This window comes from Vibrio sp. SCSIO 43155 (assembly GCF_023716605.1).
Classification (GTDB): domain Bacteria; phylum Pseudomonadota; class Gammaproteobacteria; order Enterobacterales; family Vibrionaceae; genus Vibrio; species Vibrio harveyi.
Map to the genome: position 1 here is coordinate 2,017,590 of NZ_CP071853.1, position 115,343 is coordinate 2,132,932.

Below are 115,343 nucleotides of genomic sequence, written 5' to 3' on the forward strand. Positions count from 1 at the left end.
TGCACTTGTGGGATTGGGCGTTTGAATTCTGTCTTGGCAGCTTTCTTAGGTTCACGCTTGAAGCGCAGTGTTTTCGCTTCCGCATCAAAAGCGAAAGAGTAATCGCCAGTAAAACGGATTTTTAACGGCAATTCCGTTGGCTTTCCACAATTCAGCGCGATCGGTTTGTTGAATTTAACTTTCTGACCATCGGGCGCAACGCAATCGCCTTCAACGCCAGTGATTTTAAGCGTATAGCCGTCTTTGGTTAATGGCACAACCAAAGGCTGCTCTGCACTTAAAGGAAAGTCACGGCTGTTGGTCGTGGTAGATATGGTGATGTTTGGCTCGGCGATGGCACTTGCCGATGCAAGCAATAAGGTAGTCGTAATCAGATTCAGTTTCATCGTTCAGTCCATTGGTTGCGCATAGACGCAGTATTCGTGTTGTAGTTTTATTCACACTAATAGTAAATGGATGAAAAACTGAGCACATCATTCTATAAGGCTACGCCCTAAAGCTTGTGACGCTTCACATTTTGCCTTTATCGGGGCGTAGTTCTATTTACGGACACAAGATAGTTAAGGAAAAGAGAAACTTATAACTCGACGTTGCCAAGATTGCGCATTTGGGTCAGAGCCCAATTGGTGCGATGTTGAGTGTAATTAGTGTGCGGATACACTTTGATCTTGTAAGGATTCGGCAGAACCACCGCTAACCTCGCCGCTTGCCATTGGGTCAGTTGGCTAGCCCGAATGCCGTAATAGTTTTGTGCTGCAGCTTCGATACCGTAAATACCGGGACCAAACTCCACGACATTCAAATACACTTCGAGGATGCGTTCTTTACTCCACATTGCCTCCATTAAAAGAGCAAAGTAGAGCTCGTACGCTTTGCGCACATAAGAGTGTGAAGGGAACAGAAATACGTTCTTTGCAGTTTGCTGAGTAATCGTACTTGCACCACGAGAAGGTCCGTTCTCGCCGGCTTGTGAGATAACAGAAAACAGTGAATCAAAATCCACCCCATAGTGATGAGGAAATTTCTGATCTTCCGTAGCCATCACCGCAAGTTGGATATTTTTTGAAATCTGAGACAGCGGTACCCACTCTTGCTGGCTACTCTCTGGATAGCCTTCTGGTGGCGAGATCATGCGGCTGATCTTCCATCCCCATAGAGGCGGATTCACGTATTTGACGAAGCCCACCAGCAAAACGGGAGTCAGTAACAAAACCAATGAAATTTTGAATAGAAACGACTTCAGTCTTTTCAGCATGCTTTATTTGCCTAGCCAGAGTAAGGAATACGCCACTTTTACACGTGTGGGTGTTCAAGTAAATGGGAGCGAAGGTTGCCTGATTCAAGGTAGAACAACAAGTTTACAAGGTCAAAAATTGGTTAAAAAAAGCCCAATTTACAATGTAAACCGGGCTTACTGTTTGATTAATGAAAGTTATTTCGTCAGTTTATAGAATACTGTCGATAGAGGTGGTAAACGCAGCTCAAGAGATTGAGGTAACGACTCGCTTTCTACTTCTTGCGTTTCGACGTTACTTAGTACCTCAAAATCGCTGCCGTCGTATTTCGCGTCGTCAGTATTCAACAAAAGTTCGTACTTGCCTTCCATCGGCACACCCAAACGGAAACGCTCATGAGGCACTGGTGTGAAGTTACTGATCACCAATACACGTTCGCCATCTTGGCTAATACGCTCGTGCGCAAGGATACTTGCTTCCGCTTCATCTTGCAGACGCCATTCAAAGCCAGCAGGCACACAATCTTGATCGTGCATCGCCGCTTCGTCACGGTACAAGTGGTTCAAGTCACGAATCAGTACTTGCACACCTTGGTGGCGACCAAACTCAAGTAAGAACCATTGTAACTGGTCATCGTGATTCCACTCCGCAGTTTGACCAAGCTCTGCCCCCATGAAGTTTAGCTTCTTACCCGGTTGACCATACATGTAACCGTAGTAAGCACGTAGGTTCGCCGTTTGTTGCCACTCATCACCTGGCATCTTGTTATGGATAGAACCTTTGCCGTACACCACTTCATCATGAGATAGCGACAGCACATAGTTCTCGCTGTGTGCGTAAACAAGCGGGAACGTGATGGTATTGTGGTGGTATTTGCGGTGAATAGGATCTTCTTGGATGTAAGAAAGACTGTCGTGCATCCAACCCATATTCCACTTAAAGCCAAAGCCTAAACCGCCCATAAATGTCGGTGCAGATACGCCCGGGAATGCCGTCGATTCTTCTGCAATGGTCATTGCATTCGGGAAGTGCTTGTACACTTCTTCGTTCATCCACTTCAACGTTGCGATCGCATCGTAGTTCTCGTTGCCGCCGTCCACATTTGGAATCCACTGATCGTGACTGCGTGAGTAGTCTAGGTAGAGCATCGACGCAACAGCGTCCACACGGATACCATCAATATGGAATTGCTCAAACCAGTACAGTGCGTTAGACACAAGGAAACGGCGCACATGCTCACGACCTAGATCGTAGATGTAAGAGTTCCAGTCTTGGTGCCAACCGCGGCGAGGATCTGGATCGTGGAACAGTGGTGTGCCATCAAAGTTCGCTAAACCATGATCATCCGATGGGAAGTGCGCAGGTACCCAATCCAGTATCACGCCCAAGCCAGCTTGGTGACAGGCATCAACAAAGAATTTGAAATCATCTGGAGAGCCGTAGCGACTCGTCGGCGCAAACAACCCTACAGGTTGGTAACCCCAAGAGCCAAAGAACGGGTGTTCTGAAACTGGCATCAGCTCAACGTGGGTGTAGCCCATATCCACAAGGTAAGGCACTAACTCAGCCGCGAGTTCACGGTAATTTAGGAAATCCCCATCTGCGTTACGCTTCCAAGAACCCGCATGCAGTTCGTAGAAAGATAAGGCTTCATCACGTTTCTGTGTGACGGGACGATTTTGCCATTTTGCATCTTGCCATTGGTAACGGTTGTGATCGTAAGTGATCGACGCGAATGATGGGTATTGTTCAGAGTAGAAGCCCCAAGGGTCTTGCTTATGAGGGAGCCCTTCCCCATTTGGACCTTTGAGTTCGAATTTGTATTGTACGCCCTCTTCCAAACCAGGAATAAACAAGCCCCAGATACCGTAGTCGAGACGTTGCATTGGATGGCGACGACCATCCCACTGGTTGAAGCTGCCCACTAAGCTGATGGCAGAAGCATGAGGGGCGTAAACAAGGAAGCGCACACCAGAGATATTTTCACCACCGCGTTCGATGGTCACAAACTGCGATCCCATGTAGCGGTACATGTCTTTTGGCGTGTGCAGGTGTTCGTATTCTTGATAAATGTTGTGGTACTGGTAAGGGTCGTCAATGAGCTGTTCCACGCCATCCCAATCCATAGCAAGTTGGTAGTGAGTTAGGTGCAGGTCATGCTTCTCTTTCAAGATGAAGCCGCTCTCGCCTTCGCGTTCTAACTCAACACGAGGTTCACCGCTGACAACCAATTCAACTTTGTCTGCACCCGGCATCCAAACTCGTAACGATCCTTCGCCATCATCGATGAATGGACCAAGTGACGCAAATGGGTCTGAGTAAGCCGCCTCAGCTAGTAATTCATAGGCGCGTTCGTATTTTTTCTTTACCTTGGTTTTCAAATCTTTCTCCCTAGCACCGATATTCTCCTTATGGTTTTTGAACATCGGATTTCCTCAGCCAAACGTTGTGAATTCACACAATTATAAAAAACCGCACTCTATCCAAGAGATGAATAAAATAGCGTCAAAAAACAAAAATGCCCGCTATTGTTGCGGGCATAATAACGGTACTTCATCCTAACGGATTGTGCCGATTTAATGAGTGACCTAGGCTGTACTTTCGTACCTCAGCGCAATTAAATTCGCGAACTCCTACATCACCCATTCCACCTTATTTGCTCGCTTTCGCACGCACTTCAGTGAGGCGCTTAGAAATACGGTTAACGTCTTCACGGCTGAAGATTTCGTCAAGGTTCATCGATAGTTTACGACGCCAGTTTGGATACTCGTCAACAGTACCTGGAATGTTTACCGGTTGGTCCATTTCTAGCCAGTCTTCAAGCTGAACACTCAGTAGTGCTGAGTCACCCGCAGCCACATGCAGTTGCAATGCTTCACTTAGGTAACCATCCATTGGTACGTACTGCGCATCATGACCGATACCTTCTGGTAGGTAACCATGCCAACGAACACTGTCTAGAATGCCTTGTTTGCACTTCAAACGATCATCAAACAGACCTTCCAGTTGTTGCTCGTCTGGGTACAGACCGATCTCTCGACCCATCTTCAAGTCATCACAGTGCCAGAAGCCACGTAGGGTTGGCATATCGTGTGTACACAGCGCTGCCATTGACTGCTCAGCGTAATGCTTCGGAGAAATGAAGCCGCCGTCGTCTTTTGATGTTTCGAAGAAGAATACTTTGTATGAGTGAACACCTGCGTCACGAAGGATATCAACGATTTCATCAGGCACGGTACCCAAATCTTCACCGATTACAGAACACTGATGACGATGAGATTCTAGCGCTAGGATTGCTAGCATATCTTCAACTGGGTAGTACAGGTATGCACCTTCTGTTGCCTTCTCACCTTTTGGAATCCACCAAAGGCGAAGCAGACCAAGAACGTGGTCAATACGCAGTGCGCCACAATGCTTCATGTTTGCACGTAGCAACTTGATGTACGCGTCGTAGCCTGTCGCTTCCAACACTTGTGGGTTTAGCGGAGGCAGACCCCAGTTTTGACCCAGAGGACCAAGGATATCTGGTGGCGCACCGATGCTTGCATCCAGTACTAGGTTGCCATCATCAGCCCAAGTCTCGCTGCCTGAATCTGCAACACCAACAGCAAGGTCACGGTATAGACCAACCGCCATGCCTTTTTCTTCTGCAAGAGCCTGTGCTTCTTTGATTTGATCGTCTGCAATCCACTGTAGGTACATGTACAGGTGAACACGGTCAGAGTTGTCTTTGATGTACTTCTGAGTTGCCGCAGCATCAAACGTACGGAATTTCTCAGGGAATACCGGCCAGCCCCAAACACTTGAATCTTCAGCGTGTAATTCACCATGCAGAGCATCAAATGCCGCTTGGTGAAGTAGGCTCTCACCGCCAAGTTCTACAAACTCTAGGAACGCGCGCGCACGATCAGTGTTCTTGTCTAGATGACGTGCTTTGAACTCGCTAAATAGCAGCGGAAGAATGTTCATCTTAAGCTCAGAAACCTCGGTGTAGTTCACCCAGTGTGCTTCACGAGCTTTTTGCAGACGCTGTTGGAACTCAGCGCTGCCAACGCGTTGTTGTGCTTCTGCACTTAGTGCAAATTCAGGCACAGAGCTTACGTCGATGTACATGATGTTCAGCCAACGACGAGAAGACGGGCTGTATGGGCTCGCACCTTCAGGGTTCGCTGGGAACAATGAATGAATTGGGTTCAAACCAATGAAGTCACCGCCACGAGAGGCGATATCACTGACCAGCTGCTTAAGGTCACCAAAGTCACCGATACCCCAGTTGTGCTGAGTACGCAGTGTGTATAGCTGAATGCTTGGACCCCATAGCTTTTTATGCTGGTTTAGATCTTCTTGTTTGAAACACGCTTTCGGTGTGATGATCAGCGACATTTCGTAAGGTGTCTTACGGCGTTTACGGCTGATGATCAGTTTGTGGTAACCCCATGCCAAATTCTTTGGCAATGCAAACACTAGAGGGCCACCCTCAGCTCGTTCATCACGAACAATTTGCGACTGAAGATAGCCTTCAAGTACCTCTCCTTGTTCTGTTTCTAAACGCCAGCTAAATTCACTCTCACGAGCACTCGTACCTAGGTTTAGTTCCACTTCGACTGGGTCGCCGTCGCGTAAAACAAGAACAGGGGCTAGTACGTCTTTCTTATGTTTTTTCTCAGCAGAAGCCAATAGCTTCTCATCGCTGCTAGTATCGTAGCCAAGTGAAGTGAGCAAGCGGCGTAGTGTCTCCTCAGAAACTTTTGCCTCGTCTCCCCACGCGCTGACGTAGCTATCAGCTAATCGCGCCATGTCTGCGACTTTCTTTAATGCTGTTTGTTCTTTCATCGCTTTCTCCGAAGGTAATACCAACACCTTCCATGTAGGGTTTTATTGTTATCAATAACTAATTCTTGAAAATGACCAAAGGTAGCACTCGGCTACCTTGGTCTTATACCCAAGTGACCTCAAGATGCACAGTTCAGAGCGTTGTCATTGATTCGAGTTCAAGGAAAACAACGCCGTGGAATAGCAGCCTCTTTCCTAGTTGTTTGACACCGAAATCGGGTCAATGACACGCTCCCAGAGGGCGAGTTGCCTTGTCTTACATGCTTCGTTAACAATTTTTGATATAGAACCACTATATCTTCAAATCGTTGCCTTGCCTGAAAACCAAGTCAATCTCGCTGAACAAAGCATCCTGGGGTTACTTGGGTATCACTTTTAACGTTTTACCGCTTCTAGTTTCCAGATGTTGTTCACATAGTCACGAATTGAGCGGTCTGATGTGAACTTGCCAACTAGGGCAGTGTTAAGAATGGCTTTCTTAGCCCAGCCAGCTTGGTCTTTGTATTGTTTGCCCATTTCTTCATGCGCTTTCACATAAGATGCGAAGTCAGCAAGACATAGGTACGGGTCACCGCCATCGAGTAGGCTATCGAATGTAGCGCGTAGTAGACCTGGTTGACCTGGCGTAAACTCATCACCAGTTAGTAGGTCTAGAGACGCTTTTAGTAAGTGGTCAGCATTGTAGTAGTCGTAAGGGTTGTAACCAGCTGCTTTAACCGCTTTCACGCCTTCAACATCAAGACCGAAGATGTAGATGTTCTCGTCGCCCACTTCTTCGCGAATCTCAACGTTAGCACCATCCATCGTACCGATAGTTAGGGCACCGTTAAGAGCCATCTTCATGTTACCTGTACCAGATGCTTCTTTACCTGCTAGAGAGATTTGTTGTGAAACGTCTGCCGCAGGGATGATGATTTCAGCCATGCTCACGCGGTAGTCAGGGATGAAGACCACTTTCAGTTTGTTGCCGATACGTGGATCGTTGTTGATCTTCTCTGCAACCTTGTTCACTGCGAACATAATTTCTTTCGCTAGGTGGTAACCTGGAGCGGCTTTCGCAGCGAAGAAACATACGCGTGGCTCACACTCGAAACCAGGTTCGTTTAGGATGCGGTGGTATAGAGACAGAATGTGTAGCAGATCTAGGTGCTGACGCTTGTACTCGTGTAGACGCTTGATTTGAACGTCGAAGATAGCGTTAGTATCTAGTTCGATACCCATGTTATCTAGAACCCAATCAGCAAGACGCTGTTTGTTTTCTTTCTTAACAGCCATGAACTCTTTTTGGAATTTCGCGTCTGTTGCGTACTTAGCGATACCTTCTAGTTGCTCAAGTTTTGCTGGCCATTCAGGACCGATCTTATCGGTAATTAGCTTAGATAGACCTGGGTTACAGAACTTCAACCAACGACGTGGCGTGATACCGTTTGTTACGTTATGTAGACGAGTTGGGTACATCTCGTGGAACTCTGGGAATAGGTCTTTCTTAACCAACTCAGAGTGAAGTGCTGCTACGCCGTTAACTGCGTAAGAACCGATTACACATAGGTTTGCCATGCGAACCATGCGGTTGAAACCTTCTTGGATGATAGAAAGCTTAGCTTGCTTCTCACCGTCACCAGGCCACATCTTACGAACTTCTTGTAGGAAGCGGTGGTTGATTTCAAAAATGATTTCCATGTGACGTGGAAGTAGACGCTGGATTAGCGACTCTGGCCATGTCTCTAGTGCTTCAGGAAGTAGCGTATGGTTAGTGTATGCGAAGGTCTGAGAACTGATTTCCCAAGCCGCTTCCCAAGTCAGACCTTTCTCGTCCACTAGGATGCGCATTAGCTCAGGAATAGCAATCGTTGGGTGCGTATCGTTCAGCTGGATAGTCTCTTGCTTCGGTAGATCCGCTAGCGAGTAGCCTGCTGCTTCGTGGCGACGTAGGATGTCGCGTACAGATGCTGCAGAGTGGAAGTACTGTTGCATTAGACGCAGTGTTTTACCTTTCTCGTGGTTATCGTTCGGGTAAAGCACTTTAGTGATGTTGCCTGCGTCGATCAGTGCGTGCTGAGCTTCGAAGTAATCACCGTTGTTAAAACTTTCTAGTGAGAATGGCGCAATTGCCTGACATTCCCATAGACGTAGAGGGTAAACAGTATCTGATTCGTAACCTACGATAGGCAGATCCCAAGGCATTGCTTTTACAGACATGCCAGGAACCCATTTACGAACTTCTTTACCGTTTTCGTTTACCACTTCAACGTGACCGTAGAAGCCGATTTCTTGCGCTAGCTCTGGACGAGCCACTTCCCAAGGGTAGCCTTCTACACCACGCCATGCGTCTGGTGCTTCTTGTTGACGACCATCTTTAAACGACTGCTTAAATAGACCGTATTCGTAGTGTAGGCCGTAACCTACTGTTGGGAATTCTTGAGCCGCACATGAATCCATGAAACATGCAGCTAGACGGCCTAGACCACCGTTACCCAGTGATGGGTCGCGCTCTTCTTCTAGAAGGTCTGTTAGGTTGTGACCTAGCTCAGCCATCGCTTCAGTGATCTCTTCGTAAAGACCCATGCTGATTAGGTTGTTACCAGTCAAACGACCGATAAGGAATTCTAGTGAAAGGTAGTTAACGCTTTTCGCTTCTTGGATGCGAGCGTCTGCTTCAGTAGCAAGCAAATCACAAGTCGTAAACTCAGCCAATGCACGACCCATTGCTAGGTACCATGCGCGGCTATCTGCATTTTCAACCGTGTGAGCGTAAGTCACAGATAGGTGTTTCTTTACGCTTTCTTGGAACGACTTCTTGTCAAATTGTTTCTGTTGAGTAGGTTTCATTAAGAAATTCTCACGTCTTTTAGTAATTCATCTGCCATACATCGTGCATTTCCCTCTGTGAATAAACATCCTCCCATTTGTCCTCCCTACAAGGAGGAGGGGGTAGGGCGTAGAGGGCGTAAGCTTGCAAACTTAGTGATCCAAATCGCAACACGGCAGCCTATAACCCTATTCTTAGTGATTCGGATCACAGCCATCTGTGAGAAAGATTAAAATTTGTTCATGACGTTTTTTATTCACCCTTCCTACTCCAATGTAAAAACTGTCTTATCGATCACATTACGTCTTTTAACATTGATAATTTCTCCTTAATAGATGTGCAACTCTCTCTACATGGGATCAATACCATCGATGTTTAAGTGACCAAAATCACAAATAAAGGGCGTAGTTGGTGGCATTTGCATCAACTCTTGAGAATTAGGAAGTGGATCAAAGTAACAACCAATTCTGTTGTCGTAACATCCAAAACGACTCGCAAGCCTGTACACTTTTTATACAAACTAGAATTTAGTGGTGTGAGTCAGTTTCTAGTTTCGCTAGCTCAAAAAATTAAGGACAGAATTTATAATGTGGATTCCATCTAAACTTACTCGCCCAGGTCGCCTGCACAACGCAATCGTCCGTCCGCGAGTGTTGGACTTACTGCAACAAGCGCCTTACTACAAACTGGTATTGTTTCGCTCGCCGGCTGGTTACGGGAAAACCACCATGGCGGCACAGTGGCTGTCAGACAAACCCAATGTAGGTTGGTACAGTATCGACGACAGTGATAACGATGGTTTCCGCTTCGTTAACTATCTACTGCAAGCTTTAAACAAAGCGACCAACTACAACTGCTCTAACGCTCAAAAATTGGCTGAAAAGCGTCAGTTCTCTTCTTTACGCTCTTTATTCAGCGAAGTTTTCGCTGAAATGGCAGATTTTCAGCATGAGTGTTACGTCGTACTCGATGACTACCATTTGATCACTAACGACGAAATTCACGAGTCCATGCGTTTTTTCTTAAAGCACATGCCAGACAACCTTACTGTAGTGGTTACTAGCCGTGCGGCACCGCCATTAGGCACTGCGAACCTTCGTGTCCGTGACTTGATGATCGAAATCGGCAACGAAATGTTGGCATTCGATACCGAAGAAACCACACGCTTCTTCAACCAACGCATTGCCGATGGCATCGATGAAGACATGGCGAACAACTTACGTACTTACGTTGAAGGTTGGCCATCAGCGTTACAACTTATCGCCCTACAAGCACAGCATCAGAACCGCACTCTGGCACAAACCGTAGAGTCGGTGTCTCAGTTTAATCATGCACACTTATGGGATTACTTAGTCGAAGAAGTCTTTGATCTATTAGACAAAGAGACACGTCATTTCTTAATGCAAGTGTCGGTACTCGACCATTTCAACGACGAACTCGTCTTTGCATTGACGCAACGTGAAGATGCACTCGGCATGATTGAGTCACTCAATCGATACGGCTTGTTTATCTATCCACTGGAAGGTGAACAAAACTGGTTCCGATTCCACAATCTGTTTGGCGAATTTTTGTCGCATGAACGTCAAGCGCGTATTCCTCAACAAGAGAAAGATCTACACCGCAACGCAGCTGTCGCCTGGCTAAAACAGAAAGCACCGCATCAAGCTATTCACCACGCACAGAAATCTGACGACACTGATCTAATCGTAGAAATCTTGAATGAATTTGGTTGGAAGATGTTCAACCAAGGTGAGTTAACAACGCTAGAAGCGGCGATCAACCAGCTTGATAAAGACTTACTCTTCAGCCACCCGAAACTGTCGATGTTGCGCGCATGGTTGGCGCAAAGCCAACACCGCTACAACCAGGTTGGTGAGCTTCTAGCAGAAGCCGAAGAAGAGCATAAGAAACGTAATATCGAACTTGATTCTGGCTATCAAGGTCAAGCTAATGCCCTACTCGCTCAGGTTGCAATCAACAGCAACCAACCAGAGCGTGCATTAGAGTTAGCCGAGTTAGCACTGAGCCAACTTGACCCAACGGTGTACCGCAGCCGTATCGTGGCAACGTCAGTCGTTGGTGAAGTAAACCACGTACTGGGTAAACTTGACCGCGCATTACCAATGATGCAACAAACCGAAAAACTGGCACGTCAATATCAGGTTTACCACCAAGCGTTATGGGCAATCTTGCAACAAAGTGAAATCATGATCGCGCAAGGTTACGTCCAAGCAGCATTTGAGCTGCAAGATTCCGGCTTCCGCTTGATTGAAGATCAACAGCTTCAGCATGTTCCTCTTCACGAGTTTTTATTACGAATTCGCGCGCAAGTATTGTGGTGCTGGAACCGCTTGGATGAAGCAGAAGAGTGCTCATACAAAGGGCTACAAATTCTAGAAAACCACTCACCAAGTAAGCACTTACATAGCTACTCAATGTTGGCACGTATTGCGATTGGTCGCGGTGAATTAGACAAAGCGGGTAAGTTTATCGAACACATCCAGCACTTGATGAAACAATCCACTTATCACGTAGACTGGACGGCAAACGCATCGCTCTCTCTGATTTTGTTTTGGCAAGCTCGTGGCAACACAGAAGCAATTCAAGAATGGTTGAACACCGCAGTTCGTCCAGATTCAGCGTGTAACCACTTCTTGCAGTTACAGTGGCGCAATATTGCTCGTGCTCACATCAACCTTGGCCAATATGACGAAGCGCGACAAGCTTTGGACTTCCTACAAAGCGAAGCTCGTCGTACTAACTTGGTGACCGATACCAATCGCAACCTTGTGGTTGAAGCGGTATTTGCCGCGCGTCAGAAAGACGAAGAGCAAGCAAAAGCACTATTGAAAGAAGCACTAGTGATGACAAACCAAACCGGTATGGTCGGCAACTTCTTAATCGACGGTGCAACGATTGGTGGTCTACTAGAGAAGCTAAGTCTTCGTCATGAGCTGGGCGATTTAGAGCGTCACCGTGCTCAACAATTGATGAAAGACATCTCTTCAAACCAACGCAGCCGTTCGATTCACTTTGATGAAGACTTTATTGAGAAACTGGTGAACCACCCGAACGTGCCGGAGCTGGTTCGAACCAGTCCACTCACGCAACGTGAATGGCAAGTGCTTGGTTTGATCTACTCAGGCTTTAGCAATGAGCAAATCGCTCAAGAGTTAGATGTAGCAGGCACAACGATTAAGACTCACATTCGTAACTTGTACCAAAAGCTCAACATTGCAAACCGTAAGGAAGCGATTGTGACGGCGGAGAACTTGTTGCAATTGATGGGTTACTGATCACTCGAAAGAGAGTAGCTAAACAGGGGTTGGCGTATTGCGTCAGCCCTTTTTTTGTGGGCATTCATGCAAATTGCAAAGCCTGTAAGAAACGTTGTACATATATACGACTTGGAAAGGGCTGGCTATTACACGGCGTTGTTTTCATTGCGCTCGCATCAATAACAACGCTCTGAATCCTGCATCTCAAAGTCACTTGGGTATACGACAGACAAAAAAATAGCCAACCGCAATTAAGGCGATTGGCTTATGTATGATGTGAACAATGTATATTCACTAACAACGTCAGTTGGCTAGGTGACCCTCGGCTTAAGAAGGGTCGAAAAGGATTATGCATTAATCATGCCAATTTGAAAAGCATTATTTTTGGGCACAAGATCTCATATCAAACTGCCAAGATGTTACAACATTTGCAATATGCAAAGTCAAAATGCAAATTGCAGTTGCAAGTCGCAACACTGTGGCATAAGTGATAAATAAGTCACCAAACGACTTCATTCAACAAATTTATCGATTTTACGCTGACATTTATTCAATCACGCGTCCCTTTGCAGCTGATAACAAATCCGTTTCTTTATCGCGTATCTTTCTGTTTTTATTCACCTAAACTAACCAAAAAGCTTAACGTTGCTAGGTTCTGTTGGCCTTTCAAGCTGATTTTTACAGCGAGTGTTTGCCTAGAATGACTAAGCAATACACTCCTTTCCTTGCCTACAACGATTTTAACCATGCGCCCATCAGAACAAAACTTAACCACGAAAGTTCAACAGATCCTAGATAAGCAATCATTTAGATATTTTCCTCACCACTATTTCATACTTTTTTGACATCAATGTTTGTATACTCAGGACCATCTACATGACTTAGTACTTGAGAAATGAACTATCTAATCACCTACTTCAAAGGAATGGCGATGGGTGCAGCCGATGTTGTCCCAGGCGTATCAGGCGGTACCATTGCATTTATTACTGGCATTTATGACACACTGCTAGAAAGCATTCGACGTATTAACCCTTCACTTTTCTCGATTTGGAAAAAGGATGGCTTCAAAGCTGCGTTTAATCACATTAACGGCTTCTTCCTTATCTCTTTGTTTGCGGGTATTTTCACCAGCATCGCGACGCTGGCAAAACTAATCAGTTGGTTATTGGAAACTCATCCAATTCCAATTTGGTCATTCTTCTTTGGTCTGATCTTGGTGTCTGTCTACCACATCATTCGCCAAGTAGAAAAGCGTGACGCTATCCGTTTTGTTGCGTTATTGATCGGCATTGGTTTCGCCTACAGCATCACGGTGCTAAAACCACTTCATATGGAGCCAACGGCGATCAACACCATTCTGGCTGGAGCTATCGCAATCTGTGCGATGATTCTACCGGGTATCTCAGGCAGCTTTATTTTGCTGTTGATCGGCATGTATGCTCCTGTATTGGGCGCGGTAAAAGGTTTCCAAATTGATATCCTTGCGCTGTTCCTTGTTGGCTGTGTTGCTGGTCTGCTGTCCTTCTCTCACTTGTTGTCTTGGTTACTGCGCAAATTCCGCGATTTAACCTTAATGTTCCTAACTGGCTTAATGATCGGTACGCTACCAAAGATCTGGCCTTGGAAGGAAACGCTAACATGGCGTACTAACTCGAAGGGTGAGCAAGTGCCATTGCGAGAGCAAAACCTATCACCGTTTGAGTTTGAGCACATCACGTCTCAACCATCACAACTGTTGTTAGCCGTGCTCATGATGCTAGCCGCTATCGCGTTAGTACTTGGTTTAGAGAAGTTTGCGGATTCAAACAAGTAAATCTGAACCACAATTCCATCATTTAAGAAGCGGAGCCATTGGCTCCGCTTTTTTTATTTACGCTTTACAAACAATAGGTTTCAAATAGATGGGGATAGTGCACAATTTGTTGAAGTTACGAGTTTTCGTACATCCCATCTGTGCTAGGATGCAGGCAATGTTAAGTGATAAATACTGAATCTTAATGAAAGTGTTACAAATCGCAGGGATAGCCGTGGCACTGGTCGCTGGCTTTTACGCGCCTACCCTAATAAAAAACTTCTCTTCAGCGCCCGAGCCTAAGTCGCTCGATGAATACTGTTTCCTCTCTACTGAACCTTGTATCCAACATGATGTTGCGATGACGCTTAGCGTCGATACTGCTCAACCTCTTATCCCAGCTCAGCTCGAAGTCGAATGGCAAGACAGCGAAGCGGATCAGCTCGTATTAAGTTTGGTTGGTCGAGAAATGGAAATGGGCGAGCCAAAATTCATGCTAAAGAAAGTGGCACCAGGTAAATTTGTGGGTGATGTGACATTGCCCGTTTGTACACAAGATTCAATGACGTGGGTTGGTGAACTTTCCGACGGTAAAGACACCATCTACCCGGCCCTCAAAATGCAAAGATAAGGAATTGATATGAGCCGTAATTGGTCTCTCTTTCTCGTGGTTGCGTTTGTCCTTGGCTTTGGTACCAAAACGTACCTAGATGGACAAAAAGACGTAGAGAAAAAACAACAAGTCACTACCGAGCAAAGCGTGTTGTTTGGCGAAGGCGATAAACCTGTCGATATCTTCGATACCAGCGATGATCGCATTCGCATTGTTTACTTTGGCTTTACGCGTTGCCCAGACGTATGCCCAACCTCATTAGCCATGCTAGCAGGTGCACTCAATCAAATCGACGATGCGCAAAAAGCGCAGTTGCGCCCAATGTTCATCTCGCTTGATCCAGAACGTGACGAGGCAGATGCATCAGCCAAGTACGCCCACTACTTCCACCCGATGATTGAAGGCCTGTCCGCACCACTCGACGTGACCACCCCACTTGCCCACAAATATGGTGTCATTTTCCGTAAAACGGAGCTAGAAGGCTCAGAGCTGAAATACACGCTCGACCACAGCTCTTACTTTTACTTCTTGAAGCCTGACGGCGCACTCATCACTAAAGTGCCACACACCTTAACGCCTGCGCCAATTGTCGAAGCGATAACCAAACTAACAGCAGAAGGAAAAACCAATGAAAGCTAAGCATGCAATCAAAACGTTAGCCCTCTCCGCCCTACTTCTAAGCCCTTTGGCACAAGCAAACCTAAACGTGATGCCACACGAACCGTATGCACGAGCAATGGCGCCAGGTGCTGTGACGAGCGCTGTGTTTGTGACCTTTGCTAACCGAAGCCAAGAAGACATCAATATTGTCGCAGCAGAAACCCCTGCAGCAGGTAAAGTCGAGTTGCACGATGTGATTAAAGAAGGCGATGTAATGAAGATGCGTCAAGTAGACCACATCACACTCGCTGCAAAAGAGACCACCGAGCTAAAACCGGGCAGCCTGCATATCATGCTATTCGACCTTAAAAAGCCGCTTAATGAAGGCGACGAAATCGAAGTGACAGTGACTTACGACAACGACCAAAAGCAAAGCTTTACCGCACCAGTTAAAAAAGTCATGGCTGGAATGAAAAAGCACGAACATCATCATTAGTGCCTCTTCACTTCATCGATTCAAAGCTCCTCCAACGTGAGGAGCTTTTTTATTCCTCTCTCTTTTCTCTAAGCCGTATTCGCCAAACTATCAATGCATGATTTTGTGTCCTAAATCAGAGCGAAACAGCCGCTGCTGAGATATAAACAAGGCTTTGCTGCAAACGAGTTTCTCGCCATGTTAAAAGCCCTTTCTCGCGTATTTAAAATGCTGACGCAAGTAAATCCAAACCTAGAACAAGATGTCGACACCATCATTGACGCTATTGGTGGCATGAGTAATTTGGTGGAAACTGGTGCTTGTGCGACAAGGCTACGACTCACACTAAAAGACACCACCATTGTGAATCAAAAAGCACTAAAGGAACATGGAGCGCATGCTGTCGTGATCATCGATGAACGACATATCCAAATCATCTACGGCGTAAAAGCCAACACCTATTCACAAGAGATGGAAGAACGTCGAATAAAACACATATAAAACGCAAAGGAGTTGTAAGAATCGGAGCACAGTCGCTATACTCCGACCGTTAACTCACCAACTTAAGAGGAAATATGATGATTGTAATGAATAACACTAACTGGGCAGTGAAAGGGTAACGTCCAACTTTTTCTCGTGGCTAAGCCACACCACCTCCCTTCTTTGCCCGGTTTTCACCGGGGTCAGCTCTATGCGAATTAGACCCTAATGCGATTTGTATTAAGGCGCTTTGTTGCGTCTGGGATAATTCAACAATGAATAAAACACATTCTTTTTGTGAAACACTACTAACTCAACCTAACCCATTAAAGCTATTAGGTTGGAAACCCTTTTTTCAACAACAACTGACGTTAGACGATTACCAAGACACGCTTTTCGCGCGAGTGATTGCTCACCATCGTAGTGGTTACGTTGTGGTTAGCGAACAAGGTGAAACTCACTTACCTATCCATCCCTCGTTACCCAGCATGACCGTTGGTGATTGGGTAGTATTGGATGGTCAGCAACAGTTTTCTCGCCTACTTGAACGCCGTAGCTTATTCAGCCGCAAAGCCGCAGGTAGTAAGGTCGCCGAGCAACTTATCGCCGCCAACGTGGATACTGTCTTCATCGTTTGTTCACTCAACCACGACTTTAACCTCAGTCGCATTGAGCGCTATTTGGCACTCATCAATGAAGCTGATGTAGAACCCGTGATTGTGCTGACGAAAGCAGACTTATGCGACGATGCTGACGAGCTCAAAGCTCAGGTACAAAAGCTCGATCCGTTGCTTATGGTGGAAAGCGTTAATGGTTTGGATGAATCAGACGTTGCCAAGTTAATGAGTTGGTGCGGCGAAGGTCAAACCGTCGCATTTATTGGCTCTTCGGGGGTAGGAAAATCGACCTTAGTCAACACCCTGCTTGGCGAGCAAGAACAAGCGACTGGTGGTATTCGTGAGGATGACAGCAAAGGTCGACACACTACGACCTCGCGCTCAATCCACCTATTACCATCCGGTGGGATCTTAATGGATACGCCGGGAATGCGAGAGATCCAATTGGCAGATTGCGAGGCAGGCGTGAGTGAAACTTTCGCTGATGTTGAAGCCTTAGCTGATAACTGCCGATTCAATGATTGCCAACATCAAACCGAGCCAGGTTGCGCGGTTCAAGCTGCGATTGAAGATGGCTCTCTTGAGCTACGACGCTTTACTAACTATCAGAAGTTATTGCGTGAACAAGCCCATAACGGAGCGAGTCTCGCAGAGCAAAGAGCGCAGAATAAACAGTTCGGCAAAATGATTCGCAGTATTGTTGACGGAAAGCGCAAACGCCAACAGAGTTACTAGTTTGTTGTATTTGCGTAATCAATAGAACAAAGGAGGCTAACGCCTCCTTTTTTAATAACTTTATGAAAAACCATCATTCATACTTCGCCATACAAATCAACACAAAAGACCAATAACGATAACATTGAGCAAACATTTAAACTAAGAACAAACTAAAACTAGACACAAAATATTACCAAGTTAAGATATGTGATATTCAGCAAGATAATGGCTGGATTTATAAAAACAGGATAATTGATAATCAGGATGTCTTAGCAGCACAACCACAAGATTCAGCCCCTTCATGCGAGGGAACATTACGCCGTGTAATGACTGAATATTGCGCTGTTGCTGAGTCAAAAATTGCAGGAATGATGTATGCAAATGCAACACAACAGTCTCGTTGCCCGATTCGCTCGCGGTAACCTCGTTCTCCAAATCCTCGTCGGTATCGTCTTAGGTATTCTGCTTGCGACTATCTCGCCAAACCACGCAGAAAGCGTTGGTATGCTGGGTAGCTTGTTTGTTGGTGCACTAAAAGCGATTGCTCCAGTATTGGTATTTATCTTGGTGGCTGCGTCTATCGCAAACCAAAAGAAAAACCAACACACTTACATGCGTCCAATCGTAATTCTTTACCTAGCGGGTACCTTCTTTGCGGCACTAACCGCAGTAGTACTAAGTTTCCTTTTCCCGACCAATTTAACGCTAGTAACGGGCGCTGAAGGTGCAACACCACCACAAGGTATTGCAGAAGTTATCCAAACCTTGTTGTTCAAACTGGTTGATAACCCAGTAAACGCGCTAGTAGAAGCAAACTACATCGGTATTCTTGCTTGGGGTGTGGGTCTTGGTCTTGCACTTCACCACGCATCAGCAACAACAAAAGCGGTATTCGAAGATCTAAGCCACAGTGTTTCCCACATTGTTCGTTTCATCATTCGTCTTGCGCCATTTGGTATCTTTGGTCTGGTTGCCTCAACGTTTGCAACAACAGGTTTTGGTGCACTAGCAAGCTACGCTCACCTTCTAGCGGTACTACTAGGTTCAATGTTTATCATTGCGCTAGTGGTTAACCCTGCGATCGTATACTTCAAAACGAAAGAAAACCCATACCCGTTGGTGTTCCAATGTCTACGTGAAAGTGGCGTAACGGCATTCTTTACGCGTTCAAGTGCTGCGAACATTCCAGTGAACATGAACCTATGTAAGAAACTAGACCTAGACGAAGATACGTACTCAGTATCTATTCCACTAGGTGCGACCATCAACATGGCGGGTGCAGCAATCACTATCACAACCCTAACGCTAGCAGCGGTACACACTATGGGTATCGACGTTGACCTAATGACAGCGGTACTACTAAGTATTGTTGCTGCAGTATCAGCGTGTGGTGCATCAGGTGTTGCTGGTGGTTCTCTACTACTTATCCCACTAGCGTGTGGTCTGTTTGGTATCTCAAACGACGTAGCAATGCAGGTTGTAGCCGTTGGTTTCATCATCGGTGTGATTCAAGACTCTGCTGAAACAGCCCTAAACAGCTCAACAGACGTTATCTTCACTGCCGCTGTTTGCAAATCAGAACAGCAAAAAGCTCAGTAAGACTTAAGCATCTTTAAGATCTCAATAATAGAAAGGGGAGCCAATGCGGCTCCCCTTTTTGTTTCCTGCTAGGGATGACCTACAAACGAACCGTCTTCCCTGTTTGCATCGACTCTAACGCGGCATCCGCTAACGTCAGAGCAATCTCACCATCTATACCCGAGCAGCATGGTGCTTCGCCTTTAAGTACTTCAACAAAGTGTTGCCACTCTGCCACGTAAGCACGCTCATAACGCTCTAAGAAGAAGTACTTCGGTGTTGCGCCTACTTGCCCTATTTCTGTGCTGTGACTGACTAGATTTTCGGTCAGATTCGCCACTTGCAGCATGCCTTTCTCGCCATGCACTTCGAGACGCTGATCGTATCCGTAACCAGAACGGCGACTATTGTGAATCGTCACCATCGCACCAGAAGGGAATGTAAGCGTCACCACACTGGTATCGATATCTCCCGCTTCACCAATGGCAGGATCTACCTTGCAGCTGCCATGTGCCGTAACCGTGATTGGATCTTCCCCTAAGATAAACCGCGCCATGTCGAGGTCGTGAATCGTCATATCACGGAACATACCACCGGACGATTTGCTGTATTGTGCTGGCGGTGTCGCAGGATCGCGAGAGGTGATGACTACGCTTGCTGGTTCGCCAATTTGACCGTCATCCAGCGCTTTCTTAAGGCTCAAGAAATGCGGGTCAAAGCGGCGATTGAAGCCTAATAAGAACGGCACCTGATGCTGGTTTACTACGCCCAAGCAATCACGTACTCGCCCCAAATCAAGGTCGATAGGCTTCTCACAAAAAATCGCTTTACCTGCTTTTGCTGCTCGCTCAATCAAATCCGCATGAGTATCGGTTGAAGAGCAAATGCACACCGCATGAACGTTGTCATCCGCCATCGCCTCTTCTACGGTTTGGCGCTTTGTCTGCGGATACTGCGCACAAAACTGATCCGCATAGACCTCAAAAGGTTCGATAAGCGAATAAATCGTGGTTTCAGGTGAACGTTCGATATTGACCGCATGCACTTGACCAATTCGACCCGCTCCAAATAAAGCAATATTAAACATAGAAAATCCCTTATGTGTCGACTAGTCGAATTGATGCTTCATACCCGCCAACATATCTGCGGCGATATTGTAATAATCCCCTTCCCAGAGTTGGTCGTTGAGGAATTCACCAGAGTAGAATCCGTCGTAACCCGTTTGTCGAATCGCATCAACCCACTCTTTCAATGGCACTTCACCTTGTCCTAACAAGTAACCTCGTAGAGCGCGCTCATCAGGCCAAGCCTCACCCGGAGCAGGACGCTTGCCATCAGACAGGTGCACGTTGTAAATCAGCTCGGCATCGATATTTGCCACTTGTTCCAACGTTGCTCCGCGACATGCCCATAAGTGCCATGTATCCAGAACAAAACCAAAGTTGTCGCGGCCGACGGCGTCGTACAGGCGGAAGTAATCTTCCAATTTAGCGATAGGAGTCCAAGCCGCGCCTTCATATTGGAAACGGATGCCATAGCTCTTACCAATGTCGACAATCTGGCGAATGTTCTGTGCCGTGAGTTCGATGTTTTGCTCTTTAGTTAAGCCATTTAATGCCTCAAAAGCATTGAGCTGGATGGTAGGTGCACCCACGGTCTGCGCAAAACGGCACAGCGTTTCTGAATCTTGGAACAATTGACGTTGGCTGGCTTTATCTGTCACTTCAACCGCGCCAATGATGTCGATCGCCGTTGGGACAATGCCAAACTCATCCATACGTTGTTTGAGTTGCTCAGCGGAGAAGCCAGCTTGAATATAACGCCAGAGTTTTTCGGTGTGAATTTCGAGCCCTTGGTAGCCAGTTTCTTTGGCAAGTCGGACATCAGATAGGATATTGCTGTGCAGAGAGCACATGCCATGTAGAGCAAAACGCATCAGATTTACCTCTTCTCACTGCCCTGTACATTGCAGGACATAAGCCGAATTCAGCTCGAGCAAACCCGCAGCGCAACCGCTAAGTTGCACTTAATCAGTGGACAAAGGTATGGAGAAATCTGCGCGCTTTACTGCTTGTTCGCTCGCAGGATCGCGTCCCTATTCGAGATTACTGAGCGATGAAGTTACTTCACTTCTCGACAAATCAGACTCACCGCAATCGCCTGCGCCAAATACATGGAGCTGCTGAGCGAACGGAAGCCCATCAATTCGCCTTCTTGCACTTCAAAACAGACATCCATTTTGCTGCCATGAGGCGTCATTTGGTTATCAGTAATGCAGACAATCGGTACGTTCTTTTTGCAAGCATCATCAATCAGTTGGCTGGTTTCTTCCGCGTATGGATTGAAGGTGATAGCAAACAGAACGTCTTTTTCGTTCATTCGTCGAGTTAACGGAGACAACATGCCACCGTGATCATCCAAGAGCACTACGCTCTTGTCGGATTTCATGAGGGCGTACCAAAGATAGAAGGCCACTGGGTAAGCGCGACGAGTCCCCTGGATGTAGATGGTTTCAGCTCCATCCATCAGAGCCACTGCACGTTCCAGTTTTTGTGGAGAGACCGACATTTGAAGCTGTTCTAGTGCTTCAATGTTTGCGTGTCCGAAATCTTGGAAGATGGCTTGAGGCGAGTCATGTGGAACGTCCTCCATCTCACGAGCTTTACGAACGCGTTCTTTGTAATCTCTCGGGCGATTCAAATACTGATCGCGAAACAGTACTTGCATAGAAGTGAAGCCATCAAAGCCCATCGCATTAGAGAATCGACTCAAGGTCGACAATGGTACGTTGGCTTGCTTGGCAATGGTCGCCATGGTTTCTACCGCCACCAGCATCGGCTGGTCGGTTACAAAATCCGCGACTTGCTGCAAACGTCCGCTCAAACTGTCGTAACGCTTTGCGATTAACTCTTTTAGTGTGTCTAAATCTGCAGGTGCTTTCACTTCAACATCCATAGTTATACTGCTCTCCTATCAATGAACGCTTGGAGATAGAGGCCCCTTATAGTAACAAAAGGGGCCGCTATTTTAAGATAATAATTCAAAGTTTCGTACCGCTTCTTCTTTCACGTACGGCATCGCCTTTTGCATGAAGTAAATACGGTCAAACTTTTGCGGTTCCTGATTCATGTAATCGCGAAGATTATGACCCAGAGCCTGACGCAAACAGGTGCCAATATTGAACTTGGACACACGACTTTGCTTCAGCTTGAGCATGTCTTCATCGCGAATACCACTCGAACCATGAATCACCAACGGCACAGCCACAGCATTTGCGATACGGTCTAGGCGACCAAAATCGATAGTACAAGTTGGCTCGGTTAAGCGGTGAACATTACCGACGGAAATTGCGACACAATCTACGCCACTCTCTTCTGCAAAGCGCGCCGCATCTTCCGGTTCTGTGTAGATAGATTTTATGTGGTCGCGACCTTCTTCGTAAGGCACCGAACCAATTTCCCCCTCTACCGATGCTCCTAGAGCATGCGCCACTTCAACGACTTTCTTAGTGCGAGCAATGTTCTCGTCCAACGTCAGTTGCGAACCATCAAACATCACAGAACTAAACCCAGCTTTAAGCGCGCGAAAGACGATGTCTTCTTCGTAAGTGTGGTCAAGGTGAAGCACGACAGGCACCGTACTCTTATGCGCTAGATTTAGGAACATCGCCGCAGCGGTTTCGACGCCATAAAAGTCCACAACGTCTTTATTACACGCCAGAATTACAGGTTTGTTCACTTGCTCTGCCGCTTCAACAACAGCACGTGCATCTTCAAAGCCGAACACATTAAAGCAAGGGACAGCGTAGTTAGACGCCGCAGCCTCCGGCAATAGGTCATTCAAATTTACCAACATGATGATTCCCCTACTTAAATTTCGCGATCATGTCTTTGATGCCAGGGATCGTCTCCACTTGGTATTCGTGGTGCGGATCAAAATGCTGAATCAAAGATTTCTCTGTTTTGCCAACGATGATGGTGAAGTAATACATTTCATAACCCGGCGCCGCCACACTTGGGTGATAACCTTTGTCGATGGCGATCACAGAGCCAGTGCGCACATGGTAAACCGGACCAAAGTCGTCTTCATGCTCGTATAGGAACTGCGCACCAAAGCCGAAATCTGGGTTAAAGCGGAATTGGTACACTTCTTCATAAAGGGTTTCTTTGCTGCCATCAGGCTTAACACGATCTTCATCGTGCTTGTGTGGTGGAAAGCCAGACCAACCACCTGCACCAACGGTGAATAGCTCACTCACCAATAAGCGACCACGTTTGTCTGCGTTGGATTGACCCAGCACGTGTTTGATTTTGCGGTGAGTTTTAGTCTCATCTGAACCGTACTGAACCATGTCTACGTTCTCTTCTCGAACACAGAAAGGCTCCAGTGACGCTTCAAACTTACCACCCGCAATCATAACGTCAGCCTTGTCGCTCACACATTGGATGGTCGCGCGGTAGCCAAGTGGTACGTAAACCGCTTCTGGGTTGCCGTCCCAAACTGATTTACGTTTACCAATGTTGTCGAACGTTTCACTTTCACCGTCTTTCGTCACGGTGATGCTGCAAGTGCCGCCAGCCAATACGATGACAGACTCATACCCTTCGATGACATGGTCAAAGGTTTCGTTCTGATTCAAGAACACTTGGTTGAAGTAACATAGCGGCGTTACTTCGTCGTTCGCACCAATAATTGGTTCATTCTTGTTATCAAATGGTGGAATGTGTTTTCCCATTTTTCTTTTCTCCTCACAGCTCGTAGTGAAACGAGGCTGCCCTATCCTTCTGAAAGTGGCTTAACAAAAAAGCCGGGCCACGATGGTGTGTACGCGCACTGTTTGGTTACCCTCAAGTGACATACCGGCCCGGGAGACCAAACGCGCAGCAATGTGGTGCCCGAAAGCACCAAACCGTGCTTAACTTCGCGTCTCAATAAAATCGAATAGTTGTTCCTTAGTTGGCATGGCTTCTGTGCAGCTATGACCGCTGACATTAATCGCCGCTGCTGCCGTGCCGTTGCGTACGCCTTCTTCTAACGAACCACCAGTAACTAGCGTCCAAATCAGACCGCCGGCGAATGAGTCACCAGAGCCAAATGGCTTATTGGCTTCGACTCGGAAAATGCCTTGCTCGAACTTATGACCCGTACGGTCGTACACTTTCGAACCATGCTCACCGGCTTTCACCACCACCACTTGGGTGTTCTCTGTTAAGAAGCGAGCCGCCGTTTGGTCATCATCGGTGTTACCCGGTGCAATGACGGTTTCCATCATGTCGAACTCTTCACGGTTACCGATCACGATGTCTGAAAGACCCGCGGCAATGCCGTAGTAAATCGAAGCATCGGTATCCGTGCGCCAAGAGTAAGGGCGGTAATCAACATCCAGCACCACTAAGGTATTGCTGCGGCGCGCGTGCTGCATCGCAATCAAAGTGGCTTCACGGCTTGGGCTTTCCGACAATGCCGTTCCCGTGACAACCAAAACTTTTGAGCTAGCGATGTAAGCGGGATCAATCTCTTCTGGCTTGATGGTCAAATCCGATGCGTTGTTACGATAGATAAGCACGGTGCAATCTTTTGGCTTCATCTCCGTGAATGCCACCGAGGTGCGCGAACCAGAGTCGTCGGTTCTCATGCCAGCAAGGTTGATACCTTGCTCCGTCATGTAACCTTTAACGTAACCACCGAATGCATCGTCAGCCACGCAGCCAATAAAGCCGACCTTACCGCCTAACTTGGCAATGCCCACCGCAATGTTCGCGGCTGAGCCACCAACGAATTTGTTGAAGCCAGAGATATCCGCCATGTCGGTTTTAGCTTCGCGAGCGTAGAGATCTACGCCCGCACGTCCTAAAACGATGGCATCCAATGGTCGATTTGTTTCAAGTGCAATGTTTGTCATCGTCTGTTCCTATTATTTGTATTCAACCCAAGCGGCGTTCTGGTCTGCCGATTCCACACACTTCTCGCATAAGCGCACGCCTTCGATACCTGCATCGATACCTGGGAACCAAATTTCAGACAGCGCTTGCTGGTCATCGCGGTCCGCCGCATCGAATGCCAACGCGAAACGGTGGTACAAGTTCGCCCATGACTCGAAGTAACCTTCTGCATGACCACCACCAACACGGTTAGAAGCCACACCCGGTGCATCTTGGTATAGGTAGCCCATGCCACGCTCTAGAATGCGTGGTGCTTCGCCTTGCACTTCAAAACGAAGTTGGTTTGGTTGCTCATCCCACCATTCGATGGACGCTTTCGAACCGACGATGCGGATTTTTTGTTGGTGCATCGAACCTGCATTCACTGCCGACGCCCAAAGCGTACCGACTGCGCCATCTTTGAATTGCATCATGATGTGAGCGTTATCTTCGAGCGGAGCACGTGACTTGATGAAGCTTTGACGCATGCAAGACAGACGGTCGATTTCAAGACCCGTCATCACTTCACACAGGTAGAAAGCGTGCGTACCCACATCACCCAGAACATAAGTTGGACCTGAGACTTCTGGGCTGACGCGCCATTTCAAACCTGGATCGTTTTTCTCGTATTCTTCGTTGTGGAAGCCGTGAGCAAACTGCATGTTCACCACACGAATCTCACCCAGATCACCACGCTTCACCATTTCACGCGCTTGCTGAACCATTGGGAAACCGCTGTAACCGTACATCACGCCAATCACGCGATTGCGCTCTGCTGCGATCTGTTTGAGCTCTTCTGCTTCTTCCGTCGTGAAGGTGATTGGTTTTTCACACACCACGTGCAAGTTAGCTTCCAGTGCTGCTTTACAAATTTCGTAGTGAGTTGAGTTTGGCGTTGCTACCGAAACAGCTTGAATGCCATCTTCGCGTTGCGCTTCCTTCTCAAACATCTCTTTGTAATTTGCGTAGCAACGGTCGCCATCGAGACCTAAGTTCTCACCAAAATCACGACAACGATCCGCGTCCAAATCGAATGCACCAGCAACCAATTTAAACAAACCATCGCGCTGCGCCGCATTACGGTGCGAGTAACCGATCTGACTGCCACGACCACCGCCGACCATTGCCCAACGGATTGGTTGCTCAAAATGACGTTCTTCATTAAACATGTTTGACTCCTTAATAGGCTCTTGCTCAAGAGCCTATAAATCGAATTATTGAAATCTGTTTTAAAGCTGGATGTTTTGATACATAAATCGGTTTGGGCTTAAACGCCGGCGCGTTGTGCTGCTCTGCCTTCTTCCCATGCAGCCACTTTCTCTGCGGTGTCGTCATTGCGTGTCACTTGAGGAAGTCCCACCTCCCACCAGCAATCACACTTAGACCAAGCCATTGGCGATACTGGGTCGATGTCGACCACAATCACGTAAGTACGGTCGGCTTCTTTAGCGCGTTGGAATGCTTCATCAAACTGGTCGATTGAGGTCAGCTTCTCGCTGATTGCGCCTTGCGCTTCGGCATGCTTAGCAAAGTCCACGCGAGCTACCTCGCCATCAGGACGGCGACAGTCTTCCAATAGGTTATTGAACGACTCGTTACCCGTATTGTTTTGCAGCTTGTTGATCACCGCGAAACCACCGTTATCGCATACCACGACAATCATCTTGTGACCCGTCAGCACTGACGAGTAGATGTCTGAGTTTTGAATCAGGTAAGAGCCATCGCCGACGAGCACAACCACATCGTTATCTGGGTTCGCAACTTTCGCGCCCCAGCCACCTGCGATTTCATAACCCATGCAAGAGAAGCCAAATTCAATGTCGAACTTACCAATTTGGTAGTTCTGCCAGTTCATCGCAAGCTCTGCTGGTAAGCCACCCGCTGCCGTAAGTACGGTGTCGCCCGGCTGCATAGATTTGTTGAGCTTGCCAATCACTTCTGCATAAGAAGACGTACCGTCGAGTAGGTCGCCTGGTTGAGGATGAGTACGACGATGCACCACGGCTTTCCATTCATCCGCTTGCGCTTTCGCCGTTGCCGCCCACTCGTCACTACTACGGAAATCGCCCAGTAGGTTAGACAGCTCAACTAAGCCACGTTTTGCGTCTGCTTTAACTGGAATAGCACGATGTTTAATGGCATCAAAACGTGCGGTATTGATGGTAACTAGCTTCATATCTGGGTTCTTGAACACCGACCAAGAGCCTGTCGTGAAGTCTTGTAAGCGAGTACCCACAGCCAACACCACATCCGCATGCGCTGCCATGTAGTTTGCAGAGTCTGAACCTGTCACGCCGATTGGACCTGCGTTTAGAGGATTGTCTTGCAGCATCGTGGCGCGACCAGCAATGGTCTCAACCACAGGGATGTTGTGTTTTTTCGCAAAGGCAGCCAACTCGTCCGTTGCTAGTGAGTAATGCACGCCACCGCCAGAGATAACCAAAGGTTGTTTCGCGCTAAGTAGCGCCGCTTTTGCATCCTCTAGATCTGCCACTTCTGGCTCTGGACGACGAATGCGGTGTACTTTTTCTTGGAAGAAGACTTCAGGGAAATCGTAAGCCACGCCCTGAATATCTTGTGGTAAGCCGATAAACGCTGGACCACAGGTTTCTGGGTCAAGCATGGTGTCAATTGCCTGAGGCAATGAGTGCATCAATTGCGTTGGCGAGATAATGCGATCCCAGTAACGTGTTAGTGGTTTGAACGCATCGTTACAAGTGATCGAAGGATCGTAGAAATTCTCTGGCTGTTGAAGTACAGGATCTGGCAGACGACTGACGTAAGCGTCTCCAGAAATCAAAAGCACTGGTAAACGGTTTGTGTGCGCGATACCTGCTGCGGTAACCATATTGGTTGCACCCGGACCAATTGAACTGGTCGCGATACCGATGCGACGACGTAAGTTCGCTTTGGCATACGCGATTGCCGCTGTTGCCATCGACTGCTCATTTTGACCACGCCAAGTCGGAATTTTGTCTTCGATATTTTTTAGCTGCTGTCCAAAGCACGTCACGTTACCGTGACCAAAGATGGCGAATGCTGCACCAAATAGCTGTTCTTTTTTACCATCAATTTCAATCATTTGTGCGGCTAGGTACTGAGCTAGCGCTTCTGCAACAGTTAGGCGTACAGTTTTCATTGTCTTCCCCGGTAGTATCAATCATTTTTGTAGCCACGTTGTCTCCGCGGCTTGATACAGGGGAGACGAATCTCCCCTTCCTTGCTTGTGCTCTTATAGGCCGTATTTCTTCGCGTAGCCTGTGATGTTCTCGTAAGCGGTTTTCGCGTACGTCAATGGGTGCGCTTTCGCTGGGTCTTGCTCTGCTTCAACCAGCAACCAGCCTTGGTAGTTGCGCTCCTTCAGTGCTGCGAATACGTCGTCGTAATCCACGTCACCGGTACCCGGAACAGTGAATACGCCATCAAGCACTGCGTTTAGGAATGATTTGTCTGCATCACGAGCGGCTTTCATTACTTCTAGGCGAAGGTCTTTAAAGTGCATGTGACCAATGCGGTGACCCCAACGTTTGATCATGGTCACTGGGTTACCACCACCGTAAGTGATGTGACCCGTATCTAGAGTCAGGTAAACCGCTTCGCCAGTGAATTCCATCATGATGTTGATGTCATCTTCCGTTTCACAGATGGTGCCGACGTGATGGTGGAAAGACAGTTTGATGTCGTGCTCGTTTAGAAGGTATTCCGCAACTTGAGTTAACTTCGCGCAGTAGGTTTTCCACTCGTCCATAGTAAGGATCACGCGTTGAGAAAGTGGCGTGTTGATGTCGCCGTGAACCGTGTTGCTCACTTCACCGAACACCATTGCTTTACAGCCAGCAGCCTTAAGCAATTTGATGTGCTCTTGCATCGCTGCGATTTCTTCTTCCGCAGTCAGCTTCATGAGATTGCCGCTGTACCAGCCAGAAGCGAGCACTAGGCCATGTTTTTCTAGTAGAGGGATTAGAACTTCTGGCTCACGTGGGTACTTAGTACCTAGCTCTGTACCAGTGAAACCAGCTTCTGCCATTTCACTTAGACACGTTTCCAATGGGATATCGCCGCCCAGTTCTGGCATGTCATCATTTGTCCAAGTCAGTGGGCTAATTCCATATTGCACGTTGCTCATTTTTATTCTCCGACAATGTTTCCGTTATTTAATAAATGTCGTGAAGTAAAAGCGTGGTTTTTATAGATGCTTTTCTTTCACCGATTTCGTTTCACTGGAAATTACATTAGCGAAAAAAACTTTAAATGAAAAATATTTTTCACAACATGAAATCGATGTCATCAAATTGTTAAATCATGAAAAAAGCCAATCACAGCAAGCCCTACAAGCAAACTTGCGCCAGATCTCATTTTATTTAAAACCTTTGTTTTCAACAACTTATACTGAAATTTAAAAATGAAAAATGTTTTTCATTTTTTGATTTGGGTAACACTTTAGGATAAAAAACGAACAGACACCTAGTCGAATAACAAAAGAGTAAATATGATAAACGCAACCGACAAATGAAAAATAATTTTCATACATCTAATAAACATTAAAAGTCGGCAATATAGATACCCAATACTCGTACCCTACAAAACAGAGTATTGGCCGCTACCCAACTTGATCTTATTCGATGGTTAAAGGAAAGCTTGGGGATCTAATAAAGGAAAAAACAATGGAAGCTACATCCAAGGCCGAAGCTCGAAAGCACAATATCGCCTACATCGTTAGGATTTGTTGTATCGCTGCGCTCGGAGGCATCTTATTAGGTTACGACACTGCTGTTATCTCTGGCGCAATTGGTCCAATCCGTGATTACTTCGGACTGTCACCAGCTCAAACTGGCTGGGCCGTATCCAGCGTAGTATTAGGTAGTATCATCGGTGCGGTCAGCGCAGGCTGGGCAGCCCTAAAATACGGTCGACGCAACACCCTCTTCATCGCCGCCATTCTCTTCATCATATCCGCCATTGGCTCTGCACTCGCTCAAACCTTCTCTTTCTATGTTGTTCTACGTATCGTCGGTGGCGTAGCTGTAGGTTTGGCTTGTGTGGTATCACCAATGTATATGTCAGAAGTCGCACCAAAAGACTTCCGAGGTCGTGCGGTGAGCATGTTCCAGCAATCGGCGGTTATCGGTCAAACGGGTGTGTTTTACGTCAACTACCTCATCGCAAAAGGCATGTCAGAGGCTTGGTTAGTGGATATGGGCTGGCGCTGGATGCTTGGCTCTGAAGTGATTCCTGCCGCGCTTTTCGCAATGTTGTTGTTCCTCATCCCAGAATCACCACGTTGGCTGGTTTTGAAAGGCAAAGTAGACGATGCCAAAGAGACGTTATCTCGTATCTCAAACCCGAAACACGCAGATCGTTTGATCAAAGAGATCCAAGAGTCGTTGAAAGAAACCGTCGGTGCGAAGAAGAACAAAGTCAGCCTGCGTTCGCCATTATTGTTCGCCATCTTAGTGATTGGTACGTTCGTTGCGGCGGCTCAACAGTTAACGGGCATCAACGTGATCATGTACTACACACCTGAGATCTTAAAACCGATCACTGGCTCAACAGAAAATGCGCTGTTCCAAACTACCTTTGTCGGCATTGTCTTTATCGGTGGTAACGCACTTGGTATGTACCTGATTGATAAAGTAGGTCGTCTACCATTAATGAAATACGGCACCTTTGGTTGTGCATTTGGTATGTTCGTGGTCGGCTATGTGCTTTACCAACAAACCGAAGGCTACGCAGCACTGTTCGCATTGTGTTTGTACGTAGTGTCTTACGCGACATCATGGGGTTGTGCATGTTGGACCATGATTTCAGAAATATTCCCGAACAGCATTCGCTCTCGTGCCATGGCCATCGCCGTCGGCGCACAATGGTTTACAGGCTTCATCGTGACGCAATCTTTCCCAATGCTAAACGAAAACCCTTACCTAAAAGAGCAATTCAATGGTGCATTTAGCTTCTGGCTATTCGGCGTCTTGTCACTCATCTGTATGGTCATCGTTGTTAAGTATGTGCCTGAAACGAAAGGCGTCAGCTTAGAGAAAATGGAAGAAGCGATGGCGAAAAAACTGGGTAAAAAGTATCTGGAAGTGCGACTGAAGCACGTGCATAAGATAACTTAATGTTTTACAAAGGGAACAGGTGATCGCACTTGTTCCCTTTTTGCTTTGGAGGCAAAACTCATGCTCGATAAAATGGCGTTCTTTGTCTATGTGATCCGCTCTGGGTCTATCTCCTCCGCAGCACGAAAATTCAACATTTCGGTCTCCGCAGGAAGCCGTTGGCTGCAAGAACTGGAGCAACACTTCGGTACGACCTTATGTCGCCGATCGAATCGGTTATTGGAAGCCACTCAAGCGGGGCAAACCTTATACGAAGAGTTTTCTCCTTTGGTCGATAGCGCAGAGCGCATCAGTCGCAAGTTAGAAGACTTCCAAGACAGCGAAAAAGGTCACATCAACATCGCGTGCACGCCCGTCTATGCCAATCACTATCTGATGGATAAAATCGCCGAGTATTCCAAACTCAACCCAAAGGTGACCTTCAACATCAACGTCACTCCTTGGGCATTGGATCACGCCAGTACTTGTGACCTAATGATCAGTGCCAATGCCAGCTTCCAAGGCTACCGTGAAAAAGATTTATTATTGGTGAAACGCGAGCTGATGCAGTGCCCGTTTATCGTCGTGGCTTCGCCGCAATACCTAGAAAAATATGGCTTGCCCACGCACCCAGAAGCACTACGAGACCACGCTTGCTTAATTGCAACCACACTGACGGGCAGCAATGATTGGATCTTCCGCCAAGGTGTGGAAAACATGGTACTCAAAGTGCCAAAAACAATCGAGGTGAACGACAGCGACCTATTACTAAGTGGATCCTTAAAAGGAGCTGGTGTCGCCTACTTGCCGCAGTTCGTCACCGAAAAAGCAGTCGAGAAAGGCGAGTTGGTACCACTATTGGAAGAGTATGAGACCAGTATTTGGAGTTTGAATCTGTATTACCATTCACCCAAAACTGCATCTCCAGTGGCAATAAAGTTCAAAGAGTTCTTATTGGAAAAGCCTTGTTAAGTCGGATTGGAGTTAAAACAATAAAGTGCTCACGCCATCGAAAGTCAGCTTGGCGCCTGAAAGAAACAAGAACAAGTAACAGAGCTGATAGATTCTTTCCTGACTGACGCGATGCAAAAGATACACACCCATCTTAACGCCAACAGGCGCGAGTGGAATCAACACCAACGCAGTCATTAAGTTGGTCGAATCAAACTCGCCAAGCCAAATGTAAGGTACGAGTTTCGCTACATTCACTATGCCGAACAACAGTGCCATGGTCGCTATTAGGTTGATTTTAGGCAGTTTCAACGGCAGTAAATAGATACTCGCTGGGCCTCCACCAGCATGAATTGCGGTACTGGAAAAACCGCTCAGAGTACTCCAAGCCCAAGCGCCTAACTTCCCCGATTGAGATGGAGTTTCACCACTTAGCCAATACTGAAAACAGAACAGCAAAGACAGCACGCCAACGGTGATCTTCAACCCCGACTCTGGGGTGATACTCAAAAAGAACCCCGCTAATACCACGCCAAGCAAAGCCCCCGGCAACATAGTTTTGAGTACTCGACCATCGGCATTTCGATAATGATGACGCACCGCAAATGCGTCCATCACCAATAGAATCGGCAATAAAATCGCTGCGGCTTGTGTTGGCGGTATCACCAGCGCCATCATAGGAACAGCCAAAATGCCCAGCGCTCCACCGAGCCCACCTTTACCAATGCCATAAATTAGCACCGCAGGAATCGCCAAAAGATAGAACCAAGGATCGCTGAGCATCATTACTGCCTTTTCATCATCTAGTTTCGAATCACGCCACAATCTGAGCGAGATAATCGCGACTGCGTTTTAAATCACGCGAAACCTGACTCACGTCTGCGGTGCCGTGCTCATGCTCGACCACGATCCAACCTTGATAGTCGGCTGCTTTAAGTGCACTCATCACTTGTTGCAGCTTGATATCGCCATCCCCTAAGGGAGTGATCAATCCTTTACTATAGGCGTCAACCCATTCCAACTTATCACGGATAGCTAGTCTCAATTTGTCCGTCGAGATATCTTTAACATGAATATGCTCGATGCGTGATCCGTACTGACGAATGATCCCTAGCGGGTCCATCCCATCTAAAAACACATGCCCGATATCGATGCATAATCCCAGTTTGGTCCCGGGAATCTGACTCATGACAAAATCGATCTCATCTTTATAACTGATGTAGCCGCCAATGCCCGGATGAAGCAAACAGCGCAAACCATATTGGCTTGCCACGCGAATAATTCGCTCAAGGTTAACAATCATGGTCCGTTTATTTTCCATATTCAGACGCGGTGCAGTGACGCTTTGTCCGATATAGCCATAACGTTCCGTATGAATGCCTTCCATGATCAGTAAATTCTTTACGCCCAGCGAATCTAAACGCTGACAGACGGTGTCGACTTCTTCCAAAATGGCAGACATGTTTGCAGAGTCGCAAAATGGCACTTGTACCTTGCCAGCGCACACCTGCAGTCCACGTACACGAAACGCACTTTTCACCAGTTCAGGATCTTCAGGGAAGAAACCATCCGGTCCCAATTCAATACCACGAAAGCCACTGTCACTTGCATCCATTAACACCTTTCCCCAGCTTGGATTGGTCGCATGAGATGCCTCTTCCACTCCCCAGCAACATGGGGCGCAAGCAATACGATCAAGCATGTGTTTTTCTCCTAAGTTGATTTCTTTTCACCTTAAGATTGGTAGGGGTAAAAGTTCGTGATTTGCGCCTCGTTTGTACTTTGCATTTTCGCAAAGCGGCTTTGAATTCCTGGCTATATCGCGACCACATCGCACTCCCTACACTGGTTATGACAGAATGATTACGGAGTAAACAGCGGTATGGAACGAATCTTTATTGTGGCGGCAAAGCGCACCCCAATTGGCAGCTTTAATGGCTCATTAGCGTCATTGTCTAGTGTTGAACTGGGCGCTCATGCCATCAAGGCAGCCTTGGAACAAGTGGACATTGCCCCAGAACAAATCGATGAAGTGATTGTTGGCAACGTACTTACTGGAGGCGTAGGCATGGGACCGGGTCGCCAAGCCGCAATGAAGGCAGGCATTCCAGAATCCGTTCCGGCTTACACACTCAATATGATTTGTGGCAGTGGGATGAAAGTCATCATGGACGGTGCAAGCCATATTCGAGCGGGCGACGCAGAACTAGTGCTTACTTGTGGTATGGAGAGTATGTCCAACGCACCATACATCTCTACCGGTCAGATTCGTCGCGGTTATCGCATGGGTCATCAACTCCAAGAAGACAGCATCATCAAAGATGGTTTGACAGATGCCTTCCACAATTACCACATGGGTGTTACGGCAGAAAACATCGCCAAGCAATTCCAAATCAGCCGAGAAGACCAAGATGCCTTTGCCTTACAAAGCCAACGTAAAGCGATCAGCGCGATAGAAAATGGTCATTTTGAAGCAGAAATTGCACCAATTACGATAGTGGATCGCAAGCGCCAATTCGAAGTAAAGAACGATGAATATCCGAAAGCCGACAGCACCTTTGAAGGTCTACTAGCACTGCGTCCTGCATTCGATAAAGAAGGCAGTGTTACCGCAGGCAATGCATCCGGTATTAATGATGGTGCATCCGCAATTTTGCTCGCTTCAGAAAGTGCCGTAAAACGCCATAACCTCAAACCAATAGCTGAACTCATCGAATACGGACAAGGTGCTATCGCCCCAGAGGTGATGGGCTTAGGTCCGGTGTCTGCGATTGCTAATACCTTAGCCAAAGCCGAAATGGCGATTGAAGATATCGACGTTTTTGAGCTTAACGAAGCCTTTGCTGCGCAAGCACTTGGCGTAGTTCGTTCCCTTACCGAGCAACACAATATCGATGAAGCGTGGCTGCTAGAACGCAGTAACTTAAGTGGCGGAGCCATTGCACTTGGTCACCCAATCGGCGCATCAGGTAACCGCATTGTAACCACCTTGGTTTATCAACTGCAGCGCACTCGCCGTGATTACGGTTTGGCATCACTGTGCATCGGCGGTGGCATGGGCACGGCGTTAATTTTGAAACGTTGTTAGAAGGAGCCTCTCATGAACACGAAAAACATGAAAAAAGCAGCCACTACAGAGCAAATTGAAAGCCTATTGCACGACGGCATGACCATCATGATTGGCGGCTTTATGGCAACAGGCGCACCAGAACGTTTAATTGACTTGTTGATCAAAAAAGACATCAAAAACATTACCTTAATCAGCACAGACACAGGCTCACCGGGTCGAGGTTCTAGTCGACTTATCGCGGAAAAACGCGTGAAGAAACTGTATGCCTCGCACATCGGCACTAACCCCGAAACGGGCAAGCAAATGAATGAAGGCACACTTGAAGTGGAGCTTGTTCCTCAAGGTACATTGGCAGAGCGCATTCGCAGTGCTGGCGCAGGTTTGGGTGGCGTACTAACACCAACAGGACTTGGCACCATCGTCGCAGAGAACAAACGCGTGATTGAAGTTGACGGCAAACAGTATCTCTTGGAAATGCCACTGAAGGCCGATTTAGCACTGATTCGTGGATCTAAAGTTGACCGTCGTGGCAACGTTTTCTATAGCAAAACCACTCAGAACTTTAATCCTTTAATGGCAACTGCGGCGGAAATCGTGGTGGTGGAACCAGAGCAGATTGTGGAATTGGGCGATATTGAGCCTGAAGCCGTGCATACCCCAAGTTTGTACGTCGATTACATCTTAGTGGAGGACAACTAATGACTGCACAATTAGATAAAGAAGTCGTTCGCCGCCGCATTGCATGGCGCGTTGCTCAAGAGATGAGAGATGGCGACATCGTTAACCTTGGTATAGGCTTGCCAACGCTGGTTGCCAATGAAGTAGACAAAGACGTCGAGCTATTACTGCAAGCGGAAAATGGCTTAATTGGCATTGATAAGCTGGCATCTGAGGCAGAAATCGACCCTGATCTGGTCAATGCCGGCGGACAAAACATCACCGCTATAGCAGGCTCTTGCTACTTTAATAGCGCGGACTCTTTTGCCATCATTCGCGGTGGTCACGTGGATTCAACCGTGCTCGGAGCACTGCAAGTGGATGAACGTGGCAATCTTGCCAACTGGATCATTCCGGGCAAAATGGTGCCTGGAATGGGCGGCGCAATGGATCTTGTGGTCGGCGCAAAGAAAGTCATTGTCGCCATGGAACACACGGTGAAAGGCAATCCAAAACTGCTTAAGCATTGCACTTTACCGCTGACCGCTGTGGGTCAGGTAGATTTGATTGTCACTGAAATGGGCGTGTTCAAAATCACCGATAAAGGCATGATGTTAACCGAACTCGCACCGGAGTTTTCCGTTGAAGAGGTACAAGCGGCGACGGAGGCTCAACTGATTGTATCACCTAGCCTTATTCCCATGCCGGCACCAAACTAATCCAAAAATCAAGAGGAGCACTATGCTCCTCTTTTCATACTTTGATCGTACTTCAAGTTTCTGTCAGGTTTTTCTGAAACACGCTATTTGCCCTTAAATTTTCGAAAATCGATGCGTAGAATCCCGCTCAGTTACGCATATGGTTGAGTTGTACATAGGGTAAAAACCAATGAGATTGTTGTCTGGATTCTCAGCAAAAGAGTGGCTGTTGACCGCCGTGGTACTCGGAGGGTTAACCATAGCCACAGTCCATTATTCTAACCAACGTACTTCTTCTGCCCGTAGTGCTGCAATCCAAGTTCTGTTCGCTGACATGCAGTATTACGTCTCGCTCCTACACAACAATGCAAAAGCGTTTAAGCAGGACCGAGGCGCAAACCAGTGCGTCCTGACAGCTCTTGGCTATCAAGATTTTTACAACGGTTATCCAGAGACTCAGAGTGAGTGTGGTGAGCAAGTTGGATTTTTCGACAATCTGACCATCACTGATGAGATGAAACAAGCAGACTTGGTCTTTATCGAAAACAATCGTTATTCAATTGTCGGTTACGGCAGTGACGAATCACCAGAGGCACTGATGGCAAATCAGTGTTACGCCTACTATCGAATGGACAGCAAAGGCGTTGATGGACACAGCTTTAGAATTGACACCACTGGCTGTTAATGAAGATCAAAAAAGGGAGCACTGTGCTCCCTCTTTCCTACCAATGATAAGACTTAACTTAATGTCACTTCTTCCAATGGGAAGTGCTTGCTCGGCTCAACGAACTCTTGTTGTGCTGCGATGGTTTGCAGTTCCCATTCGCCCGCTTGGTAAGTCGCATTAAGTACGCCGTAACACGCGTCGTGGCAGTGTTGGAAGGCTTGTTTTGGCGTCCAACCTTTCAGCAAGCCAGCGGTAAAAATCGCCGAGATCAAATCACCTGCACCGACGGGTGCTTTAGCAAATTCAAAATGAGGGCGCTTCGCTAAATAAGTGCCTTCTTGCGCCGCAAGTAACATATTGAAGCTATCGTCAGACAAACAGTAAAGGTGTTTCACCAACACCACTTTAGGGCCTTTTGCTAGTGCACGCTGACAAGCGTTGATCGCATCATCCAGCGTATGAATTTCCATCTCTGCAAATTGGCTTAACTCGAACTGGTTAGGCACGATCACATCTGCCATTGGCATCAGACGGTTTAACAAGTTTTCTGCAATACCCGGCGCCACAATACAGCCTTTATCTGGCGCGCCCATCACTGGGTCACACACATAAAGTGCGTCTGGGTTTGCTTGTTTTACTTTGGAGACGGTTTCTTCGACTGCCAGACATTGCTCAGCACTGCCTTGATAGCCAGTCAGAACGGCTTGGCACTTCTCTAGCGCACCAATGTTGCCAAGACCACGAACCAGTTCGCTAATGTCATCAGCCGAGAACGCACGCCCCGTCCAGCCTTCTTGGTACTGGGTGTGGTTAGAGAATTGAACCGTGTGAATAGGCCACACTTCAAAGCCCATGCGTTGCATTGGGAAAACGGCACTGCTGTTACCAGCGTGACCAAAAGAAACATGAGATTGTATAGAGAGGATACCTTGCATAGTACCAGACCTCTTCTTGTTGTTATCAATAGTTCAAAGACAGCGGCGAGCGCCAGATTTGCGAAACCAGTAGTGTATCCGACAAACCAAGATTCTATAACTCAATTCTAGCCTTCTTCGCTGGAATCGCTTGGAGAGCTGGTTTTCAGTACCATTTTCTTAATTTCCATTTTGTCTTTATTGAGCGCAATTTCGAGGGTGTCCCCTTCCCTTATCCCGAGCTCAGTCAGGATCACGCTTGGAATGACTACGACGGTATCGTCACCGATTTTAACAGGTTGGCTAATCATCTTTCGTCCCCCAATTGTCGAAAATGAGTTTTCACGTTATGAGTGGTGTTGTGTCCTCAACTTACCTAGTGTTTCAAATCAAAAGGTTATGGATAAAAGCAAAAGAGCCCTCCACACCGCGTATGGGAAGGCTCGATTGAAAAAACTTAGTTCACGAGAGGTTCGTGTTTGGAAGCGATCAGACCGTACGCACTCCAACCTAGGAAGGTAACGATAGAGCCCCACATCATGGCTTCGTAGCCAGAACCGTACAACGCATAGAAGCTGTACAGAGAACCAATCAGAGCGATGATGTTCGTTGTCTTCATCTCGCGCTCAGGCACGTGCGCCACTTGCTGCATGATGAAGATTGCGCCCATACATAGAATGTAAGGAATGACGTTCGTCACTACCGCCAGATTAACCAGCGCTTCAAATTGCTCGTTCAATGTTGGCGAGATAGTCATTAAAGAAAGCACCGATTGGATAACCGTGATAGCCACCATGCCTTTGATTGGTGTACCGCGTTTATCAACTTGTGAGAACAGTTTCGGGAAGAAACCTGCATCTGAAGATGATTTGAATACTGACGCGATAGTGAACTGCCAACCCAGTAGTGAACCTGCACAAGCAAGAACTGCCATGCCTGCAACCACTTTACCAGCCGTAGAACCTAGCATCACTGTCCATACTGTTGAGAATGGCGCTGTAGATGCAGCAAGCTCAGAGTTCGCTACGATACCAGAACAGATGTTGGTTGAAACAATGTAAACCACTGCCGCAATCAGCGTACCGCCCAATACTGCGATTGGTACGTTCTTCTCTGGGTTTTCTACCGCTTCTGAGTTCGCACAAGCCGATTCAAGACCTAGGAATGCCCAAAGTGTCATCGCGATCGACGCACTTACCGCTTCACCAAATGGTAGGTGGTGTGGGTTCCACGCTTCTACGTACATGGTTGGGCTAAAGTAGAACCAACCAACGATACCCAAAGAACATACAGGAAGGATAACGCCCCAGACTGTAAACGAGCCGATTTGACCAGTAATCTTCGCACCACCAAAGTTAGCGAAGGTACAAATCCAAAGGATAGCGATGGTGTACAGACAGGTCTCTACTGGCGACAAGGTCACTTCAAAAAACGCAGATCCATAGCCAACACAGGTTATCGCAATCGCGATGTTGGCGATCAACAATGACAAGCCGTAGGTCCAACCCGCCATAAACGCACCCGATTTACCAAACGCGTACGACGCATAACCGTTCATACCACCGTCACGTTTACTAAAGCGACCACACTTTGCAAATACATAGGCAAGAGCCAATGAACCCGCCGCAGTAATCAGCCAAGATAGAATCGAAATCGTGCCCACTTGCGCCAGCTTACTTGGCAGCATAATGATGCCCGAGCCAGCCATGTTAATGAATGTCAGAATGGTTAGCTGCACCACCGACATTTTTTTGGTTTCAGTACTCATAAATTATTCTCCACGAATAAACGGTTCGCACCGCGACAACCAAGTCACGATGCGAACGGGGTAGATTAATCTTTAAGGGCGTAGCAATGGGCGGTGGTGCGACCATTGACGTCTTCTAGGTACACACCTTGAATCTCTGGTGCGAAGCCTGGGAATCGGTTGATGCCTTCTTCTAGAGATAAGAAGTAATCGACCACTTGTTGAGTCCAGATTTCGCCCGTGATCACACAGATAATGCCTGGAGGGTAAGGAAGCGCACCTTCTGCTGCGACACGACCTACCGCTTCTTTCAGAGGTAAGTAATCACACTCGCCGCGGAAGTATTTGCGTGTTGCCACATCTGGTTTGTGCACCATAGTTGGGAAGTATTCGCTACGGAACATCGCTTTTTGTAGCTGTTTCACGTTCAGCTCTTTGTACATGTCATGCATTTCCTGACATAGCTGACGGATGGTGTAACCGCGGTAGCGTTCTTTGTTCGCTTCGTAAACACGAGGAAGCACGATGTTTAGCGGCGCATCATCACGAATGAATTTCTCGAAGCGGTTAATTTGCGCCACAAGATGACGGATCTTACCCATGTCCTCTGCTGGAGTGAGAAGGAACAAGATAGAGTTCAAGTCACACTTCTCAGGGATGATGCCATTCTCACGTAGGAAGTTAGCCAATAACGTTGCAGGAATACCAAAGTCTGCGTAGCTACCATCTTCAGCAATACCGGCTGTAGTGAGTAGCAATTTACATGGGTCAACGAAGTACTGACCTTCGCCGTAGCCTTCAAATTTATGCCAGCTTGCGTCTGGCTCGAACATGAAGAACTTCTTATTGGTTGCGATAAGATCGGTGTCGTAACTGCCCCATGGTTGACCATCCACTTGGTCAGGAATGAACGGACGAATCAGCTCACAACTTTTCAGGATTTCTTTACGTGCTTCGATACCAGTCTTAACCGCATCACGCCATAGGCGTAGACCCGCTTCACCATCGTGGATCTTCGCGTTCACATCCAATGCTGAGAACAGCGCGTAGAATGGTGAAGTTGACGCGTGCATCATAAACGCGTTGTTGAAGCGTTTGTGGTTACAGTAGCGAGCCTGACCTTTGATATGGTGGTCTTTTTTGTGGATTTGCGAGGTTTGAGAGAAGCCTGCTTGTTGCTTGTGAACAGACTGAGTCACAATCACACCCGCATCTTCTGGTTTCAGATCCAGTAGCAGTGGAGAACAGTCTTTCATCATAGGAATGAACTGCTCGTAGCCCACCCATGCCGAGTCGAATAGGATGTAGTCACATAGATGACCAATCTTATCCATCACGTAACGTGCGTTGTAGATGGTACCGTCGTAAGTACCCAATTGGATGATCGCAAGACGGAATGGACGTTCATCACGAGCACGCTCTGGTGACACTTTCGCGATTTGAGCACGGATGTATTCTTCATCAAAGCAGTGCTCATCCATACCACCGATAAAACCCCAAGGGTTACGTGCCGTTTCTAGGTAAACTGGCATACCGCCCGCTTGGATCAATGCACCGTGGTGGTTTGATTTGTGGTTGTTACGGTCAAACATCACCAAGTCACCTTCGGTCACTAACGCGTTACAAACCACTTTGTTTGAAGCCGAAGTGCCGTTAAGTACGAAGTAGGTTTTGTCTGAGTTGAACACTTTTGCTGCGTGTGCTTGAGCTTGGTGAGCAGAACCTTCGTGGATCAGCAAGTCACCTAAATCAACGTCCGCGTTACACAAATCACTACGGAATAGGTTTTCACCAAAGAAATCGTAGAACTGTTTACCTGCTGGGTGTTTTTTGAAGAACTGACCGCCTTGGTGTCCTGGACAGTCGAATGCAGAGTTGCCCATTTCCACGTAGTGAGTCAATTGTTTGAAGAAAGGTGGAAGTAGGCGACATTCGTATTTGGTGACAGCCTCATTGATTTGGCGACCGTAGTATTCGATTGACTGTCTTTCCAAATCGATAACGCCGGTTAACCATACGTAATCTTCTGCTGAAACTGGGTTTTCATCTGTGACCAAGAAAACCGGAATGCCATAACCCGTTTCAGAAATAATTTTGTGTAGACCAGCCTTAATATCTGCAGAAGTAATAATTGCAGCGCCAACGTCAGTTAATTCGACGTGCTCTAGTGGTTTTAAAGTTCGGTTAAATTGCTCATCCAAAGATTCAGATAATAAACTGAAGTCTTCTGGCATGTAATTACTAACACCGATAATTAAACGTTTCATTTGAAATATCTCTTATTTGTTCTGTAAAGACGACAAGCACAGATATTACAAACGAAATTAATATTTAAAATTCAAAAAACAAATTTCGTGATTATTAGTTCATAATTAAAACTCTTATTTTCTCGAAATAAAATTTCGCGATCTTTATCACTTTCCTTTCGATAAACCAATGATATTAGATTTTGGCTTAAATTGAATTTAGGTGAAGAATTATGTGACCTCACCAGTTATTATTAAAAAAGGAATCAAAAGAAAATAAAATTTTGCGATTTTCATCACTCTATATTTAATCACTTTGATTTAATAGATTAAATACAAACAATTATTACGCTTATATTTAACAATTTATAAACTATAACAAAAAGCCATCAACATTTCTGCTGATGGCTTTTTACTTTATTGTTTTACTTTGGTGGTTTTACTTTGATAGCAGCGAGAGCCAGTTTAATCAAACAAATGACTATCGAGCCTCACGCCATTATTCGACCACAATTGATACCGTTTCACCGCGATTCCAGACGAGTACATGGTGTGCTTACAGTCCATACATTCCACAAAGTACAGACCACTCATGCCAGCCATAACATGTAACCTTCGACTGTCACAGCGCTTACAAGACAAGCGCTGCACCTTACTGTTTACATCCACACGACGGGCGAAGTTCAGCGTTTCATGCGAGCTTAGAGCCTCAACAGCGCTGTCTTTAAACGGGTGCTCACTGAGCAAGTGGTTGATGGCATAATCATACACCGGAGGAATCGATGTTTTGCCATTCTCTATATTGGTTATCTTAGCAACGGAAACTCCCAACAAAGATGCAAATTCCACTTTGCTGTATTCCAAGATAAACCTTGAAGAGATGAACTTATCTGCACTAATGATTCTCAACATACACAAATCTCTAATAGACATAAAAAGAGCGTGAGTTTGCCCCTTTATGTTGAAAAGGATAATAACAGGTTGCTTCTTACTGTATTTATACGCAGAGTGTGCGCTATTTTATTTTTGGGTATATTGCGCTCAATTAAGTTAAAGATCAATAGAGATAATAGAAAACCGAAAATAGAAATTAAGATTTAGTAATATAAAACTTAATAGCTAATATTAGTTAAAGTAATGAATCTAGATAGATCAACACAAATTAAGCTAACAAATTATTTTCATAGCCATTTTATTGGCTAATCAATAATATTGGATTGGAGCTTAATTCGTGTATTTCCAACAAGGGGGGATTTCCCTCTATTTGTCGATTTATATAACGATAGGTGATTAAGTGATGGATTTCTGTTGAAAAATTGCATAAAGATCACTCACCTCTTTATACCTAAGAGATGCTTGGGTATATGCACTTGGTGGAATTTCTTATAACACGGGCAATAAAAAAGCCTCACGAATGAGGCTTGTTGAGATTCTGTGGCTGTAAGAAGTTCTGAGTAAAGTCGAGCACTTCTTTTGATGGTTGCTTGGGTGGAGAAGCAAACTCTTGCTGTGGTGGAACCTCAGCATCAAAGTTCAGCTCTGGTGCGCCATCAAGCAAACTTTCTTCTTCATGATGTTCTTCACTCAGCAACTCATTGAGTTCATCTTGATCTGGGAAGTAAGGTTCACGTTTGTAGACCTTGTTTAACGCACGAATGATAGAGTGCTTTTTGACAAAACCAGATGCAAGCTTCCTCTGCAGCGGTTTAGCGATAGATTGCAGCCCCACTACAACATCCACGCCGATGTTGCTTGCGACTTCATCACGAACGACACGTGCTGGCTCATAGCCCATGTTCGCGGATAAAAACAGCCAAATATAAGCAATCGCATTGCCTGTTTTACCGGTATCTTTCCACGCTTCTCCCGCGTGAAACATTGCCTCTGCGCTGCCACTCTCCGCCGCTCTTTCAAGCCAATAACACGCTTTCACCATGCTTTTATCTGTGCCAGTGCCTCTTAGATAACACAAACCCACTTGGATTTTACCTTCAGCACTGTCTTGCTCGGCAGCTTTCATAAACCAGAACAAAGCATCAGCACTACGCCCTGCCGTATTCTCCGGTGATAACTGCCATTCTCCCATATACAACATGGCAGGAATACAACCCTCATCTGCTGCCATTTCGATGAGTTGATGCCCTTTGGGAATATTCTTCTCGGTACCACGTCCAGACAAAAGTGCCTTACCCGTTGCAAATTTCGCGTCGATATCACCTTCCATACCGGCAATCGCAGTACGCCAAAAATTCGCTTGCTCTCTTAAGATAACATCTTCACGCATTCGCTCAGCCAAACGCACCACACCATACATACCTGTGACGTTATCCAGTTTGGCAGCTTTGTCGTACCAATACAGAGCGCGCTTGAGATTGTCTCGCTCTGATTCTTTCGCTAAATAGAGAATTGTCGGAATATGACCGGTCTCCGCCTTAAACTCACGCTCTTTACGTTCTTGTTCGCGCGCTTTTTGCATCGCCTTGCGATACGCCACTTCACGCGCTTTCCTCTCTGCCTCTAGACGTTGCTTACGCATCGACAACGAGATCATCCAAACAAATATCAGGATGAGTGAAAGGCCAGTTGCTGTAATAGCAATGCCCATACTACTCATAAACCGCCTCTTTTTAGGTCAGTGCTCACCGAGACTTTCCGCGCTTGGGAAAATCTGCAAAATTCTAACTCGGGGTATAATTGCGCCATCTTTGGCATACTCCGCTCTATTATATAACGACCATGTAGGTAAAATCTGAAGTTTACTGGTCGAGTATGGCGAATTTTTATTCGATATCACCGCAACTTATTTTTAATTAAAAAATAACACCCCTAATTTTATAGAAATGAGTCACAGTTTTGGGGCTTAGACATTCTCCGCCCCTATCATCCCCCCTTTCTCCTCCTATAAAAATTTACATCTTTAGGCTGTGCTGAATATCTCACTATGAGACCGTTTTATTATTTAATTTGTGAACAAAATCTACTGTGACAGAAAATTTTTACTTGTAAAAAACTTAACTGCCTGCTCTCACATTTTGCTGATAGTTCAGTGTATTAGCATCTTGTTGAACATTTCCTTTTCGGCATTTTGCCAATCTATTATCAATTCAATAACAATGGATTTGTAAACGTGGACAATAAAACATTTAAATTATCAGCGATTGCTAAAACCGTACTGCCGCTCCTTTCTGTGGCAGTCATCAGCGGTTGTGGCAGTGATAGCACAAGCGATGACACAACGAACCCTGGCTCTGGTCTACACCCTGCGGGAGAGAACGAAGTTGTCATCTATTACAAACGCGATGTCGCAGCTGCATCATCAGCAAGCGATTACGAAGGTTGGGGTCTACACCTTTGGAATGGCGAAGGCTGTACAAGTACCGATCTTGAAGAAATGGGGCTCCCAGAGGGCGGTACGGACTGGGGGTCACCTCGCCCATTCGACGGCATCAGTGACACTTACGGTGCTTACTACGTTCTGAAAGTGAACCCAGACGCATCTGACCCACACAACTGTATGAACTTCATCCTACACAAAGGCGATGAGAAGGCATTCGGCAGTGCAAACTCAAAAGTTGAGCTGACTAAGCTAGGTGAATCGAAAGGTTTGTTCGGCTTCCACGGCAGCAGCGAGCTTTACTACGAACCAATTGAAGAACGTCCTGTCGAAATTGACGGTCAAAAAGCGCATTGGCTAGATGCTAATACCATCGCTTGGGAAGCGGCGGCGAATGCAGACTCAATGAAGCTTTACTACAGCTTGACTAACGACATCAAGATGGATGAAGACAAGCAAATCACTGGTGGTACAGCAGTTGAGCTGACGAAAGCAGGCGAATTGTCTGAAGCACTGAAAAAACGTTTCCGTCACCTTTCTAGCCTACAAGCAGCAGGTATCGATGTTGATGCTGACGTACTTCACACCATTCTAAAATCGCAAATCGTCATGGTGGCTTACAACGCAGATGGCGATGTTATTTCTGCAACTGAAGTACAAAAACCAGGCGTACTTGATGCCGTATTTGCTAACAAAGATGCAGGTAACGCAATCGGTCAGGAACTTGGCGCAATTGTTGATGGCAACGCAGCAACATTCAAGCTTTGGGCACCAACAGCGCAAGACGTTGACCTGATCATCTACGATGCAGATTTGAAAGAACAAGCAACCGTTGCGATGACAGAAGATCCAGCTACAGGTATCTGGGCATCAGAAGCGCAAAGCGACGTATTAAACAAATACTACCGTTACCAAGTTAAGGTTTACCACCCAACAACAGGCGTTGTAGAAACCCGCCTTGTTACTGACCCATACTCGCTAAGCTTGTCTCAAAACTCTCTGTACTCACAAGTTGTAGACCTAGACAGCGATAGCTTGAAACCTCAAGGTTGGAATGATTACAAACGTCCTGAACTTGCTAAAGACGAAGACCACGTACTGTACGAGTCGCACCTACGTGATTTCAGCTTTAGCGATACCAAAGGGACCAAAGCATACAATGGTAAGTACCTTGCTCTGACAGAAGCGGATCGTGAATCGGTTTCACACCTTCAAGCTTTGAAAGACGCAGGTCTCACTACGCTTCACATTCTGCCAGCATTCGATATCGCTACCGTCGATGAAAACGAAGCAAACCGCGTGGATATTACTGACACGGTTGGCAAACTCTGTGACATTAAACCAGCCGCTTCTGTTTGTGGTACAGAAAACGAAAGTAAAGTTATTGAAGATGTCCTAAACAGCTACGATCCAACAACGGGTTCAGCTCAGGCTCTGATGAATGACCTACGTATGCTAGACAGCTTCAACTGGGGCTATGACCCATTCCATTACACAGTGCCTGAAGGCAGCTACGCGACCGATCCTAATGGTTCTAAGCGTATTGTTGAATTCCGTGAAATGGTTCAAGCAACACACAAAATGAAGCTAAAACTTATCATGGACGTGGTGTACAACCACACTAACGCATCTGGCGTAAATGATAAGTCAGTTCTGGATAAGATTGTCCCTGGATACTACCACCGCTTGAACGTAAACACGGGTGGCGTAGAGAACTCAACTTGTTGTGATAACACAGCAACAGAGAACCTAATGATGGGTAAACTGATGGTTGACTCATTGTTAGTATGGGCAGACGACTACAAAGTGGATGGTTTCCGTTTTGACTTGATGGGTCACCAGCCAAAAGACGTGATGGTTTACGCGCTAGAGCAAGTACGTAAAGTTGACCCTAACACACTATTCTACGGCGAAGGTTGGGACTTTGGTGAAGTGGCACAAAACGCTCGCTTCGACCAAGCAACGCAAGTCAACATGGCTGGCACAGAGATCGGTACTTTCTCGGACCGTCTACGTGATGCAGTTCGTGGCGGCAGCCCATTCGATGGCGGTAAAGACTCTGAAGGTAACCACCCACTTCGCTTCAACCAAGGTTTTGGTAACGCGGCATACGCTAACGAAGAAACGAAGACAGATGCTGATTCAGTAAACGGTCGTCTACACAACCAAGATCTTGTTCGCCTAGGTATGGCGGGTAACTTGGCTGAATTCGTTCTTCTTGATTACAAGGGCGACACTAAACTTGGTAAGAACGTAGACTACAACGGTGCACCTGCGGGCTACACTAAGATGCCATCAGAGAACATCTCTTACGTATCTAAGCACGATAACCAAACGCTTTGGGACAACAACGCTTACAAGATTGCTACAGGCACCCCTTCTGCTGAACGCGCTCGTATGCAAAACGTGTCTCTATCTACGGTAATGTTGGGGCAAGGTATTCCATTCATTCACATGGGTTCTGAGCTGCTACGTTCGAAATCGATGCAGCGTGACTCTTACGATTCTGGTGACTGGTTCAACCGTGTGTTCTTCAACGGTACGGACAACAACTGGAACGTCGGACTACCTCGTCAAGATAAAGATGGCGCAAACTGGGAGCTTATCCAGAAGATCGTTGGTGACAGTTCTGCGAAACCAAGTGCTGAAGATATCGAGCTAACTAAGAAGCAATTCCTAGAACTACTGAAAATCCGCAGCTCTAGCGAACTGTTCCGCTTAGATACTGCACAAGAAGTAATGAACCGCGTCGATTTCCGTAACGTAGGCAAAGACCAAGTAGAAGGCTTGATCGTTATGTCTATCGATGACGGTAAATCAGCAGGTAAAGACCTAGACACCAACTACGATGCCGTTGTGGCAGTGGTGAACTCAACGTCTAAAGAGCAATCTTTCACAGTGAAAGGTGCAACAGGTTTCGAACTGCATGAGATTCAGAAGAACTCAGCAGACGACATCGTAAAAGGTGCAAGCTTCGCGGGTGAGACGTTCACAGTTCCTGCGCTAACAACAGCGGTATTTGTACAGCCTCAGGGCGGTGCACAAGGCGACGGTCTACCGGTTAACAAGGACAACAAAGACGTATCAAGCATTCCTCCTTACGGTGAAAACAAGGTATTCGTTCGTGGCAGCATGAATGGTTGGAACCCTGTATCAGATTGGACAATGCCTTTCATTGGCAATGGCATCTACTCGATGACAGGTGTGCTTGAAGCTGGTGATCACGCGTTTAAATTTGGTGGAGAAACTTGGTCTACGGTAAACGTCGGTTGTAATTATGCGGAACAAGCTTCTGACTCACTAGACCTAGGCAAAGAAGGTGATTGTAAACTATCGGTAGCTGAAACTGGCAAGTACACATTTACTCTCAACGCAGCACACGTTCAAGATGACAGTGTAGAAAAACCAGTAATTTCAGTAACGAAAGCAGCAGATGCGCCAACGTTTGGTGACACGTCACTGTTCTTACGCGGCACTATCACCACTTGGGATACGCCAGCTGAAGACTCTAGCGCTAAATTCTCTTACGTAGCCGCTGATGTTTACTCACTAGACATCGCTCTAGCAGCAGGCAGCTACGAAATGAAGATCGCAAGCGCAGACTGGGCTGATGCGACCAACTTTGGTGGTGACGGCAGCGTGGAGCTAGGTAAAGCGGTCACCATGAATGCCGGTGGCGGTAGCAAAAACCTTAAAATTACGATTGCTGAAGCAGGAAACTACAACTTCCACTTCAATGCGGCAGACAAGGCGGCACCAATCGTAACGGTAACTAAGAAGTAAAACAGTAGGCGCAATCATGTGCTAGCTTGGGGAGGGTAACACCTCCCCTTTTTTGTGCCTGTTTTCCGCAACGACGAAAACCACAAACCTCCACAGCTCATCGCTCCTAAACACAGCGAGAGTTAGTGTGGCAACTGCCACAACCTCGCCACGTTTTCTGCCAAATTGGCTAGGTTTGTATCCGCTTCTTCCATCGCTTCAGGCAAGCTCATGGCGCGTGGCACACACACGAATACCACATCAATGCCATATTCGTAGACTGCTTGGAAGTTATCACCTGTACAGCCTGCTAGGGCAATCACTGGCAAACCATATTCTTTCACCACTTTCGCCACACCCATTGGTGTTTTGCCATGCACGGTTTGATGGTCAATACGACCTTCACCAGTAAAGACAATATCAGCGTCTGCTACGTGCTCTGCGAGCTTTACGGTGTCTAGCACAATCTCGATACCCGGTTTCAGTCGTGCTGGGAGGTAACCAAGCAACGCCGCGCCCATACCACCGGCTGCACCTGCGCCTTTTTGAGTCAGAACGTGCTTGCCCGTCACTTGCTCTGTCAGTTCGCCGAATTTGTTGAGAGCGGAATCTAATAGCTCAACATCTGCTGACGTTGCGCCCTTTTGCGGACCAAAAATTGCTGATGCGCCTTTCTCTCCACACAGTGGGTTATCAACATCACACGCCACCAGCACCTCACAATCAGCTAAGCGAGCGTCGAGACCAGACACGTCAATGCTTGCTAGCTCAACCAAACCACCACCATTGAGGGTGATTTCACGACCAGAACGGTCTAAGAACTTCACCCCTAATGCCGCCAGCATACCCGTACCGCCGTCATTGGTTGCGCTACCTCCTAAGCCGATGATCAAGCGTTGAATACCGCGATCAAGCGCATTCGAAATTAACTGACCGGTACCAAAGCTGCTGGTGTTTTTCGGGTCACGAAAATCACTTGGCACAAGATGTAAACCACTTGCCTCTGCCATCTCAATCACTGCGGTTTCGCCGTCCCCCAGAATACCGTAAAACGCCTTCACATCATTACCGAGCGGACCTTTTACGGTCACGAAAACCTGCTCCCCCTCAGTCGCATCAATCAAAGATTGAACTGTACCTTCACCGCCGTCAGCAACAGGTACCGTGACAAACTCTACGTCTTGCCAAACACGAGACAAACCCACCTTGATCGCCTCACTCACTTGTTTAGCGGTCAAGCTCTCTTTAAACGAATCTGGGGCAATCACAACTTTCATTTCATTCTCCTGAAAACAGCGCGCTGCGAGGAACAAGTCGCAACTCATCAATGTAGCTATTCTCACTCAAAAACTCGGCGCATTCTTTAGGCAAACAACCAAATCACACTGAGCTTATTTATTTATATCTTGTGCACTTGCACAATAAATCAACTTAACTTATTGAGATGACTGGCAATATAAAGCTCAACCAACCCCGTAAAATCATGCGTTGAAATGCCCGTCACTTCACTGATTTTATCTAGACGGTACCTCAATGTATTTCTATGAATAAACAATGCATTAGCGCAATCATTAGCGTTGCCATTGGCATGAAAATACGCCTCTAAGGTTTTCACTAACTGCCCAGATTTGTCTGCTGAAGCAAGAGAAGTCATCGCCTGAGCGAGTTGTTCACCTTGCCAAGAGTCGGCTAACGGGGCGAGTAACACAGGTATGCGATACTCAGAGAAGCTCAATGTGGTTTGTTCTGGATGAGAACGACGACCGACCGCAAGCACCTGCTTGGCACTTTGGTAGGAAAGAGGGAGTTGTTTTGCGCCATCAAAATATTGCCCAATCGCAAGGCGAACATCGTCAATCTGATTCGCAGTTAATCGGCGCTGAATGCGCTCAAGTACACTTTGGTCGCTGTTCGAGGTAGAGGAAGAACGCAAAGGCTTCAGAACGACAATTTCGTTCATCGACATGATCGCCACCAGCGGTTTATCTTCAGAACGATACAGTACGTCCACCACTTCACGTACCTTGCTCAAACTAACAGGAGCATTATCTGCAATAAGCTCAATCACCACGGCAACTCTTTGTGTTACTAAATCGATGCAAAGACGCTGAGCCCAATCGCGCAGATCTGAATCATTGAGTTGTTGGTTTAACCATGCTGATACAAACTCTTCTTGGTGGCGACGATCCCATTGCAACTGCTCCACCAGCGAAGCTTGCTCAATGGTCAGTTCCGCTGTCACCTTAACTAACTGAGCAAACGCTCGGATTTGCTCAGGTTTGCCAGTGACGCCCACCACACCAACCACTTCACCTTTAAAGTGCAGCAGCATATTGATGCCCGGTTTCACGCCTTGCAGGGATTGGCAACTTTGCTCATCCAACTCCAGCGAATCACCGTGGTTGAGCGCTAGCACCGCCCCATCGTGCTTTTGACCAATGCGCTCAGCTTCACCACTGCCAATAATAGTGCCTGCCGCGTTCATCACATTGATGTTGTGTCCAATGATCGACATAGTGCGATCGACGATTTGCTGCGCGAGTGTGTGGTCGAGAATCACCATTTCTGTTCCTAAAATCTCAACGATTGAGGCGTCAATAAATCACACTTTGTCTTCTATCGCCATGATATTGAACTGGAATCAACGCCAAAGTGAAATATCACCCAATTATACCCAAGTGACTTCAAGATGCAGGATTCAGAGCGTTGTCATTGATTCGAGAGTAAGGAAAACAACGCAGTGTAATAGCTAGCTCTTTCCAAGTTGTTTGACGCAGCCATTTATTTGACTAAAAAAGCGAGTCAAAGACACGCTCCCAAAGGGCACTCTTTGCAAATATAAGGGTCTTGGCTTGTATACTTTGTTGCCGATTCTTGATTTAGAATGACTAGATCTTTAAATCGGCGCCGCGTCTGCAAACCAAGTCATTCTCGCTGAACCTAGCATCTCGAGGTTGCTTGGGTATAACCTTAAATTATTTATGGCTATTAAGCCAAAAAGTCAGCCATCACTGCTTATACTTATAGTCGAGCCACCCAAGTTTTTGTACTTGGCGCGACTTGAACCGACAACCAAACAGTGACCGGAGGGAGACTATGGAACTGCGGAACAAGGCGGGCGACATTGCCAAAATTGCTGACAACCTCACCTTGAAAGAAATAACCGAAATGGGCTACACCGTCGATCTATGCGATGAAGCCTTTGATCCAGGCGAACATTGGAAAGCAGAAGGACAAACGCAAGGTATGGGCGAATACCCTGAAGAATAATCTATAGAACCTTTTAGCCGAGTGAATCATCGCTCGGCTTATTCATCATCAATTTGTTCATACACCACTTCCCCGCGCAGCACTGTCATGAGGACACGCGCTTGTGCTATGTCTTGTGCTTTCAATTGGGTAATATCTTGATCCAATACGGCAAAGTCTGCCGATTTCCCAACATCTATTGAGCCAATGTCCTTCTCTAAACCCAAGCTGTAAGCCGGATGAATTGTATATGCATCAATCGCAGCGGTAACGTTTGGCAAGCCAGTATCTCCCATCACCAAACTGTTGGATATGCCAACCAATGGGTTCAAATCATGCACATTCCAATCACTGCTTAGCGTCACGTTAGCTTTAGTATTATAAAGCGCGCGCAGGTTCATTAAGGCTCTAGTCCGCTTAGCGCCTAAGAAGGCTTCTGCCCATTGATGTTCGTGATACGCCACATAATCGGAACCGACTTGAAAGTCTGCCGTAACGTCCAACTTGGCAAACCTTGGTACATCTTTGCTGTTCACCAGTTCCACATGCGTCAAAGTATAACGACGCTGGTTACCTTGGCTGCGCATTGTTTCAATCGCATTGAGTGATTCGCGAATGCCACCATCTCCGATAGCATGAATGTGCGCGCTGTAACCGAGTTTATCGAGCTTGTTTAGCCATTCAGGCATCACTTTTGGTGAGATGTAATTCAACCCATATGGTGAATCAGGCAAGTAAGTATCAAGATAAGGTGCAAGGGTTTTTGCGGTACCATTTATAAAGATGCCATCGCTGTACATTTTGACTTGGTTTACCAGTAACAAGCGAGAGGTGTCGTCGGACTGAATGCGTTTCAAATACGTCAGTTGAGAGTCCATGCTGTCGGTCGGATAGATCCATGGTCGTAAAGAAACACGAGCGGTCAAATCGCCTCGTTTTTCGCTCTCTTTCCATACTTCATACCAACCTCGCTTCCAGTACATTCGTCCATCACCAATTGTGGTAATGCCGTAGAGCGCAGCTTCTTCTAATCCGGTCAACAAGCCTTGGTAGCTCACCGCAAACTGCGCACTCATGCTGTTCCAAGCCAGCTCCATCACTAAATCACCCGCGTTATCGAGCAAGATGCCATTCAACTCGCCTGTATCCGGCTCTTTGAGAATGCGACCGCCTTGCGGATCGGACGTAGTTTTATCAATGTTCGCCGCTTTCAGCGCAGCCGAGTTAACCCACATCGAGTGAGAGGTTTGCTCCATTAACACCACAGGCGTATCAGGAAACACCTCATCGATCACTTCGAGAGGTGTGCGTTGGTTTTCTTCCGACAAAGTAGCATCAAGCGTAAAACCGTAGCCCATCAACCACTCGCCATCTTGGACAAACTCTTTGCAGTCTTGCAGTTGTGGGATTTGCTCATCCAACAAAACGCCAGCTTGCAACAAGCACGTACCGCCTGCTTCGGAAGCCGCCTCAAACACATGGTTGTGGTTATCGACAAAGCCCGGTAACAAATAGGTATCGCTTAAATCCACCACTTCCGTGCCATCACCAACCCACGCTTGTGCCTTGGCTTTATCGCCAATAAAAGCAATCCGCCCGTCACGCACGGCGACAGCATCGGCTTGCGGATGACCATAAATACCAGCGTTGATGTACACCATGTCTGCCGTTTGCTCAGCAGCATTCGCCCATGCGCTAAATGCAGACAGCAACACAGCACCAAGAATCCGTCTATGAGGAGTTAACATGACACCTTCCGTTGTATTCGCTAACACATTGAGTATATGCAAACTGGTTTAGTTTGCTGTCGGTACAGGTTAGGCGTCATTATTTCTGTGCGCTTGCTTGGATTTCCTCTACAAACAGACGCACCTCTTCTAGATAGTTGCCATTCGCACAGCCCCAGTCACTCACTTCGATAAATTCACGCGTTAACTGACCATTTTCATCATGAATGACGTTTTGGCGAAACAAGTTCCAATTTGCCGTCTGTTTTGGATTGTTGGCATCCACATAACGCTCACCATAGCTTTCGATTAACTGGTTGTAGGCATTCTGACGCTGTTCTGCGTTTGCCGATTCACTCAGTATCACAGCGCAGTTTTTTTCGATGACCTGAACTCGGTCATTGGTTGGCAGCGTCGTTGAGCATCCTGCTAATGTTAGACCCATTAGACCCATTGTTATTCTTGTTTTCATTATTGTTTTCCTTACCTTTAGCACCACCGCGAAAGACCGAATTTTATAAACTGCGCTCCACGATTTCTAATCAAAAACGAAAAAACTTTGTGACTGACGTCTGCACATGTAAAAAGTGCGGTAAATTACTGTTTACAAGCCATAAAGAAGACAAATGGATTTCGCATTCCTTTCTGCTATTTAGACGTGCCATAATCAACGACGATAAAAACCTCAATAAAGCAAACATTTGAAGGATCAAAATGACTGCAACGGAATACCTAAACGACCTCAACCAACGTTACCTCGCTATCCATCGCACCAAAGAAGACTTCTTTTGGGAAACCTACATGGGCATCAGCGACGACCACGATGGTTCGACAAAAGCACAAACCGCTTGGACCAATTTCTTGAGCAACGCCGAACAAATCTCAGCCATCAAAGCGCAACTTGAATCGGCTGAAGCGATCGCTGATCCACAAGAGAAACAGCAAACGCAAATTGGTTTACAAGGATGGTTGGCAACATTTGAATCTCATGCGATTGAAGGCGAACAAGCTCAAGCCCAAAAGAATGCTCTGATTGCATTTGAAGCCGAGTTGTTCGAGAAAAAGCAAAATCACGTCCTGACGTTTACCAATGAAAACGGTGAACAAACCGAGGGCTCTTTGCCTGTATTGTCTTCGACCATTCGCGCCAATAATCACGAAGAAGTGCGTCAATCAGCACATCAAACGCTACTCGACCTTGAGCAATGGTTGCTGCAAAACGGCTTTATTGAGCTGATCAAACTGCGTAATCAATTCGCACGTTCTTTGGGCTACGAAACCTTCTTTGACTACTCAGTGAAGAAGACGGAAAAGATGAGCTCTGAGCAACTGTTCAGCATCTTAGATGACTTTGAACTGCGCACGCGCGATGCCCACCTAAGCAGCTTGGCAAACCTTGCAGAGCAGAAAGGTCAAAGCGCACTGACTGGCTACAACTTTGTGTACTCGTTCGCCGGTGACGTCATGCGTGACTTAGACCCGTACGTGCCGTTCTCAAAGTCGCTACGTCGCTGGGTAGAATCATTCGGTCGCCTAAATATCGAATACTCAGACGCAGAGCTAACGCTAGACCTGCTTGATCGTAAAGGCAAATACCCGAACGGTTTTTGTCATGGTCCTATCCCATCGTTCTACAATCAAGGCGAATGGGTTGCCGCGCAGATAAACTTCACCAGTAACGCGAAGCCAGACCAAGTGGGCAGCGGCTATGATGGCATCAATACTCTGTTCCACGAAGGGGGGCACGCTGCGCATTTCGCTAACGTGAAGATGAACGCGCCTTGTTTCTCTCAAGAGTTCGCACCAACTTCCATGGCATACGCAGAAACTCAATCCATGTTCTGTGACAGCCTGCTGACCGATGCCGATTGGCTAAAACAATACGCGTTGGACGCAGAAGGTAACCCAGTACCGGATGAGATCATCCAAGCGATGATCAATAGCCGTCAGCCATTCAAAGCGTACGAAGAGCGCAGCATTTTGGTCGTGCCGTATTTTGAACGCGCACTTTACCAATTAAGCGATGAAGAACTGACGCCAGAACGCATCACAAAGCTGGCACGCGATTGCGAAAAGCAAATCCTTGGTTTGGAGTGCAGCCCACGCCCATTGATGGCGATTCCACACCTTCTGTCTGATGAAGCAGCGTGTGCCTACCACGGTTACTTGCTAGCACATATGGCGGTTTACCAGACTCGCGCTTACTTCCTCGATAAGTTTGGCTACCTGACTGACAACCCAGAGATTGGTCCACTACTGGCGAAACATTATTGGCATGCGGGTAACCACCTATCGCACAACGAGACTATTGTTAGTCTCACGGGTGAAGGCTTTAACGCTAAGTATCTGGCAGACATGTGTAACCTATCCCCAGAACAAGCATGGGAAGTTCAGCAGCAGAAGATTGCTTCGCTGCAAACTCGTGAACGTGCTCCGGTAGCGTCTTTAAATGCCAGCATCAAAGTGGTGGATGGCAGCAAAGAGCTTGCAAGCAATACGATCTCAGACGAGCAGATGTGCGAGCAGTTTGAGCACTACATCGAAGAGACTTACGGTCGATAAGCGAAACCAAGAGCTGGGGGGTATACTCCTAGCTCTTTTTCTATCAGGGAAGCAACCATGTACCAAGATATCCTGAATTTCTGGTTTGAAGAACTGGAACCAAAAGACTGGTTTGTGAGTAATGCAGACGTCGATAAACAGATCGAAACGCGCTTTCTCACCACCTTAGAGCAAGCCGCTCAATCTGAATTGTTTGACTGGCGAGAGACGGCACAAGGTCGCCTCGCAGAGATCATCGTGCTCGACCAATTCTCTCGCAATGTTTATCGCAACACGCCCAAAGCGTTCGCTCAAGATGCCCTCGCACTTGCCTTGGCACAAGAGACGATTCGTTTAGGGTTGGACCAAGAATTGACCGACGTTGAACGCAGCTTTTTGTATATGCCATTTATGCACAGTGAGTCTAAGCGGATTCATGAAGAGGCAGAGAAGCTGTTCAAAGCTCTGGGGCGAGAATCTAACTACGAATTCGAACTAAAGCATAAGGTGATCATTGATCGCTTTGGTCGCTACCCACACCGCAATGCGATTTTGGACCGTGATAGCACCGCAGAAGAAGTGGAATTCTTACAGCAGCCTGGTTCCAGTTTTTAAACACAGCTAGCACAAAATTGAAGCAGGATTATCAATTTATATTTGATAATAAATCAATCATTGTGCTGTTTATCATTTGGTGATTCGCGACTAATCTTTACCTCGTCAACACGATACATCACGATCAACAGAGGATTTCCACCATGGCTAAATTGACCATCGTCGCTAACATCATTGCCAAAGCAGACCAAGTAGAATTGGTAAAAGCTGAGCTACTGAAACTGATTGATGTCACTCGTGCCGAGGAAGGTTGCATCAACTACGACCTTCACCAAGATAACGAAAACCCAGCGCATTTCACCTTCTACGAAAACTGGGAATCACGCGAACTATGGCGCAAGCACATGGACAACGCGCACCTAGCACAATACATGAAAGCAACAGAAGGCGCGGTAGACACCTTCACTCTAAACGAGATGTCGCACATCGCTTAACGCCTTGTACTACGCAGCACGCACTAGAAAGCCAGCAACCATCACCTTGCTGGCTTTTTGTTTTTCTTTCGCTTGTTCTCTTTTCCCTCCTTTCCGAGCGATTCAAAGCAAGCTTATGAAAACATGAGCAAGATCTGATTATCTCCCCCCTAAGACTGGCAAGATTTAAAGCTACTCACCCTCTGCTGTATCAAAAGGTTTTGCATGAAGTTAGACGCCGTATTGTGGGATTACGATGGCACCCTAGTAAATTCTGTTCCGAAAAATATCGACATCACCAAAGCGATATTGTCCGTTGTAGCGCCGCACCTGACCGGGGATAACTTACCGAAATACCTACGCAGTGAAGCGGATTATCATCATGCCAATCACGCAGCGAAAAACTGGCAAGAACTGTACGTAAACTACTATGGTATGTCCCAAGACGAAATGCTAATAGCTGGCACCATGTGGGCAGAGCACCAAGAACAAAACCAAACACCAGTGGATCTATTCAATGGCATTGCCAATGTGGTGAATGCGTTCGCGCACCTGCCACACGGAGTCTGCTCTCAGAACTCGCAATCCAACATTCGCAACGTACTTCGCGCCAACCAAATCAATACACCGTTTAAAGCCGTCGTGGGCTACGATGACGTGTCCAATGGACATCAGAAGCCGGATCCTTTTGGTGGCGTCAAATGCATTGAATCCATCTTTGGGCACACGGATAAACAGTTGCTGATGTACATTGGTGACCACGAAGCGGACACGCTTTTTGCACGCAATATCGAGCAACATTTAGGTAGCAACTGCAAAGTGATTGCCGTAGCAGCAGCGTACAGTGGCGCTCAACCGCAGCACTGGAACGCCCAGCCAGATTATGTGGCACATCAAGTAGACGACTTAATCGACATCATTGGTAAGTACGCTTAGCCTCAACATGCACAACACTGAAAACCCGAAAACCATCTCGACGACAGAAAGCCTTTTGCTCTCTTAAGGCTTTGTGTATCGTACTTGCCTTACGTCGCTTATTTAGCACGTAGACGATTTAAAATGACCCACTCCAATATTAAGGTAACGCAATGATCACATGGCCTTGTTTACTTAAACTCGATGGTGACGATGAACTGGTGTATTTAGCTTCACCAAAGCAGCTAAATGCAGAATGCCAAGCCTTGATTTGGGGTCAGGATGACATAGTGATTGATACGCAAGGTCATTGCTTTGCATTGAAAACCAGTGCCAACAACACGGTGGAATTGGACCTTTTGCCACAAACATTGAATGTGCAGCAAGTGACAGAGCTGATTCAAAAGCACGAATTTAGCAAAGCACAACGTTGCATCATCAAAATCCATTTTGTGTCGGTCCAGCAAGCGATTGAAGCGTTGGCTGATTAACAATTACGCCCTTGTTTTTATGCTGAGATAAAAACATAAGCACATGAATTTCGATACTTTCTCATTTTGAGACTCATAATCACTAAAAACAGCGGAGTGATTCTTGCTACCTCAATCTTTTGGCTTTGAGGAAAATGACATGCAAGACAAAGTTCGCCAACTGGATGCGCAGCAAACCACCTCATTTGACACGGAATACATCGATAAAGGCATGTTTGAAGTACTAACCAAACAACTCAACATGCTCTATCCTACCCAGCAACCTTTTCACCTACTCGATGTAGGTGGCGGGAATGGAATGTATGCAGATAAGATTTTGAATCATTATCCCAATGCTCAAGTCACGCTCATCGAGCCAGAAGCGTCACTCATCGCCAAAAACCGTCCCAACCCAAACAAACATCTGGTCTGCCACCTTTTCCAAGATGCTGCGCTTGAAAGCAGTTTTGATATCATCCAGTTCAACTGGGTCTTGCATCACTTTGTTACCGACACCTATCAGTCCACCAAGCAAGTACAGCAAGAGGCTCTTCATTGTGCCTACCGGCATTTAACCCCAGGAGGGCTGATTGTCATGTTTGAAAACTTCTACGAAGGGCTTTTAGTGAACAATTTACTCAGTTCACTGATTTATCGATCTACCTCATCCAAGCTACTAGCACCGCTCACTCAACGACTAGGTGCGAACACTGCGGGCGTTGGTGTCTGCTTCCATAGTCGTACTACTTGGCACGATATGATCATTGAAGCGGGCTTTAAAACCGTCTTGCACGTTCCCTTCTATGCCTTTGGCAATTTGAGTAGTCTCAAGATCAAAGCGTTGCATTTGCGAAAACAAAATGTGGGATTATTGATTGGTAAAAAGTAGCTAATCCGCTATTAAAATTTGTTAATCTGGCACGATGAAACGTGTGAATAGTGAAGCCGCTTATGAACAAGGTCGTATTGGTATTTGGTGGATTGGGGAGCGCCAAATCGTCTGTGGTAGGTTTGTATAAGAACCTTCTGCACACCTTAAGTTCTCGCTTTGATGTCGTCGCCATTGACCCTGCAGTTCAACATCCCAAGTCCTGTGCATCGCAGTTCCAATTCCCTTACTCCGCTCGCTACGCCGATCTTGATGCGTTTTTACAAGCTCATTCACACACTGACGTTGCTGCCACCTTCATTCTAACGCCGGTTAGCACACATCTTTCCATCATTGAACAAGTGAGTAATGCCCTCGACATTCAAAGCCTGTTGTTTGTGGTTGAGAAACCGTCCTTCTCTTTAGCTGAAATCGACACAGGCTTTAACCAAGTCATCCCTGAGCTTAAACGTCGCGGAGCACAGTTTTACTTTATTGATACCGCTTTGGTTTCCCCTTCGTTGGAAGCACTCTTTGCCGATTCATCTATCGCGCTACCTGGCTCTGCCCCGCGGAAGATCATCGCGATTGCAGCCGACAACCCTATCGACAATGATGAAGCGATCCAAGACTTTCGTTTTGAAAACCGAATTGAATTACTCAACGCGAGAAAGCTACTTAACTTAGCCACCAGCGGCGGCGGAGGTTATGGCTTTGATATGGGCATCCATGCGATTGCTGGGCTAGTTCGCTACCTGCATAAATCCGGCATAGGAGACTCGCAAGTTGAACTAAAACAGATCCGTGCCGAACGTATTAACGAATCGCAATTGGAGTACACACAAGGCGCTGAAACCCATCTCTATATCGAAGGCGAACTCACACCTCCGGAGGGCAATATTGAAGTCGTGATTGAGGCAGGAAAAGCGGGGGATATTTGGGACAGACGGTTGGAACTGCACTACACAGACCGCGTCATCGCAATTGGCTTTGGCACACTCAAGCATCCTCCTTATCTTTGGGAGAGAAGCCCCAATGGCATCAAGAGCACCACATTTGATGTTTCTGGCTCAGGTTATACAATGCACTTTAACGACATCCTATGCGCGCTTGGTTTTGACGCAGAGCCTTTGCTCTCACAACAAGAAAGCGAAGCCTTGATGTCACAATCGATGAACTTGCTGCGCTGCGTATTTGACGCCATCGGCGATACCCATCAAGTTCGCGAACGAAACATTACCGTGGTTGATAAACACATACCCAAATACCTATCGGAAGCAGAGCTAGAGATTAGGAAAGAGCTCAGTCAATACCTCAACAGTTTGATTCATTAAATGGGCAACGAGTCAGTATTTCTGGCTCAATTCAATTAAGTGATATAGTTTCTATTCATACCCTTCAATTTATAAGTTGAATGATAGGAATATCATGATAAATCTATCTCACTTAATCAAAAATGATATGAACCTGCTGATTTGTCTGTACGTTTTACTGCAAGAACGCAGCGTGAGCAGAACCGCAGAAAAGCTATTCTTATCTCAATCGGCCGTCAGTAAACAACTTACTAAATTGCGCCAGGAGTTTGATGACCCCTTATTCGAGCGAGAATCCAAAGGTTTATTGCCGACCCCAAAAGCGTTGGCATTGGAGAGCAAACTGCAACAAATCCTGATGCAAATTGATCAGCTTCGTGAACCAGAAGAATTTGACCCAGAACGCTCGACTCGCGTTTTTAGTATCGATCTTATCGAAACCGCTTACTCCACAATTTACCCACGTTTTCTGCCTCAGGCGTTATCCAGTGCACCGAACATCACCATCAAAAGTGCCGATTGGAGCCACAGCAGTATTACTCGATTACAAAGGCGAGAAATCGATTTTGGTGTCGGTATTTTTGAGTTTGATGATCGTTCGAAAACCCATGTCGACACCATCCCTGACACACTGAATTACGCGGAACTGATGCGCGATACTTCGGCATGTATATTGAGAAAAGGACACCCTGCATTAGAGGAAGAATGGAACCTTGATGCGTTCTTAAAGTACCGCCATATACAAGTCATCACAGGAGGCGTGTCTAGTTGGCTACTGCACGAGGTGCTCGACACAAAACGACTGCGCATTGATAACGCCGTCAACATGTCCGATATTTCCAGCGCGGTAAAACTATGTGAAAAAAGCGACTTGGTACTGACCTACCCCTACAAAAGCATCCGCGAGTTCGAAGGTAAATCAGACATTGTGATCAAGCCGCTCCCGATAGAGATGGAGCCCGGTGGGTTCTTTCTACTTTGGAACAAGCAACTCGACAACGACCCAAGCCATAAATGGTTAAGAGAGCTAATCGTCAGTCAGTCTTACGCTTAATCTCAGAGCCTGTTACCAAAGTAGAAAATGCAAAGCTATGAATTGATGTACTTTAGATGAACATTCAAGCGCCAAAAGTAGAGTGCTTGCAAAGCGATAACAGAGAATGTCGAAAGTAATTCAATAATAAAATAATGTTGATCGCCAAAATCAAAAGATACGATAGCCATCCCAACAAGCACAGATAAAGCGACAAACCTAAAAGACAAAGGGATAGATAAAGCGATAGAGCGAAGAATGTAGGTTTTACCATCTCTATTGTTCGTTCTATACGTGACACCTACCCCCAAAATTGACACAACTAAGATACCGATAGCCTCGGTTATCATAGCTTCATTGCTTGCATACGGTGCCAAGATCATCAAGTACGGGGTTACCGTATAAAAGATTAAGAATATTAAAGCGTATTTAATCCAATCACTGTCTGGCACTTTGTTGTCTCTTAGCTCCTCAGACAGCTTTGATGTTTTCCAAATGTACAAATCCTTATTCCTTTTATATGTGAGCTCAGATTAAAGGCTCCCCTAAAACCCAACTACCAACGTTCAAACACAACTAGTTAATATCAATAAAAACAGATAACTAGCAGCAACTTCGGTCTGAAGTTTACCTCACAAAACCATTCACAATCGATATAAAACAATCCAAAAAGCAAAGGAATTTATAAGATAACCGTTTGATAAGCTCGCGGAATACATTTGTTTATTCTTCTCCTTACCCATCAATAACAAAATATTATCATAATAAAAATTATTGATAATTTCATGTAATCAGAAATTCTCCATATACTCACCTCCATCGAAACGAAACACGAATTAATCATCACAGTTTTTGGAGCAGAATTATGAAAATGAATCACGTAGGCATCATGGTTGGCGATATGGACAAAGCAGTAGAGTTCTACACTAAAGCGCTTGGTCTTCGCATTGTAATGAACAACACAAAAGTTATCGAAGAGCGCGAATCAGCAATCGGTCGTATGTGTATCGCCGTATTCGGTGAAGGCTTCAAAGGCTTCAACATCGCTCACCTAGTGACGTCTGACGGTATCGGTGTTGAGCTGTTTGAAATGAAAGAGCGTCAAGAGCGTCACGAAGTAGACTTCTCTCGCCTAGGCATCTTCCACTTCTGTCTACAAGTAGCGAAAGAGCAGTTCCCACAAACAATCAAACGTATTGAAGAGTTTGGTGGTAAAGCTCGCATGGACATCATGCGCTACCACCCAGAAGACGACAGCAAACAAGCTCAAATGATCTACATGGAAGACCCGTTTGGTAACTTGTTCGAGCTTTACTCACACACTTACGAAGAGACTTACGCGTCTGATTACGAATAATTAAACGTCTAAGAAAGAAAAAGGACTGGCACTAAGCCAGTCTTTTTTTAATAACATCAGTTTATTAAGCTCAACCAATCTATATTTCTTCTTTTTTAACTCCCACGTTAATATTGCTAGCACATAAAGATTCCCGATATTCGCTTTCTATTTCCCGATATTGCTATTGTTAAAATAACGCTTAGATGAGAATACCTCCCATTAAGGAGTCATCTATGCATCTAACGGACAAGATGAGCGTCACTCAAGCACTCATCTCATTATTAAAAACGGAAAAAAAACGCATCACTTATACCGGTGTTAGCGCTGTGTTGTGTGTGTTCGCAGAACTCGCCACTTGGATTTGCTTATACACCGCATTGAGCAAGTACCTAAATACCCAAAGTCTCTATTTCTACTTAGCCCTTATGACCATTGCAGTCTGTGTGCGCTATTTTTTCTATACGATTTCGGTATGGCAGGCGCACCTTGCGGCTTATCAAATTATTCAGACCATTAGGCAGAAGCTCGTTCGTGCTCTGTCCGAAATGCCAACCGCTAAACTGATGCAATACCATCGTGGAGATATAGAAAAACGACTCAGCGACGATTGTCAGAGCCTTGAACCTCTTATTGCTCATCATACGACCGATATTATTACTGGTACTTTACTTCCGTTTGTTTTGCTTGGTTTTATGGTCAGCATCGACTGGCAACTAGGCTTAATCGCATTAAGTCCTCTCCCCCTCGCTGTAATTGCCCAAACAGTCATGATGCGTGGCTTTTCAGATAGACAAAAAAAGTACAATCAAGTCGTTGCGAATATGCACAAAGCGCAACTAGAGTTTTTGCGTAGCATCGGCGTGATGAAACTATTCGGCGTTGACGCGGACTCTTACCGCCAGTTAAGCAATAACATGACTAAGCACCACAAGCTGGTTAACGCTTATACCAATCAAATGGTTGGGGCATGGGTCACCTTTACTACCTTAGCTCAGGCGTCTTTGGTTCTTGTTATTCCATTCGCCATCGTCAAATTGACCCAAGGTTCATTAAGCCCGGTCGAGCTCGCGATGATCGTGATTCTTTGTGCCGGCATCCTTAAACCATGGTTGGATCTAACACAGATATTTGGGCAAGTGCAGCAGTCCTTTTCTTCTGTAGAGCGAATACTACCTCTGTTCTCAACAACGTCGGATCAACATTTCAAATCCATTGCAACGCCTTATGTCGAGCTTTGTTGTGAAAACTTAGCAGTCAAACGTGACTCACTCGATATCGTCAGTGGACTGAACCTTCAGTTATCTCATGGCGAGTGCATCGTAATTCAAGGCGCATCAGGCTCAGGGAAAAGTAGTCTACTGGCAACGCTCTACGGAGAATTAGCAACTTACGAAGGCGATTGGTTTATTAACCAAAAAGCCGTGTCTTCGATGTCCGATAGAGAACGAAGCCAATTTATCTCAGTTGTCGACCAACACCCTGTTTTCTTCAGCGCATCAATACGCGAAAACTTGGTCTTAGGAGATCGATTGATACACGACTCCGTGATTATCAAACTCCTCGATATGCTTGGACTTTCTGCACTTATCGAACAGCTTCCGAATGGTTTGTATTCCAGTATGGATGAAACCGAACGCAATTTTAGTGGAGGGGAACTACAGCGGTTAGCCATCGCTCGCGCCATGCTAGTACGCCCTGCCATTCTGGTTTTAGATGAAGCGACTTCTCATCTAGATAAGGTAACGGAAAATCGTGTTCTAGAAGCAATACGTCAACATGCACCGCAGCAAATCCAATTGGTCATCAGTCATGGTTCACAAGCATTAACCATCGCTAACCGAGCGTTTTCATTATCACACGGGCAGCTTAAACAAATTCATCTTGAGGAGACCGTCTGTGCGTAACATTCTCAAGCTACTCGATCACGCCGATATCAATCCAAAAACGTTTTTGGTTGGCATCGCTGGCAAAGTGTTCAGTGAGATTCTGCCATTATTTTGTTGGCTACTGATATTCGGAGCCCTTACCCAAACATGGTTACTTTCTCTTGAAGCCCTATTCGCAGTTTCACTTATCACGGTTGTCGTTCAATGGCGGTTAGGACAATCCGCCAAACAAAGCTTCTTAGGCGCTTATGACATTACTCACCACCTGAGAAAAGTGCTACTACATGACATTCGTAGCCAACCGCTTTCCAAGATCACAGGACAAGGTCTGGGAGAGCGCATTAAGCTAATCACTCGTGATTTAAAAGCATTCGAAGACATTTTTAGTCACCTAATTGCTGACTTGATCGCAGCTTTGGTGGTTCCGTTCGCGATGCTTTGTGTACTGCTATTTTGCTCACCTTACCTAGCCTCACTTATGCTGATTGTTATGGTGATCGCGAGCTTATTGCTGTGGAAATTCGAAGATAACTTTTCCAAACAAGCACAACGCCATGTCGATAAAAACGCTTCTTGCACCAACAAACTGCTCGAATACATAGCTTGTTTACCAACGCTAAAACGCTTTGGTCGCAGTGAAGTATTAACGACTCCACTGAATCAAGAATTAGTAGACTTGCGCAAAACAGGGTTAGGGGTTGAATGGGCTGGTGGAATTGGCGTCATTTTAGCAAGCTTGTTACTTGAGCTTTCTATTCCGATGGTTGCGGCGCTCGGTGCTTACTTAATGAGCCTGGGCAACCTTACGCTCGGGGAGTGGTTAGTTTCAATCATTGCTGCCGTCGCTTGTATCCGACCATTTGTACGCATGACTATTTTCTCTACGTTACTCAGATACATGGCTAAATCTGCCGATCGTCTATATGCCCTAAGCCAAGAACCGCAGCAACCTGTGCATGGTGTTCAAGCACATCAACACGATATCGAATTCAAAGCGGTTGAGTTAACTCTGGATGGCAACACCATTCTTAAAGACATCAATTTGCAGGTTCCATATGGGCAACATATCGCGCTCATCGGTACCAGTGGAGCGGGAAAAACCACCTTGCTAGATTTACTTGCTGCATTCCACATCCCCACTTATGGAGCGGTAAAAATTGGTGGTTGCACGGTAGAAGCAACAGGGACAATGCACTGGTACCAGCACATCTCCTACGTTACCCAAAATGTGCAATTGTTCGCTGGGACGCTAAAAGAAAACTTGCTCATCGCCAAAAAAGACGCGAGCACCGAAGAGTTAGAAACTGCAATCACTACCGCAGGACTTGATGAGCTGATCGCTCGCTTGCCACAAGGACTAAACACCGAAATAAACGAGAATGGCAAGGATTTATCGGGTGGAGAACGTCAACGCTTGTCCCTCGCAAGAGCGTTGCTTCATGATGCGCCCATTGTGCTGCTTGATGAGTTTACATCCGCACTCGACCACCCCAAACAACGGGAAATACTGCATAACATTACCGAGTGTTTTGCCTCTAAAACCATGATCACAGTAGCGCATCGATTGGACACCATTGCTGATGCAGATTGCATCTATTTGATGAACCACGGTCGCATTGAGGATTTTGGCTCGCACGACCAATTAATCGCAACCTCTTCCCACTACCAGTCTCTGTGGGAAGCTCAACATAACAATTAAAAATTCAGCGCTATGAGTAGTGCTAACTTATTCAGATTCAAGGAAAACAGTATGTACAAGATTTCTTCGCCGCGCACCGTCATTGCGAGCGCTATCCTCACAATTTTGGGTACTTCATACTCCTATGCCGAAGAGACGCCACCAGCAATGGAAGTGGTTATCGTTGAAGCAACCAAGTTCGATACTCCTTTATCGCAAGTGAACAATTCAGTTGTGGTCAAAACGGGAGAAGAACTCGAAAAAGCAGGCATTTATCAGGTCAAAGATCTCGAGATGGTATTCCCTGGACTGCTTATACAAACTCGCGGGAACCGAACTTACGCCAACACCACCGTTCGTGGGATTAGTTCACCTGACTACTATTCGCCAACCGTGAGCATTTATGTTGATGGCGTCCTGCAAGATAACGCTTTTGTCACTCAACCGCTGATTAACGTGGAAAAAGTCGAATTGCTACGCGGTCCGCAAGGCACTCTTTACGGTGGGAACGCGCAAGGCGGTGTCATTAACATCGTGACTCGTCGTGAAACTGACGCCACCGAAATTAAAGCTTCTGCTTTATATTCTAATTTGAGTCAGCAAGTTGATGCTGTCGCCGCTACCCGTTTATCTGACTCCATTTCAGCGGATATTGCAGCTAGATATGTCTACGATGAAGGTGATATTAAACACGCCACCAGCGGGGAAAAAGACGCAAACGATGCAGATGAGCAAGCATTAAAAGTTCGCTTTCACTACTTACCAAATGACTCAAAACTTAGCGCAACCCTATCAGTCGCCGCAGATAAGCTCGACAGTCATGAGGAGTGGTACCTCACTGAGAGTGAACATGACTCTGGTGTAAAAGACGCACCAATCCCCAAACTTAAGCGAGACGTTAATACTTTCGCGCTGAATCTTGGTTACGATTTAGATTCCTCTCAAATCACAAGTATCACCGCTTATCAAACACGCGAGATAGACCGCGAATATGTCTATGGCTACTACCAAGAAGATCAAAACAAGTTCAGCCAAGAGCTACGTCTAAACCAACAATACAACGATCGTTTTAGCTACGTAGTTGGCGGCTATTTGGAATATCGCCGTTTGGACGTTTCAGCCAATAACGCACGAAATAAATTGGACTATGACACGTACGCGTTGTTTGGGCAGACAAACTACCAGTTTGCACCACAGTGGGATGTCACTCTTGGCGTCCGAGCTTCATACCTAAAAGTAAACTCTGACTTCAACGGTAACCCGGCATGGTTTATCAATCCTTATAACAAGGAACAGACAGAATCGACGGTTTCACCAAAAGCTGCAATTGGTTGGCAAGCGAATGAGGACACTCGACTTTACGCTTCCATAACCAGTGGTTACCGACCGGGGGGCTACAACGTTGTTCCTCTGAGCAATGCAGATGCAAGCGGTTATGACGCGGAAAAATCACTGAATGGCGAGCTAGGCTGGCGCACCAACTTTGCGAATCAAAAAATCGATTTTAGTGGCGCATTGTACTGGATTAAAACGGATGATATTCAACTATATACCGGTACTCCAGGGCATCAAACTCTTAAAAATATGGGTGAGGCTCTGAGTAAAGGTATCGAAGCTGAGTTCGCTTTCTACCCAACCGATGATCTGACCATCACTGCTGCCGGGACTTTTGGACGTTCAACATTTGAATCAAACAACAGTACCTTTGAAGGGAATCGACTGCCTTACGCGCCAGACACCACGGCAACGTTGGGCTTTAACTATTACCTACCAGTAACAGGAATCAAAGGCGACATTTCGATCAACTCTCAAGCTCGTTATAACTCTAAAATCTACTTTAACGAAGCTAACTCACTATCACAAAGTGCGTACACTCTCGTCGATCTATCCATTAACTACGACTACAGCGAAGCTCTGTCTATCTCGCTCTTTAGCAACAATATTACTGACAAAGACTACACCACTTACGCATTCTCTTATGGTCAGACATACAGCAATTACGGTACAGGTAGAGAAGTTGGTGTGAAAGCGAAGTACGAGTGGTAATGAAACCTATGGTTAGCGCTCAAGGAATCAAACTCAAACCATTGCTCGCCGTTCTGGCGAGCGTTTATACCATCCAAAGCTTAGTCAGTATGTTCACACTTCAAGGCTTGCCAGCGATAATGCGACATGAGGGCATAGATACCTCCCAAATAGGGTTGTTCTACCTTGCAATGCTTCCTTGGGTCGCTAAATTTTTGTGGTCCCCTTGGATCGAACGGCAACGCAAAAAGGGAGCGAGTTTACAAAATCACGCCATCATTATTTTTGGTTCTCAGCTAATTTTAATTGCCATACTCGTTGCGCTTTGCGTCATTGGAACGATCGAGAATCGAATGACCCTGTTTGCTGGTGTTTTGGTTATCAGCTTATTTTCCAGCTTCGCAGATATCGCTACAGACGGTCTGGCGATTGACCAGTTGGAGGCAAAAAGAAGATACCTAGGCAACGTCATGCAAGTTGGTGGTTCGTATCTAGGGGCTGTTTTTGGCGGTGGATTATTTATCTATGCGACTTCATTGCTCGATTGGCAAACCGCATTATTCGGTCTGGCTCTTCTGACTTTATTATTCAGTATGCCAACGCTTTGTTTATTCTGGAATCACGGCGCCAATCAGAAAAGCGTGCCAACAGCTCGCACGCCCTCCCTTAAAGCTGCATTTTCTAACCCTGAAGTAAGGATTGGACTGCTCCTTGTGACCGTATCGCAACTCGGAACGAGAGGGGCATTATCAATGATGATGCCTTTCTTAGTCGACAGCGGTATACAGCTAGAAAACTTGGGTCTTTTGGTTGCAGGTGGAGGAGTGATTACCGGTTTAATTGGCGTAGTGCTAGGTGGCTGGTTAATCAAAAAAAGTCGATCACTCAATGTGTTACTACTAATGATGGTCTTTGAAGTTGTGTTTTTTAGCTTCTATTTAGCATACGAATTAAATATTGCTGAGCAGGGATGGTTAATCGCGGGTATCTTTGTCGTTAATGGCATCATTACGTCGGCTAAATTTGTTGCGCTTTATACTCTAATGATGGGGTTTGCCTCCGGACATCAGTCAGGTGTGAACTTCTCTCTTTTCCAATCGATGGATATGTTCATTGCAATCGTGATGGCTATCATTTGCGGGGCACTGATCGGCGCTTTCGGGTATTCAGTACATTTTATGTTAATGATCGCTTTTAGCCTCGTCGCTATCTTCATAATCCCAGTCTTAAAACCAAATGAGAAGGCGAACCTCATCTCACAAACCTAACCAAGCCCTGTCGTTAAAGAAGCTCTAGGTATATCCAGAGCTTCTTTCTCTGTGAACTCGACTTAGTTCAATAATCTCTACAAATGATATCTATTATCATTTATATTAATTGCTCAGGGAGATGCTCACGAGAAAACGACGAAGGCTGAAACAATGAGTAATATCGTGAAGAGCTTAAACTTAGTAGGCGGCGTAGATGGAACGTTTGATGTTGTTGCTCTCGATGATGGTGTGAATGCCTACATCGTTAACTGTACAGCAACAACGGACATTCAGTTCAATGATCCGGCAGACGCGGGGTTCTATATCAGCTTTGCTGGTATTAACCACGCCTACAGCCCAAAATACCCTGATTACCCTGCAGCATCTTTTGCTTCTCGATGCATAGCATCCCTTTTGCCGAAGCCTGAACCTGTAAACCCTATTGAGCTAGGAGAAGGAGGTCGAATTGAGAACATTCGAATTCATTTCCCATTACACCATAGCTTGACTAAAAATCTTCTTCCTCAAAATAGGGGCTCATCATTCAAGCCTTTCGATCTTTATGAAACAGGTTGGCAAATGCCACTTACAGGAGAGATTCTTAACGTTGCCAAATCGATTTGGAACAATGACTTCCAAGGTATAGCCCGAACAGTATGGCTAAGAGGAAAAATCTTAGAGCTGCTTGCGTTACTCATGGTGCACAAAGAGCCTAAGTCTCTCGCCGAGCAAGCGTGCGATCTCATTGCAACGCAGCCCCATATTGATTGGAACATACCGGGCTTATCTAAAGAACTCGCGACGAATGAATGTTATCTAAAGCAATCCTTTAGAGAGCAGTTCAATATGGGCGTCGCAAGCTGGATCCAAGCTTATCGCATCAGCCTTGCCAAAGAACGTTTAGCCAACCCTAATGAGTCCATCACCAAAATCGCCTTAGACTTGGGCTATCAAAGTGGTAGCTATTTTTCGAAGGTATTCAAACAGCACACCGGACTTACGCCCAAAACATTTCGCAGCCGCTCTCCAAAACAGTAATCGGTGTCGCACAGCGACGAAAAAGCGTGATATAGAAAAAAGGCTTGGTACTAAACCAAGCCTTTCACTTATTAAATGACTTGTTGAGGCGGGGTGCGCTTTGAGATACCTCTTTGACAGCCAAGATGGCTTCATCACCTTTGGTATGAATATTCAGGCGCAAAGTGCAGACGACGAACAACCCGCTAATCCTAACAAGCCACTAATAAGTCAGAGCGGCTTTGCTAGGCTTCAAGATCACTCTTCAGGAGCCCATACGCGGATATCGACATCCAAATCAGCTGGAGCGTAAACCACGACTGGTAGCTTGCTGTTGTAACGGTACAAATCACGAGTCGGCATTTGCACGAACGTTTCGACCTTCTCCATATCTTCAGGACAAGCCATTAACGTTGAGATAACACCACCCGCTGAAGAATCAACTTGATAGTAGGTATAACCCCAACCTTCCAATGTATGCTCCGTCACAGAGCCGCCTAAAGATACGCGGTTACAATCTGTTTCCATCATTTTACCAACCACCAACTCTACACGCTTATCTGCTTCGTTGCTTGCTGGGTCTACATAGAAAACATGTTTTGTCATGCTCTCCATTTCTGGAAACATCTCTGCTGATGGGCGAGATACATCATTTGCTGAATTCATTGCAGAACATCCGCTCAGTGCCATAGCACCGGCAGCTAACCAAACTGCTTTCATCGTTTTTTCCTTTTTCATATGGACGTGCATATTGTAACTGGGAACACCAGATTAGTGTAAATATGCGATGCAAATTGCTCGCGACTCTCACAATTACGACGTATCCCCCCATCGAACAGTTCTGGCAAGTCTCTAATCTGGACCTTGCAGCGATTTGGCGACAAGGTTATGGTTTGAAACCTGATTTGGTCACAATTCAAGGAAGAGAAAATGACCACCTATCTTGCTGGTTTTACGCTGGGCATTTCCTTAATTCTGGCTATTGGGGCGCAAAATGCCTTCGTTTTAAAACAAGGCATCAAACAGCATCATGTATTCTTAGTGTGCTTCTTATGCGCCTTGTCTGATGCCATTTTAATTTCTCTTGGTGTCGCGGGTTTCGGTTACTTGGTAACTCAGTTTCCTTTGATCGAGACAATTGCGCGTTACGCTGGCGCAGCGTTCTTAACTTGGTACGGCATCAGTAGCCTACGCTCTGCATTCACACAAAAACACATAATGAACCCTGAAGGTGATGCCTCAAAAAGTGCATGGCAGACAGCACTGATTTGCTTGGCATTCACATGGTTAAACCCGCATGTTTATCTTGATACAGTGGTGTTGCTGGGCTCTATTTCCACTCAATATGAACCACATAAATGGCAGTTTGCGATAGGCGCTGTTTGTGCCTCTTTCGTATTCTTTTTCAGCCTAGGCTATGGCGCCAAACTGCTTATCCCGATCTTCAAACATGCGCGTTCTTGGCAGATTTTGGAATTCATCATTGGCTTTGTCATGTTGGCTCTGGCGATCAGCTTGCTGGTTTAGTGCGTATACTTTTCTCATCATGGAAAAAAGGGCAACGTCATGGCAAATACAAGCAATCCAATTGAAGTAAAAGCGCTCGACCACGTGGTACTAAGAACAGACAATCTCGGCGCGATGCTGCACTTTTACCGAGATATATTAGGATGCCCAATAGAGCGTGAATTACCAGACTTGGGGTTAACTCAGCTTCGTGCAGGAATGGCGATCATTGATTTGGTAACGGTCGATAGCGAACTCGGAAAGCTAGGTGGAAAATCGCCCAGTCAAAACGGTCGTAACCTTGACCACTTTTGCGTGCAAATTGCCCCTTTCGAGGAAAAAGAACTGCTGTCTTACTTACGCCAAAACAATGTGCATGTTGCAGAGTTTGCTGAAAGATATGGTGCCCAAGGCTTCGGGCGCTCTGTCTACTTGGAAGATCCAGAAGGCAATGTGGTCGAGCTGAAACCACAGAAATAATGCACCAGAAAACCACCCATTTTCGACCAGAAACATCCCTAAATGAATCCCAATCGCTGCGCGTTACGTATGTGTGTATCCAACAGCAGAACAGGATTAACGAATGACCTTTAGCGATGACATGCTATCAAGAATTATTGAAATGGCATGGGAAGATAGAACCCCGTTTGAAGCCATCCAACATCAATTTGGTTTGGACGAGAAAGGGGTTATTAACTTAATGCGCCACCACTTACAACCGAGCAGTTTTAAGCTTTGGCGACACCGAGTCTCCGGCAGGAAAACCAAACACCTAAAACTGCGCTCTCCAGAAGTGAAGCGTGGCTATTGCCCAACACAGTACAAACAACGTTGAGCCTCTCTTAAATTTCTAATGCTATGTGCTTAAACCATAAAATACGGCGCACTATCGCGCATGAACTCAGCCATTGAGGCTAGATAGTCCCATGTCTCTCGGTAAGTGTGGTTCATACATTGGGTGAACACCTGACACAAAGACGGGTCCTCTTCCAACCACTGGCTGACATGCTGAGCCGTATAAGAGACCTGCTTGACCTCATCATCCAGTATTTTTTGAATGGTTGGGCGCATCTCTTTCAGGTAAGGGACATCAGATTGATCAATAAAACTAAGCTGCGCGACCAGCAAACACCATGAACGGATTTCAACAGAATGCGCGCGGAAAAGGTGAATTTTAATATCGTCGTAGAAGTTGCTAACGTTGTTAAAATTGAAATCACTCGACTTGGCTTCTTGGTATACCTCAGTTTGGTATCCCGTCAACGGGATTAAGCTGGCATACATAGCGGAGTGATTTAAGTCGTTTTGACAATGGTGCATGATTTGCTGCTTCATTTCCCCTTGCGCATAACGATTGGCAATCATCTTGAGCCGCTCTGCGCCCTCTTCCTCATTGATGGCGTTGTGCAACAGGTAATACGCCATGGTTTGCTTGCTCTGAAAAATCTCTTGAGTGAGCTCATTCATCGCTTTTGGTGTAAGGGAAGAATCCGAATAAAGGTAGCTTGCAATAGAGGCTTTGTACTCATTAGAGGGCACAAAGTTATTATCTTCTAACAAGTTATAAAGGCTGGTCTGTAAACAATTCATGTCACCTTCCTTGATGGTGTTGCAACGCAACACGTCATGCTGACAACGTAGAAAGTGAGGTATTTATCAATACGCTCTTCAAGGTGAGGAAAATTCAGGCGGCAGAGTAGAGTGTTGGAATGATTTTGGCTCGGAGCGGCTGAACAGCGGCGAGATTTGGGGTTACTCTAATGCTTTTGCATGAATGTAAATGACCTCACTAATACTTGCAGCATATGCATTGTTACAGCATGGTTAAACGATCATTTTATAAATGTTATCTATTGCAAATCGACAGAATGAAATGCGGACAACTAACTTGCCAATATTTAAAGAAAAATCTCTCTGTAGCGCAATTTCTATGGCAAACAACTTTTCAAAAACAGCGGAAAATTAGTGTTTTAGCTCTACAAAAACCGGACAGCTTTCACTGTCCGGTTTGATCTTATTGAGCCTAATTTGAAGGGGTTAAGCGGTTGTAGATGCTAGGGGGGGTCATCTACAACGCTTAATGCTTTACGTTGTCAGGGGCGCAAAACTTATTTGCCCACAAAACCGTTGTACAACATGTAGAGGTGGGCAGCACTCCATGAGAAGTTATTTGCACCTTGTACTGCACCAGTTTCTGGGTTGTAGTTTTCCTGAATTGGCGTTGCTTCCGTTAGACCTTGGGCGTTCTTGAATAACTTATCGACCATCTGACGAGCTTCCACGCCGTAGCCGTAGTTGTCCATACCACGAACACCGAAGTAGAACTGATCGAGCCACACACGACCACGCCAGTAAATGTCTGGACCGTAAGCTGGGTTATCCATTGATGCGGTACCTAACGGGATCTTCGGCGAGTTAAACTTGCTGGTATCAAGCATGTTCTTCACCACTTTATCAGCATGCTCTTGTGTCGCCGCGTTGTTGAACAATGGTGACCAACCTTCAGGACCCATGCCGCGTTTGACTAGAGTTGGACCCGCACATTGGTTACTCAAACCTCCAGGTACCACTTCGATATCGTAGTAGAATCCTGTCGCTTCATCGAACATACAACGGTTGATGTACTCTTTGGTGTCATCCGCTTTCGCTTTAAACTCAGCAGCTTTATCCGCTTTACCCAGAACCTCTGCAATTTGCGATAGGTACAGGTTATCTGAGTACCAGTAAGAGGCTTGGTCTACCGACTCTTGCATGAGCGAGTAACCTGACAACTTGTTCTCGTCATTGGTGTTCTCGTTGAACTTCACTTCCCAGTCTTTCTTCGCCTGAGCCAGTTTGTCCATGTTCGCAGCTGAAGTATCGCGGTAAGTGATCTCCGAGCCTTGTGCACCTATCACCATATCGTACGTGTTATCGAAACCATTGGTGTTGTGAGCGTAGCGACCCATTTGGTCAATCACTTCTGCTTCTTCTTGCGTTGGTAGATCAGACTTACCTTGCAAGTCATCGATGGTATCGATAAAGCCAAACACACCCGCGTTATCGCGCCCTGATTCCCAACCAGCAGCCACTTTTGCCGGAATGCTCATCGCCGTATAATCACCAGAAGTCAGCAACTCATTGTATTTTTCGATGCCAGTCTCTTTGATCCACTTGTCACCATTTGCTTCGTCTTTGTACTGGAATTTCATGTCGTCTACAGACGCATCTGGTCCCCAAGATCCATCATTCACGTCATCTTCAAATACGGTATGAATTGGGTCTTTCGCTGCACCGTATTCCGGAATGCCGTTCTTGTTGGTATCGCGAGCACGTAACCACCAATCGTGGAATGCAACGAGCTTCGGATACATCTCTTCTAACCACTGTTTCGCTTCTTCCGGACGATTATGTTCGTCTTTTAGTGCGGTATACACTTCCCATACTGCCCATGCCGCAAGAGATGGTTTGGTGTTACGTTCGTTCCAGTTCAAACCGTCTGTTGCCAGTGGGAAGACTTTTTTGTATTCCGCAGACATACCTTGCCAACGTTCAGCCGGTAAGTTGTATGTCACCACATCAAGCAAGTAGCCTTCATCCCATGGACGCACAGGGTCATCAGACTTAACTTGGTATTGGAATACCGTGCGAATGTTTTCCATCGCAACGTCTGGGTTGAAATGAGACATTGCGTACGCTTGTTTCCACGTATCCCACGGCCAAGTCATGTTGCCAGAGAAGTACGGCGCGGTAACAGAAGGTGTTACGGTGTCGTGGTCAATCGCGCCAGCAGCACCACGCCAGTTCGCACTGAGCGTTTCCATCGCTTTTACTGCAACGAATTCATGCTCTTTAGAAGCCGCGTCATTCGTTAGACCTTTTTCTAGGTATTCTTCCCAGCGCATTGCCGATTTGTGCATGTAACCGTTCGGGTCTGCCATCACATCGTCCAATTTAGCAAACTCAGAAGCTTGCTCTTTGGTGTTTTGCACGTGAGTGTAAGCCGTGTACAGTGTGATTTCTTCGCCGTTACCTAAGGACGCGGTTTGTACAAAACCTTTTTTGTCATCACTGATGGTTGAAGTTTCTGGCTTGATAGAGCGTGTCACTTCGAATTTCGAATCCCCCGAAGTCAGTAGAGACCATGAGTCACGAACTGCACCAAAAGATACTTCTACACCGTTATCAGTGGCTGTGATAGAACGAGAATAGGTAGGGTAAGCTTCTTCAACGCTGCGAACTGTGCTGTCATCGTTCTTGTATAGCTGACCATCATCCGCGCGATAATCTTGCATTAACTCGCCATCCCATTCGCCTTGAATAGCCAGTTTATTTGGGTTTTTGATTGTCGTTTTAACCAAAGAAGTACGGTCGGTGACAAAGCGCATTTCCAGCTTCGCTTCGACGCCATCGTCACCCGTGTATGTTTGGATCAGCGCGCCTGGCTGTGAGTATGCTTCTGTCAGCTTAAGCGGCATCGGTTTACCATCAACCGTTAACGCCAAACGGTCGAAACGCGCCGCCATGAATGACACGTACTCTTCGGTTAGCAACGCGGTACCACCTAACGTGATCTCACCACCTTTGGTGTCTAGCGTGTGACCATGCCACGAACCGTTATCAAACATAGGAATGTAACGAAGGTGACCACCATGCAAATCGCGCAGTGCCACTGGCACACCTGCACGGTTGATGGTGTTATGGAATTCAGCCGCTTTCAATGGCGCATCCACGTTAGAGTCATTATCACTACTGTTGCATCCACTTAGTGTTAGAGCAACCCCGACAGCAATCGCACATAAAGAAGTCTTAAAGTGCATGTTATATCCCTCATTTATTGGCTTTTGGTCCTGATCAGGCGAAAAAAGGTCGAGACATGCCCTGCCGAGTTTCGATGATGAAGATTCAGCCTTATTTATTTCACTTTTGGATTTGAGAAGAGATCGGTTAATTTGTCTCTTCTTCGTTTGACCTATTTAAATATACCCAAGTGACTTCAAGATGCAGGATTCAGAGCGTTGTCATTGATTCGAGTTCAAGGAAAACAACACCGCGTAATAGCCAGCTCTTTCCAAGTTGTTTGACGCAGAAATCGAGGCAATGACACGCTCCCGAAGGGCGAGTTGTCTTGGCTTGTATACTTTGTTGCCGATTCTTGATTTAGAGTGACTAGATCTTTAAATCGTCGCCGCGTCTACAAACCAAGTCATTCTCGCTGAACCTAGCATCTCGAGGTTACTTGGGTATAACAGGTCATTAATTTTGGATAATAGTGGGTCTTTGATGCATTCATTATCAAACACATCCACTTAATATAAATTCTTTATTTTGTGATTAAATAGTCACTATTTTTCATTCGCCATTGAGATGGCTTTTAATAATTCACCGTCAATATTCGGAATCGTATCCGAAAGGAATATCTGATTGCCCGGAGTGTAAGTCATCAAGATGTTTCGGAGTCGCTTACTGCCTTCTCCGCTCTTGTTTTGCACATCAAATTCTATCAGTTTGTTGTACACCTCGTTCGCCAGTTTCTCTTCCTGTTCTTCAGTGATAGCAATGCGTCCCATGCAAATCGGTGGTCGCACATCATAGCTAAACACTTCATCTCGAAAGCGCTTAGCAAACAAAGTATCGAGCTTAGAACCTTCTTCGAAAATAAAACGACCTTGGTCTTTAAAACGGTATTGGTCATCACCTTTTAGCTCGATGTAATCCATCATTTCCAACGCACGGAAATAAAGCGTGATCGAGGTATGGGTCAATTGGTATTTGCTCGCAATATCTTGCGGAGACCATTCCTTCCGACGTAATAAATACAAAAAATCAAATAGGTACGGATACTGGTGAAATATTTCGCTGTTAGTGTCGGTGATAAATTGCTCGTTTTCTTGTTGCAGCTGTTTACCACGCATGGACAATTCGACTAAGTCGGTATCTAAATGAGTGGCATACGAGAGTATTTTATCCAACCCTAAAGACGTGTTATGCAACTGCCTTTTAATCGTTGATAGAGGAATTCCCATTCCAATAGAGAGGTCAGAATAACAAATACCCTTCTCTTTAATTTTTTCTCGCAAAGCAGCAAGTAAATACGTTGCAGAATTATTCATCGAACAATGCCTATTTTATTTTTGTCAGCATCCCTGATGATATATTCAAGAAATCCCTACTCTTGTGATGCCGGTTCCAAATATTTCCAGCAATTTCTATCTATTAAATATGTTTCAATGATGAGACTTTTTACCAAGCATTAACCGATCAATTTTTACCCACCAAGATTAAGCTTTAACCAGTTATTGCAAGCCTTATCAGTATGCGATGAGTATAATTGTTTTGATGCGTAAAATTAAGTTCACCTAGTTTTTTAGTAAAAGTTTTCTTTTTAAAGATTAAATTTTTAGGTGGTGAGTATCAAAAAGTTGCACCTAGAAAATTAGTCACGTGAGAGATCACAGAAAAACGGTGACTTGCTGGTAATTTATTGATTTGATGACCAGTAAAAAGCTTGTTATAAGGACCAAGAAAGTTGGTTAAATTGGTAGAGATATTATTGAAGCGTCGTCATATTATACCCTTATTTTTCTAGCTTGCTCACATAATTTTTCCACCTGCCACCATGCGTTGTTTTTATATTGTTGCGCGACATAAAAACTCTCGCCTGCCATAGGGGTAAGTAACTCAATGTGATCCACTTGGCAATGTGCTATCAAATCCTCAATCGGCTCATCCCATTTATGAGTAAACAACTCATACGTTGCCCAGTGTACTGGCAACAGCTTCTTTGCTTGCAGATCTTTAAAAGCTTGCACTGTGTGGTGGGCTTGCATGTGCCCCCAATTCTCTACCGGATAACCTTGATTGCCTTTCACATCTGCCGCGACTTCCAGACAAGCAATGTCTATCGGTCCGCAGCGCTGAGCTATTTGTACAAAGTGATTGTCGTAAGCAGTGTCCCCGCTGAAATAAAGCGTCTCTTGTTGTCCTTTCACCACCCAAGACGCCCACAAAGTGGCATTCTTATCCAGATAAGTTCTACCTGAATTATGGTTAGCGGGCGTGCAAATCAACTCGACGTTGGCGTACTGAACGCTCTCCCACCAATCGAATTCCACTACGTTGTCCGGTCTAACGCCCCAACGAATCAAATGCTTACCGACACCTAGTGGCACGTAAAATGTTACAGATCTATCAGAGTAATAACGTATAGTCGATGCTTCGAGGTGATCGTAATGATCATGAGAGATCAGGATGACATCGGGAGTCGGCAAGCTGTCGCGAACTGATGTATTGGGAATATTGCGCTCAAACCACGCCTTCGCAATCAACGGCGACGCGTAGTCGAACACAGGGTCAGTCAGGATTCGCACACCATCGGTCTCAATCATCAAAGTGGAATGCCCCAGCCAAGTGACTCGCATCGCTTGTTGTCGCTCTAAAAACCGCGTGGGCTCTATCGCTGAATAAGGCAGTTGCTTATCAGGACTGAGCGGCGAACGCCCGCCCATGTAAGCCCAACACACTTGCCAAAATGACTGAGGGCTTGGCACGTTTGGCATCTTATCTTTGACGCGTCCATTTTCAAATTGAGCTGAGTGGTTGATGCGATGCGCCAACTGCGCGTAGTAAGTATGAGGAGTAATCAGTGATTGCGTTGCGCGCTCACGAGCCAAGTACGTGTTTTTAAGTGTCGTTTCAGACATGTCCTATCTACGTCTTGTTCACTAAACTATGATTTTAGTTAAGCCTGCTTGTGTGTCTTTTTCATGACCAAAATAGGGCGTAAGATGAAGATTAGGTTTCAGAGAAGGATTCCTGTTCTTAGTCGGTCTTGATAAAGAACAGAAAAGGAGAAAAATTATGGTGACCTGCAGCCAATACGATTTTATTGAAATCGCCTGTATGTTTAAGCTACCCGTAGAAATTACGCTCAAGAACGGTGAGAAGCACCAAGGTAGCGCGTTCGATACTGGTTACGATATGGAACGCCAAGAATGCTTATTTTTGGATATTGAAGGTGAACGCATTTCGTTTCCAACCGAACAGTTAGTCGCGATGAAAGCACTCAGAGACAATCCGCATTTCAGTGAAGTCACCTTCGGTTGATTGTTCGATATCAACTCCTAAGCACCTAAGAATCAGATGTAAAAAGCGCCCTTAACTGGCTGAGTTAAGGGCGCTTTAGTTTATGTTTAGAGGTTTACTTTGAACGGATAAATACCAGCATCGGCATCATGATCACGAACATCACCCCGACCAACTGGAAGGTGTGCACAAACGCGACCATTTGCGATTGCTGATGGAGCATGCTTTGGTACTGCTCCAATGCAGCAGGATCAGTAATCGACAATCCTTGCTTAGCAGCCCAATCATGCAACACAGGATTGTAAGGATTGAAACCTTCACCCAAAGCGTGCCATTGCTGTTGTCCATCACGGTACTGGTATGTGGTAGCGATGGAAATACCAAATGAGCTACCAATGGTTCGGAACAAGTTAAAAATACTCGCCCCTGCTACTGACTGTTCTTTTGGTAGCGTCATGTAAGCCAGCGTCGACAAAGTCGAGAAAGTCAAACCTAAGCCCATACCTTGAATCATACTTGGCATCACGATCCAGAAAGTGTCAATTTCTGTCGAGTATAGGGTCATAAAATAACTGCCAATACCAATACAGGTTAAACCAAATACAATCTTCAACCTTGGATCAAATTGCGGGTTGATGATGATGACCAAAATTAACATACAGGCGGACGCTAACCCTCGTGGTGCCATCAACATACCTGTGGTCGATACTGGATAGTTCAACAAACTCTCAAGCAGCATAGGCTGTTGAGTGGTCAAGCCAAACATCGCCATCGAAACGACCGCTATCATCAAAGACGAGACCATGAGGTTTCTGTCTTTGAGGAGCCACAGCGGCGCTATTGGACTCTTAGTCTTCCAGCTGCGGTAGATCCACATGACTAAGCCCATTATCGCTAGCAGTGCAGCGGTTTGAATGATGCGTGAGTTAAACCAGTCTTCATCGTTCCCCTTATCGAGCACGAACTGCAACGCACCAACACCGAGCGCCATATAGCCAATGATCCACCAGTCGAAGTTTGGTTTCGACTTGTTGCTGATGTGGATGTAGCGATAAATCAGCGCGGTACACACCAAACCAAATGGTAAGTTAACGTAGAAAATCCAACGCCAGTTGATGTTATCAGTAATCACACCGCCCACCACCGGACCTAAGATAGGACCCAGCAAGATACCGATAGAGAAGATCGCCATCGCCTTGCCTTTTTGCTCAGAAGGGTAAATCTGAACCAATGTGGATTGCGCCAATGGAATAACCGAAGCACCAAACGCACCTTGAATGATACGAAATACCACCATCTCTTCGAGCGAGCTGGCTTGTCCACAGAAGGCACTCGCAATGACAAAACCAATCACCGCCACCAGCATGACTTTGCGTTCACCAAAGCGCGATACCCAAAAACTGGTCATCGGAATGAAGATCGCTTCTGCCATGCTGTAGCCAGTCAGCACCCAAGTGATTTGGTCTGCCGTTGCGCCTAGTGCGCCCATCATGTGCGAAAGCGACACGTTGGCAACGGTCATATCTATCAGCACCATGATGGCAGAAAGCATCACGGCGACGGTGGCGATACCCCGTTTATCTGCCGTAATTTCGTTACTCATTGTGCGTTACTTTTTAGATCAACAGTGACTTCAGAACTCGCCCCCACACGCAACTGTGGCGCACCTTCAGGTACCTCTAAAGTTAAACGCACAGGGAAGCGTTGTTTGATTTTCACCCAGTTTCCGGTTGCGTTTTCTGGTGGCATCAATGAGAAAGAGGTACCACTTGCAGGCGATAACTGCTCCACTTTTGCATCCCAAACCACGTCTGGGTACATGTCGATCACGACTTCAGCGTGCATACCTGCTTTGATGTGAGTTAAGTCAGTCTCTTTGAAATTCGCGCGCACCCAGTAGCTGTCTTTGATGATCACAGGGAATAGTGTTTGACCGATACTGACAACCGAACCCGTATGAGTGTTGATTTCACCTGCAATGCCATCGACTGGAGAAGTGATGTCGGTGTAGCTCAGGTTCAATTCAGCTTGTGCAAGTTGCGCTGCTGCTTGTTGAACAACCGCCGCTTCTGCACCTTCTTCACCACGGTTTGCGATTGCTTTTTCAACTGTTGCTCGCGCTTGCTCTAGACCAGCTTGCGCGTTAGCGAGTTTGTTTTTCGCCGTATCAAGGTCTTGGTCAGACGCTAACTTACGTTTCACAAGAGAATCGGTACGTTTGTACTCCACTTGCGCTTCAGTCAAGTTAGAACGCGCCGCATCCAAACCAGCCACGGCTTCGGTCACTTGTTTGTCTGCCACATCGTGTTGTTGAACGGCCAACTGATAAGCGGCTTTCGCTTGTTTCACTGCTAATAAGTAAGGGCGAGAATCAATCTTAAGCAGTAAGTCACCTTTGTTGATGACTTGGAAATCTTTCGCTTCTACTGATACCACCTGACCCTGAACCTGTGGAGCGACAGATAGGATTTTAGCTCTTACATACGCATCTTCCGTACTCGGGTGACTATCGGAATATTGCCAAGACCAGTACATCGCACCAAAGGCGATTGCACAAACGAGTAGGAAAAGGATTTTGGTCATTTTAGATTTCGAAGAGGATTTCTTCGCGATATCGTCGCTCATTTATATTGTCCAAGTGTTCAATTATGTGATCAGTGTAGGATTTTTCCGCTTTCGAACAACAAGATGATCTGAAAGGTTAAGATCCGATTTTGAGCGTTGATCATTTGTTCAAATGATGCGCAAAGTAATCAAACATAAAGTATAGAATGCGCTAATAATTTCGCGACATTGAAAATAGAAATGATGAATATTTCAGACAGAAAAAAGCCCCGTCAGTCTTGGCTCCAACGGGGCTGTTAGGTTATTTTTCTTTAACTATCAACATGCTGTGTCGTTCTGCATTGCCACACGTCGACGTTGTAGCCAAATCACAACACCAAACAAGAACATTGCTGGAATCCACATCCACTCTTTGCGATAACGCTCAACTGGCACACGCACATCGACAATCTGTTGGTCGAACTGCAATCCTGCCGCCTCTGCTGGGCTAGCAAAACTAACGATATCAATCAGAGTTTGTTCATCTTGCTGATAAGTCGCTATGCCAAGTGCGTCCAGCTTATCTTGTCCGGTTTCCCCTTCAGGAACCGAAAGCAGCACCGAGAATTCACGCATCTTACCTACCGCATCTTCACCGCTGATTCGCATTCTGAGTACACCGCCCTCTTCAAGCGGTTCAAGCGTTTGTGCCAGTTGGGCAGGATTGCTCGATTGGTACGGATCCACCACCATGTCGATCCAGAACCCTGGGCGAAACAAGGTAAATGCTACGAGCAGCAACAACACGCCTTCGTACCAACGATTACGAGTCAGGAACCAACCTTGCGTCGCAGCAGCGAATATCAACATCGCAATAGTAGAGATAACAAAGATGGCGATACCGTGCGCCCAATCCACGTCAATCAACAACAAATCCGTATTGAAGATAAACAAGAACGGCAAAGCCGCGGTTCTCAAACTATAGTAAAACGCGGTTAGGCCCGTCTTGATTGGATCACCTTTCGACACCGCAGCTGCGGCAAAAGACGCCAGACCTACTGGCGGTGTTACGTCCGCCATGATACCGAAGTAGAACACGAACAAGTGCACCGCAATCAACGGCACTATCAAGCCGTGTTGTTGACCCAGCGTAACGATAACAGGCGCCAACAAGCTCGATACCACGATGTAGTTCGCCGTCGTTGGCAAGCCCATGCCTAGAATCAGGCTCAATACCGCCGTGAGCATCAGCATTAACAGCAAGTTACCCATAGACAGCATCTCAACCAAATCAGCCAATACTAAGCCAACCCCCGTTTGCGATACCGCACCAACAATTACGCCTGCGGTGGCGGTCGCGATGCCAATGCCGATCATATTGCGCGCACCAGCAATCAAGCCTTCACGCAAGTCGATACAGCCGTCTTTGAAGTTGCCATAATCGTGTTTGCCATCTTTACGCATCCAACTCAAAAGAGGACGCTGAGTCAAAACGATCACCACCAGAATCACACTACCCCAAAAAGCAGACAACCCCGGAGACAGACGCTCGACCATCAAACACCACACCAAAACCACCACAGGCAGTAGGTAATGCAAGCCAGAGAGTAAGACTGCGCGTGTATTTGGTAACTGTTCTAGTGGAGCATCTGGATCTTCTTCTGGTAGCGGCTCATTACTTGCGGCGACTTTTAGCAGTGCCAAGTAAACCGTAGCCAGAATTAACGCCATCCCAGGTAATACAAAGTCACCCAATACTGGCTTCAACCATCCTAAACCGTAGTAGACCGCCATCGACAATCCAGAAATCAACGCCGCGCCAAATGCAAATCCCGTGAGTCTCGCTAGCCAAGGTTTTGAGCGTGCGGCATCAATTGGCTGCATGCCCAACTTGAGCGCTTCTAGATGGACAATATAAAGCAGTGCGATGTAAGAAATTGCGGCAGGTAAGAAGGCGTGTTTGATGATCTCAACATAAGGAATGCCGACATATTCCACCATCAAAAACGCTGCGGCTCCCATAACAGGAGGCATGATTTGCCCATTCACCGATGACGCCACTTCGACTGCTCCCGCTTTCTCAGGAGAGAAGCCAACTTTGCGCATCATAGGAATAGTGAACGTCCCCGTGGTTACCACGTTGGCGATCGACGATCCCGAAATCAAACCCGTTAAGCCCGAAGCAACGACGGCTGCTTTTGCAGGACCACCACGCAGGTGCCCCAACATGCTAAATGCCAATTGAATGAAGTAGTGCCCTGCTCCAGCGCGTTCCAATAACGCACCAAACAGAACAAACAAGAAGACAAAGCTGGTCGATACGCCAAGCGCAATACCAAACACACCCTCCGTGGTGATCCACTGGTGGTTAGCCAGCGCATCCAACTGAACACCGCGATGGGACAATAAACCCGGCATATACGGACCAGCTAAGCTGTAGCCGATAAACACCAACGCAATCACCGGCAAAGCAGGACCAAGCACTCGACGCGCGCCTTCTAAAAGCAAAGGCAAGCCGATCAATGCGGTAATAAAGTCTTCAGTGGTTAAGCTGCCCGGACGTTGTGCTAGTGCTTCGTACATAACAAATAAGTACAGCGAAGAGGCACAAGCAATCAAACCCAACATGATGTCGAAGGCAGGAACACGATCGCGTGGAGAGCGCTTAAAAGCGGGGAAAACGAGGAAGGCAAGCAACAGGGCAAAGCCAAGGTGAATGGCGCGCGTTTCGGTGTCGTTCATCACACCGAAACCGACAATAAATGGGAGCGGAGACGCTATCCAAAGTTGAAACAAAGACCACAGTAACGCCAAACCCGCAATCAGCTTTTCCATGATTCCGGTTGGCAGGCGAGCACCCACATCTTGGGCAATCAGTTCTTCTGCCGACAGCTCATTCGGATGCATGTCAGCATGGGACGTGGAGATCGTCTTATCCATAATTTTCTCACAAACAACAGAGAAGCAAGCGCTGAGAATCCATCGCAGCGCTTGCTAAAAATCGAAGGTGTTAAGAGTTACAACCAGCCGCGCTCTTTGTAGTAGCGAACCGCACCTTCATGCAGTGGCGCAGACAGACCCACCTCAATCATTTCTGATTCTTTCAGGTCTTTAAATGCTGGGTGCAGGCGTTTGAAGCGGTCTAGGTTATCGAACACAGATTTCGTCAGTTGATACACTAACTCAGGGTCCGTCTCTGCTGTGGTTGAGAGTACCGCTTTGCCGCCGATAGATTGAGTATCGTTCGGGTTGCCACGGTACATTCCGCCCGGAATGGTTGCTTTGGTGAAGTACGCACGCTCAGCAAGTAGCTTGTCGATTTCAGGACCAGTCACTGGTACTAGCACAGCATCGGTGGTGGTTGATGCTTCCTGAATCGCGCCGTTTGGGTGACCGACGAAGTAGCTCATTGCATCGATGTTATTGTCACTCATTGCGGAAGCTTGTTCTGCTGGCTTCAGATCCGATACCAAACTGAACACATCTTGCGACCAGCCTTTTGCTTGCATCACTTGTTCAAACGTATCGCGTTGACCAGAACCAGGGTTACCGATGTTGACGCGCTTGCCTTTCAAATCGTCGAAACTGGTGATGCCCGCGTCTTTGCGCGCAAGAATCGTGAACACTTCACTTTGTAGGGAGAAAACGGCACGAATATCCGTCATTGGTTGGTTATTTTGGAAAGGAGCCACGCCTTCTAAGGCTTTGTATTGATGGTCTGACTGCATGATACCGAAGTTGTATTCACCACTGCGCAAACCATTTACGTTTGCCACGCCACCCCCACTGGCCGGAGCATTACACTTAATGCTGTGGTCTGCTGCGCCACGGTTTACGAAACGACAGATCGACTGTCCAGCAACGTAATAAACGCCCGTTTGACCACCGGTGCCGATAGTAATAAATTTCTCTGCCGCACTTATTTTCTCACTGTATGAGAACAGCGAGACTGCCGAAGCAAATACTGCAATGAGTGTGGTTCCTTTCATTTTAGGTTCTTCCTGTCTATCGATTGAAAAATAAAGACATTTTTCTCAGCTAAAGACAGCAAAACCGGAAAATACTCGTGTGAAAATTTCGCACTTCATGAGTGATTTTCCTTAGTCAGCCAGTCCTTAGCTTCATTTTGTAATTTTTATTTCAGCGTTCGATTAATAATTAACCGAACACTTCCAATCGAATTTATCAGAACAATTTCAAAACCTAGCTATGGTAATTTTGCGCTTTTCTCAGCAACCGAGAATTAACAGAAAATTCATCTTTTTGGTCACGTGTTTACAAATACCAAAGTAGTGCACCACTATCGTAGTCATATGGGGAGAGAGAAGAGGTATAGGGAAGGCAAAGAAAACCAGAAAGAATAGATAAAAAAGAGGGGCAATCCCCGCAACTGCCCCTAAAAGTCATGCCAATAATCTTATTGTTCTTTTGCTACTGCTTTTTCTTAGAACTTGTAACCACCGCTGATCATGAATACCCAAGGGTTGATCTTTACGTCAGTCTTTTGTGTTGCGCCATTAAATTTATAAGTCGCTTCGGTCTCGATATTTGCATACCAAGCGGATGCGTTTAGGAACCAGCTTTCATTGATCATGTAATCGACACCTACATTGGCAGCCAGGCCAAATGAGTCATCCAATTTTAGATCAGTAAGACCTACATCTTTGGCTTTACCGTTAAAGCCCTCATCAAAGAACATGGTGTAGTTTAAACCCGCACCTACGTATGGGCGGAACTTGCTTTGCGAATCACCAAAGTAGTATTGCAGCATCACTGTTGGTGGTAGGTGTTTAGTATCTGCGATATCACCAAGACCAAGAAGATCAGTCGAGATATCGTGACTAAATGGTGTTGCCGCTAGAATCTCCAGGCTGATGTTGTCAGTAAACATGTAACCAAACGTCAAACCCAGTTGAGTGTTTGAATCTACTTTTAACTCTTCTTGAGAACCTAGGATCTTGTCACTGCTGTCGTTTGGTACAACCGATGCCGCACCAACACGTAGAATGAAGTCACCTTCACTGTGAGCAAAAACACTTGGAGACACTAACGCAGCAACCACTGCTAAACTGCAGATTGTTTTTTTCATTGTTATTTCCTTTTGTAGGGCTTTGTTTCTTTTGTACTCCGCTATGCTCGTCCTTTTCGGACGGTTCTGTTATCAATCCAAAACCTTGAAGCACGCGAGTATCACTATTTTCTTGAGCTGCGCGCAAAATAGCATATAGAAACCCTACTATTTTGATGGAAATCAATTTGTGAAAAATATAGCTTTTCCGTATACAAAAACGCCAATTTGATCAACAAATTATGCAAATCGGATACAATTCTGTAATGCAAACTGTGCGTGTGAGAAGAGTACGTCGCAGTTCTCATTTCAATTCTTCTGTAAGCCTCTGTGCTCAACAAAACTTTTTTCTCGATATGCTCGGATTATTTTTACAAAACATCGACTTTAAACAGCCCGTTTGACCGCTTAAATTGGCGATTTTCGGGGTCTGTAAACCACTGAAATACAAGAAGTTATATTTCTGGAAAATCAGTTACTTAGAGTGATAGTCTGCATCTAACCAAGTAAGGAAAAGATAAAAAGCCATGATTATGACCGATCTCACTTTCCAACAGGAAGACTTTTCGCATCACGATTTGCAAAACACCACTTTTCAAAATTGCCGCTTTTATCAATGCAATTTTGACCACGCCGATCTCAGTGATGTGAAGTTTATTGATTGCCGCTTTATCCAACCAAGCGACATTGAAGGCTGTACCTTTCGCTATGCCAAACTTAAAGATGCCAGTTTTAGCAACTGCATGTTAGCGATGTCTCAGTTTAATGGCGCAGACTGCGTCGGCATTGAGTTACGTAAATGCGATTTGAAGGGTGCAAACTTTCAAAGTGCTAATTTCGCTAATCGCGTCAGCAATACTGTGTTCTTTTGTATCGCCTACATTACGGGTTGCAACTTGGCTTACACTAATTTTGAGCGCGCACTGCTAGAGAAATGCGATCTATTTGAGAACCGATGGAATGGTGCCAACTTGATGGGTGCAAGCTTTAAAGGTGCGGATCTATCACGTGGAGAATTCAGCCCTGAACAATGGGGCAGCTTTAATATAGAAGAAAGCGACCTGACCCATGTTGATTTAGAGGGTTTGGACATCCGCCGCGTCTCTTTATACGGTGTTAAGATTTGCGACTGGCAACAAGAACAATTGCTCTCGCCATTTGGCCTGATCGTTATTTAGGAAACATTATGAACCTTTTAAAAGACCTACCTTGTGATTTGAGTGAAGAGGTATTTGAAGATTTACTCACACACAGACAGCTCCAAATCGAGCGTATTGTATCGAAGGGGCAAACGACGCCAGAAGGCGAATGGTACGATCAAGAAGACCATGAGTGGGTATTGGTGCTAAAAGGCGTAGGCGAACTGACTTATGAGGACGGCACGAAGAAGCGTTTGGAAGCGGGCGATCACGTCAACATTCCAGCGCACACGAAGCATCGAGTAAGTTGGACCGACCCAGAGCAAGAGACAATATGGCTAGCGATCTTCTATCAATGAGATAGTTCACCGCCTATTCCCTCCCCTTTAAACTTTCGTTAAAAGCTCACTTATTGACACTTCTATCACTTCAAGCAATTGGCTTTATTATTTAATAATAAAGCCAACCATTAAAATCCGCATAAAAAACCATGCCCATTAAGAGTTAGATGAAAATATTAGTATTATATATATTAGTGGGTAATTAGATTTCACTGACGCTATAGAGATGGCGTCATAATTCTGACAAAATATCTTAAAAAGATATTATTGGGATCTTTAAAATAATTTCTTTGACGTGATTCTGTCATCTAGTATTTTATAAAAACGTTTGCCTAAGGAATAAAAACAGATGACTATAAAAATAGAAGAAATATCAATTGACAATAATATTGTTAGTGTTTTCTGGAATAATCAAAATTTTGTCAGCCTTGAGTTCAAGCTTCAGCCAATCGTAGATCCAAAGAACTATAAGATTCACGGTTATGAAGTGCTGTCTCATTTAGTTAATTCAAGTGGGGAGAGGTTGAATAGCGAGGAGTTTTTTGAATATATCAACGATGAGTTCATAAAAAAGATTTTTCTATGTCAAATCAGATTCTTAAATGACAATTTATCTCAGTTTAACCTAAATATATCACTCAACCTACCTCTTAGTTGTTTACTTGATTCATCCTTCGTTGATGAAGTCATAGAAAATACTGAAAATCCCATCATCATCGAAGTGACGAAGATAGAAAGTATTAAAGAGGTCAACGCTGCCAAAAGAAACATCGTTAAGCTCAAAAAACAAGGACACCAATTCTGGTTGGACGACTATCATCATGATGAGAAGCTCAAAACCTCTGCGTTGCAATGCATTGATTGGGATGCAATAAAACTCGATAAGAGTTACTTGCTATACCAAGATGGCTTGACCATGATCGGAATGCTGATTCCTCTACTTAAATTCCATAGCAAGAAGATCATTGTAGAAGGTGTAGAAACATCCTCTCAACGAGTCGCATTTCTTCATCCTGAGGTCTTTCATCAAGGTTACAACTATTATTACCCGCTCTCACTCTCTGAAACTCTCGATTTATTGAACTTTAGAGAGATAAAGGAAACACATCGATTCGAAACAGTTTTGTCCGCGTAGACTTGTTTATATTCCTATGAAAAAAGTTACATTTAAAGCGCTCAAATATCAAAGTCCACAGTTATTAATAGAAGCATACGTCTCTCGGCATTTATTAGTCAGAGTGTCCAATGCGATAGGCTTTGTTAGTGTGAGTGGTCGAATGATACAGATTAAAGGAAGGGACATTATTTATGTTCCCGCGCACTCTAAATGTTGGGTCTCACTTAGACCAATCAATAAGGAAAAAGAAATAGAAGTTGAACGCTTCACTTACACAGAAGAAATGCTAAGAGTCATTGTAGATAATTATTACTTCTTCGATTTTGGAACGGGAGATGATCAAGAGAAGTTATTTAATACAAATGACTACTTCGACTCTTCGATTGAATATTGTTTATCTGACGTTTCGTCATGTATGGTTCACTCAATCAGCGTCTTCGCACTTACGTCTTTTTTAAGCAGTTGTAGTGAGTTCGATAAAGCGAACATTTTATCGTCTGTAAAGCTCATAAATAAGATGACTAACTGTATTCAAGCAGACACTGAGTACCCATGGACGTTGGAGAATGTTTCGATAAAAACAGGGATCAGCAAGAGTTACTTATTAACTGAGCTCAAAAACTCGAACATTACCTTTACCCAGTTAACCAATAATATCAGGTTAAAAAAGTCAGTTTCGCTCATTATGTCAGGTATGTCGATCAAGCAAGCAGCGATCAAAAGTGGGTTTGGGTGCCCTAATTACTTTAGTCGGGTGTTTAAGAGACGTTATGGGGTTCAACCGAGTCGACTGATCAAGTCGTCCGGTTTTGTTGATACTGATGGTTTGGACTTCATCAAAGCCAAGCTGTAATCATCCAACGTCATCTATTGCGTCCAAGACCACACTTTTACTCCCCCTTCTAGAAGCGAAAATCGCAGTTAATTGGCGCTGTTAGTCACAAGAAAAACGGGGGGAAGAAATATCTCTTCCCCCCAATGCGCAAAGGGTCTTGGTAAAGCGCAAATAGAATTGAAGTCATGACCTCCGAGCCAGTCTCCCAACCGTTACTCAGAAATGAACCTAGTCACCACTTCAATATTCAATAAATCGTTATTGGATAGAGAGTGTGTTTTGTTTGCGATTATATTCGAAGCGATGGCTTTGCTTAGCGTGGTCTTTTACTTCCAGACCTTCCATCGTACTTGTGCCCTTCTCAAGTCGAACTTGATCACCGTTCAACTCGACAATCAGCTTTTCGTAATGACTGCTTTGATTTGCGTCTTCATATTGCAGTCGCACTGTGTAAGTGCCTTTACTCTCGTCATATTCTGCCTGATAGCCTTCATTGAATGCTTTAATACTGATGCCTTCAGGGTGGACCACCATGGTGATACGTGTTGGTTTTTCACTGAACTTGTAGGTAGAGATACCAAAGCGTGTTTCAATGATTTCTTGTTCATAATAGAAGTGCGCAATTTCCTCTGGTGTGCTCACCATTACCATATCAGGCGAAAGACGCATGAGATGGTATTTCCAGAATGAAGAGGTTTTGCTGTCACCGACATTGGGCACTAGCGCTTGCAGCTCTTCTAAAGTGCTCACGTTAAACTCCCACAGTAAACCCAAAGAAAGTCTGTCTAGGGTATAGGTGACTTTGCGCGATAAGTTTTCTGCTTCAAAACCAAGTAAATCATCGCTGATTGCATCAGTAATAGAGTGATGGAGCAAATCGATCCCATCCACTTGATAGCTTGCTCTAGGGTCTTTGAGCTTGGGAATTGAATCCGTTGACATCCCTTCACCGCCACACCCACTCAATGCCAATATCACCGCAGTCGCCGCTATCGCTTTATGCATCAATACACGCTCCTCTCTAAAGACGGCGGCAGTGTAACGACTACAACCAAGACTTGGTGTAAGCGTATGTAAGACGACACTATTATTACATTTAAGTAAAAGTTATTTGATTTTTTGCAGGATTATCATTTTATTCGACATCAATATACTAAGCGCACTCCACAACAACTGAAGACGAATGATAACAATGAGCTGGTTTTTCTTACTTTTAGGCGTGGGCGCAGAAGCCCTTTCACATGTTGCACTTAAAGCGACTGACGGTTTTAGCAAGCCACTGCCAGCAACACTAGTTTTGCTGGGTCACTTGGCAGCATTTGTCTGCTTAGCACAAGCAATGAAAGGCGGTATGCCTGTGGGTATCGTTCACGCACTTTGGGCTGGCTTAGCTATCGTATCTGTTACCTTAATTTCTCAACTAGTGTATCGCCAGCATATGGATACCAGCCTTTGGATTGGTATGGCACTTATCGCTGCAGGCGTGATGGTGATAAACTTCTCCCACGGACACGCACATTAACCCTTAAGGCAGTAGATTGTCAGATTCTCGAAAGCCCGCTTTAGCACTGTTTGATTTTGATGGCACCATCACCGATGAGGACATGTTTAGCCTGTTCCTTCACTACTCGGTGACGGGTCCACGCAAGTGGCTAGGCAACATTATCATCTTGCCATTTTATGCGATGTACAAAGCTGGGTTCCTCCCTGCTAGACGAATGCGTCCAATCGCCAGTTTTGTTGCCTTTGTGGGGCGACAAACCGAAGAAGTGAAAACACTAGGAGCACGGTTTGCTCAAGAGATCATCGTGCAACACATCCGCCCTGAAGCCAAAACACGATTAGATTGGCATCATGCTCAAGGAGATACGATCGTAGTCGTTTCTGCATCACTTAACGCCTACTTAAAACCTTGGTGCGACACTCAAGGTTACCACTTGCTGTGCAGTGAACTCCTTGGGAACAGCAAACGCATTAGCGGGCTCTATCACAGTAAAGACTGCTGTTTGGAAAGGAAAGTCGAACGCGTTCAAGCAAAGTTCGACGTTAGTCAATATCAAGCCATCTACGCGTATGGCGATACACATGAAGACATCCCCATGCTCAAATTGGCAAAGCATGCCACGATGAATTGGCAACCTTGGTCTGCTAGTCGTTCCGACAGTTAAAAACAAGAAACCCTTCTCAATCGAGAAGGGTTTTATTTATTTGGGAAGAAAGAATGCTAGCGCCAAACGCCCCATTCACCTGTTGTTCCAGGTTCTTCGCCACGAGTCCACCATTGTGCGGTCCACTCACGACCATTGTGCGTTACGACATCGCCTTGGTTGTACACCGCGTCTTTGCTCCAAAGATTGGTTGGCTCGACTGGTGGTTGAGTATCGCCTTTAATCAACGATAATGCGTAACTAAAATTGGCACTCGGAGCCAATACTTGGTTCGCATAAACATTGTTCGTATCGAACATGTAGTGATTCATCGCTTCATGCCAAATACCTACATACCAATCACCAGTTTGCTGTGAGTTAAATTGATCTGCCAGTTCTGCTGCCCATGTCGTCGTGTTATTGGCATTAATAGGGAGTGAAAGGTCGACGATCTCAGTACCTGTTTCATTAAACGTACGAAAGCGCACGGTATCACCCGCCTCGACAGGACCAAACCCTTGTGGAACAAAATAGCCAAGTGACGTGAGGTTATTACCCGGATCGGTGGGATCGACAGGGTCAGTTGGTGGTGTGGTGCCATTACCATTCAACGTAATATCACTACAGTTGTAGAAACCTTCACCCGCTACATCAATACGCTGCCAGCGAGTGTAAAGGATCGCATCACCCGAACGATCAGCAGGGAAGGTCACTTGCATGCGGTAGCGTTTTTCTGCATCAACATAAACGTCACCAGCCGTATCGATCAATTCTAAATCGTCCCAAGTAAGAGGTTGCGTGTCGTCATAAGTTGGCTTGGAAAGGTAGAACTCCCAATAAGAAGGGTTATGTGGAGCTTTGCCATAGAACACCAATTCAATTTGGTTGTTGGCGTCTGGGGTGACATTGGTACGCTGCCAATTTGGCGATGGAATGTTTAGACCTTTTTTCGCCGCATCGCCTGCAGAACACAGCTCTCCATCACGAACGATTGCTTGTACATGTGCCATATCACGATAATTTGGCACGTTAGCCGCCACTTCACTGCGCTGAACAAATGGGTATGCCCCCGACTCGTCATAAGCAGCCTGACACGCTTGGTTTGGAATTTCATTGGTCCAAAAGCCACCGTCTAAATAACAGGTATTTTGACGTGCGCTTGGAAACTCGACCCAGCCGTGGGCATTAACATTAAATGAGCTTAACGCTGCAATCGCGCCCAAGCTCACTAGGGGAAGGGTTACGTATGATTTCATCATTCATCCTTAAATTTTCTATCACGCTGCTCGCGAACCAAGCAACGACGTAGAAAAACTAGCAGGATGCGATTATTTAGAAGGTGAGAATAAATGCTGGAATTGTCAGATTGTAGCCTGCTTTCCAGCATTTTATGTGGACTGCAGTCATACTCGACTCACTCTTTCGAGTCACTTCAAATTGATGTGCTACAACACAATGTTCCCTATAGTGGTTATCGTTCATCTTTTGGCGTATCCATCACCACCATGGTCGTGATTGCTTTGACATGTTCGCATTCACCAAGCACGTCTGCATGAAACGCTTTGTATGCCGCAAGGTCTTGAGTTTCGACACGCAACAAATATTCATTTGCCCCTGTGATGTTATGGCATTCCACCACCTCATCAACAAAACGTACATGATCTTCAAAACCGAGCTGCGCTTGCTTTGAGTGCGACGCTAAACCTATCGACACATAAGCGACAAAACCAACGCCCATTTGCTGATTGTCCAACACTGCGCGATAGCCTTTGATAGTTCCTTTGCGTTCGAGGTCTTGTACGCGGCGCAAAGTAGCAGACGGCGACAATCCAACGCGCTCAGACAGCTCTACATTGGAGATTCTTCCGTCCGATTTCAGTGCTTGCAATATTCTTTCGTCAAATCTATCCATAATGTTCTTTTGTTGTTTAAGCGAAGCATTTTCATCAAATAAAAGCACAAAATTGATGACACTTCTACCTATCATTGTGTTTGACCGGTCAGAAAACGTAACCCCTTGCCCATCACTTTGTGGCAAACATATTTGTAGGAACACACTATGGAATACTCTCAACTTGGTGCACTCGCGCTGTTTGCGTTTGTCTCGACCTTCACTCCGGGTCCAAACAACATCATGCTCATGACATCTGGCGCCAATGTCGGCTTTAAACGCACTATCCCCCATATGCTGGGGATTACCCTCGGCTTTGGCGCAATGCTGATCTTAGTTGGCATTGGCTTGATGAGCTTGTTCCATGCTTACCCGATCACGCATAGCATTCTTAAAGTATTGAGTCTGACTTACTTGCTGTACCTAACATATAAAATTGCCACCAGCAGTAAAACGGAAGTCAACGATGATTACCGCCCAATGAGCTTTTTAGGTGCAGTAGCATTTCAATGGGTCAACCCGAAAGGTTGGTCAATGGCATTAACCGCAATCACGGTATACAGCAGTGGTGGCTCTTGGCTAGAACTGGCATTCATCGCGGGTATTTTTTGCCTCGCGAATCTGCCTTCCGTGACCTTTTGGACCGCTGCTGGTATCCAGCTTCAGCGCTGGCTTACTACCTCCAAACGAGTGAAAGGATTCAACTATGGCATGGCAGCACTTTTGCTTTTGTCGACTATCCCAATGATATAAATGACAAAACAGCGAAAGATAAGTGTGACTTATGCCAAATTTCGACTAGTCCCTTGTTCGGTAAGTACAAAAAATCGCCACTTCCAAGGATGGATTGGGTCATAGTAGCAACAGCAGTGACAAGAATATTAAAAACCCTCAAACATAAGCCCTATCGATATATTCGATTTTGGCTTTTCTTTCACTGCTTTGTCGCTTTTGTTCTTTAATAGCGACTATCGATTCATTCTGACCGACAAGCACGATGCTGACAGGTCCGTCACACAAGGAGCGTTATACAATGCGTACTCGCAAGCTTATTCTTGCTACCGCTTTTGGTCTACTACTCGCGGGTTGTAGCCAAACTTCAACCACGACGACTGCCGAAGTTATCCCACCGGAATATCCCGTAGATTACTTCTTCCGTAATGCTGAAGTCTCTAGCTACCAAATCTCCCCTGCTGGAGATTACATTTCAATGATGAAACCATGGCAAGACCGTAAAAACGTATTTGTTCATCCAGTTGGTAAGCCAGAGGATGTGAAACGTATTACGTCAATTACTGGTCGTGACATCGCTTACTACTACTGGGTTGGTGATGACACCATTATTTACTCTCGCGATACGGGCGGTGATGAAAACTTCTATCTCGTAACGGTCAATGTCAAAACGGGTGAAGAGCAAACCATTACACCTACATCTGGCGTAGTGGCTTATGTGATCGACACTTTAGAAAGCCAACCAGATGACATTCTTATCACGACCAACGAACGTAACCCGCAAGTGTTTGATGTTTATCGTCATAACTTAAAAACGGGTAAGAACACGCTTGTGGCTCAAAACCCAGGGAATGTGCGTTACTGGGGTACAGACCACGATGGGAACATCCGCGTGATTTCAACTTCAGACGGCGTAAATACAGCGGTTCTGTACCGTGATACCGTGGATGAAGAGTTCCGTCCATTGAAGAACCTCACCTTCAAAGAAGACTTCTCTCCAATCTCATTTACACCAGATAACAAGAACCTGTACGTTGCCTCACGTATCACTCGCGATAAATCAGCGATCATCGAATATGATGTGAAGGCTAACAAAGAAGTGCGCGAGATCTTCTCTCACCCAGAAGTGGACGTCACCAGTGCAAGTTACTCAAATGCACTCAACAAGCTCACAACGATCTCTTATGTGACAGACAAACGTCAGTACCATTTCCTTGATAAAGGTTATGAAGAGACTTTTGAGCGTCTGCAAGAAAAGCTACCGGGTGTTGAAATCTCGGTGAACAACACCACTCGCGACGAGAGAAAAATGATCGTCGTGACCTACAGCGACACCGACCGTCCTAATTACTACTACTACGATCGCGATTCAGACCAACTTGAGAAGTTAGCTGCAAACGCACCTTGGCATAAGCCTGAAGACATGGCGAAGATGAAGCCAATCACATATACCGCTCGTGATGGTGAAACCATCCATGGCTACTTAACGTTACCAAAAGGCCGTGAAGCGAAAGACTTGCCACTGCTTGTTCTGCCGCACGGTGGTCCTTGGGCTCGCGATCACTGGGGCTTCCAACCAGAAGTTCAGTTGTTTGCAAACCGTGGTATTGCCGTTCTACAGATGAACTTCCGTGGTTCAACAGGTTATGGTCGTGAATTCTGGGAGAAGTCATTTAAGCAATGGGGTCAGTCGATGCAGGATGACATCACTGACGGCGTTAAATGGGCGATTGACCAAGGCTACGCACAAGATGGTGAAGTATGTATCTACGGCGCATCCTACGGTGGTTACGCCACATTAGCTGGTGTGACGTTCACGCCAGACCTATATAAGTGTGGTATCGACTACGTTGGTGTGTCCAACCTCTTTACTTTCATGGATTCCATTCCACCATACTGGGCACCATTCCTAGCTATGCTGCATGAGCAAGTTGGCGATCCGAATAACCCAGAAGATGCGAAGATGATGAAAGCATACTCACCGGTATTCCATGTTGACCAAATCAAAGCTCCATTATTGGTTCTACAAGGCGCGAAAGACCCGCGTGTAGTGAAAAGCGAATCTGACCAAATCGTCAATGCTCTTCGTGAACGTGGCGTCGAAGTGGAATACATCGTGAAAGAGAATGAAGGTCATGGCTTCCGCTCTCTTGAAAATCGCCTCGATGGTTACCAAGCGATGGATCGATTCTTGAAGACACATTTATTAGATCAAACGCAATAAGCAACCTCTCATTCTACCAAGGGCACTTCGGTGCCCTTTTTTATTCTTTAAACCCAAATCTTATAAACATGGATGACGAAGTGTTCATTCGGGCGAGGTCTGTCGGAATTAAATCGCCGATTTTCACATCAGAGTGTAAATTTAGATAAAGACGCTATCTGCCTTACTGAGATGCTGTTAATCTTAGATGAGAAAGAGAATAGTTATCAAACGTAGTGAAATGTGAATTAAAATGAAAAAGAAACCACAACCAAAAAGCCTCGTTGTTATCAACACACAAACAGTAACGCCTAACATGCAGCGTATTACCCTGCAAGGCGAAGCACTAGGCAACTTTCCACAAGATTGCGAAGGCAGCTACATCAAGCTGCTGTTCAACGAAACAGGCGGTACTGACATCCAAGGCTTTTCTGAAGAAAACCGTCCAGTTATGCGTACCTACACCATTCGTCGCTTCGATCCACAAGCATGCACGATTGAAGTCGACTTCGTTCGCCACATTACTAAAGACCTACAATGTGGATTTGCAGCGCGCTGGGCGATGTCCGCAAAAGAAGGCGACACCATCAATATCGCCGGTCCTGGCAGTATCTCGAACCTAAACACTGAAGCCGACTGGTTCTTTATGGCTGCGGATATGACGGCGTTGCCAGCGCTATCAGCGAAGATTCGCACTCTGCCAGAAGACGCAAAAGGCTATGCCGTGATCAGCGTGATTTCTGAAGCGGATATCCAAGCTCTCGAAGCACCAGCAGGTGTGGAAACCCATTGGGTCACCGAGCAATCACTCGAAGATAAAGTCCGCGCACTAGAATGGAAAACGGGTGAAGCAGCAGTGTGGTGTGCTTGTGAGTTCGACTCAATGCGCGCGCTACGCCAATACTTCCGTAACGAAAAAGAAGTGGAGCGTGAAAACCTTTACCTCAGCAGTTACTGGAAACAAGGCGTATCAGAAGATGGTCATAAGGTCATCAAACGCGAAGATGCCGAGCTAAACGAACAGTGATTTAAGAGCGCAAAAAAAGCTAAGTAACAAGATTTGCTACTTAGCTTTTAAACACATAAATACCTATTTCTAATTTAGGCTCTCAGCCAAGAAATCAATCAGCAGACGAACTTTAGGTGAGAGGTTACGGTTTTGCGGATAGAGCGCCCAAATACCTTCGCGATCGTCTCGGTAATCGGTTAACACTTCCACCAGCTCGCCATTGTCTAACGCCTCTTGCACGTAGTAGTCCGGCAGCTGCACCAAACCTAAACCACGTTTTGCCGCATCGACCAAAGCAAAACCACTATTGCATTTGATTCGGCCAGAGACACGCAGAGACTTCTCACGTTTTTGCTCTTTGAAGTGCCAATAGTCAGCGGTACCCACCAAGCATTGGTGATGACTCAGTTCAGACAAGGTATGCGGCTCACCAGAGCGCTCTAAGTAAGCCGGGCTGGCACACACATACAGCTGACGCGATGAAAGGCGTTTAGCGATCAAGCTCGAGTCTTGCAAGCGTCCCAAACGAATCGCCACATCGACACCTTGCTCAATCAAATCGAGCTTTTGGTTAGTAAGAATCAGATCGAGATTTACTTGCGGGTACTTTTCTAAAAACTGGTGCAGCAGCGGAGCAAGATTCATTTCCCCATAGGTCACGGGCGCAGTCACTTTGAGCACACCTTTCGGTTCGGCTTGCATCTGAGTTACCGCCAACTCAGCTAACTCTAACCCTTCCACAAGGTGCTTACACTGTTGGTAATAAAGTTGACCAGCTTCAGTTAACGACACTTTACGCGTAGTACGATGAAGCAATTTCACTGCCAAGCGTTCTTCTAACGCTGATACACGACGGCTGATTTGCGCGACCGATGTTTTGAGCTTATTGGCTGCGCCGGTAAAGCTGTTGGTTTCTGCGACGGCGACAAATTCGCTGACGCCTTCCCAATTCGCCATGATTTTGATCCTATGGAATTCAATTTATTGCGTATTCTCACACAAAGTTAATCGCGGAGAAAACCCGTTTAAAAAGGATAGCCGACTAAATGAACCGTCTGTTGTGGCCAAACAATTTTCAGAGAGCATACCATGGTGTCATCAGTACTGACCCAATGATTTGGGGCAACTTTTATCTTCAAATTATTGATGGGTGTATAACCACTGGATCGATAAACTGGCGTGCGACCAAATAAAACAGAAAATGCGTCGCCTCGCTCCAATGCATCCTGATGAACCGCTTCCAACAAGATTTTCACCAGCCCTAACCCGCGAGAACCAGGGTCAACACAGACTTCTGCAATACCACTAATGGGAAAAGATTGATCATCAATCATGACTTGTTTTTCGTGTACGGCAACATGGGCAGCGAGTTTATCGCCATCCCAAATCAGATAGCGGTGACGAGGTATTTCATTGAAATAACGTTGAGTTTGAAAGATTTTGTCTTGCTCCTTGGTGAAGCAAGTGGACAGCAAAGCTCTTAACTTAGCATCGAGTTCTTGGGTGACTTCATCATCAAGCAAGTATTCAAAGCGCATGATTTACCTCATTTATTCTTCAAGGTTAAAAGTAAACCTTTGAAAACTCACTTACTGAGATATAGCGCAAATAAAAAAAGCGCAGGTTGAGCTGCGCTTTCCATTTTTGAGCCGATAAGTAAGGAAATTAAGCGTAACGCGATGCTTGAAGTCTCATTTCGAGCACGATTCCCCCTCAGTTACGACTCTTACACTGGCTTTAAAGATGAGTAATCAGCATCAAGAGCGATACCAAAATGGGTTTTAAGCGCAGATAGATACGTTTCTCCCGCTTCCAGCTCAATCTCAACGACCTCACCATTTGCTCGGTACTTTAAACTGTGATTGAGCAAAGTAATGATGCCGCTATCTGTCGCCAACGCTGCAACTCGACTCGAAGTGAAATGGGAATTTGGTGAAGTCGATGTGTAGTGATTGCCGCATACGATGTCACCGTCAAATACGTGCTCAAAGTCTAAACTATACAAATCAATCCATTGCTCAGGGTCATCATAGGATTGAACTTGCAACATATAGCCAACCAACTCATGTTCGATAAATCTGAATGTTTGAAGGTCAGTATAAATGGCTTGGTTGAGTACAAAGGGTAGTGGTGCGCGTGGCGTGTTAGAACCGAACCCCACATCAACGATCCACTTATCTTCCCCCATGGTCACCAAAGTGAATTGATGCGTTCGACCTGATGGTGTGCCAGACAAATGAACGCGCCCCAACAACGGTCGTGCATCAAAGCCGATGGTTTTCAGTACATTAAAAAGTAATGCATTCAATTCATAGCAATAGCCACCACGCTCGCGATAAATCAGTTTGTTAATAATGTCTTGTTCAGCAACTGAAATGCCACGCCCAAGCGCAATATCAAAGTTCTCAAAAGGCAAACGACGATGCTGAGCATTGTGTAGTAATAACAAAGTATCAGTATTGATATTCAGCGATTGAGAGATACCTACTTTCTTTAAGTAGGCTTGAAGATCTGTTTGGTTCATACCCATTCCAATTCAACGTTTTTACGGTGGCAACAACACTAAACCCTCAACTGCACTTGAGGTCAAACACCAATGCGATTTTTGTCATTCTTCTTAACCTCACTCGCACTAACAATGACGTTATCGAACTCATTATTACACATACGTAAAAATCATTTTCAATTTAGCCGGATTATCATTTTTCATGAAACACCTAAAATGGGCACCAACAAAACGACGCAGCGCAGTGAACAAACCTCAACTACGCTTATGACGTCACTCCATATACTGAGAATATAAAGGAAACATCCAATGTCGCTTGAAATCAAACCTGGTCAAACTCACATTAAATCAAAAGCAATGGTTGCATGGGCTGCTGGCGAGCCACTTAAAATGGAAGAAGTTGATGTACAACTTCCAAAAGCGGGCGAAGTGCTAGTACGCATCGTAGCAACTGGTGTTTGTCACACTGACGCATTCACACTATCAGGTGACGATCCAGAAGGTATCTTCCCTTCAATCCTTGGTCACGAAGGTGGCGGTATCGTTGAAATGGTTGGCGAAGGCGTAACAAGCGTTGAAGTTGGCGACCACGTTATCCCACTTTACACCGCTGAATGTGGTGAGTGTAAGTTCTGTAAATCTGGCAAAACTAACCTATGTCAGGCAGTTCGTGAAACTCAAGGTAAAGGTCTAATGCCAGATGGCACAAGCCGTTTCTCTATCAACGGTGAGACTATTTTCCACTACATGGGTTGTTCTACTTTCTCTGAGTACACGGTTCTTCCAGAAATCTCACTAGCGAAAGTAAACAAAGAAGCACCACTTGAAGAAGTTTGTCTTCTAGGTTGTGGCGTAACCACTGGTATGGGTGCGGTACTAAACACAGCTAAAGTTGAAAAAGGCGACACAGTTGCTGTATTCGGTCTAGGCGGTATCGGTCTTTCTGCAATCATCGGTGCTCGTATGGCTGGTGCAAGCCGCATCATCGGTGTAGACATCAACGAAAGCAAATTCGACCTAGCGAAACAACTTGGTGCTACTGATTGCATCAACCCAATGAAATTCGACAAGCCAATCCAAGACGTTATCGTTGAGATGACAGACGGTGGTGTTGATTACTCATTCGAATGTATCGGTAACGTAAACGTGATGCGTCAAGCACTTGAGTGCTGTCACAAAGGTTGGGGTGAGTCAGTAATCATTGGTGTTGCTGGTGCAGGTCAAGAGATCTCAACTCGTCCATTCCAACTGGTAACTGGTCGCGTATGGCGCGGTTCTGCTTTCGGTGGCGTTAAAGGTCGCTCTGAGCTTCCAGAAATCGTAAACCGTTACATGGCTGGCGAGTTCGGTCTACAAGAATTCATCACGCACACGATGGGTCTACAAGACGTGAACGAAGCGTTCGAACTGATGCACAAAGGTGAATCTATCCGTACCGTTCTTCACATGGATAAATAATCCAAGATAACGGTTCACGTAATATGACTGATATTTGAAAATTTGAAACAGGCTCTCTTCTCTCTTGGACACGTTTTCTTTTGGGAAGAGAGCCATCCGCTGTCTTTAACGGTCTTGTCCACCGTTAAAAATCATTGTTTTAAATACTCACAGTTTCAAACAAACATTGTTTTATCGAGAGATTATCCATGACCATTGAAAGCCTAAGCCAAGCCAAAGTATTCGGTGGTTGGCATAAACAATACACACACGAATCTCGCGCTTTAAATTGCAACATGCGCTTTGCGATCTTCTTGCCGCCAAATGCAACCAAATCAAACCCAGTGCCTGTGGTTTACTGGTTGTCTGGTTTGACGTGTACTGATGAGAACTTTATGCAGAAAGCCGGTGCGTTTCGCATGGCTGCTGAGTTAGGTATCGCCATTGTGGCACCGGATACTAGCCCACGTGGTGACGACGTTGCAGACGACGAGAACTACGATTTGGGGAAAGGCGCGGGTTTCTACCTAAACGCCACTCAAGAGCCGTGGTCGCGTCACTACCACATGTACGATTACATCACCCAAGAGCTACCTGCGATCATTGAAAGCAACTTCCCTGTCTCTGACGTGAAGTCGATTTCGGGTCATAGCATGGGTGGTCATGGTGCAATTACCATTGGTTTGAAAAATTCAGAGCAGTACCGCTCAATTTCTGCTTTCAGTCCAATCAGTAACCCAATGCAATGCCCTTGGGGTCAGAAAGCGTTTACCGCTTACCTAGGCACCGATATTGAAAGCTGGAAACAATACGACGCAAGTGAATTACTCAAACAAGCAAAATCACCATTGCCAATCTTGGTAGACCAAGGTGATGCTGATAACTTCCTTGCTGAGCAATTGAAGCCTGATGCGTTACTGGCGGCAGCAAAAGCTCATGATTCTGAAGTTGAACTGCGCATGCAGCCAGGTTACGACCACAGCTACTTCTTTATCTCTAGCTTTATCGCTGAACACTTGAACTTCCACGCTAAGTACTTATTTGCTTAACCTTGGTTGTGACATAAGAAAAACGATAAAAAACTGAATGGTTAAATATACAAAGCCACCCACTTATTGGGTGGCTTTTTGCGTTTTAAAAACACTCACCTTCTCTTTACAAAACCACCATTGCAATTGCTCTGATTGGTGTCTAACTTGTAAGGGAACGCTATTCGCTTACTAGGGTCTATAGACCCGAATAGGACCCTATGAAAAAACCATCGTCAGTTATCATTAGTACCACCTGTTTCAGCTTTTTGCTCGCCTCTCCAATGGCTCAGGCAATCAACTTTTTTGATCCCATTGATGGGCAATTGGACATGGGAGAATATCTGGCTGAAAACGCTTATGGATTTTTGCCCGTCCCGATAATGATTACCGAGCCCGCCGTGGGCTATGGCTTGGGCTTCACTGGCGTGTTTTTGCATGAATCCGATGAGCAACGGGAGAAAAGGCGCAAACTGGCAGAAACCTCTCTCGATGGTGGTGCGCAGCTACTAACACCAGCCATTACTGCAATCGGTGGTTTCGCCACCGAAAACGGCACTTGGATGGGCTTCTTAGGGCACCGCCGGACGTGGGCGCAAGACACGGTGCGTTACCTAGGTGGAGTGGGTTATGGCGACTTCAATATGACCTTCTATCCGCAATCCACCTTGCCGGGCTTAGATAGCGTCTTTAACGGCAAAGGGTTGGATTTCGAAATAACTGGCGGTGGCATGCTCAACCATCTTCAATACCGCATTATTGATGCTCCGCTGTTTATCGGTGTGAAACAGCTCTATTTCGTCACCGATCAGAAAATCACCAACTCCCCTGTTGCCGATAAGTTATTGCAAACCCTGACCAATACCTCCCCGACTACCTCTGGATTGGGTCTGACACTGGAATGGGACAGCAGAAACAACTTCTTTAGTCCGACGCAAGGCTACAACTACAAAGCCGAATACCTTTGGTACAACGACGCGATTGGCAGTGATTACGAATACGAACAACTGGATGTGGAAGGCATTAACTATTGGGAGTTAGCGGATCGATGGTCGCTAGCGCTACGTGGTCAATACAAATCTCTTTACACTGACGAACGCTTTTTACCACCAGCGTCTTATCCAGACATTGAACTGCGTGGCGTTGCGAGAAATCGTTATCAAGGGGACGAGACACTGTCAGTCGAATCACAACTGACCTATCAGTGGAACACGCGCTGGTCGACGAATGTTTTCGGCGGCTTTGGCTACGCTTCAACCGAAGCATCACTATTCGAAAACAACGCCGAATACGCTTACGGCGTGGGCTTTCGTTACCTCATCGCTCGTCGTTATGGTCTGCAAGCAGGCATGGACTTCGCCTTTAGCGATGAAGACAGTGCAGTGTATTTCCAAGTGGGCTCAGGCATCTAAACCCACTTATACCCAGTAACCTCAAGATGCTGGATTCAGAGCCAAATCTCTACTCATGTTTCGGGTTCGCACCATATTGGTTCGAGCCTTCTTCACTGTCTTGGATGAGAAAGTACAGCAGCACTAAGACACCAATGATGGGCACAAAAGCGATCAACGCCCACCACCCAGTTCGTCCTGAGTCGTGTAAACGCCGCACGGTAACCGCAATCGATGGGATCATAATGAACAGGGCATAAATCACACCAAAGAAGCCAAAATTGTCCATTTGCATCACACTGCCGATCACTCGATCGATGATGCCCATCACTAAATTGACCAACACATTCACTAACGTAAAGTACCAATACTCTTGGCGTCTAGCCCTACCACTAAAGTTGGAGTAATTGAGGATGACCCTGTAGTACCAATCAAACATATCGCTTCTCCTAATGAGATGAAAGTGTCGCGAAAGTTAGACAACGTGAGGCAAACTGCACACAAAATAGACTAAATAATGTATTCATCCAATAGTTCTATTTTTAACTATGTCATTAACCTTGACGTATATTCCACCAACGGTTACTTTTCACCCATAACGTATTATATAAATCCATCAAGTTGGCTCTATTATTAATAAATAACCGAAATTTCTGCGGATCGGTGTAGTGACGCTATCCCGCCGAAACAAGGGCAATAAATCAAAGGGCACAAGATGAGAAAAACAGTGGCACTCGCTTTGCTTTTGTTTGCACCGACACTTTTTGCAAACACGATACAGTTTAGCAGTCCTGAGAAATCCGATGTTGTTGTGGCATTAAAAGACCTAGAGTCATTGCCTCAAACTACCTACACCACCAAACTGCCTTGGCTCGAAACGCCAGCCGAGTTTGAAGGCGTTAAGTTAAGCATCCTATTACAAAATGCATTTGGACAAGTACCCCAGCGCGTTGAAGTACGTGCATTGAATGACTACCACTCCGATTTATCTCGTGAAGATATCCTTCGTTACCAGCCAATCGTGGCGTACAAACAAAATCATAAATACATCAAGATCCGAAACAAAGGTCCCTACTGGTTGATCTATTCTATAAATAAATACCCAGAACTAGACATTGCCCCATACCATTCGCAAATGGTCTGGCAAATCAACAGGATCAGCGTGAAAGAAGAATAACAATGAAGGCGAAACCCCATCCTACAAAACAAGGTCCATTTTCGACTAAGAGTAAGTTATTGTTGTTGATTTTTTCATCGACATTGCTGCTCGCCAACATCGTATTATTGAAAGAAACCCGAGCACTTACCCAAAGCTACTCTGCCCAACAAAACCAAGCGACTTGGTTTTTATTTCATTTATCTAAAGAGTTATCGGAATTAGTGGGTGAAGCGCGTCGGCTCAATGAGAGCGTGATGAACATTGATGGAGCCGAGCTGCAATATGAGTTAGCTTGGAGCCGTTTTGATTTGCTGATCAACAACAAAGAAGCGGACTCTTTCCTATCAAGAGAAGAAGTACGCGTGTACTTTGTCTCTCTATTCGATAAATTTCAACAACTCGAACCCATCTTAGTTGAAGCCAAAACAGGCAGCAGCGTGGCTGCTAATCAGTTTTACCGCGCAACGCAAAATCTATACATGGAAATGATTGACTACGTCACCCAGAACTTCCGTGTTGCAAGCCCGCTTTATCAGCAACAGCAAGTTCGTGCGTACAATTTACTGCAAGCGCAGTACATCTTGTTGGGCATTTTCGTGCTTACCGTGGCGCTGCTGACCTACTTCTATAAGCAAGAATCAAAGTTCCACAAACAACTCGCGTTAAGTGATCCACTGACGAATCTTGCCAACCGCAGTGCTTTGTTTCTCGATTTACATCGCAAGGAAGAAACCAAAACCCCGTTTTCGCTGCTCCTACTCGATCTGAACGGCTTTAAGAACATAAACGATACGTTGGGACACCAAGCGGGTGACATCGCTTTAATCGAGATAGCAAAGCGCTTAAACGACATGGCATTGGATGACTTTACTGTCTATCGCATGGGTGGTGACGAGTTTGCCGTAATCATCAACACAACCGACGAGAACAAAATTACCGAAGCAACGCACCACGTCCATGTAGTGTTTGAGAAACCGATTCTCGCCTCCGACCAAGCCGGAGCCCTATCCACCAGTTTAGGTGCAGCGAGCTACCCGCAAGACGCCGACAACATTGACTTCCTAATCAATTTAGCGGATAAGCGCATGTACAAAATGAAATTCCAACGTTAAACGGATAACCATGATGAAAAATTTCATGCGAGCGGTGTTATTACTGCTAGTGATCGCGCTTGGTGTGTTGGCTTGGGTCTTTATCCCATCCCACGAGACAGTGGGCGCACAAACCCTCGAAGAGGCGCTCAACGACAACTACATACTGGTTGGTCATCGCATTCACTCTACAGACCCTGACGCGGGTAACATGTTCGGTTACTTTGTTGTATACAAAGGCGCAAGCACCGAAAACCTAGAGCCGTTTTTGGTGACTTCTGATCAGTTTATTCGTATGGAGCAAACCGGCGACAACATGCTAGCTCTAACCGTGAATGGTCGTATTTACCGTTATCACAATGATTTGTGGGTAGAAAACCCAGATGGCAAGCTACAACACTGGTTTGTAAGTGCGACAGCGAAATACGTACGCTAACTCATACCTGTTTGAGCCTTAGACAAACAAAAGCCCCGCTCATCAAATGGCGGGGCTTTTTTATGCTTGAGATTCGCTAAGCGGCGATTAAAGCACTTTTTCTTTGATGACCTTCATCACACCCGAATCACGGTTACTTGGTGCTGAGAAGCGCGCCACTTTTTTTACTGCTTCATGTGCGTTTTCCATCGCATAGGAATGCTCACTCACTTGCAGCATTTCTAGGTCATTGAGGTAATCACCAAACGTCATCGTCTCTTCAGGACCGAAACCCATGGTTTGTTGAAGGTGCTTGATCGCCGCCCCTTTTGACGCTTCTGCGTTCATCACATCAAGCCAGATCTTCGCACTCACCACCACTTGATGACTGTGACCAAACTTCTCACTCATTGTAGGGAATACCAATTCTTCAGAGCCACCAAAGTGACAGATTGCGACCTTGATAAATTCGTCCTCTACTGCCAGCAAATCCGGCACGTATTCACAACGGTGGTAGTATTTCTGGAACTCTTCTAACGCTTTTGGATCTTTGGTTTCGATGTAAGCCGAACGCTTACCACACAGTACAAGGTGTGTGCCTTCTACCGCACGTGCCGCTTTTACTATCTCATCGATTTCCGATTTCGGAATGGTGCAGCTATAAAGCTCTTTGTCTTGGTGCATCACCAAGGTGCCATTTTCTGCCACGTAAATCATACGGTCTTGAATTGGCGCAAACGTATCACGCAAACTATAGTACTGACGACCTGACGCTGCGGAGAATAAAATGCCCTTCTCTTCAAGCTGTAAAAACAGATCAAAAAACTCTGGGTCTAGACGACCATATTGGTCAAGTAAGGTGCCATCCATATCGGTGGCAATGAATTTGATGCTAGCTTGTGACATGACTTTAACTCAAAAGTGAAGCAGCTCAGGTCACTCTTTGAATGAAAACAAGCTGCAAAAAATAGTCACGCTAAGGTACAGGATCTTGGATGAATCTCAAGCTGAAATCACCGAGTCTTTACCGAGTTTCAGCTTGAGAATAACAGGGGATTACGCCGTTTCTACGACACTATCAGGCTCCATCATTGGTCGCATAAGATCTAAACTGCGAACCGTGCCAATCAAGAAATCCAACTCACGATAAATCTCCGCGACCGCTTCAAACTCACCCGCAGGTTCATCCAATTTAGGCTCAAACAGCTCTTTCCAATGCGAGATGGCGATGTAGAGCTTTCCGTTTACTTGAGAAAGCGACAAGCTAGAAAACTCACTTTCACGACGAAAAGTCAGCACACGCTCAATCAATTCATCCGTTAACAATTGCTTTGCCGTGTCTAAATCGTCGCTATACACCTCATACTGCTGGTCAAATTCTGGATTGCCCAGTCGGACTCGTTTACCTATTTGAATCTTGAAGAAGCTATCCCACAACTTTTCGCGCAAGGTTGGGGTATCATCACGATCAGTCAGCACAAAGGTGCAAATGTCTTCATTCATCGGAACGTCGATTTCGCAAAACAGCCCCGCAAAAAATACGTGATGCTTACTCGAACTGTCACTTCCAGAGCTGATAAGCTTTGATGCTTGAATCTCAGACATCACCACTTTGGCTTCACCGATGGTACCCGAAATAAAATCATCACTTTCGAAACCATCACAGCGGTCTAAGTACAAACCACTACGTTCAAAGGTATCTTTGTCAAGCTTGCGGCTTGGGTCCCAAGTCAGTGAAGGCTCAATGTGTGCCAACAAACTCTGCATAATGTATTGCTTGTAGGTTGTACGATACTCATTGTGCTTTTTGTTGAAGTAAGCCCAACCGCCGAGCAACAATGCCAAGAGCACAAACATGGTAGCGAAGGTGGCAATATCAAATGCCACTGCTCCAAAGAAAACACACACCGCGACACCAAGAAACTTGCGGCGACGAAGCGCTTCTAAACGTAAAGCTTCCAGCGGTTCGAGCTTATGTCGCAAATCATTTTCAAACAGAGTTTTGAGTTGATCAGTGGTCATCACATTCCTTTTTATTTACGTACAGAGTCCATTACCAACAATTGCAAGGTGAATCATTGCCACCGCTACAGGCATCACTCGGGACGCAATCCAAAGAGTTGCATCCCATATCCGTTACACAAGATGAGTCTTTGTTCTTACGCCGCTTGCGATTACGGGAAGGTTCCTCAGTTTGAAGACGCTGATGAGCATGTCTACAGCGTGTAAACTGGTCTTGAACACTGGTATAGCTAGAAAACACGCCTTTACGTTGAATTATTTTGCTGATGGCTGCAGAACAAGAATCCGTGCCGTAGTACACCGCATGAGCACAACGGAACCCTTTGTGTGGGGATAAATAGCGTTGATAAAATCGTATCAATGCCAACACCAGTTTCGACATGCTTTTCCTTTTGCATCTAATAAATCATTCGAGAACAACGCTCTTTCTTATCAATCAAAACAGTACATCACTCAAATTAATCATTTCAAACGCAATCCTAATTTCTGCGTTCTAAGCAATGAAAATCATTGAGATAAGGAGTCATAGCAAGCCGATACCGTCAGCCCAGGAGCGCCTTCGAATAGCAATCACAGCCAAAACAGGTACAATCCGTGCTCGATTTTTATTTCGCGCGGACTCACTCTCATGCACTCGCCTGAACAATGCTTTACTCGATTTTCTGCAGACATTTCTGGCTATAACTTGCCAGCGCAGTTTACGTTTCCGTTCTACTACACCCCTCACCCATTGTGTGTATTGGCTGCCGAGCAATTACAGCAGCACCTCATGACACAAACTGACTTTGTGCACGATTTTGGTCTTGAGGATGAGCAAAGTGGACGCGGTAAGATGTTCGGTGTTTTGCTAGTGCGTAATCCACAAGGTGAGATTGGCTACTTCAGTGCGTTCTCTGGCAAGATTGCCGATCAAAACTTGCTCCCTGGTTTTGTTCCACCCGTATTCGACATGTTGACGGAAGAAGGTTTCTTTCGTGGCGAGACGGATGCTATTAACGCGGCGAATGCGGAATACAAAGCCTTTGCTGCTAATCCAGAACTGGCACAACTGAAAGCAGAAATTAAAGCCGACCGCGAAGCGTATCAACAAGAAGAGAATGTCCAGCGCCAAGTGATGATTACCGGTCGTGCAGAACGAAAACAGCAACGTACGCAAGGCGAGCAAACCTTAAATCCAGAAGATCTAAAAGCGCTACTGGATGATTTGGGTAAACAAAGCGTTGCTGAGAAGAATGTGCTCAAGTACCTCAAACAAGCTTGGAACGAAAGGCTGGCAATCAAAGAAGCACGCTTAGCCGAGCTAGAACAAACACTGGCAGGGCTCAAAGAGCAGCGCAAAGATTTGTCTAATGCTCTACAACACAAACTGCATAAGCAATACCGCTTCTTGGACAACCGCAACGCAGAACGCGACTTGGTGGACATTTTTGCTCCTACTACCAATCCAGTACCACCAGCCGGTTCTGGTGAATGTGCCGCTCCGAAACTGCTTCAGTTCGCATACAAGCATGGCTACCAACCACTAGCATTAGCTGAGTTTTGGTGGGGCGTATCGCCGAAATCGGAAGTGCGCCAACACAAAAAGTTTTACCCATCTTGCAACAGCAAGTGTCAGCCGATTTTGGGGCACATGCTGCAAGGCTTGGATGTGGAGCCAAATCCATTGGCAGAAAATTGGGCAGAAGATAAAGAGTTAGAAATACTGTTCCAAGATGAAGCCATGGTAATCGTCAACAAGCCATCGGGTCTGCTTTCTGTTCCGGGTAAAACTATCAAGGATTCCGCGTACACACGTCTTCAAACAATGTTCCCAGATGCCGAAGGACCATTTGTGATTCATCGCTTAGATATGGCGACTTCGGGGATTTTGGTGTTTGCTTTAACCAAACGCGCGAACAAGAGCTTGCAAAAGCAGTTCATCACTCGCGGCGTACAAAAGCGTTATATGGCACTGCTTGAAGGTGTATTAACTGAGCCTGAAGGTGAAATCTCGCTCCCGATGCGTGGCGATCCAGATGACCGTCCACGTCAACTTGTGTGCTTTGAGCACGGTAAACCTGCCGAAACTTACTGGCAACTGATTGAAATAAAAGACAGACGCAGCAAGGTGTACATGTACCCGAAAACGGGGCGTACCCACCAATTGCGTGTACACAGTGCCCACCACATGGGCTTGAACATGGCGATGGTTGGCGACGGCTTATATGGCGAGAAAGCCAACCGTCTGCATTTGCATGCGGAGATGTTAGAGTTGGATCATCCGTACAGCAAGGAGCGTATGTGTTTCCAAGCAGAGTGTGAGTTTTAAAGTGACTCTACGTGAAAAGCAGATAGCAAAAAGGCGCTGAGTTACAGCGCCTTTTTTACGTTTAGAGCAAGTAAGAGATTCCCGACTGCGCTCCTACGTCGCTATCGGGAATGACGCGTTATAGAACAAAGTTTCCAATCACCATAGCTGAACATCGTCATTCCAGAATCGAGGAACGAGATGTCTGGAATCTCTGGTTTTTATGAACGGAAGTTAACTTACTTTAAACTTCGTCCACACTTGAGAGCGCCAGCGTCTTGCCATAATGATACCGCGCACCCATTCATCTAGAGCAATTGCCATCCAAGCACCAATCACGCCATAACCCATGTGAATGCCGAAAATGTAAGAGAACACCACACCTAAGCCCCACATGCTCAGAATACCCATCTGTACTGGGAACTTGATGTCGCCCGCCCCCTTGAGTGCCGAAATGAAGATCAGGTTAAACACGCGTCCTGCTTCTAGCACGATTGACCCCATGACCAATGCGCCCGCCAATGCCAAGATTTCTGGCTGATCGGTAAACACGCTCAGAATCTCTTCATGGAATAGGTAGATCAAACACGTCGCTGCTGTTGACGCCGCAAAGCCAATCAAAAAGTAGATCTGCACGCGTTTCAAAATGCTGGTCACCCAACCTTTGCCTATGTAGTACCCTGTCTGGATTTGCGCTGCCTGACCAATCGCGAGCGCAAACGCGAAAGAGAAACGTGCGATGTTTTGCGCATAGGTAAATGCCGCTAGCGAAGAGGTACCCATTTGCACCACAAAGTACACGATGCAGATTTGCGCCATGTTGTAAGACAGTACTTCGCCCGCGTTCATGCCACCGATTTTTAAGATCTTTTTGTAGACCTCTTTCGGAACTTGTTTGAGCTTAGACATTGGCAATTCAATACTGCTGCGTTTCAAAATCACGCCTAATAGCAAAGTACCGATCACTTGGCTGACGACAGTCGCCACCGCAACGCCTTCAACGCCATACACAGGCAAACCAAAAGGCTGGTACAAAGCAATGTAGTTACCAATGATATTGAATACACCAGAGATAAGGTTCACCACCATTGGTGAGCGTGAGTAACCATGGCTGCGCAGAATTGTGGTGAAGACGATACCAATCGTTACGTTGAACGTCATCGCACCGCTGATCAGCAAGTATTCTCTTGCGTATTGCTCAACCTGCGCCTCTAACCCGTAGTAAGGTAAGAAGAACACCGCACCGATCACAGCAAGCACACTCAAAAATGCACCGACAATAACGGACAAAGCTACGCTGGCAACGCCAACATCAACGGAGTCTTTCTCACGCCCTGCACCGTTGTATTGCGCGATCAAGATGCCCGTGCCACTACTCACAAAGGTGGATACGATGATCAGGAAGAACGTGAGCTGCGTGATAACCCCAACCGCAGAGACGGCTTTATCCGAGTAACCACTCAGCATGAATACATCACTGGTTCCTAAAGCCGTCCGTAGCAATATTTCGACAAGTATCGGCCAAGCCAATGCCACGATAGACATACGCTGGTTGATATTCTGGCTTTTAGGCATGAATTGAGACCTTTCCTACAACTAAAAACTGCCCCACAGAAAAACTGTGAGGCAGTTCAAAAAATTAGATTTATTAGAATTTGGACATTTCGGCAATTGAACACTTAACCACCAAAATGCAGGCGCGAATTCTAGACGGAGTTTGGTCACAAATACAACAAAATTTCGTCGAGTTTCGGAAAATATTTTCTAATGCATTCGACGGATTGCCTTAGCTTGACTGACGAAACTTTGAAGCAGTAGATTGACGAACAATCAACTCAATAGGTGGCAAACGCACCTCGTGTCTCTCACCACTCAATAAATTAAGAATGGACTCTGCACTGAGCGCTCCGACTTCTTCAATCGGCTGGCGCAACGTGGTTAATGCTGGCGTAAAATACTGTGAGGTCGGCAAATCATCAAAAC

The 115,343-nt window shown here is 45.9% G+C and carries 98 protein-coding genes and 1 pseudogene (2 of these 99 cut by a window edge); 50 read left to right on the top strand and 49 right to left on the bottom strand.

Translation table 11 applies throughout. From position 1 onward, the window contains the following. From J4N44_RS25900 to J4N44_RS25920, 5 genes are all read right to left on the bottom strand, one after another. A protein-coding gene (locus J4N44_RS25900) for an alpha-amylase (protein WP_050908560.1) crosses the window boundary here: on the bottom strand, positions 1-386 show its 5' portion. 1,675 nt of this gene lie to the left of the window's left edge; only the first 386 of its 2,061 coding nucleotides appear in the window; its start codon is at positions 384-386; the stop codon falls past the left edge of the window. 191 nt (positions 387-577) lie between these two features. Beyond that, positions 578-1,255 (bottom strand): monofunctional biosynthetic peptidoglycan transglycosylase, encoded by a 678-nt coding sequence (mtgA, locus tag J4N44_RS25905; protein WP_005447428.1) that lies wholly within the window; start codon positions 1,253-1,255, stop codon positions 578-580. Between the two features lie 177 nt (positions 1,256-1,432). Next, entirely contained in the window at positions 1,433-3,661 is a 2,229-nt protein-coding gene (glgB, locus tag J4N44_RS25910; protein WP_252045438.1) for a 1,4-alpha-glucan branching protein GlgB, read from the bottom strand. A 226-nt stretch (positions 3,662-3,887) separates the two neighbouring features. Then, positions 3,888-6,068 (bottom strand): 4-alpha-glucanotransferase, encoded by a 2,181-nt coding sequence (gene malQ / locus J4N44_RS25915; RefSeq protein ID WP_005447424.1) that lies wholly within the window; start codon positions 6,066-6,068, stop codon positions 3,888-3,890. A 375-nt stretch (positions 6,069-6,443) separates the two neighbouring features. Beyond that, positions 6,444-8,897 carry a glycogen/starch/alpha-glucan phosphorylase gene (locus J4N44_RS25920; protein ID WP_005447423.1) on the bottom strand — a complete coding sequence of 818 codons (2,454 nt, stop codon included), beginning with the start codon at positions 8,895-8,897 and terminating at the stop codon, positions 6,444-6,446. A 567-nt stretch (positions 8,898-9,464) separates the two neighbouring features. On the opposite strand from J4N44_RS25920, the gene malT reads away from it, so the two are divergent. From malT to sstT, 8 genes are all read left to right on the top strand, one after another. Then, complete coding sequence (malT, locus tag J4N44_RS25925; protein ID WP_188014498.1) at positions 9,465-12,173, top strand: HTH-type transcriptional regulator MalT; 2,709 nt, start codon at positions 9,465-9,467, stop codon at positions 12,171-12,173. Positions 12,174-13,050: 877 nt separating this feature from the next. Continuing rightward, positions 13,051-13,968 (top strand): polyprenyl-phosphate transporter, encoded by a 918-nt coding sequence (locus J4N44_RS25930; protein WP_252045439.1) that lies wholly within the window; start codon positions 13,051-13,053, stop codon positions 13,966-13,968. A 184-nt stretch (positions 13,969-14,152) separates the two neighbouring features. Next, entirely contained in the window at positions 14,153-14,578 is a 426-nt protein-coding gene (locus tag J4N44_RS25935; RefSeq protein ID WP_005437869.1) for a hypothetical protein, read from the top strand. A gap of 9 nt (positions 14,579-14,587) precedes the next feature. Beyond that, positions 14,588-15,199, top strand: coding sequence for an SCO family protein (locus J4N44_RS25940; RefSeq protein WP_252045440.1), 612 nt, complete (start codon positions 14,588-14,590; stop codon positions 15,197-15,199). Next, the gene (locus J4N44_RS25945) at positions 15,189-15,656 is read left to right on the top strand and encodes a copper chaperone PCu(A)C (protein WP_029788352.1); all 468 of its coding nucleotides are present in this window, start codon (positions 15,189-15,191) and stop codon (positions 15,654-15,656) included. The genes J4N44_RS25940 and J4N44_RS25945 overlap by 11 nt, the downstream gene beginning before the upstream one ends. Positions 15,657-15,833: 177 nt before the next feature. Beyond that, on the top strand, positions 15,834-16,136 hold the full coding sequence (locus tag J4N44_RS25950; protein ID WP_252045441.1) for a PTS sugar transporter subunit IIB: 303 nt from the start codon (positions 15,834-15,836) through the stop codon (positions 16,134-16,136). A gap of 254 nt (positions 16,137-16,390) precedes the next feature. Beyond that, positions 16,391-17,467, top strand: a complete 1,077-nt coding sequence (gene rsgA, locus J4N44_RS25955) for a ribosome small subunit-dependent GTPase A (protein WP_017818391.1) — start codon at positions 16,391-16,393, stop codon at positions 17,465-17,467. A gap of 363 nt (positions 17,468-17,830) precedes the next feature. Then, entirely contained in the window at positions 17,831-19,048 is a 1,218-nt protein-coding gene (gene sstT, locus J4N44_RS25960; RefSeq protein WP_009702838.1) for a serine/threonine transporter SstT, read from the top strand. Positions 19,049-19,127: 79 nt separating this feature from the next. Here sstT and iolG read toward each other — a convergent pair whose 3' ends face one another. The 9 genes from iolG to iolE form a co-directional block, all read right to left on the bottom strand. Further along, entirely contained in the window at positions 19,128-20,114 is a 987-nt protein-coding gene (gene iolG, locus J4N44_RS25965) for an inositol 2-dehydrogenase (protein ID WP_239911986.1), read from the bottom strand. A 21-nt stretch (positions 20,115-20,135) separates the two neighbouring features. Next, on the bottom strand, positions 20,136-20,963 hold the full coding sequence (locus J4N44_RS25970; protein ID WP_009698034.1) for a sugar phosphate isomerase/epimerase family protein: 828 nt from the start codon (positions 20,961-20,963) through the stop codon (positions 20,136-20,138). A gap of 185 nt (positions 20,964-21,148) precedes the next feature. Next, a complete protein-coding gene (locus J4N44_RS25975) occupies positions 21,149-21,982 on the bottom strand; it encodes a MurR/RpiR family transcriptional regulator (protein ID WP_005447408.1) in 834 nt (277 codons plus the stop codon). 72 nt (positions 21,983-22,054) lie between these two features. Then, complete coding sequence (locus tag J4N44_RS25980; RefSeq protein WP_005437843.1) at positions 22,055-22,882, bottom strand: class II fructose-bisphosphate aldolase; 828 nt, start codon at positions 22,880-22,882, stop codon at positions 22,055-22,057. A gap of 10 nt (positions 22,883-22,892) precedes the next feature. Further along, positions 22,893-23,762 carry a 5-deoxy-glucuronate isomerase gene (locus J4N44_RS25985; RefSeq protein ID WP_047514349.1) on the bottom strand — a complete coding sequence of 290 codons (870 nt, stop codon included), beginning with the start codon at positions 23,760-23,762 and terminating at the stop codon, positions 22,893-22,895. Between the two features lie 180 nt (positions 23,763-23,942). Next, complete coding sequence (gene iolC / locus J4N44_RS25990) at positions 23,943-24,929, bottom strand: 5-dehydro-2-deoxygluconokinase (RefSeq protein WP_049535007.1); 987 nt, start codon at positions 24,927-24,929, stop codon at positions 23,943-23,945. Positions 24,930-24,941: 12 nt separating this feature from the next. Then, complete coding sequence (locus J4N44_RS25995) at positions 24,942-26,117, bottom strand: Gfo/Idh/MocA family protein (protein WP_005437837.1); 1,176 nt, start codon at positions 26,115-26,117, stop codon at positions 24,942-24,944. Positions 26,118-26,215: 98 nt separating this feature from the next. Further along, positions 26,216-28,087: a 3D-(3,5/4)-trihydroxycyclohexane-1,2-dione acylhydrolase (decyclizing) gene (gene iolD / locus J4N44_RS26000; protein WP_009698037.1), complete on the bottom strand. Its 1,872-nt coding sequence runs from the start codon at positions 28,085-28,087 to the stop codon at positions 26,216-26,218. A gap of 93 nt (positions 28,088-28,180) precedes the next feature. Then, a complete protein-coding gene (gene iolE / locus J4N44_RS26005; protein ID WP_005437833.1) occupies positions 28,181-29,074 on the bottom strand; it encodes a myo-inosose-2 dehydratase in 894 nt (297 codons plus the stop codon). Between the two features lie 538 nt (positions 29,075-29,612). Here iolE and J4N44_RS26010 point away from each other — a divergent pair. Further along, a pseudogene (locus tag J4N44_RS26010) lies at positions 29,613-31,054 on the top strand (sugar porter family MFS transporter). 70 nt (positions 31,055-31,124) lie between these two features. Further along, positions 31,125-32,015, top strand: a complete 891-nt coding sequence (locus J4N44_RS26015; protein WP_017189707.1) for a LysR family transcriptional regulator — start codon at positions 31,125-31,127, stop codon at positions 32,013-32,015. 12 nt (positions 32,016-32,027) lie between these two features. Here J4N44_RS26015 and J4N44_RS26020 read toward each other — a convergent pair whose 3' ends face one another. Both J4N44_RS26020 and J4N44_RS26025 read right to left on the bottom strand, forming a co-directional pair. After that, on the bottom strand, positions 32,028-32,777 hold the full coding sequence (locus tag J4N44_RS26020) for a sulfite exporter TauE/SafE family protein (RefSeq protein ID WP_252045801.1): 750 nt from the start codon (positions 32,775-32,777) through the stop codon (positions 32,028-32,030). 31 nt (positions 32,778-32,808) lie between these two features. Beyond that, entirely contained in the window at positions 32,809-33,696 is an 888-nt protein-coding gene (locus J4N44_RS26025) for a TIM barrel protein (protein WP_045486129.1), read from the bottom strand. Positions 33,697-33,876: 180 nt separating this feature from the next. Here J4N44_RS26025 and J4N44_RS26030 point away from each other — a divergent pair, with 180 nt between their 5' ends. The 4 genes from J4N44_RS26030 (at position 33,877) to J4N44_RS26045 (ending at position 37,104) form a co-directional block, all read left to right on the top strand. After that, positions 33,877-35,082, top strand: coding sequence for an acetyl-CoA C-acetyltransferase (locus tag J4N44_RS26030; RefSeq protein ID WP_252045443.1), 1,206 nt, complete (start codon positions 33,877-33,879; stop codon positions 35,080-35,082). Positions 35,083-35,109: 27 nt separating this feature from the next. Further along, positions 35,110-35,763: a CoA transferase subunit A gene (locus tag J4N44_RS26035; RefSeq protein WP_130250144.1), complete on the top strand. Its 654-nt coding sequence runs from the start codon at positions 35,110-35,112 to the stop codon at positions 35,761-35,763. Beyond that, entirely contained in the window at positions 35,763-36,440 is a 678-nt protein-coding gene (locus tag J4N44_RS26040; RefSeq protein WP_252045444.1) for a 3-oxoacid CoA-transferase subunit B, read from the top strand. The genes J4N44_RS26035 and J4N44_RS26040 overlap by 1 nt, the downstream gene beginning before the upstream one ends. Before the next feature lie 169 nt (positions 36,441-36,609). Continuing rightward, complete coding sequence (locus tag J4N44_RS26045; RefSeq protein ID WP_047514366.1) at positions 36,610-37,104, top strand: hypothetical protein; 495 nt, start codon at positions 36,610-36,612, stop codon at positions 37,102-37,104. A 53-nt stretch (positions 37,105-37,157) separates the two neighbouring features. On the opposite strand, the gene pdxY is transcribed toward J4N44_RS26045, so the two are convergent. The 6 genes from pdxY to J4N44_RS26075 form a co-directional block, all read right to left on the bottom strand. Then, complete coding sequence (pdxY, locus tag J4N44_RS26050; protein WP_252045445.1) at positions 37,158-38,021, bottom strand: pyridoxal kinase PdxY; 864 nt, start codon at positions 38,019-38,021, stop codon at positions 37,158-37,160. 107 nt (positions 38,022-38,128) lie between these two features. Further along, positions 38,129-38,311 carry an AbrB/MazE/SpoVT family DNA-binding domain-containing protein gene (locus tag J4N44_RS26055; RefSeq protein WP_252045446.1) on the bottom strand — a complete coding sequence of 61 codons (183 nt, stop codon included), beginning with the start codon at positions 38,309-38,311 and terminating at the stop codon, positions 38,129-38,131. A 146-nt stretch (positions 38,312-38,457) separates the two neighbouring features. Further along, complete coding sequence (potE, locus tag J4N44_RS26060; protein ID WP_005447372.1) at positions 38,458-39,768, bottom strand: putrescine-ornithine antiporter; 1,311 nt, start codon at positions 39,766-39,768, stop codon at positions 38,458-38,460. Between the two features lie 65 nt (positions 39,769-39,833). Further along, positions 39,834-42,014 carry an ornithine decarboxylase SpeF gene (gene speF / locus J4N44_RS26065; RefSeq protein WP_005429232.1) on the bottom strand — a complete coding sequence of 727 codons (2,181 nt, stop codon included), beginning with the start codon at positions 42,012-42,014 and terminating at the stop codon, positions 39,834-39,836. Positions 42,015-42,458: 444 nt separating this feature from the next. Then, positions 42,459-42,905: a helix-turn-helix domain-containing protein gene (locus J4N44_RS26070; protein ID WP_005447369.1), complete on the bottom strand. Its 447-nt coding sequence runs from the start codon at positions 42,903-42,905 to the stop codon at positions 42,459-42,461. 496 nt (positions 42,906-43,401) lie between these two features. Next, positions 43,402-44,607, bottom strand: coding sequence for a tetratricopeptide repeat protein (locus tag J4N44_RS26075; protein WP_005447367.1), 1,206 nt, complete (start codon positions 44,605-44,607; stop codon positions 43,402-43,404). Between the two features lie 513 nt (positions 44,608-45,120). Between J4N44_RS26075 and pulA the strand changes: the two genes are divergently transcribed. Next, on the top strand, positions 45,121-49,110 hold the full coding sequence (pulA, locus tag J4N44_RS26080; protein ID WP_050941126.1) for a pullulanase-type alpha-1,6-glucosidase: 3,990 nt from the start codon (positions 45,121-45,123) through the stop codon (positions 49,108-49,110). 122 nt (positions 49,111-49,232) lie between these two features. On the opposite strand, the gene J4N44_RS26085 is transcribed toward pulA, so the two are convergent. Next, positions 49,233-50,366, bottom strand: coding sequence for a glycerate kinase (locus J4N44_RS26085; RefSeq protein WP_252045447.1), 1,134 nt, complete (start codon positions 50,364-50,366; stop codon positions 49,233-49,235). Positions 50,367-50,515: 149 nt separating this feature from the next. Then, on the bottom strand, positions 50,516-51,652 hold the full coding sequence (locus J4N44_RS26090) for a sugar diacid recognition domain-containing protein (protein ID WP_252045448.1): 1,137 nt from the start codon (positions 51,650-51,652) through the stop codon (positions 50,516-50,518). A gap of 533 nt (positions 51,653-52,185) precedes the next feature. Here J4N44_RS26090 and J4N44_RS26095 point away from each other — a divergent pair. Then, positions 52,186-52,359 carry a hypothetical protein gene (locus J4N44_RS26095; RefSeq protein ID WP_005428284.1) on the top strand — a complete coding sequence of 58 codons (174 nt, stop codon included), beginning with the start codon at positions 52,186-52,188 and terminating at the stop codon, positions 52,357-52,359. Positions 52,360-52,397: 38 nt separating this feature from the next. Here the strand turns inward: J4N44_RS26095 and J4N44_RS26100 are convergent, their stop codons facing one another. Together J4N44_RS26100 and J4N44_RS26105 are read right to left on the bottom strand one after the other, a co-directional pair. Then, the gene (locus J4N44_RS26100; RefSeq protein WP_252045449.1) at positions 52,398-54,086 is read right to left on the bottom strand and encodes an amidohydrolase; all 1,689 of its coding nucleotides are present in this window, start codon (positions 54,084-54,086) and stop codon (positions 52,398-52,400) included. A gap of 79 nt (positions 54,087-54,165) precedes the next feature. Next, positions 54,166-54,537, bottom strand: coding sequence for a hypothetical protein (locus tag J4N44_RS26105; RefSeq protein WP_005447362.1), 372 nt, complete (start codon positions 54,535-54,537; stop codon positions 54,166-54,168). A gap of 242 nt (positions 54,538-54,779) precedes the next feature. Between J4N44_RS26105 and J4N44_RS26110 the strand changes: the two genes are divergently transcribed. From J4N44_RS26110 to J4N44_RS26145, 8 genes are all read left to right on the top strand, one after another. Continuing rightward, positions 54,780-56,627 (top strand): M3 family metallopeptidase, encoded by a 1,848-nt coding sequence (locus J4N44_RS26110; RefSeq protein ID WP_252045450.1) that lies wholly within the window; start codon positions 54,780-54,782, stop codon positions 56,625-56,627. A gap of 57 nt (positions 56,628-56,684) precedes the next feature. Further along, entirely contained in the window at positions 56,685-57,221 is a 537-nt protein-coding gene (locus J4N44_RS26115) for a DUF924 family protein (RefSeq protein WP_009701579.1), read from the top strand. Between the two features lie 143 nt (positions 57,222-57,364). Further along, positions 57,365-57,655, top strand: a complete 291-nt coding sequence (locus J4N44_RS26120) for a putative quinol monooxygenase (protein ID WP_009695991.1) — start codon at positions 57,365-57,367, stop codon at positions 57,653-57,655. A gap of 204 nt (positions 57,656-57,859) precedes the next feature. Beyond that, a complete protein-coding gene (locus J4N44_RS26125) occupies positions 57,860-58,570 on the top strand; it encodes an HAD family hydrolase (RefSeq protein WP_050937038.1) in 711 nt (236 codons plus the stop codon). Between the two features lie 152 nt (positions 58,571-58,722). Continuing rightward, positions 58,723-59,040, top strand: a complete 318-nt coding sequence (locus J4N44_RS26130) for a DUF4144 family protein (RefSeq protein ID WP_038898286.1) — start codon at positions 58,723-58,725, stop codon at positions 59,038-59,040. Positions 59,041-59,179: 139 nt separating this feature from the next. After that, complete coding sequence (locus tag J4N44_RS26135) at positions 59,180-59,908, top strand: class I SAM-dependent methyltransferase (RefSeq protein ID WP_252045451.1); 729 nt, start codon at positions 59,180-59,182, stop codon at positions 59,906-59,908. Positions 59,909-59,970: 62 nt separating this feature from the next. Then, positions 59,971-61,221: a hypothetical protein gene (locus tag J4N44_RS26140; protein ID WP_252045452.1), complete on the top strand. Its 1,251-nt coding sequence runs from the start codon at positions 59,971-59,973 to the stop codon at positions 61,219-61,221. A gap of 94 nt (positions 61,222-61,315) precedes the next feature. After that, positions 61,316-62,254 (top strand): LysR family transcriptional regulator, encoded by a 939-nt coding sequence (locus tag J4N44_RS26145; protein WP_005447345.1) that lies wholly within the window; start codon positions 61,316-61,318, stop codon positions 62,252-62,254. Between the two features lie 35 nt (positions 62,255-62,289). Here J4N44_RS26145 and J4N44_RS26150 read toward each other — a convergent pair whose 3' ends face one another. Continuing rightward, positions 62,290-62,736 (bottom strand): hypothetical protein, encoded by a 447-nt coding sequence (locus tag J4N44_RS26150; protein ID WP_005447343.1) that lies wholly within the window; start codon positions 62,734-62,736, stop codon positions 62,290-62,292. 362 nt (positions 62,737-63,098) lie between these two features. On the opposite strand from J4N44_RS26150, the gene J4N44_RS26155 reads away from it, so the two are divergent. The 6 genes from J4N44_RS26155 to J4N44_RS26180 all read left to right on the top strand — a co-directional run bounded on the left by J4N44_RS26155 (position 63,099) and on the right by J4N44_RS26180 (position 71,449). Next, complete coding sequence (locus J4N44_RS26155; RefSeq protein WP_005428296.1) at positions 63,099-63,590, top strand: VOC family protein; 492 nt, start codon at positions 63,099-63,101, stop codon at positions 63,588-63,590. A 215-nt stretch (positions 63,591-63,805) separates the two neighbouring features. Beyond that, positions 63,806-65,476: an ABC transporter ATP-binding protein gene (locus tag J4N44_RS26160; protein WP_252045453.1), complete on the top strand. Its 1,671-nt coding sequence runs from the start codon at positions 63,806-63,808 to the stop codon at positions 65,474-65,476. Continuing rightward, a complete protein-coding gene (locus tag J4N44_RS26165) occupies positions 65,469-67,157 on the top strand; it encodes an ABC transporter ATP-binding protein (RefSeq protein WP_252045454.1) in 1,689 nt (562 codons plus the stop codon). The genes J4N44_RS26160 and J4N44_RS26165 overlap by 8 nt, the downstream gene beginning before the upstream one ends. 51 nt (positions 67,158-67,208) lie before the next feature. Then, entirely contained in the window at positions 67,209-69,182 is a 1,974-nt protein-coding gene (locus tag J4N44_RS26170; protein ID WP_101905785.1) for a TonB-dependent receptor, read from the top strand. Beyond that, on the top strand, positions 69,182-70,429 hold the full coding sequence (locus J4N44_RS26175) for an MFS transporter (protein WP_252045455.1): 1,248 nt from the start codon (positions 69,182-69,184) through the stop codon (positions 70,427-70,429). The genes J4N44_RS26170 and J4N44_RS26175 overlap by 1 nt, the downstream gene beginning before the upstream one ends. 153 nt (positions 70,430-70,582) lie before the next feature. After that, positions 70,583-71,449 (top strand): helix-turn-helix transcriptional regulator, encoded by an 867-nt coding sequence (locus tag J4N44_RS26180; protein WP_009695980.1) that lies wholly within the window; start codon positions 70,583-70,585, stop codon positions 71,447-71,449. Between the two features lie 237 nt (positions 71,450-71,686). On the opposite strand, the gene J4N44_RS26185 is transcribed toward J4N44_RS26180, so the two are convergent. Then, complete coding sequence (locus J4N44_RS26185; RefSeq protein ID WP_005447335.1) at positions 71,687-72,148, bottom strand: ecotin family protein; 462 nt, start codon at positions 72,146-72,148, stop codon at positions 71,687-71,689. Positions 72,149-72,358: 210 nt separating this feature from the next. Between J4N44_RS26185 and J4N44_RS26190 the strand changes: the two genes are divergently transcribed. From J4N44_RS26190 to J4N44_RS26200, 3 genes are all read left to right on the top strand, one after another. Next, the gene (locus tag J4N44_RS26190; RefSeq protein WP_009701836.1) at positions 72,359-72,955 is read left to right on the top strand and encodes a LysE/ArgO family amino acid transporter; all 597 of its coding nucleotides are present in this window, start codon (positions 72,359-72,361) and stop codon (positions 72,953-72,955) included. Between the two features lie 39 nt (positions 72,956-72,994). Then, positions 72,995-73,414: a VOC family protein gene (locus tag J4N44_RS26195; RefSeq protein ID WP_005447332.1), complete on the top strand. Its 420-nt coding sequence runs from the start codon at positions 72,995-72,997 to the stop codon at positions 73,412-73,414. A 103-nt stretch (positions 73,415-73,517) separates the two neighbouring features. Beyond that, on the top strand, positions 73,518-73,769 hold the full coding sequence (locus J4N44_RS26200; protein WP_005447331.1) for a TIGR03643 family protein: 252 nt from the start codon (positions 73,518-73,520) through the stop codon (positions 73,767-73,769). A 29-nt stretch (positions 73,770-73,798) separates the two neighbouring features. Here J4N44_RS26200 and J4N44_RS26205 read toward each other — a convergent pair whose 3' ends face one another. From J4N44_RS26205 to J4N44_RS26220, 4 genes are all read right to left on the bottom strand, one after another. Further along, positions 73,799-74,524 carry a hypothetical protein gene (locus J4N44_RS26205; protein ID WP_005447330.1) on the bottom strand — a complete coding sequence of 242 codons (726 nt, stop codon included), beginning with the start codon at positions 74,522-74,524 and terminating at the stop codon, positions 73,799-73,801. 518 nt (positions 74,525-75,042) lie between these two features. Then, positions 75,043-77,733, bottom strand: coding sequence for an alpha-glucosidase (ygjK, locus tag J4N44_RS26210; RefSeq protein WP_252045456.1), 2,691 nt, complete (start codon positions 77,731-77,733; stop codon positions 75,043-75,045). A 525-nt stretch (positions 77,734-78,258) separates the two neighbouring features. Further along, on the bottom strand, positions 78,259-79,026 hold the full coding sequence (locus J4N44_RS26215; protein ID WP_252045457.1) for a transcriptional regulator: 768 nt from the start codon (positions 79,024-79,026) through the stop codon (positions 78,259-78,261). Positions 79,027-79,482: 456 nt separating this feature from the next. Then, positions 79,483-80,616: an MBL fold metallo-hydrolase gene (locus tag J4N44_RS26220; protein WP_017189726.1), complete on the bottom strand. Its 1,134-nt coding sequence runs from the start codon at positions 80,614-80,616 to the stop codon at positions 79,483-79,485. A gap of 157 nt (positions 80,617-80,773) precedes the next feature. On the opposite strand from J4N44_RS26220, the gene J4N44_RS26225 reads away from it, so the two are divergent. After that, complete coding sequence (locus J4N44_RS26225) at positions 80,774-81,019, top strand: Rho-binding antiterminator (protein ID WP_252045458.1); 246 nt, start codon at positions 80,774-80,776, stop codon at positions 81,017-81,019. Positions 81,020-81,113: 94 nt separating this feature from the next. On the opposite strand, the gene J4N44_RS26230 is transcribed toward J4N44_RS26225, so the two are convergent. The 5 genes from J4N44_RS26230 to ompW all read right to left on the bottom strand — a co-directional run bounded on the left by J4N44_RS26230 (position 81,114) and on the right by ompW (position 88,631). Next, positions 81,114-82,601: an MDR family MFS transporter gene (locus J4N44_RS26230; RefSeq protein ID WP_009695971.1), complete on the bottom strand. Its 1,488-nt coding sequence runs from the start codon at positions 82,599-82,601 to the stop codon at positions 81,114-81,116. Further along, positions 82,598-83,623, bottom strand: coding sequence for an HlyD family secretion protein (locus tag J4N44_RS26235; protein ID WP_005447317.1), 1,026 nt, complete (start codon positions 83,621-83,623; stop codon positions 82,598-82,600). Before J4N44_RS26235 ends, J4N44_RS26230 begins: the two co-directional genes overlap by 4 nt. A 258-nt stretch (positions 83,624-83,881) precedes the next feature. Next, positions 83,882-86,482, bottom strand: a complete 2,601-nt coding sequence (locus J4N44_RS26240; protein ID WP_252045459.1) for a TRAP transporter permease — start codon at positions 86,480-86,482, stop codon at positions 83,882-83,884. Positions 86,483-86,559: 77 nt separating this feature from the next. After that, a complete protein-coding gene (locus tag J4N44_RS26245; protein ID WP_017189728.1) occupies positions 86,560-87,531 on the bottom strand; it encodes a TAXI family TRAP transporter solute-binding subunit in 972 nt (323 codons plus the stop codon). Positions 87,532-87,986: 455 nt separating this feature from the next. Then, positions 87,987-88,631, bottom strand: coding sequence for an outer membrane protein OmpW (gene ompW, locus J4N44_RS26250; protein ID WP_252045460.1), 645 nt, complete (start codon positions 88,629-88,631; stop codon positions 87,987-87,989). A gap of 506 nt (positions 88,632-89,137) precedes the next feature. Between ompW and J4N44_RS26255 the strand changes: the two genes are divergently transcribed. From J4N44_RS26255 to J4N44_RS26270, 4 genes are all read left to right on the top strand, one after another. After that, entirely contained in the window at positions 89,138-89,788 is a 651-nt protein-coding gene (locus J4N44_RS26255) for a Qnr family pentapeptide repeat protein (RefSeq protein WP_252045461.1), read from the top strand. An 8-nt stretch (positions 89,789-89,796) separates the two neighbouring features. Continuing rightward, positions 89,797-90,108 carry a cupin domain-containing protein gene (locus tag J4N44_RS26260; protein WP_074051947.1) on the top strand — a complete coding sequence of 104 codons (312 nt, stop codon included), beginning with the start codon at positions 89,797-89,799 and terminating at the stop codon, positions 90,106-90,108. 331 nt (positions 90,109-90,439) lie between these two features. Further along, entirely contained in the window at positions 90,440-91,225 is a 786-nt protein-coding gene (locus J4N44_RS26265; RefSeq protein ID WP_017189730.1) for an EAL domain-containing protein, read from the top strand. 142 nt (positions 91,226-91,367) lie between these two features. Next, a complete protein-coding gene (locus tag J4N44_RS26270; protein WP_005447305.1) occupies positions 91,368-92,060 on the top strand; it encodes a helix-turn-helix transcriptional regulator in 693 nt (230 codons plus the stop codon). 240 nt (positions 92,061-92,300) lie between these two features. Here J4N44_RS26270 and J4N44_RS26275 read toward each other — a convergent pair whose 3' ends face one another. Beyond that, entirely contained in the window at positions 92,301-93,047 is a 747-nt protein-coding gene (locus tag J4N44_RS26275; RefSeq protein ID WP_252045462.1) for a hypothetical protein, read from the bottom strand. Positions 93,048-93,234: 187 nt separating this feature from the next. On the opposite strand from J4N44_RS26275, the gene J4N44_RS26280 reads away from it, so the two are divergent. After that, on the top strand, positions 93,235-93,564 hold the full coding sequence (locus J4N44_RS26280; RefSeq protein WP_005428450.1) for a DMT family transporter: 330 nt from the start codon (positions 93,235-93,237) through the stop codon (positions 93,562-93,564). Positions 93,565-93,580: 16 nt separating this feature from the next. Further along, on the top strand, positions 93,581-94,210 hold the full coding sequence (locus J4N44_RS26285; protein WP_069217807.1) for an HAD-IB family hydrolase: 630 nt from the start codon (positions 93,581-93,583) through the stop codon (positions 94,208-94,210). 56 nt (positions 94,211-94,266) lie between these two features. Here the strand turns inward: J4N44_RS26285 and J4N44_RS26290 are convergent, their stop codons facing one another. Continuing rightward, the gene (locus tag J4N44_RS26290) at positions 94,267-95,445 is read right to left on the bottom strand and encodes a lytic polysaccharide monooxygenase (RefSeq protein WP_038898300.1); all 1,179 of its coding nucleotides are present in this window, start codon (positions 95,443-95,445) and stop codon (positions 94,267-94,269) included. Between the two features lie 215 nt (positions 95,446-95,660). Next, the gene (locus tag J4N44_RS26295; RefSeq protein WP_009695964.1) at positions 95,661-96,101 is read right to left on the bottom strand and encodes an Lrp/AsnC family transcriptional regulator; all 441 of its coding nucleotides are present in this window, start codon (positions 96,099-96,101) and stop codon (positions 95,661-95,663) included. A 147-nt stretch (positions 96,102-96,248) separates the two neighbouring features. On the opposite strand from J4N44_RS26295, the gene J4N44_RS26300 reads away from it, so the two are divergent. The 3 genes from J4N44_RS26300 (at position 96,249) to J4N44_RS26310 (ending at position 100,042) form a co-directional block, all read left to right on the top strand. Beyond that, a complete protein-coding gene (locus tag J4N44_RS26300; protein WP_009702356.1) occupies positions 96,249-96,833 on the top strand; it encodes a LysE family translocator in 585 nt (194 codons plus the stop codon). Positions 96,834-97,113: 280 nt separating this feature from the next. Beyond that, a complete protein-coding gene (locus J4N44_RS26305) occupies positions 97,114-99,036 on the top strand; it encodes a S9 family peptidase (protein ID WP_101959765.1) in 1,923 nt (640 codons plus the stop codon). 232 nt (positions 99,037-99,268) lie between these two features. Next, entirely contained in the window at positions 99,269-100,042 is a 774-nt protein-coding gene (locus J4N44_RS26310) for a siderophore-interacting protein (RefSeq protein WP_252045463.1), read from the top strand. Between the two features lie 69 nt (positions 100,043-100,111). Here the strand turns inward: J4N44_RS26310 and J4N44_RS26315 are convergent, their stop codons facing one another. From J4N44_RS26315 to J4N44_RS26325, 3 genes are all read right to left on the bottom strand, one after another. Continuing rightward, positions 100,112-100,981: a LysR family transcriptional regulator gene (locus J4N44_RS26315; RefSeq protein WP_005447289.1), complete on the bottom strand. Its 870-nt coding sequence runs from the start codon at positions 100,979-100,981 to the stop codon at positions 100,112-100,114. Between the two features lie 68 nt (positions 100,982-101,049). Then, positions 101,050-101,562 carry a GNAT family N-acetyltransferase gene (locus J4N44_RS26320; protein WP_252045464.1) on the bottom strand — a complete coding sequence of 171 codons (513 nt, stop codon included), beginning with the start codon at positions 101,560-101,562 and terminating at the stop codon, positions 101,050-101,052. Between the two features lie 188 nt (positions 101,563-101,750). Further along, a complete protein-coding gene (locus J4N44_RS26325; RefSeq protein ID WP_252045465.1) occupies positions 101,751-102,548 on the bottom strand; it encodes an arylamine N-acetyltransferase family protein in 798 nt (265 codons plus the stop codon). A 291-nt stretch (positions 102,549-102,839) separates the two neighbouring features. Between J4N44_RS26325 and J4N44_RS26330 the strand changes: the two genes are divergently transcribed. The 3 genes from J4N44_RS26330 (at position 102,840) to J4N44_RS26340 (ending at position 106,407) form a co-directional block, all read left to right on the top strand. Next, positions 102,840-103,988, top strand: a complete 1,149-nt coding sequence (locus J4N44_RS26330) for an S-(hydroxymethyl)glutathione dehydrogenase/class III alcohol dehydrogenase (RefSeq protein ID WP_005434809.1) — start codon at positions 102,840-102,842, stop codon at positions 103,986-103,988. A gap of 188 nt (positions 103,989-104,176) precedes the next feature. Continuing rightward, positions 104,177-105,016, top strand: coding sequence for an S-formylglutathione hydrolase (gene fghA, locus J4N44_RS26335; protein WP_005447282.1), 840 nt, complete (start codon positions 104,177-104,179; stop codon positions 105,014-105,016). Positions 105,017-105,216: 200 nt separating this feature from the next. Further along, positions 105,217-106,407, top strand: a complete 1,191-nt coding sequence (locus tag J4N44_RS26340; protein ID WP_252045466.1) for a BamA/TamA family outer membrane protein — start codon at positions 105,217-105,219, stop codon at positions 106,405-106,407. Positions 106,408-106,456: 49 nt separating this feature from the next. Here J4N44_RS26340 and J4N44_RS26345 read toward each other — a convergent pair whose 3' ends face one another. Then, the gene (locus J4N44_RS26345) at positions 106,457-106,825 is read right to left on the bottom strand and encodes a DUF805 domain-containing protein (protein ID WP_017189737.1); all 369 of its coding nucleotides are present in this window, start codon (positions 106,823-106,825) and stop codon (positions 106,457-106,459) included. Between the two features lie 276 nt (positions 106,826-107,101). Between J4N44_RS26345 and J4N44_RS26350 the strand changes: the two genes are divergently transcribed. The 3 genes from J4N44_RS26350 to J4N44_RS26360 are packed head-to-tail and all read left to right on the top strand — an operon-like array spanning position 107,102 to position 109,072. Then, positions 107,102-107,563, top strand: coding sequence for a putative pterin-binding protein (locus J4N44_RS26350; RefSeq protein WP_005447276.1), 462 nt, complete (start codon positions 107,102-107,104; stop codon positions 107,561-107,563). A gap of 2 nt (positions 107,564-107,565) precedes the next feature. Further along, entirely contained in the window at positions 107,566-108,657 is a 1,092-nt protein-coding gene (locus tag J4N44_RS26355) for a GGDEF domain-containing protein (protein WP_005447275.1), read from the top strand. Between the two features lie 10 nt (positions 108,658-108,667). Continuing rightward, positions 108,668-109,072, top strand: a complete 405-nt coding sequence (locus J4N44_RS26360) for a hypothetical protein (RefSeq protein ID WP_053053284.1) — start codon at positions 108,668-108,670, stop codon at positions 109,070-109,072. 87 nt (positions 109,073-109,159) lie between these two features. Here the strand turns inward: J4N44_RS26360 and J4N44_RS26365 are convergent, their stop codons facing one another. From J4N44_RS26365 to yidD, 3 genes are all read right to left on the bottom strand, one after another. Next, positions 109,160-109,957, bottom strand: coding sequence for a Cof-type HAD-IIB family hydrolase (locus J4N44_RS26365; protein ID WP_005447273.1), 798 nt, complete (start codon positions 109,955-109,957; stop codon positions 109,160-109,162). 150 nt (positions 109,958-110,107) lie between these two features. Then, positions 110,108-111,073 (bottom strand): DUF3137 domain-containing protein, encoded by a 966-nt coding sequence (locus J4N44_RS26370; protein ID WP_005447272.1) that lies wholly within the window; start codon positions 111,071-111,073, stop codon positions 110,108-110,110. 31 nt (positions 111,074-111,104) lie between these two features. Next, positions 111,105-111,455 carry a membrane protein insertion efficiency factor YidD gene (gene yidD, locus J4N44_RS28235; protein ID WP_079401627.1) on the bottom strand — a complete coding sequence of 117 codons (351 nt, stop codon included), beginning with the start codon at positions 111,453-111,455 and terminating at the stop codon, positions 111,105-111,107. Between the two features lie 246 nt (positions 111,456-111,701). Between yidD and J4N44_RS26375 the strand changes: the two genes are divergently transcribed. Continuing rightward, positions 111,702-113,381 carry an RluA family pseudouridine synthase gene (locus J4N44_RS26375; RefSeq protein WP_252045467.1) on the top strand — a complete coding sequence of 560 codons (1,680 nt, stop codon included), beginning with the start codon at positions 111,702-111,704 and terminating at the stop codon, positions 113,379-113,381. A 213-nt stretch (positions 113,382-113,594) separates the two neighbouring features. On the opposite strand, the gene J4N44_RS26380 is transcribed toward J4N44_RS26375, so the two are convergent. Together J4N44_RS26380 and J4N44_RS26385 are read right to left on the bottom strand one after the other, a co-directional pair. Then, positions 113,595-114,935 (bottom strand): MATE family efflux transporter, encoded by a 1,341-nt coding sequence (locus tag J4N44_RS26380; RefSeq protein WP_005449001.1) that lies wholly within the window; start codon positions 114,933-114,935, stop codon positions 113,595-113,597. A 211-nt stretch (positions 114,936-115,146) separates the two neighbouring features. Continuing rightward, positions 115,147-115,343, bottom strand: partial view of a LacI family DNA-binding transcriptional regulator gene (locus J4N44_RS26385; protein ID WP_009696617.1) — the 3' end only. The gene runs 826 nt beyond the window's last position; only the last 197 of its 1,023 coding nucleotides appear in the window; the start codon falls outside the window, past its right edge; the stop codon is at positions 115,147-115,149.

What these genes read in the sequence shown, in the direction of transcription:
- J4N44_RS26085 (WP_252045447.1), bottom strand. Translation starts at nt 50,366, where the DNA reads ATGAAAGTTGTGATTGCCCCAGATTCGTTTAAAGAGAGCTTGACCGCT.
- potE (WP_005447372.1), bottom strand. Translation starts at nt 39,768, where the DNA reads ATGAGTACTGAAACCAAAAAAATGTCGGTGGTGCAGCTAACCATTCTG.
- J4N44_RS26215 (WP_252045457.1), bottom strand. Translation starts at nt 79,026, where the DNA reads ATGAATAATTCTGCAACGTATTTACTTGCTGCTTTGCGAGAAAAAATT.
- malT (WP_188014498.1), top strand. Translation starts at nt 9,465, where the DNA reads ATGTGGATTCCATCTAAACTTACTCGCCCAGGTCGCCTGCACAACGCA.
- J4N44_RS26115 (WP_009701579.1), top strand. Translation starts at nt 56,685, where the DNA reads ATGTACCAAGATATCCTGAATTTCTGGTTTGAAGAACTGGAACCAAAA.
- J4N44_RS26290 (WP_038898300.1), bottom strand. Translation starts at nt 95,445, where the DNA reads ATGAAATCATACGTAACCCTTCCCCTAGTGAGCTTGGGCGCGATTGCA.
- J4N44_RS25980 (WP_005437843.1), bottom strand. Translation starts at nt 22,882, where the DNA reads ATGTTGGTAAATTTGAATGACCTATTGCCGGAGGCTGCGGCGTCTAAC.
- J4N44_RS26040 (WP_252045444.1), top strand. Translation starts at nt 35,763, where the DNA reads ATGACTGCACAATTAGATAAAGAAGTCGTTCGCCGCCGCATTGCATGG.
- iolG (WP_239911986.1), bottom strand. Translation starts at nt 20,114, where the DNA reads ATGTTTAATATTGCTTTATTTGGAGCGGGTCGAATTGGTCAAGTGCAT.
- J4N44_RS25985 (WP_047514349.1), bottom strand. Translation starts at nt 23,762, where the DNA reads ATGGGAAAACACATTCCACCATTTGATAACAAGAATGAACCAATTATT.
- J4N44_RS26155 (WP_005428296.1), top strand. Translation starts at nt 63,099, where the DNA reads ATGAAAATGAATCACGTAGGCATCATGGTTGGCGATATGGACAAAGCA.
- J4N44_RS26340 (WP_252045466.1), top strand. Translation starts at nt 105,217, where the DNA reads ATGAAAAAACCATCGTCAGTTATCATTAGTACCACCTGTTTCAGCTTT.
- J4N44_RS26275 (WP_252045462.1), bottom strand. Translation starts at nt 93,047, where the DNA reads ATGCATAAAGCGATAGCGGCGACTGCGGTGATATTGGCATTGAGTGGG.
- J4N44_RS26025 (WP_045486129.1), bottom strand. Translation starts at nt 33,696, where the DNA reads ATGCTTGATCGTATTGCTTGCGCCCCATGTTGCTGGGGAGTGGAAGAG.
- J4N44_RS26120 (WP_009695991.1), top strand. Translation starts at nt 57,365, where the DNA reads ATGGCTAAATTGACCATCGTCGCTAACATCATTGCCAAAGCAGACCAA.
- J4N44_RS26190 (WP_009701836.1), top strand. Translation starts at nt 72,359, where the DNA reads ATGACCACCTATCTTGCTGGTTTTACGCTGGGCATTTCCTTAATTCTG.
- J4N44_RS26265 (WP_017189730.1), top strand. Translation starts at nt 90,440, where the DNA reads ATGACTATAAAAATAGAAGAAATATCAATTGACAATAATATTGTTAGT.
- J4N44_RS26375 (WP_252045467.1), top strand. Translation starts at nt 111,702, where the DNA reads ATGCACTCGCCTGAACAATGCTTTACTCGATTTTCTGCAGACATTTCT.
- J4N44_RS25945 (WP_029788352.1), top strand. Translation starts at nt 15,189, where the DNA reads ATGAAAGCTAAGCATGCAATCAAAACGTTAGCCCTCTCCGCCCTACTT.
- J4N44_RS26300 (WP_009702356.1), top strand. Translation starts at nt 96,249, where the DNA reads ATGGAATACTCTCAACTTGGTGCACTCGCGCTGTTTGCGTTTGTCTCG.
- J4N44_RS26235 (WP_005447317.1), bottom strand. Translation starts at nt 83,623, where the DNA reads ATGAGCGACGATATCGCGAAGAAATCCTCTTCGAAATCTAAAATGACC.
- J4N44_RS26105 (WP_005447362.1), bottom strand. Translation starts at nt 54,537, where the DNA reads ATGAAAACAAGAATAACAATGGGTCTAATGGGTCTAACATTAGCAGGA.
- iolC (WP_049535007.1), bottom strand. Translation starts at nt 24,929, where the DNA reads ATGACAAACATTGCACTTGAAACAAATCGACCATTGGATGCCATCGTT.
- J4N44_RS26030 (WP_252045443.1), top strand. Translation starts at nt 33,877, where the DNA reads ATGGAACGAATCTTTATTGTGGCGGCAAAGCGCACCCCAATTGGCAGC.
- J4N44_RS26280 (WP_005428450.1), top strand. Translation starts at nt 93,235, where the DNA reads ATGAGCTGGTTTTTCTTACTTTTAGGCGTGGGCGCAGAAGCCCTTTCA.
- J4N44_RS26175 (WP_252045455.1), top strand. Translation starts at nt 69,182, where the DNA reads ATGAAACCTATGGTTAGCGCTCAAGGAATCAAACTCAAACCATTGCTC.
- J4N44_RS26205 (WP_005447330.1), bottom strand. Translation starts at nt 74,524, where the DNA reads ATGAATTGTTTACAGACCAGCCTTTATAACTTGTTAGAAGATAATAAC.
- J4N44_RS26045 (WP_047514366.1), top strand. Translation starts at nt 36,610, where the DNA reads ATGAGATTGTTGTCTGGATTCTCAGCAAAAGAGTGGCTGTTGACCGCC.
- rsgA (WP_017818391.1), top strand. Translation starts at nt 16,391, where the DNA reads ATGAATAAAACACATTCTTTTTGTGAAACACTACTAACTCAACCTAAC.
- J4N44_RS26170 (WP_101905785.1), top strand. Translation starts at nt 67,209, where the DNA reads ATGTACAAGATTTCTTCGCCGCGCACCGTCATTGCGAGCGCTATCCTC.
- malQ (WP_005447424.1), bottom strand. Translation starts at nt 6,068, where the DNA reads ATGAAAGAACAAACAGCATTAAAGAAAGTCGCAGACATGGCGCGATTA.
- J4N44_RS26195 (WP_005447332.1), top strand. Translation starts at nt 72,995, where the DNA reads ATGGCAAATACAAGCAATCCAATTGAAGTAAAAGCGCTCGACCACGTG.
- J4N44_RS26110 (WP_252045450.1), top strand. Translation starts at nt 54,780, where the DNA reads ATGACTGCAACGGAATACCTAAACGACCTCAACCAACGTTACCTCGCT.
- J4N44_RS26305 (WP_101959765.1), top strand. Translation starts at nt 97,114, where the DNA reads ATGCGTACTCGCAAGCTTATTCTTGCTACCGCTTTTGGTCTACTACTC.
- J4N44_RS26245 (WP_017189728.1), bottom strand. Translation starts at nt 87,531, where the DNA reads ATGAAAGGAACCACACTCATTGCAGTATTTGCTTCGGCAGTCTCGCTG.
- J4N44_RS26075 (WP_005447367.1), bottom strand. Translation starts at nt 44,607, where the DNA reads ATGAGTAGTATGGGCATTGCTATTACAGCAACTGGCCTTTCACTCATC.
- J4N44_RS26330 (WP_005434809.1), top strand. Translation starts at nt 102,840, where the DNA reads ATGTCGCTTGAAATCAAACCTGGTCAAACTCACATTAAATCAAAAGCA.
- J4N44_RS26220 (WP_017189726.1), bottom strand. Translation starts at nt 80,616, where the DNA reads ATGTCTGAAACGACACTTAAAAACACGTACTTGGCTCGTGAGCGCGCA.
- J4N44_RS25975 (WP_005447408.1), bottom strand. Translation starts at nt 21,982, where the DNA reads ATGGATGTTGAAGTGAAAGCACCTGCAGATTTAGACACACTAAAAGAG.
- J4N44_RS26130 (WP_038898286.1), top strand. Translation starts at nt 58,723, where the DNA reads ATGATCACATGGCCTTGTTTACTTAAACTCGATGGTGACGATGAACTG.
- J4N44_RS26310 (WP_252045463.1), top strand. Translation starts at nt 99,269, where the DNA reads ATGAAAAAGAAACCACAACCAAAAAGCCTCGTTGTTATCAACACACAA.
- J4N44_RS26255 (WP_252045461.1), top strand. Translation starts at nt 89,138, where the DNA reads ATGATTATGACCGATCTCACTTTCCAACAGGAAGACTTTTCGCATCAC.
- J4N44_RS26020 (WP_252045801.1), bottom strand. Translation starts at nt 32,777, where the DNA reads ATGCTCAGCGATCCTTGGTTCTATCTTTTGGCGATTCCTGCGGTGCTA.
- J4N44_RS26095 (WP_005428284.1), top strand. Translation starts at nt 52,186, where the DNA reads ATGGAACTGCGGAACAAGGCGGGCGACATTGCCAAAATTGCTGACAAC.
- J4N44_RS26035 (WP_130250144.1), top strand. Translation starts at nt 35,110, where the DNA reads ATGAAAAAAGCAGCCACTACAGAGCAAATTGAAAGCCTATTGCACGAC.
- J4N44_RS26135 (WP_252045451.1), top strand. Translation starts at nt 59,180, where the DNA reads ATGCAAGACAAAGTTCGCCAACTGGATGCGCAGCAAACCACCTCATTT.
- J4N44_RS25935 (WP_005437869.1), top strand. Translation starts at nt 14,153, where the DNA reads ATGAAAGTGTTACAAATCGCAGGGATAGCCGTGGCACTGGTCGCTGGC.
- J4N44_RS26365 (WP_005447273.1), bottom strand. Translation starts at nt 109,957, where the DNA reads ATGTCACAAGCTAGCATCAAATTCATTGCCACCGATATGGATGGCACC.
- J4N44_RS26140 (WP_252045452.1), top strand. Translation starts at nt 59,971, where the DNA reads ATGAACAAGGTCGTATTGGTATTTGGTGGATTGGGGAGCGCCAAATCG.
- J4N44_RS25995 (WP_005437837.1), bottom strand. Translation starts at nt 26,117, where the DNA reads ATGTTTAATGAAGAACGTCATTTTGAGCAACCAATCCGTTGGGCAATG.
- glgB (WP_252045438.1), bottom strand. Translation starts at nt 3,661, where the DNA reads ATGTTCAAAAACCATAAGGAGAATATCGGTGCTAGGGAGAAAGATTTG.
- J4N44_RS26315 (WP_005447289.1), bottom strand. Translation starts at nt 100,981, where the DNA reads ATGGCGAATTGGGAAGGCGTCAGCGAATTTGTCGCCGTCGCAGAAACC.
- J4N44_RS26270 (WP_005447305.1), top strand. Translation starts at nt 91,368, where the DNA reads ATGATACAGATTAAAGGAAGGGACATTATTTATGTTCCCGCGCACTCT.
- J4N44_RS25950 (WP_252045441.1), top strand. Translation starts at nt 15,834, where the DNA reads ATGTTAAAAGCCCTTTCTCGCGTATTTAAAATGCTGACGCAAGTAAAT.
- J4N44_RS26320 (WP_252045464.1), bottom strand. Translation starts at nt 101,562, where the DNA reads ATGCGCTTTGAATACTTGCTTGATGATGAAGTCACCCAAGAACTCGAT.
- J4N44_RS26240 (WP_252045459.1), bottom strand. Translation starts at nt 86,482, where the DNA reads ATGGATAAGACGATCTCCACGTCCCATGCTGACATGCATCCGAATGAG.
- J4N44_RS26295 (WP_009695964.1), bottom strand. Translation starts at nt 96,101, where the DNA reads ATGGATAGATTTGACGAAAGAATATTGCAAGCACTGAAATCGGACGGA.
- J4N44_RS26015 (WP_017189707.1), top strand. Translation starts at nt 31,125, where the DNA reads ATGCTCGATAAAATGGCGTTCTTTGTCTATGTGATCCGCTCTGGGTCT.
- J4N44_RS26090 (WP_252045448.1), bottom strand. Translation starts at nt 51,652, where the DNA reads ATGGTGATTCTCGACCACACACTCGCGCAGCAAATCGTCGATCGCACT.
- iolD (WP_009698037.1), bottom strand. Translation starts at nt 28,087, where the DNA reads ATGAAAACTGTACGCCTAACTGTTGCAGAAGCGCTAGCTCAGTACCTA.
- J4N44_RS26225 (WP_252045458.1), top strand. Translation starts at nt 80,774, where the DNA reads ATGGTGACCTGCAGCCAATACGATTTTATTGAAATCGCCTGTATGTTT.
- J4N44_RS26055 (WP_252045446.1), bottom strand. Translation starts at nt 38,311, where the DNA reads ATGATTAGCCAACCTGTTAAAATCGGTGACGATACCGTCGTAGTCATT.
- J4N44_RS26185 (WP_005447335.1), bottom strand. Translation starts at nt 72,148, where the DNA reads ATGAAAGCAGTTTGGTTAGCTGCCGGTGCTATGGCACTGAGCGGATGT.
- J4N44_RS26160 (WP_252045453.1), top strand. Translation starts at nt 63,806, where the DNA reads ATGCATCTAACGGACAAGATGAGCGTCACTCAAGCACTCATCTCATTA.
- yidD (WP_079401627.1), bottom strand. Translation starts at nt 111,455, where the DNA reads ATGTCGAAACTGGTGTTGGCATTGATACGATTTTATCAACGCTATTTA.
- ompW (WP_252045460.1), bottom strand. Translation starts at nt 88,631, where the DNA reads ATGAAAAAAACAATCTGCAGTTTAGCAGTGGTTGCTGCGTTAGTGTCT.
- pdxY (WP_252045445.1), bottom strand. Translation starts at nt 38,021, where the DNA reads ATGCAAGGTATCCTCTCTATACAATCTCATGTTTCTTTTGGTCACGCT.
- ygjK (WP_252045456.1), bottom strand. Translation starts at nt 77,733, where the DNA reads ATGCACTTTAAGACTTCTTTATGTGCGATTGCTGTCGGGGTTGCTCTA.
- J4N44_RS26145 (WP_005447345.1), top strand. Translation starts at nt 61,316, where the DNA reads ATGATAAATCTATCTCACTTAATCAAAAATGATATGAACCTGCTGATT.
- J4N44_RS25930 (WP_252045439.1), top strand. Translation starts at nt 13,051, where the DNA reads ATGAACTATCTAATCACCTACTTCAAAGGAATGGCGATGGGTGCAGCC.
- J4N44_RS26230 (WP_009695971.1), bottom strand. Translation starts at nt 82,601, where the DNA reads ATGAGTAACGAAATTACGGCAGATAAACGGGGTATCGCCACCGTCGCC.
- J4N44_RS26370 (WP_005447272.1), bottom strand. Translation starts at nt 111,073, where the DNA reads ATGACCACTGATCAACTCAAAACTCTGTTTGAAAATGATTTGCGACAT.
- J4N44_RS26355 (WP_005447275.1), top strand. Translation starts at nt 107,566, where the DNA reads ATGAAGGCGAAACCCCATCCTACAAAACAAGGTCCATTTTCGACTAAG.
- J4N44_RS25970 (WP_009698034.1), bottom strand. Translation starts at nt 20,963, where the DNA reads ATGCGTTTTGCTCTACATGGCATGTGCTCTCTGCACAGCAATATCCTA.
- J4N44_RS26070 (WP_005447369.1), bottom strand. Translation starts at nt 42,905, where the DNA reads ATGTTGAGAATCATTAGTGCAGATAAGTTCATCTCTTCAAGGTTTATC.
- J4N44_RS26125 (WP_050937038.1), top strand. Translation starts at nt 57,860, where the DNA reads ATGAAGTTAGACGCCGTATTGTGGGATTACGATGGCACCCTAGTAAAT.
- J4N44_RS26380 (WP_005449001.1), bottom strand. Translation starts at nt 114,935, where the DNA reads ATGCCTAAAAGCCAGAATATCAACCAGCGTATGTCTATCGTGGCATTG.
- J4N44_RS26180 (WP_009695980.1), top strand. Translation starts at nt 70,583, where the DNA reads ATGAGTAATATCGTGAAGAGCTTAAACTTAGTAGGCGGCGTAGATGGA.
- J4N44_RS25920 (WP_005447423.1), bottom strand. Translation starts at nt 8,897, where the DNA reads ATGAAACCTACTCAACAGAAACAATTTGACAAGAAGTCGTTCCAAGAA.
- J4N44_RS26345 (WP_017189737.1), bottom strand. Translation starts at nt 106,825, where the DNA reads ATGTTTGATTGGTACTACAGGGTCATCCTCAATTACTCCAACTTTAGT.
- speF (WP_005429232.1), bottom strand. Translation starts at nt 42,014, where the DNA reads ATGAAACGTTTAATTATCGGTGTTAGTAATTACATGCCAGAAGACTTC.
- J4N44_RS26260 (WP_074051947.1), top strand. Translation starts at nt 89,797, where the DNA reads ATGAACCTTTTAAAAGACCTACCTTGTGATTTGAGTGAAGAGGTATTT.
- J4N44_RS26350 (WP_005447276.1), top strand. Translation starts at nt 107,102, where the DNA reads ATGAGAAAAACAGTGGCACTCGCTTTGCTTTTGTTTGCACCGACACTT.
- iolE (WP_005437833.1), bottom strand. Translation starts at nt 29,074, where the DNA reads ATGAGCAACGTGCAATATGGAATTAGCCCACTGACTTGGACAAATGAT.
- J4N44_RS25940 (WP_252045440.1), top strand. Translation starts at nt 14,588, where the DNA reads ATGAGCCGTAATTGGTCTCTCTTTCTCGTGGTTGCGTTTGTCCTTGGC.
- J4N44_RS26325 (WP_252045465.1), bottom strand. Translation starts at nt 102,548, where the DNA reads ATGAACCAAACAGATCTTCAAGCCTACTTAAAGAAAGTAGGTATCTCT.
- J4N44_RS26200 (WP_005447331.1), top strand. Translation starts at nt 73,518, where the DNA reads ATGACCTTTAGCGATGACATGCTATCAAGAATTATTGAAATGGCATGG.
- J4N44_RS26100 (WP_252045449.1), bottom strand. Translation starts at nt 54,086, where the DNA reads ATGTTAACTCCTCATAGACGGATTCTTGGTGCTGTGTTGCTGTCTGCA.
- fghA (WP_005447282.1), top strand. Translation starts at nt 104,177, where the DNA reads ATGACCATTGAAAGCCTAAGCCAAGCCAAAGTATTCGGTGGTTGGCAT.
- mtgA (WP_005447428.1), bottom strand. Translation starts at nt 1,255, where the DNA reads ATGCTGAAAAGACTGAAGTCGTTTCTATTCAAAATTTCATTGGTTTTG.
- J4N44_RS26360 (WP_053053284.1), top strand. Translation starts at nt 108,668, where the DNA reads ATGATGAAAAATTTCATGCGAGCGGTGTTATTACTGCTAGTGATCGCG.
- sstT (WP_009702838.1), top strand. Translation starts at nt 17,831, where the DNA reads ATGCAACACAACAGTCTCGTTGCCCGATTCGCTCGCGGTAACCTCGTT.